At 67.7% G+C, this 112,515-nt stretch carries 107 protein-coding genes, 1 pseudogene and 1 riboswitch (2 of these 109 running past the window's edge); of the genes and pseudogenes, 57 read left to right on the top strand and 51 right to left on the bottom strand.

The genetic code is table 11. The features are described 5' to 3' along the window. From FS845_RS02100 to FS845_RS02075, 6 genes are all read left to right on the top strand, one after another. A protein-coding gene (locus tag FS845_RS02100; RefSeq protein ID WP_144630474.1) for a hypothetical protein crosses the window boundary here: on the top strand, window positions 1-517 show its 3' portion. The gene continues 692 nt to the left of window position 1, outside the view; the window shows 517 of its 1,209 coding nt (coding positions 693-1,209); its start codon lies beyond the left edge, outside the window; its stop codon occupies window positions 515-517. Window positions 518-550: 33 nt separating this feature from the next. Continuing rightward, the gene (locus FS845_RS02095; RefSeq protein WP_144630472.1) at window positions 551-1,189 is read left to right on the top strand and encodes a TerD family protein; all 639 of its coding nucleotides are present in this window, start codon (window positions 551-553) and stop codon (window positions 1,187-1,189) included. 18 nt (window positions 1,190-1,207) lie between these two features. After that, a complete protein-coding gene (locus FS845_RS02090) occupies window positions 1,208-2,230 on the top strand; it encodes a hypothetical protein (RefSeq protein ID WP_144630470.1) in 1,023 nt (340 codons plus the stop codon). Next, window positions 2,231-2,977 (top strand): VWA domain-containing protein, encoded by a 747-nt coding sequence (locus FS845_RS02085; protein WP_144630468.1) that lies wholly within the window; start codon window positions 2,231-2,233, stop codon window positions 2,975-2,977. 245 nt (window positions 2,978-3,222) lie between these two features. Then, window positions 3,223-6,429: an EAL domain-containing protein gene (locus tag FS845_RS02080; RefSeq protein WP_144630466.1), complete on the top strand. Its 3,207-nt coding sequence runs from the start codon at window positions 3,223-3,225 to the stop codon at window positions 6,427-6,429. Window positions 6,430-6,621: 192 nt separating this feature from the next. Beyond that, window positions 6,622-6,963 (top strand): hypothetical protein, encoded by a 342-nt coding sequence (locus tag FS845_RS02075; protein ID WP_260986104.1) that lies wholly within the window; start codon window positions 6,622-6,624, stop codon window positions 6,961-6,963. Window positions 6,964-7,081: 118 nt separating this feature from the next. On the opposite strand, the gene FS845_RS02070 is transcribed toward FS845_RS02075, so the two are convergent. The 4 genes from FS845_RS02070 to FS845_RS02055 form a co-directional block, all read right to left on the bottom strand. Next, a complete protein-coding gene (locus FS845_RS02070) occupies window positions 7,082-7,858 on the bottom strand; it encodes a sulfite exporter TauE/SafE family protein (RefSeq protein ID WP_144630462.1) in 777 nt (258 codons plus the stop codon). Window positions 7,859-8,204: 346 nt separating this feature from the next. Continuing rightward, entirely contained in the window at window positions 8,205-8,744 is a 540-nt protein-coding gene (locus FS845_RS02065) for an ureidoglycolate lyase (RefSeq protein ID WP_144630460.1), read from the bottom strand. Window positions 8,745-8,773: 29 nt separating this feature from the next. After that, window positions 8,774-11,107 carry a beta-glucosidase BglX gene (gene bglX, locus FS845_RS02060; RefSeq protein WP_144630458.1) on the bottom strand — a complete coding sequence of 778 codons (2,334 nt, stop codon included), beginning with the start codon at window positions 11,105-11,107 and terminating at the stop codon, window positions 8,774-8,776. A 145-nt stretch (window positions 11,108-11,252) separates the two neighbouring features. Further along, window positions 11,253-12,008 (bottom strand): SDR family NAD(P)-dependent oxidoreductase, encoded by a 756-nt coding sequence (locus tag FS845_RS02055; protein WP_144630456.1) that lies wholly within the window; start codon window positions 12,006-12,008, stop codon window positions 11,253-11,255. A gap of 209 nt (window positions 12,009-12,217) precedes the next feature. Between FS845_RS02055 and FS845_RS02050 the strand changes: the two genes are divergently transcribed. Next, window positions 12,218-13,144 (top strand): AraC family transcriptional regulator, encoded by a 927-nt coding sequence (locus tag FS845_RS02050; protein WP_144630454.1) that lies wholly within the window; start codon window positions 12,218-12,220, stop codon window positions 13,142-13,144. Window positions 13,145-13,240: 96 nt separating this feature from the next. Here the strand turns inward: FS845_RS02050 and FS845_RS02045 are convergent, their stop codons facing one another. After that, the gene (locus tag FS845_RS02045) at window positions 13,241-15,769 is read right to left on the bottom strand and encodes a mechanosensitive ion channel domain-containing protein (protein ID WP_409929255.1); all 2,529 of its coding nucleotides are present in this window, start codon (window positions 15,767-15,769) and stop codon (window positions 13,241-13,243) included. A 426-nt stretch (window positions 15,770-16,195) separates the two neighbouring features. On the opposite strand from FS845_RS02045, the gene FS845_RS02040 reads away from it, so the two are divergent. Then, window positions 16,196-17,128, top strand: coding sequence for an NADP-dependent oxidoreductase (locus tag FS845_RS02040; protein ID WP_144630452.1), 933 nt, complete (start codon window positions 16,196-16,198; stop codon window positions 17,126-17,128). Window positions 17,129-17,267: 139 nt separating this feature from the next. Here the strand turns inward: FS845_RS02040 and FS845_RS02035 are convergent. Continuing rightward, window positions 17,268-17,684, bottom strand: a pseudogene (locus FS845_RS02035) (YidB family protein); the annotation flags it as partial. A 168-nt stretch (window positions 17,685-17,852) separates the two neighbouring features. On the opposite strand from FS845_RS02035, the gene FS845_RS02030 reads away from it, so the two are divergent. After that, window positions 17,853-18,791 (top strand): LysR family transcriptional regulator, encoded by a 939-nt coding sequence (locus tag FS845_RS02030; protein ID WP_144630448.1) that lies wholly within the window; start codon window positions 17,853-17,855, stop codon window positions 18,789-18,791. Between the two features lie 120 nt (window positions 18,792-18,911). After that, window positions 18,912-20,126: an aminotransferase class V-fold PLP-dependent enzyme gene (locus FS845_RS02025; protein WP_186332124.1), complete on the top strand. Its 1,215-nt coding sequence runs from the start codon at window positions 18,912-18,914 to the stop codon at window positions 20,124-20,126. A 1-nt stretch (window position 20,127) separates the two neighbouring features. Here FS845_RS02025 and FS845_RS02020 read toward each other — a convergent pair whose 3' ends face one another. After that, on the bottom strand, window positions 20,128-21,063 hold the full coding sequence (locus tag FS845_RS02020) for a LysR substrate-binding domain-containing protein (protein ID WP_144630444.1): 936 nt from the start codon (window positions 21,061-21,063) through the stop codon (window positions 20,128-20,130). A gap of 94 nt (window positions 21,064-21,157) precedes the next feature. Here FS845_RS02020 and FS845_RS02015 point away from each other — a divergent pair, with 94 nt between their 5' ends. After that, window positions 21,158-22,141, top strand: a complete 984-nt coding sequence (locus tag FS845_RS02015; RefSeq protein ID WP_144630442.1) for a Bug family tripartite tricarboxylate transporter substrate binding protein — start codon at window positions 21,158-21,160, stop codon at window positions 22,139-22,141. A gap of 118 nt (window positions 22,142-22,259) precedes the next feature. Here the strand turns inward: FS845_RS02015 and FS845_RS02010 are convergent, their stop codons facing one another. The 4 genes from FS845_RS02010 to FS845_RS01995 all read right to left on the bottom strand — a co-directional run bounded on the left by FS845_RS02010 (window position 22,260) and on the right by FS845_RS01995 (window position 25,403). Beyond that, entirely contained in the window at window positions 22,260-23,702 is a 1,443-nt protein-coding gene (locus tag FS845_RS02010; protein WP_144630440.1) for an aldehyde dehydrogenase family protein, read from the bottom strand. Between the two features lie 185 nt (window positions 23,703-23,887). Then, on the bottom strand, window positions 23,888-24,370 hold the full coding sequence (locus FS845_RS02005; RefSeq protein ID WP_144630438.1) for a low affinity iron permease family protein: 483 nt from the start codon (window positions 24,368-24,370) through the stop codon (window positions 23,888-23,890). Window positions 24,371-24,426: 56 nt separating this feature from the next. Further along, entirely contained in the window at window positions 24,427-25,194 is a 768-nt protein-coding gene (map, locus tag FS845_RS02000; RefSeq protein ID WP_144630436.1) for a type I methionyl aminopeptidase, read from the bottom strand. Continuing rightward, complete coding sequence (locus FS845_RS01995) at window positions 25,191-25,403, bottom strand: ParD-like family protein (RefSeq protein WP_144630434.1); 213 nt, start codon at window positions 25,401-25,403, stop codon at window positions 25,191-25,193. Before FS845_RS01995 ends, map begins: the two co-directional genes overlap by 4 nt. Window positions 25,404-25,537: 134 nt before the next feature. Here FS845_RS01995 and FS845_RS01990 point away from each other — a divergent pair, with 134 nt between their 5' ends. Continuing rightward, a complete protein-coding gene (locus tag FS845_RS01990) occupies window positions 25,538-26,761 on the top strand; it encodes a Fic family protein (RefSeq protein WP_144630432.1) in 1,224 nt (407 codons plus the stop codon). A gap of 80 nt (window positions 26,762-26,841) precedes the next feature. Here the strand turns inward: FS845_RS01990 and FS845_RS01985 are convergent, their stop codons facing one another. Together FS845_RS01985 and FS845_RS01980 are read right to left on the bottom strand one after the other, a co-directional pair. Then, window positions 26,842-30,786, bottom strand: a complete 3,945-nt coding sequence (locus FS845_RS01985; RefSeq protein WP_144630430.1) for a DUF3683 domain-containing protein — start codon at window positions 30,784-30,786, stop codon at window positions 26,842-26,844. A gap of 160 nt (window positions 30,787-30,946) precedes the next feature. Next, window positions 30,947-31,510: a YqaA family protein gene (locus FS845_RS01980; RefSeq protein ID WP_144630428.1), complete on the bottom strand. Its 564-nt coding sequence runs from the start codon at window positions 31,508-31,510 to the stop codon at window positions 30,947-30,949. A gap of 103 nt (window positions 31,511-31,613) precedes the next feature. Here FS845_RS01980 and FS845_RS01975 point away from each other — a divergent pair, with 103 nt between their 5' ends. The 4 genes from FS845_RS01975 (at window position 31,614) to FS845_RS01960 (ending at window position 37,155) form a co-directional block, all read left to right on the top strand. Continuing rightward, entirely contained in the window at window positions 31,614-32,090 is a 477-nt protein-coding gene (locus FS845_RS01975) for a type III secretion system chaperone (protein ID WP_144630426.1), read from the top strand. A gap of 15 nt (window positions 32,091-32,105) precedes the next feature. Next, complete coding sequence (locus tag FS845_RS01970; protein WP_144630424.1) at window positions 32,106-34,403, top strand: hypothetical protein; 2,298 nt, start codon at window positions 32,106-32,108, stop codon at window positions 34,401-34,403. 82 nt (window positions 34,404-34,485) lie between these two features. Beyond that, window positions 34,486-35,994, top strand: coding sequence for a threonine ammonia-lyase, biosynthetic (gene ilvA, locus FS845_RS01965; protein ID WP_144630422.1), 1,509 nt, complete (start codon window positions 34,486-34,488; stop codon window positions 35,992-35,994). Between the two features lie 270 nt (window positions 35,995-36,264). Beyond that, window positions 36,265-37,155, top strand: coding sequence for a LysR family transcriptional regulator (locus FS845_RS01960; protein WP_144630420.1), 891 nt, complete (start codon window positions 36,265-36,267; stop codon window positions 37,153-37,155). A 99-nt stretch (window positions 37,156-37,254) separates the two neighbouring features. Here the strand turns inward: FS845_RS01960 and FS845_RS01955 are convergent, their stop codons facing one another. The 8 genes from FS845_RS01955 to purT form a co-directional block, all read right to left on the bottom strand. Continuing rightward, on the bottom strand, window positions 37,255-37,809 hold the full coding sequence (locus FS845_RS01955) for an adenine phosphoribosyltransferase (RefSeq protein ID WP_144630418.1): 555 nt from the start codon (window positions 37,807-37,809) through the stop codon (window positions 37,255-37,257). 55 nt (window positions 37,810-37,864) lie between these two features. Then, window positions 37,865-39,538, bottom strand: coding sequence for a thiol reductant ABC exporter subunit CydC (gene cydC, locus FS845_RS01950; protein WP_144630416.1), 1,674 nt, complete (start codon window positions 39,536-39,538; stop codon window positions 37,865-37,867). 49 nt (window positions 39,539-39,587) lie between these two features. Beyond that, window positions 39,588-41,477, bottom strand: a complete 1,890-nt coding sequence (gene cydD, locus FS845_RS01945; protein WP_144630414.1) for a thiol reductant ABC exporter subunit CydD — start codon at window positions 41,475-41,477, stop codon at window positions 39,588-39,590. 4 nt (window positions 41,478-41,481) lie between these two features. Then, entirely contained in the window at window positions 41,482-41,607 is a 126-nt protein-coding gene (gene cydX, locus FS845_RS01940; protein ID WP_144630412.1) for a cytochrome bd-I oxidase subunit CydX, read from the bottom strand. 16 nt (window positions 41,608-41,623) lie between these two features. After that, window positions 41,624-42,778: a cytochrome d ubiquinol oxidase subunit II gene (cydB, locus tag FS845_RS01935; protein WP_144630410.1), complete on the bottom strand. Its 1,155-nt coding sequence runs from the start codon at window positions 42,776-42,778 to the stop codon at window positions 41,624-41,626. 13 nt (window positions 42,779-42,791) lie between these two features. Then, window positions 42,792-44,363, bottom strand: a complete 1,572-nt coding sequence (locus FS845_RS01930; RefSeq protein ID WP_144630408.1) for a cytochrome ubiquinol oxidase subunit I — start codon at window positions 44,361-44,363, stop codon at window positions 42,792-42,794. Window positions 44,364-44,483: 120 nt separating this feature from the next. Further along, entirely contained in the window at window positions 44,484-45,029 is a 546-nt protein-coding gene (locus tag FS845_RS01925; protein WP_144630406.1) for a GbsR/MarR family transcriptional regulator, read from the bottom strand. Window positions 45,030-45,360: 331 nt separating this feature from the next. Further along, the gene (gene purT, locus FS845_RS01920; protein WP_144630404.1) at window positions 45,361-46,578 is read right to left on the bottom strand and encodes a formate-dependent phosphoribosylglycinamide formyltransferase; all 1,218 of its coding nucleotides are present in this window, start codon (window positions 46,576-46,578) and stop codon (window positions 45,361-45,363) included. Window positions 46,579-46,707: 129 nt separating this feature from the next. Here purT and FS845_RS01915 point away from each other — a divergent pair, with 129 nt between their 5' ends. The 10 genes from FS845_RS01915 to FS845_RS01870 all read left to right on the top strand — a co-directional run bounded on the left by FS845_RS01915 (window position 46,708) and on the right by FS845_RS01870 (window position 54,835). Further along, on the top strand, window positions 46,708-47,697 hold the full coding sequence (locus FS845_RS01915; RefSeq protein WP_144630402.1) for an SIS domain-containing protein: 990 nt from the start codon (window positions 46,708-46,710) through the stop codon (window positions 47,695-47,697). A gap of 4 nt (window positions 47,698-47,701) precedes the next feature. Next, window positions 47,702-48,304, top strand: coding sequence for a KdsC family phosphatase (locus FS845_RS01910; protein WP_144630400.1), 603 nt, complete (start codon window positions 47,702-47,704; stop codon window positions 48,302-48,304). Window positions 48,305-48,309: 5 nt separating this feature from the next. Next, a complete protein-coding gene (gene lptC / locus FS845_RS01905; RefSeq protein WP_144630398.1) occupies window positions 48,310-48,945 on the top strand; it encodes an LPS export ABC transporter periplasmic protein LptC in 636 nt (211 codons plus the stop codon). Continuing rightward, complete coding sequence (gene lptA, locus FS845_RS01900) at window positions 48,942-49,577, top strand: lipopolysaccharide transport periplasmic protein LptA (protein ID WP_144630396.1); 636 nt, start codon at window positions 48,942-48,944, stop codon at window positions 49,575-49,577. Before lptC ends, lptA begins: the two co-directional genes overlap by 4 nt. Before the next feature lie 43 nt (window positions 49,578-49,620). Next, window positions 49,621-50,409, top strand: a complete 789-nt coding sequence (gene lptB / locus FS845_RS01895) for an LPS export ABC transporter ATP-binding protein (protein WP_144630394.1) — start codon at window positions 49,621-49,623, stop codon at window positions 50,407-50,409. Window positions 50,410-50,635: 226 nt separating this feature from the next. Then, entirely contained in the window at window positions 50,636-50,971 is a 336-nt protein-coding gene (hpf, locus tag FS845_RS01890) for a ribosome hibernation-promoting factor, HPF/YfiA family (protein WP_144630391.1), read from the top strand. A gap of 319 nt (window positions 50,972-51,290) precedes the next feature. Beyond that, window positions 51,291-51,746, top strand: coding sequence for a PTS sugar transporter subunit IIA (locus FS845_RS01885; protein ID WP_186332123.1), 456 nt, complete (start codon window positions 51,291-51,293; stop codon window positions 51,744-51,746). Window positions 51,747-51,753: 7 nt separating this feature from the next. Continuing rightward, window positions 51,754-52,680, top strand: coding sequence for an HPr(Ser) kinase/phosphatase (hprK, locus tag FS845_RS01880; protein WP_144630387.1), 927 nt, complete (start codon window positions 51,754-51,756; stop codon window positions 52,678-52,680). A gap of 266 nt (window positions 52,681-52,946) precedes the next feature. Continuing rightward, complete coding sequence (gene rapZ / locus FS845_RS01875; RefSeq protein ID WP_144630385.1) at window positions 52,947-53,816, top strand: RNase adapter RapZ; 870 nt, start codon at window positions 52,947-52,949, stop codon at window positions 53,814-53,816. An 11-nt stretch (window positions 53,817-53,827) separates the two neighbouring features. After that, window positions 53,828-54,835, top strand: coding sequence for a septal ring lytic transglycosylase RlpA family protein (locus tag FS845_RS01870; protein WP_144630383.1), 1,008 nt, complete (start codon window positions 53,828-53,830; stop codon window positions 54,833-54,835). A 126-nt stretch (window positions 54,836-54,961) separates the two neighbouring features. On the opposite strand, the gene FS845_RS01865 is transcribed toward FS845_RS01870, so the two are convergent. Together FS845_RS01865 and rsmI are read right to left on the bottom strand one after the other, a co-directional pair. Further along, window positions 54,962-55,531, bottom strand: a complete 570-nt coding sequence (locus FS845_RS01865) for a methylated-DNA--[protein]-cysteine S-methyltransferase (RefSeq protein ID WP_144630381.1) — start codon at window positions 55,529-55,531, stop codon at window positions 54,962-54,964. A gap of 32 nt (window positions 55,532-55,563) precedes the next feature. Further along, window positions 55,564-56,508, bottom strand: a complete 945-nt coding sequence (gene rsmI, locus FS845_RS01860) for a 16S rRNA (cytidine(1402)-2'-O)-methyltransferase (RefSeq protein ID WP_144630379.1) — start codon at window positions 56,506-56,508, stop codon at window positions 55,564-55,566. Between the two features lie 95 nt (window positions 56,509-56,603). On the opposite strand from rsmI, the gene FS845_RS01855 reads away from it, so the two are divergent. From FS845_RS01855 to FS845_RS01840, 4 genes are read left to right on the top strand one after another with little or no spacing between them, the layout of a single operon-like run. Further along, on the top strand, window positions 56,604-57,134 hold the full coding sequence (locus tag FS845_RS01855) for a YraN family protein (protein ID WP_144631196.1): 531 nt from the start codon (window positions 56,604-56,606) through the stop codon (window positions 57,132-57,134). Window positions 57,135-57,142: 8 nt separating this feature from the next. Then, window positions 57,143-57,736, top strand: a complete 594-nt coding sequence (locus FS845_RS01850) for a phosphoheptose isomerase (RefSeq protein WP_186332122.1) — start codon at window positions 57,143-57,145, stop codon at window positions 57,734-57,736. Beyond that, on the top strand, window positions 57,736-58,488 hold the full coding sequence (locus tag FS845_RS01845) for a BON domain-containing protein (protein WP_144630375.1): 753 nt from the start codon (window positions 57,736-57,738) through the stop codon (window positions 58,486-58,488). The genes FS845_RS01850 and FS845_RS01845 overlap by 1 nt, the downstream gene beginning before the upstream one ends. Beyond that, entirely contained in the window at window positions 58,485-58,979 is a 495-nt protein-coding gene (locus tag FS845_RS01840) for a peroxiredoxin family protein (RefSeq protein ID WP_144630373.1), read from the top strand. Before FS845_RS01845 ends, FS845_RS01840 begins: the two co-directional genes overlap by 4 nt. A 188-nt stretch (window positions 58,980-59,167) precedes the next feature. Here FS845_RS01840 and FS845_RS01835 read toward each other — a convergent pair whose 3' ends face one another. Beyond that, window positions 59,168-59,965 carry a MetQ/NlpA family ABC transporter substrate-binding protein gene (locus FS845_RS01835; protein WP_144630371.1) on the bottom strand — a complete coding sequence of 266 codons (798 nt, stop codon included), beginning with the start codon at window positions 59,963-59,965 and terminating at the stop codon, window positions 59,168-59,170. Window positions 59,966-60,215: 250 nt separating this feature from the next. Here FS845_RS01835 and argB point away from each other — a divergent pair, with 250 nt between their 5' ends. Genes argB through slmA form a run of 3 tightly spaced genes read left to right on the top strand, consistent with a single transcriptional unit; the run spans window position 60,216 to window position 62,495 of the window. Continuing rightward, complete coding sequence (gene argB / locus FS845_RS01830) at window positions 60,216-61,118, top strand: acetylglutamate kinase (RefSeq protein ID WP_144630369.1); 903 nt, start codon at window positions 60,216-60,218, stop codon at window positions 61,116-61,118. Continuing rightward, window positions 61,118-61,864, top strand: a complete 747-nt coding sequence (locus tag FS845_RS01825) for a pyrimidine 5'-nucleotidase (protein WP_144630367.1) — start codon at window positions 61,118-61,120, stop codon at window positions 61,862-61,864. The genes argB and FS845_RS01825 overlap by 1 nt, the downstream gene beginning before the upstream one ends. 49 nt (window positions 61,865-61,913) lie before the next feature. Next, complete coding sequence (slmA, locus tag FS845_RS01820) at window positions 61,914-62,495, top strand: nucleoid occlusion factor SlmA (protein WP_144630365.1); 582 nt, start codon at window positions 61,914-61,916, stop codon at window positions 62,493-62,495. A gap of 45 nt (window positions 62,496-62,540) precedes the next feature. Here the strand turns inward: slmA and FS845_RS01815 are convergent, their stop codons facing one another. The 6 genes from FS845_RS01815 to FS845_RS01790 all read right to left on the bottom strand — a co-directional run bounded on the left by FS845_RS01815 (window position 62,541) and on the right by FS845_RS01790 (window position 70,011). Further along, window positions 62,541-64,046 carry a DASS family sodium-coupled anion symporter gene (locus FS845_RS01815; RefSeq protein ID WP_144630363.1) on the bottom strand — a complete coding sequence of 502 codons (1,506 nt, stop codon included), beginning with the start codon at window positions 64,044-64,046 and terminating at the stop codon, window positions 62,541-62,543. Window positions 64,047-64,156: 110 nt separating this feature from the next. Further along, window positions 64,157-65,296 (bottom strand): rod shape-determining protein RodA, encoded by a 1,140-nt coding sequence (gene rodA, locus FS845_RS01810; RefSeq protein ID WP_144630361.1) that lies wholly within the window; start codon window positions 65,294-65,296, stop codon window positions 64,157-64,159. Next, on the bottom strand, window positions 65,293-67,443 hold the full coding sequence (gene mrdA, locus FS845_RS01805; RefSeq protein WP_144630358.1) for a penicillin-binding protein 2: 2,151 nt from the start codon (window positions 67,441-67,443) through the stop codon (window positions 65,293-65,295). Before mrdA ends, rodA begins: the two co-directional genes overlap by 4 nt. A gap of 12 nt (window positions 67,444-67,455) precedes the next feature. Further along, on the bottom strand, window positions 67,456-68,013 hold the full coding sequence (gene mreD / locus FS845_RS01800; protein ID WP_144630356.1) for a rod shape-determining protein MreD: 558 nt from the start codon (window positions 68,011-68,013) through the stop codon (window positions 67,456-67,458). Further along, entirely contained in the window at window positions 68,000-68,887 is an 888-nt protein-coding gene (mreC, locus tag FS845_RS01795; protein ID WP_144630354.1) for a rod shape-determining protein MreC, read from the bottom strand. Before mreC ends, mreD begins: the two co-directional genes overlap by 14 nt. Window positions 68,888-68,967: 80 nt before the next feature. Next, entirely contained in the window at window positions 68,968-70,011 is a 1,044-nt protein-coding gene (locus FS845_RS01790; protein WP_066128310.1) for a rod shape-determining protein, read from the bottom strand. A gap of 254 nt (window positions 70,012-70,265) precedes the next feature. Here FS845_RS01790 and gatC point away from each other — a divergent pair, with 254 nt between their 5' ends. From gatC to FS845_RS01765, 5 genes are all read left to right on the top strand, one after another. Next, window positions 70,266-70,574 carry an Asp-tRNA(Asn)/Glu-tRNA(Gln) amidotransferase subunit GatC gene (gene gatC / locus FS845_RS01785; RefSeq protein ID WP_144630352.1) on the top strand — a complete coding sequence of 103 codons (309 nt, stop codon included), beginning with the start codon at window positions 70,266-70,268 and terminating at the stop codon, window positions 70,572-70,574. Window positions 70,575-70,577: 3 nt separating this feature from the next. Then, the gene (gene gatA, locus FS845_RS01780; RefSeq protein WP_144630350.1) at window positions 70,578-72,107 is read left to right on the top strand and encodes an Asp-tRNA(Asn)/Glu-tRNA(Gln) amidotransferase subunit GatA; all 1,530 of its coding nucleotides are present in this window, start codon (window positions 70,578-70,580) and stop codon (window positions 72,105-72,107) included. A gap of 2 nt (window positions 72,108-72,109) precedes the next feature. Beyond that, window positions 72,110-73,567, top strand: coding sequence for an Asp-tRNA(Asn)/Glu-tRNA(Gln) amidotransferase subunit GatB (gene gatB / locus FS845_RS01775; protein WP_144630348.1), 1,458 nt, complete (start codon window positions 72,110-72,112; stop codon window positions 73,565-73,567). Window positions 73,568-73,789: 222 nt separating this feature from the next. Then, window positions 73,790-74,083 (top strand): hypothetical protein, encoded by a 294-nt coding sequence (locus FS845_RS01770; RefSeq protein ID WP_144630346.1) that lies wholly within the window; start codon window positions 73,790-73,792, stop codon window positions 74,081-74,083. A 20-nt stretch (window positions 74,084-74,103) separates the two neighbouring features. Then, window positions 74,104-74,520, top strand: a complete 417-nt coding sequence (locus FS845_RS01765) for a PIN domain-containing protein (protein WP_260986102.1) — start codon at window positions 74,104-74,106, stop codon at window positions 74,518-74,520. Between the two features lie 6 nt (window positions 74,521-74,526). Here FS845_RS01765 and pyrE read toward each other — a convergent pair whose 3' ends face one another. Beyond that, window positions 74,527-75,210, bottom strand: a complete 684-nt coding sequence (gene pyrE, locus FS845_RS01760) for an orotate phosphoribosyltransferase (RefSeq protein WP_144630342.1) — start codon at window positions 75,208-75,210, stop codon at window positions 74,527-74,529. Window positions 75,211-75,477: 267 nt separating this feature from the next. On the opposite strand from pyrE, the gene FS845_RS01755 reads away from it, so the two are divergent. Beyond that, window positions 75,478-76,266, top strand: a complete 789-nt coding sequence (locus FS845_RS01755) for an exodeoxyribonuclease III (protein WP_144630340.1) — start codon at window positions 75,478-75,480, stop codon at window positions 76,264-76,266. Window positions 76,267-76,345: 79 nt separating this feature from the next. Here FS845_RS01755 and FS845_RS01750 read toward each other — a convergent pair whose 3' ends face one another. Both FS845_RS01750 and FS845_RS01745 read right to left on the bottom strand, forming a co-directional pair. After that, window positions 76,346-76,714 (bottom strand): VOC family protein, encoded by a 369-nt coding sequence (locus FS845_RS01750; RefSeq protein ID WP_144630337.1) that lies wholly within the window; start codon window positions 76,712-76,714, stop codon window positions 76,346-76,348. A 70-nt stretch (window positions 76,715-76,784) separates the two neighbouring features. Continuing rightward, window positions 76,785-77,483 (bottom strand): helix-turn-helix transcriptional regulator, encoded by a 699-nt coding sequence (locus FS845_RS01745; RefSeq protein ID WP_144630335.1) that lies wholly within the window; start codon window positions 77,481-77,483, stop codon window positions 76,785-76,787. A 276-nt stretch (window positions 77,484-77,759) separates the two neighbouring features. On the opposite strand from FS845_RS01745, the gene FS845_RS01740 reads away from it, so the two are divergent. Then, a complete protein-coding gene (locus FS845_RS01740) occupies window positions 77,760-79,178 on the top strand; it encodes an APC family permease (RefSeq protein ID WP_144630333.1) in 1,419 nt (472 codons plus the stop codon). A gap of 163 nt (window positions 79,179-79,341) precedes the next feature. On the opposite strand, the gene FS845_RS01735 is transcribed toward FS845_RS01740, so the two are convergent. After that, on the bottom strand, window positions 79,342-80,421 hold the full coding sequence (locus FS845_RS01735) for a porin (RefSeq protein WP_144630331.1): 1,080 nt from the start codon (window positions 80,419-80,421) through the stop codon (window positions 79,342-79,344). A 146-nt stretch (window positions 80,422-80,567) separates the two neighbouring features. Next, entirely contained in the window at window positions 80,568-81,830 is a 1,263-nt protein-coding gene (locus FS845_RS01730) for a muropeptide transporter (protein ID WP_186332166.1), read from the bottom strand. Between the two features lie 395 nt (window positions 81,831-82,225). Here FS845_RS01730 and mqo point away from each other — a divergent pair, with 395 nt between their 5' ends. Beyond that, a complete protein-coding gene (gene mqo / locus FS845_RS01725) occupies window positions 82,226-83,848 on the top strand; it encodes a malate dehydrogenase (quinone) (RefSeq protein WP_260986162.1) in 1,623 nt (540 codons plus the stop codon). Between the two features lie 58 nt (window positions 83,849-83,906). Here the strand turns inward: mqo and metW are convergent, their stop codons facing one another. The 3 genes from metW to FS845_RS01710 all read right to left on the bottom strand — a co-directional run bounded on the left by metW (window position 83,907) and on the right by FS845_RS01710 (window position 86,618). After that, on the bottom strand, window positions 83,907-84,521 hold the full coding sequence (gene metW, locus FS845_RS01720) for a methionine biosynthesis protein MetW (RefSeq protein ID WP_144630328.1): 615 nt from the start codon (window positions 84,519-84,521) through the stop codon (window positions 83,907-83,909). Window positions 84,522-84,529: 8 nt separating this feature from the next. Next, the gene (locus FS845_RS01715) at window positions 84,530-85,759 is read right to left on the bottom strand and encodes a homoserine O-acetyltransferase (RefSeq protein WP_144630326.1); all 1,230 of its coding nucleotides are present in this window, start codon (window positions 85,757-85,759) and stop codon (window positions 84,530-84,532) included. After that, window positions 85,749-85,828: riboswitch (SAM riboswitch) on the bottom strand. (Overlaps the previous gene by 11 nt.) Window positions 85,829-85,868: 40 nt before the next feature. Continuing rightward, window positions 85,869-86,618: a GntR family transcriptional regulator gene (locus tag FS845_RS01710; protein WP_144630324.1), complete on the bottom strand. Its 750-nt coding sequence runs from the start codon at window positions 86,616-86,618 to the stop codon at window positions 85,869-85,871. A gap of 167 nt (window positions 86,619-86,785) precedes the next feature. Between FS845_RS01710 and FS845_RS01705 the strand changes: the two genes are divergently transcribed. From FS845_RS01705 to FS845_RS01685, 5 genes are all read left to right on the top strand, one after another. Beyond that, the gene (locus FS845_RS01705; protein WP_066410709.1) at window positions 86,786-87,067 is read left to right on the top strand and encodes a UxaA family hydrolase; all 282 of its coding nucleotides are present in this window, start codon (window positions 86,786-86,788) and stop codon (window positions 87,065-87,067) included. A 26-nt stretch (window positions 87,068-87,093) separates the two neighbouring features. After that, window positions 87,094-88,269 carry a UxaA family hydrolase gene (locus FS845_RS01700; RefSeq protein ID WP_144630322.1) on the top strand — a complete coding sequence of 392 codons (1,176 nt, stop codon included), beginning with the start codon at window positions 87,094-87,096 and terminating at the stop codon, window positions 88,267-88,269. Window positions 88,270-88,462: 193 nt separating this feature from the next. Continuing rightward, window positions 88,463-89,470 (top strand): Bug family tripartite tricarboxylate transporter substrate binding protein, encoded by a 1,008-nt coding sequence (locus tag FS845_RS01695; protein WP_144630320.1) that lies wholly within the window; start codon window positions 88,463-88,465, stop codon window positions 89,468-89,470. 35 nt (window positions 89,471-89,505) lie between these two features. Further along, entirely contained in the window at window positions 89,506-90,438 is a 933-nt protein-coding gene (locus tag FS845_RS01690; RefSeq protein ID WP_144630318.1) for a hydroxyacid dehydrogenase, read from the top strand. 52 nt (window positions 90,439-90,490) lie between these two features. Beyond that, window positions 90,491-91,498: an Ldh family oxidoreductase gene (locus FS845_RS01685; protein WP_144630316.1), complete on the top strand. Its 1,008-nt coding sequence runs from the start codon at window positions 90,491-90,493 to the stop codon at window positions 91,496-91,498. A 90-nt stretch (window positions 91,499-91,588) separates the two neighbouring features. Here FS845_RS01685 and FS845_RS01680 read toward each other — a convergent pair whose 3' ends face one another. After that, window positions 91,589-92,479, bottom strand: a complete 891-nt coding sequence (locus FS845_RS01680; protein ID WP_144630314.1) for an AEC family transporter — start codon at window positions 92,477-92,479, stop codon at window positions 91,589-91,591. A 43-nt stretch (window positions 92,480-92,522) separates the two neighbouring features. On the opposite strand from FS845_RS01680, the gene FS845_RS01675 reads away from it, so the two are divergent. Then, window positions 92,523-92,858: a helix-turn-helix domain-containing protein gene (locus FS845_RS01675; protein ID WP_260986101.1), complete on the top strand. Its 336-nt coding sequence runs from the start codon at window positions 92,523-92,525 to the stop codon at window positions 92,856-92,858. Here FS845_RS01675 and FS845_RS01670 read toward each other — a convergent pair. Continuing rightward, window positions 92,830-93,372: a hypothetical protein gene (locus tag FS845_RS01670; RefSeq protein WP_144630312.1), complete on the bottom strand. Its 543-nt coding sequence runs from the start codon at window positions 93,370-93,372 to the stop codon at window positions 92,830-92,832. The two genes, FS845_RS01675 and FS845_RS01670, sit on opposite strands and share 29 nt — an antisense overlap. A 44-nt stretch (window positions 93,373-93,416) precedes the next feature. Here FS845_RS01670 and FS845_RS01665 point away from each other — a divergent pair, with 44 nt between their 5' ends. From FS845_RS01665 to FS845_RS01650, 4 genes are all read left to right on the top strand, one after another. Next, complete coding sequence (locus FS845_RS01665; protein ID WP_260986100.1) at window positions 93,417-94,352, top strand: alpha/beta hydrolase; 936 nt, start codon at window positions 93,417-93,419, stop codon at window positions 94,350-94,352. 33 nt (window positions 94,353-94,385) lie between these two features. Further along, on the top strand, window positions 94,386-95,966 hold the full coding sequence (gshA, locus tag FS845_RS01660) for a glutamate--cysteine ligase (protein WP_144630308.1): 1,581 nt from the start codon (window positions 94,386-94,388) through the stop codon (window positions 95,964-95,966). A 184-nt stretch (window positions 95,967-96,150) separates the two neighbouring features. Beyond that, the gene (locus FS845_RS01655; protein ID WP_144630306.1) at window positions 96,151-96,489 is read left to right on the top strand and encodes a helix-turn-helix transcriptional regulator; all 339 of its coding nucleotides are present in this window, start codon (window positions 96,151-96,153) and stop codon (window positions 96,487-96,489) included. Further along, window positions 96,479-97,762, top strand: coding sequence for a type II toxin-antitoxin system HipA family toxin (locus tag FS845_RS01650; protein ID WP_144630304.1), 1,284 nt, complete (start codon window positions 96,479-96,481; stop codon window positions 97,760-97,762). The genes FS845_RS01655 and FS845_RS01650 overlap by 11 nt, the downstream gene beginning before the upstream one ends. Before the next feature lie 16 nt (window positions 97,763-97,778). Here FS845_RS01650 and FS845_RS01645 read toward each other — a convergent pair whose 3' ends face one another. From FS845_RS01645 to FS845_RS01635, 3 genes are read right to left on the bottom strand one after another with little or no spacing between them, the layout of a single operon-like run. Further along, on the bottom strand, window positions 97,779-98,309 hold the full coding sequence (locus tag FS845_RS01645; protein ID WP_144630302.1) for a hypothetical protein: 531 nt from the start codon (window positions 98,307-98,309) through the stop codon (window positions 97,779-97,781). 41 nt (window positions 98,310-98,350) lie between these two features. Next, a complete protein-coding gene (locus FS845_RS01640) occupies window positions 98,351-98,899 on the bottom strand; it encodes a hypothetical protein (RefSeq protein WP_144630300.1) in 549 nt (182 codons plus the stop codon). Next, window positions 98,896-99,420: a hypothetical protein gene (locus tag FS845_RS01635; RefSeq protein ID WP_144630298.1), complete on the bottom strand. Its 525-nt coding sequence runs from the start codon at window positions 99,418-99,420 to the stop codon at window positions 98,896-98,898. The genes FS845_RS01640 and FS845_RS01635 overlap by 4 nt, the downstream gene beginning before the upstream one ends. Window positions 99,421-100,491: 1,071 nt before the next feature. On the opposite strand from FS845_RS01635, the gene FS845_RS01630 reads away from it, so the two are divergent. From FS845_RS01630 to FS845_RS01620, 3 genes are all read left to right on the top strand, one after another. After that, complete coding sequence (locus FS845_RS01630) at window positions 100,492-101,373, top strand: NAD(P)-dependent oxidoreductase (protein ID WP_144630296.1); 882 nt, start codon at window positions 100,492-100,494, stop codon at window positions 101,371-101,373. 100 nt (window positions 101,374-101,473) lie between these two features. Then, the gene (locus tag FS845_RS01625) at window positions 101,474-102,439 is read left to right on the top strand and encodes a Bug family tripartite tricarboxylate transporter substrate binding protein (protein ID WP_144630294.1); all 966 of its coding nucleotides are present in this window, start codon (window positions 101,474-101,476) and stop codon (window positions 102,437-102,439) included. 40 nt (window positions 102,440-102,479) lie between these two features. Beyond that, window positions 102,480-103,145, top strand: a complete 666-nt coding sequence (locus FS845_RS01620; RefSeq protein WP_144630292.1) for an RraA family protein — start codon at window positions 102,480-102,482, stop codon at window positions 103,143-103,145. Window positions 103,146-103,367: 222 nt separating this feature from the next. Here FS845_RS01620 and FS845_RS01615 read toward each other — a convergent pair whose 3' ends face one another. Next, window positions 103,368-104,027 (bottom strand): GntR family transcriptional regulator, encoded by a 660-nt coding sequence (locus FS845_RS01615; RefSeq protein WP_144630290.1) that lies wholly within the window; start codon window positions 104,025-104,027, stop codon window positions 103,368-103,370. A 177-nt stretch (window positions 104,028-104,204) separates the two neighbouring features. On the opposite strand from FS845_RS01615, the gene FS845_RS01610 reads away from it, so the two are divergent. From FS845_RS01610 to FS845_RS01600, 3 genes are all read left to right on the top strand, one after another. Next, window positions 104,205-105,116 carry a LysR family transcriptional regulator gene (locus tag FS845_RS01610; protein WP_144630288.1) on the top strand — a complete coding sequence of 304 codons (912 nt, stop codon included), beginning with the start codon at window positions 104,205-104,207 and terminating at the stop codon, window positions 105,114-105,116. A gap of 298 nt (window positions 105,117-105,414) precedes the next feature. After that, complete coding sequence (locus FS845_RS01605; RefSeq protein ID WP_144630286.1) at window positions 105,415-106,398, top strand: Bug family tripartite tricarboxylate transporter substrate binding protein; 984 nt, start codon at window positions 105,415-105,417, stop codon at window positions 106,396-106,398. A gap of 62 nt (window positions 106,399-106,460) precedes the next feature. Beyond that, window positions 106,461-107,402, top strand: coding sequence for a succinylglutamate desuccinylase/aspartoacylase family protein (locus FS845_RS01600; protein WP_144630284.1), 942 nt, complete (start codon window positions 106,461-106,463; stop codon window positions 107,400-107,402). Between the two features lie 23 nt (window positions 107,403-107,425). Here the strand turns inward: FS845_RS01600 and FS845_RS01595 are convergent, their stop codons facing one another. From FS845_RS01595 to FS845_RS01565, 7 genes are all read right to left on the bottom strand, one after another. Further along, complete coding sequence (locus FS845_RS01595) at window positions 107,426-107,680, bottom strand: hypothetical protein (RefSeq protein WP_144630282.1); 255 nt, start codon at window positions 107,678-107,680, stop codon at window positions 107,426-107,428. Further along, the gene (locus FS845_RS01590; protein ID WP_144630280.1) at window positions 107,677-108,069 is read right to left on the bottom strand and encodes a hypothetical protein; all 393 of its coding nucleotides are present in this window, start codon (window positions 108,067-108,069) and stop codon (window positions 107,677-107,679) included. Before FS845_RS01590 ends, FS845_RS01595 begins: the two co-directional genes overlap by 4 nt. Next, entirely contained in the window at window positions 108,066-108,581 is a 516-nt protein-coding gene (locus FS845_RS01585; protein ID WP_144630278.1) for a hypothetical protein, read from the bottom strand. The genes FS845_RS01590 and FS845_RS01585 overlap by 4 nt, the downstream gene beginning before the upstream one ends. Then, window positions 108,565-109,029, bottom strand: coding sequence for a hypothetical protein (locus tag FS845_RS01580; protein ID WP_144630276.1), 465 nt, complete (start codon window positions 109,027-109,029; stop codon window positions 108,565-108,567). Before FS845_RS01580 ends, FS845_RS01585 begins: the two co-directional genes overlap by 17 nt. Before the next feature lie 8 nt (window positions 109,030-109,037). Further along, window positions 109,038-109,490 carry a D-Ala-D-Ala carboxypeptidase family metallohydrolase gene (locus FS845_RS01575; protein ID WP_144630274.1) on the bottom strand — a complete coding sequence of 151 codons (453 nt, stop codon included), beginning with the start codon at window positions 109,488-109,490 and terminating at the stop codon, window positions 109,038-109,040. Window positions 109,491-109,550: 60 nt separating this feature from the next. After that, complete coding sequence (locus FS845_RS01570) at window positions 109,551-109,949, bottom strand: hypothetical protein (RefSeq protein WP_144630272.1); 399 nt, start codon at window positions 109,947-109,949, stop codon at window positions 109,551-109,553. Between the two features lie 627 nt (window positions 109,950-110,576). Continuing rightward, a protein-coding gene (locus tag FS845_RS01565) for a host specificity protein J (protein ID WP_260986099.1) crosses the window boundary here: on the bottom strand, window positions 110,577-112,515 show its 3' portion. Its footprint extends 1,250 nt past the window's final position; only the last 1,939 of its 3,189 coding nucleotides appear in the window; its start codon lies off the right edge, out of view; the stop codon is at window positions 110,577-110,579.

Below are 112,515 nucleotides of genomic sequence, written 5' to 3'. Positions count from 1 at the left end.
CCAGCAGGACATCCAGGACAAGCTGCAGGCCCTGGAATCGAACGCGTTGAGCCGCGAGGCCATGATGACGCGGCTGCCGGCCGAACAGCTGGTGATCCGCCAGATCCAGAACGCCGGCATCTCCACGATGCAGGAGCTGGCCGTGACCATGGGCGACCGCTTCGCCAGCATTCGCATGACGCTGCTGGCCATCCACGGCGCGAACCTGGTGCGCAACGTGCAGCGCCTGGGCCAGGCCAATGCCAACCTGGACAACCAGCTGCAGGAGGCGCGCGCCAAGCTGATGAACGCGGTGGTGTCCAGCGCCGCCACGGCGCCGGGCGACAACCGCCTGGAACAGGCCAACAACCTGAAGCGCGTGGTGGCCGACACGCAGGCGCTGCACACGCTGGTGCAGCAGGCCCGCCAGGCCAACCGGGCCAAGTTCGACGAGGCGCGCCAGGCCATGTCGCAGGTGCGCCAGGACCTGCTGTCCCTGGGCCAGCAGATCCAGCCCGGCGCCCCGCTGGCCCGCTGATCCCAATCCCCCGACCGCAACACGAGGAAGTCCATGCAAAAGCTGCAACTGAACCTGAGCAAGCCCAACGACGTCGCGCAGAAGCTGTCCCTGAACCTGAGCAAGGGCGAGCGCTTCAAGGTGCGCCTGTCGTGGGACGGCGACGCCGACCTGGACCTGCATGCGCTGGTCGCGGTGAATACAGGCTCGGGCGGGGCCAAGGTGTCTTCGATGGAAGACATCCTGTCCACTTACAACGTGCAGCGCACGCTGCGCGGCCAGACGGTGGGCACGCTGCCGAAAAACACCGACGGCACGTTCCAGGTACATGGCGGCGCGCTGGTGCACAGCCCCGACGCCACCGACGGCCATGCCGAAGGCGACGACGAATGGGTCGCCATCCAGCCCGACCGCCTGTCGCCGCCCGCCGGCGGCGCCATCGAGATCCCGCTGGTGGCGATGATCCATCCGCAGACCTCGACCAAGACTTTCCGCGACGTGGTCAACGCGCGCGTCATCGTCGAAAACGCCGAGGGCCGCGAGCTGCTGAACATCTCGCTGGCCAGCGACTTCGCGCAGTTCGTGGGCGTGCAGATGGGCTCGATCATGATCGACGCGAACGGCTCGTCGTTCTCGATGGTCGGCGTGGGTTTCAACGGCGACTTCAATCAGGTGCTGGCGCACTTCTCGTAATTGCGGCGACAGCGGACCGTGGGCATCAAACCGACCGTCATCGGCGACGCCGCGGCCCGGCTCGAACCGACACGTCTCGATAAGCCGGGCGCGCAGCCGGATGTTCCCGCCGCGTCGTCCGCATCGCCCGCGCGGCCTGGCGCGACAATCCTGCCCGCCACCGTCATGCAGTCCCCGGCCCCGCTCACCCTGGCCGCGACACGCATCAAACCCACCGCCATGCCGGCGGGCACGCCCATCGAACGCCCCACGCCCGTCGCGGCGCCGCTGGCGACTGCCCTGCCCGGCACGCGCCTCACGCCCATCGACGTCGACCCCGCCACGCTGGCCATGCACTTCCCCGGCTACGACCTCGCGCTGATGGAACGCGTGCGCGGCGTGCTGCTGGGCGTCAGCCCGCAGACCATGTCGACGGACGCCTGGCTGGCCTTCGGCCTGGACGCACAACAGGAGCTGGCCACGCTGGTGAAGCAGCGGCTGGCGCTGATGGAAGCCACCACCGTGCGCGCCGTCACGCAGCATCTGCGACGCCTGCAAGAACTGCTGGCGGACGTGCTGGAGTCGCTGTCCGGCGGCTTCCTGAAGCGTTCGGCCACGCGCGTGTGGGCCGACGTGCATCCCGAGGTGCGCGACCTGGAAACGCTGTTGTCCCAGGCCGCCCGCGGCCTGCGCGGCGTGCTGGCCGACATGGAAGCGCTGGACGCCCGCGGCAAGGCCAGCGAAGCCGCCATCCAGGCCAGGGCGATGGCGGCCGAGTACCTGGCCGACACCCAGGGCGAGCGCATCGGCCAGTTGCTGGCGCCGCGCGCGATCTCGCTTTCCACCTCGCAGGCCCTGGCGGTGGAGCAACGGCAGGCGCTGGAACTCGACCAGCAGCGCATCCGGGAACTGATGGCGCTGGTGCAGGACGGCGTGCTGCTGCAACTGACGGCCGTGTACAGCCAGATGGCTGCGCTGGCGGCAAAGCCCAGCGAGACTCAGCGCTTCCTGGCGCGGGAGAAGCTGGATGTCCTCGTTCAATTCATTCAACGGAAGCTGTAGATGGCCCTTGCCCTGAATCTTGAGAAATCCGCCAAGTCGCTGGTGCTGAGCCTGGAGAAGGCCGGCATCGTGACGCCGCCGGTGCTGGAAGTCGGTTTCGGGCTGGACGTGTCCGGCTCGTTCGAGGACGAGCACATGGACGGCACGACCAGCGAGCTGCTGACGCGGCTGATTCCGTGGGGACTGGCCTTCGACCCCGACCGCAAGCTCGACGTCTTCACGTTCTCGAACGGCGAGCGCAACGCGCATCACGTGGGCGACGTCAACGCGCAGAACTACCAGGACTACGTGCGCAGGAACATCGCGGGCAAGGTGCCGGGCTGGAATGGCGGCACGGACTACTCGTACCTGATCGAACGCACGCTGGAGCACTTCGGCTGGGCGCAGGCGAAGCAGCCCGGCTTCTTCGGCCGCCTGATGGGCAGGAAGGCCGAGACCGCGGCGGGCCAGCGCAAGCGCTCGGTGATCTTCATCGCCACCGACGGCGAGAATTCCGACAAGGCCCGCACCATCGACGTGCTGCGTGCGTCGGAAGCCCGCCAGGACAAGGTGTATTTCATCTTCCTGGGCGTCAGCAACCAGGGCTCGCGCTTCCCGTTCCTGGAAAGCCTGGGCGACCAGTTCAGCAATACGGCGTTCGTGGCCATTCCGGACCTGCGCAAGTTCGTGGCGATGAGCGACGAGGACTTGAATGCCCAGTTGATCGGCGATGAATTGCTGGCGTGGTTCGGGGCGAAGGGAAACTAGGCGGTCACGACGGGCACGGCTGCCAGAGGGTCCCCCGCCCGCATTCGCGCCGTCGCCCTGCCACCACATGGCGGAAAACGCCTCTATCTGCTTGCCGCAGAGTGCGCTATAAGACCAGAAGATTACAAAATGTATAAATCGGTCGCCTACGCACCATCAATGCACGGGAATAGCGCGGCCGTATAGCCCAGGGGAGAGACGCGGAGGTCCGTGAAGGATGGTCCGTGGCTCGGTTTGTCTGAAGCATGAAGCGCAATTTCTTTTTCCGGCTGCTGGCGCGGCTACGGGTCGGCCGCAAGCTGCTGCTGATCTATCTGCTCGACCTGACCGCGGTGGTGTACATCAGCGGCATCCTGATCCACGAGAAATACCTGTCCATCGACTTCTCCGACAAGGAGATCCTAGGCAGTGCCTACGTCACCATTGTGCGCGACGCGCTGGTGGACGTGGCCCTGGCCGGCGCGGGGCATGCCGTCTCGCCTGTCACGCTGGCCGAGACGCAGGCGCGCTTGCGGCAAGCCGAGGAACAGTACGGCGCCCGGATGGAAAGCGCGCAGCTCAACGAACGCCTGCGCGCCCAGCTGGATCGCCTCGCCGCCCTGTCCCAACCCGACCAGGAAGCCCTGGCGCAGGCGCTGGATGCCTGCCGCGCGCTGATCACGCGCGTGGGCAACCAGTCCAACCTGATCCTGGATCCGGACCTGGACAGCTACTACGCGATGTCGCTGTCCATCCTGCGCTATCCCGCCCTGCTGGACGCGGTCGACAGCGTCGGGCAACTACTGAACGGCACCGACGCGGCCGCGCCCTCCAGCGAGGCGGTGCGCGCACGGTACCTGCTGCTGGAAGGCCAGCTGGACGCGGTGCTGCAGGGACTGCGTTCGGACTTCTCCGAGGCGGGCGCCGCCAACCGCCAGTTGGGCGAGGCGCTGGCACCCACCGTCAGGCACCTGCTGGCGGCCGTGGATGCCTACCGCGAATCCGTGCACGACGTACTGGACGCCGACAGCGGGGCGCGCAGCGCGCTGGCGCTGGCCTCGTCGAGCACGACGCAGCGCGTGGTGGTGCGGGCGGTGAACGAGGCCTGGATCGTCACCGGCGCGCAGCTGGACACGCTGCTGCACGAGCGCGTCAGCGGGCTGTACTCGCGCATGTGGCTGCACCTGGGCACCGCCCTGTTCCTGCTGTTCAGCATCCTGTGCATGGTGTACTTCGTGGCGCAGCAGATCTCCAGCCCGTTGCGCCATCTGGCGCGGGTGATGGACAAGGTGCGCCGCACGGGCGACCACACGCAGCGGGCGTCGTGGAACAGCCAGGACGAGATCGGCCAGCTGGTCCACGGCTTCAACGAGATGCTGGAACAGCTGGACCGCGAGCGCGACGCGCAGAAGGAGCTGGCGGCCACGGCGCGCGCGTCCGCGGCGCAGCACTCGCTGGTCGAGGCCACGCCCGTGCCGATGATGGTGACCTCCGTGCCCGGCCACGAAGTGCTGCACGCCAACCAGCCCGCGCTGTCGTGGCTGGGCGGACGCACCACCGACCCGTGGATGCACGGCATGGATTCCTCCGTGCGGGCGCGTTTCTTCCAGCAGCTGTCGGATCACGATGCCGTCGACGAATTCGAGGTGCTGTGGAAGGCCGGACACGAGCCCACCTGGGCCATGCTGTCCGCGCGGCGCCTGGATTTCCAGGGCCGCGACGCGATCCTGACGGCATTCACGCCGATCAACCAGATCAAGCTGATGGAGCAGCGGCTGGAGCTGTGGGCAAAGGTGTTCGAGGCTTCGTCCGAGGCCATCCTGATCCTGGACGAGGACCGCAAGCTGGTGAGCGCCAATGCCTCGTTCTACCGGTCCACCGGCTTCAGCACGGCGGACGTGCTGGGCAAGGCGCCCGCCTTCATCCAGGCCGAATCGGGCCACGGCCCGGCGATGGAGAACCTGGCCGGATACGTGGAGCGCTCCAGCACCTGGAGCGGCGAGGCACAGATCCGGCGCCGCCATGGACGCGAGTATCCGGCCTGGCTGATGCTCAGCGCGGTGCGCGACAAGCACGCCAGCGTGTCGCACTACATCTGCACCATCATCGACATCACCGACCGCAAGAAGAGCGAGGCGCGCATCCGTTTCCTGGCCGAGCACGACGTGCTGACGCAGTTGCCCAACCGCGCGCTGTTCACCAAGTGCCTGGCGGCCTCGCTGGAAGCCGGCGAGCAGGCCGCGCGGCGTTGCGCGGTGCTCTTCATCGACCTGGACCGCTTCAAGGACATCAACGATACGCTGGGCCACCACATCGGCGACGGGCTGCTGAAGTCGATCTCGCGCCGCCTGCTGCAGGCGGTGCGCAGCGGCGACACGGTCAGCCGGCTGGGCGGCGACGAGTTCACTGTGATCCTGAACGGCGTGACCGACCGTGCCGACGTCGAGGCCCTGATCGCCGAACGCCTGATCCCGCTGGTGCGCCAACCGCACGAGATCGGCGGCGTGACGCTGCAGGTGTCGTGCAGCGTGGGCGTGGCGCTGTATCCCGACGACGGCCTGGACATCGACACGCTGATGCAGAACGCGGACGCGGCCATGTACCAGGCCAAGGCGGCGGGCCGCAATACGGTCCGCTCTTTCTCTCCGGAGATGGCCGAACGCTCGCGCCAGCGGCTGGCCATCGAGGCCGGCCTGCGCACCGCGGTGGCGCAGCGCGAGTTCGCACTGGCGTTCCAGCCCTGCATCGACGCGGACACGGGCAAGCTGGTCGGCGTGGAAGGCCTGTTGCGCTGGACCTCGCCCACGCTGGGCGCCGTCGCGCCCTCGCAGTTCATTCCCATCGCGGAAGAGACGCGCCTGATCATTCCGATCGGCGCCTGGGTCATCGACGAGGCCTGCCGGCAGATGGCGGCGTGGCGAGCGCAGGGGCACGCCGAGGTGCGCACGTCGATCAACCTGTCGGCCATCCAGTTGCGCGAACCCGGCCTGCTGGACACGCTGCGCGGCGCGCTGCGCACGCATGGCATCGCGGCGCAATGGCTGGAACTGGAGATTACCGAGACGGTGCTGATGAGCCACGCGGAAAGCTACTTGGCAGCCATCCGGGATATCCGCGCGCTGGGCGTGACGCTGTCGCTGGACGATTTCGGCACGGGTTATTCCAGCCTGAGTTACCTGAATCGTTTTCCGCTGGATCGATTGAAAGTCGACCAGACATTCGTACGCGACATGCTGCATGGGCCGGCGGACCTGGCGGTGGTCAAGGCCATTATCGAACTGGGGCACGAACTGGGACTGCGGGTGGTGGCCGAAGGCGTGGAGCGCGAAGAGGAAGCGCGGGCGCTGCGCCAGATCGGGTGCGACGAATTGCAGGGTTATCTGTATGGCAGGCCCATGCCCGGCGCGCAGTTGCCGGCCTGGCGGCAGGCGTGGGAGACAGTGCGCTCGCCCTGGATGTCGATTGCAGACTGAGCTACTGGATTAGAAAATTATTGCCCACAATCGCAATATCTAGCGAATTTACGCAACAATTTCTCACTCATTGGTAAAGCTCATCCGGCGTGATTAGTCCGCTCTGTGTATACACTTCCGCCGTCATCCTGGATGACGCGCCATGCGCCCCTTAAAACACGCACAATACGGAAAGTGACCATGCCTGGAAAAATGAACAGCTTTATCCGAAATGCCGCCGTCATTATCGCGGCGGGCCTGACCCTGACGGCGTGCGGCACGACCCAGATGAATATGATCGAGGTGCAGAACGCCACGGCGAAAACGCTGGGCCTGGCCTCATCGGATGAAATCACGATCGCCAATGTGCAGTATGGCGAAAAGAATTCGCTGGGCGGCCAGAAGGTCAGCTACGACGCCACCACGGCCCGCGGCCGCAAGTTCTCGTGCACCGCATTCATGATTCCCGGCCTGACACCGTTCGACAAGCCGACGTTCAACGACGGCGAGTGCCATCCTGCCGCAAGCACCACCACCAGCAAGAAAAAGAAGTAATACCCGGCTGGGCAAGGGTCCGCCGCGGCAGCGATGCCCCGGACCCTGCCGGTCCCGAACCACAATACCGTCCGCGGCCCGGAGCCGCGTCGATCCATCGCGACACACGACGCCCGCGCTACATCGACAGCAGGATCGCCTCGACGATCTGGTATAGCCCCAACACGATCAGGCTGTTCATGAACCACACGCGAAACGTCTGCGGCGACAGCCTGCCGCGCAATCGCGTGCCCGCCCACATGCCGACCAGCGCGGGCAGCAGCATCAGCAGCGATGCCCCGGCGGCGCCCGGCGCATACCCCCCGTTCAGCCACAACCCCGCGGCCAGCGCCACGGTGGACACCGTGAACGACACGCCCATCGCCTGGATCAGCCCGTCCTTGCCCAGCTGAAGGGCTTGCAGATACGGCACGGCCGGCACGACGAAGACGCCCGTGGCCGCCGTGACCACGCCGGTGACGGCGCCCACCAACGGGCCCGCCCATGCTTCGGATGACGGATCGACGGCGGGCGGCTTGCCGAACAGGCCCCACAGGGCATACGCCACCAGCGCCACGCCCAGCGCTGCCGAGGCCAGATGCCCGGACGGCGCGCCCAGCAGCCAGGCGCCGGCCAGCGTGCCCACGCACACGCCCACCTGCATGCCGCCGATGCGGCGCAGCAGCGGACCCAGCGTATCGAACGGACGCGCCTGCCAGACGTTGGTGAAGAACGACGGCACGATCAGCAGGGCGGCCGCCTGCGCGGGCGGCATGAACAGCGCCAGCAGCGCCATCGAGATCGTCGGCAGGCCCAGGCCCACCACGCCCTTGATCAGGCCGGCCAGCACGAACACCGCCGCCACGTAGCCCCACGTTCCGGCCGGCAAGCCGGACGCCATTGCTGCAAGATCCATCCGTGTACCCATTCCTGTTCTGGCATGCCGAAGCGGCGCGGCCATTCTGCGCCGCGCGCCGCGGACAGCCTATCGGTATTTGCTTGAGGATGGTTCAGGCAGGGCTTGAGGCTGCCTGGATATTTCGGCCAACGGCAGGCCGTTGGTCCGCCGTCGTGCGGACGCCCCGCCATTGCTCGCGGCAAGGCTGGCCGGCCAGCCACGCCCGCCATGCGCCAGACATGCGGCGCGGCAAGGGCATTCTCGCAACGAGCCGCCAGACGGCGTGAATCGGAAATTCACGAGGCAGCCTCAAGCGAAACCTGATCCTGCGCACGGTATTGCCGGGTCGGGCACGCCCCGCGTATCAGGCCGATTCCAGGCGATATCCCGTCAGGGGGACGATGGCGCTTTCCGACGCAGGCGCGCCGGCCAGATGCGCGATCAGGTCCGCCGTGGTGGACCGCCGGGTCAGCATGAGGCACGTGACTTCGCCGGCCGCGGCGATGCGCGTGGCGTGCCAGCACCCGGGCCGCATGCAGATGCCCTGCCCGACCGGCACCTCGAAGGCCGCCAGGGTCGCGAGGTCGGGCCGGCCATCGGTCGCGCTGGCCGCGACCACCTGGATGATCGGCCCGGTCAAGGGCACGATCGCCTGGTGGGTCAGCAGGTGCACCTCGAGGTTGGCCACCACGCGGTCCGCGCTGCGGTAGCGTACCCACAGCACCTCGGGCTCGCCGCCGGATCCCGCGTCGAACACGTGTTCCTGCCAGAAGTCCGTGGCGGGATTGCTGAACACGGGCACGCCGGCTTGCGCCGCGGGCATCGGCTTGCCCAGCATCCATCCATAGCGGGCGAACGCCTGGCGCTCCAGTCTGCGCAGGGGCAGCGTCTCGATGTCGTCCATGAATAGGCTCCGCGTGGAATCGAACAGGGTTAACGCAGCATGAAGCTGGCCACGTTCGCGTCGCGCGAATCCAGGCCCAGGAACACGTTGAACTGCCCGGGCTCAACCTTGAAGCGCCCCTGCGCATCGTAAAAGCCCAACTGCGCATCGCCGATCTCGAAGCTGACCACGCGCGACTCGCCGGCCTTCAGGAAGACCTTCGAGAAGCCCTTCAGCTCTTTCACCGGACGGCTGATCGAGGCCACGGGGTCCTGCACGTACAGCTGCACCACCGTATGTCCATCGCGTTGGCCGCTGTTGCGCACCGTGACGCTGGCCGTGAGCTTGCCGCCGCGAGCCACTTCGGCCGCGGACAAGGCCACGCCCGACACGTCGAACGTGGTGTAGCTCAAGCCGTAGCCGAAAGGATACAGCGGCCCGTTCTCGTGGTCGAAATAGCGCGAGGTGTACTTGTTCGGCCTGGCGGGGTCGAACGGCCGGCCGGTGTTCAGATGGTTGTAGTACAGCGGCACCTGCCCCACCACGCGCGGAAACGTCATGGGCAGCTTGCCCGAGGGGTTGTAGTCGCCGAACAGCACGTCGGCGATGGCATGGCCGCCCTCGGTGCCCGCATACCAGGTCTCCAGCATGGCGTCGGCGTTGGCGTCCTCCCATTCCAGCGCCAGCGGACGGCCGTTCATCAGCACGATGACCAATGGCTTGCCGGTGGCTTTCAGCGCGCGCAGCAAGGCGCGCTGGCTCGCGGGAATGACGATGTCGGTGCGGCTGGAGGCCTCGTGCGCCATGCCCTGCGACTCGCCCACCACGGCCACCACCACGTCGGACGCGCGCGCCGCCTGCACAGCCTCGTCGATCATGGCCTGCGGCGTGCGCGGGTCCACCACCACGTCCTGCTCGAACTCGTTCAGGTACTGCACGACGCGGGCGTCGTCGATCACGTTGGCGCCCTTGGCGTAACGCAGCGCGGCGCGGCCCGCGACGGCCTCGGCCAGGCCCTGGTACACCGACACCGCCTGGCGCGCCTTGCCGGCGGCCGACCAGTTGCCCATCACGTCGCGCTGGCTCTGCGCCAGCGGACCGATGACGGCAATGGTGCCCTGCTTTTGCAAAGGCAGCGTGCCGGCGCGGTTCTTCAGCAGCACAAGGCTGCCGCGCGCCACCTCGCGCGCGTCGGCGCGGTGCAGGCGATTCTCGGCGTCGGTGTCGACGGGATCGTCGGCGGCCTGGCCCACGTGGCGATAGGCGTCGCGGAACAGGCCCAGGTCGTACTTCACGCGCAGCACGTCGCGCGCGGCGCGGTCGATGTCGGCCACGGACACCTCGCCGCTGTGCACCAGCGGCTCCAGGTCCTTGCCGTAGACCATGTCGTTCATGCTGAGGTCGGTGCCGGCCTGGATGGCCAGGCGCGCCGCGTCGCGGCCGTCGGCGGCCACGCCATGGCGCAGCAGCTCGAGGATGGCGCCGTGGTCGCTGATGGTGATGCCCTTGAAGCCCCATTGCGTGCGCAGCAGGTCCTGCAGCAGCCACTTGTCGGCCGTGGCGGGCACGCCGTTGACGGCGTTCAGCGCGATCATCACGCCGGCCGCGCCCGCGTCGATGGCGGCCTTGTAGGGCGGCAGGTAGTCCTGGTACATGCGCTGCGGGCTCATGTCCACGGTGTTGTAGTCGCGCGCGCCCTCGATGGCGCCGTACAGGGCGAAGTGCTTGACCGACGCCATGATGGTGCCGGGCGCGGACGGATCGTCGCCCTGGTAGGCCTTGACCAGCGTGGCACCGATCTGGGAAGTCAGGTAGGTGTCCTCGCCGTAGCCCTCGGAGTTGCGGCCCCAGCGCGGGTCGCGCGAGATGTCCACCATGGGCGAGAAGGTCAGGTTCAGGCCATCGGCGTTGGCCTCGATGGCCGACACGCGGCCGCTGCGCGCGATGGCGTCCATGTCCCACGACGAGGCCAGGCCCAGGCCGATGGGGAACACGGTGCGGTGGCCGTGGATGACGTCGTACGCGAAGAACAGCGGGATCTTCAGCCGGCTTTGCATGGCCGCGTCCTGCAGCACGCGGATGTCGGGGCGGGTGACGGTGTTGAAGATGGCGCCGACCTGGCCCGAGCGGATCTCGTCCAGCAGCACTTCCTTGTGGGCATCGGGCCCGGCGTCCACGCTGCGCAGGCGCAGCTGGCCGATCTTCTCCTGCAGCGTCATGCGCCGCATCAGGTCGTCGATGTAGCTTTCGCGGGCTTTGGCGGCCTGCAGCGTGGGCGCGGGGTCGGGGCCGGCCAGCGACGGGGTGGACGGCTGGGCGCAAGCGGCCAGCAGCACTGCGGCGACCGAGGCGGCCAGCAGCTTCGGCGAAAAGAACCTGTTCATGGGCGGGATCTGCGTGCGGGGTTCGGGCGGCCGCGCGACGCGGCCGGCGGCTGACGATAGCTTGAAGACAGCGCGCAGTGTGCCATACCGCCGGAGGTCCGCGATCCGCGGCGTCGCCGCCCCGCCCCCGCCCGCCCGCAAGCTCCTACAGGAACATGCCGCCCGAGACCTCGATGCGCTGCGCCGTCAGCCAGCGGTTCTCGTCGCCCAGCAGCGCGGCGATCATGGGGCCGATGTCGTCCGGCACGCCGGCGCGGCCCATGGCGGTGTTGCCGGCCACCATCCTGTTCAGGCCTGCGTCGTCGCGTACGTGGCCGCCGCCGAAATCGGTTTCGATGGCGCCCGGCGCCACGGCGTTGACCGCGATGCCGCGCGCCCCCGCTTCCTTGGCCAGGTAGCGCGAGAACACTTCGATGGCGCCCTTCATCGACGCATAGGCCGCGTAGCCAGGCAGGGTGAAGCGCGCCAGGCCGCTGGAGATGTTGACGATGCGGCCGCCATCCGCGATCAGCGGCAGCAGCTTCTGGGTCAGGAAGAAGACGCCCTTGAAATGGACCTGGTAGAGGCTGTCGAAGTCCTCCTCGCTGATTTCGGATATCAGGCCGGCCACGCCATGCCCGGCGTTGTTGACCAGGTGGTCGAGGCGGTCGCGGCCCCAGGCGGCCTGCAGCGCGCGGGCGACCTCGGCGGCAAAGGCCGGGAAGCTGGCGCTCTTGCCGGTATCGAGCTGCAGCGCCACGGCGCGCACGCCCAGGGCCTGGATCTCGGCCACGGCGGCGTCGGCCTCGGCGCGGTTGGTGCGGTACGTGATGATGGAGCCCGTGCCGCGACGGGCCAGGCTGACGGCGGTGTTGCGGCCCAGGCCGCGGCTGCCGCCGGTGATGAGCGCGATTTTTTCCATGATGGTGTCCGAAGAAGGAAGAGGATCGAATGAAGCGTGCACGGGAAAAAGTCTATGCCCGGGCCCAGGTGCCAGAAAGGTCGGAACTGCCGAATTTCATGCCCGATCCTCCAGAAGACCATGTGCCGCCATCACGGGTGCTCTAGAATCCGTCCATGCGCGGCAGCACGGCGCATGTCCCTCGCGCCTGCCGCAGGAGCCCCTTACCCATGCCGCAAACCGCCCTGAAAACCGCCATTTCCCGCTACCTGAACGCGCGCCATCCGGACCAGAGCGGCGCCTTCGCCACGCCGGTGGATGGCCTGGTGCTGATGCGCAACGTCCGCAAGGACGTGCTCAATCACATGGTCTACCGCCCGGCGCTGTGCCTGGTCGTGCAGGGCGCCAAGAGCGTGATGCTCAACGACCAGGTGCTGCACTACGCCGAGATGCAGTCGCTGGTGATCAGCGTGGAGCTGCCCGGCGTGGGCCGCATCACCCAGGCCTCGCCGGAACGGCCCTACCTGGCGATCGCGCTGGAGTTCGATCCCATGGTGCTGCGCGAGGTGCTGGAGCAGTTGCCCCGGCAGCCCGCGCCGGTCGAACCGGGCCTGGGCCTGTATGTCGAGGACACCGACGCGGCGCTGGCCGATTGCATGCTGCGCCTGGTGAACGTACTGGAGACGCCGGCCATGCTGCCGGTGCTGGCGCCGCTGCTGATGCGCGAGATCTGCGCGCGCCTGCTGACCGGTCCCAACGGCGGCCGCCTGTGCACGCTGGCGCTGCCGGCCGGCCATGCGCAGCGGGTGGGCGAGGCCATCCGGCTGCTGCGCACGCAGTACACGCGCCCGCTGCGCATCGAGGAACTGGCGGCCGCGGCCAACATGAGCGCCTCGTCGTTCCACCAGCACTTCAAGCAGCTGACCTCGATGACGCCGCTGCAATACCAGAAGCAGCTGCGCCTGCTGGAAGCCCGCCGGCTGATGCTGGTGGAAGACGCCAACGTGATGCGCGCGGCGTACCAGGTGGGCTACGAAAGCCCGTCGCAGTTCAGCCGCGAATACACGCGCATGTTCGGCGTGCCGCCCAAGCGCGACGCGCTCAGCACGCGCCGCGCGGGCATGGACGACATCCAGGCATACCGCGCGGCCGCGTGATCCGGCCGCAATGAAAAAGAGGCCCGTCTTACGGACCGGCCCCTTGCGCGTCGGATACGCGCCGCGGAAGACCCGGCCCCCAGCGGCATACGCGACTCAGGTCCTGCGAGGCGCCGGCACGTCGCCGTCGGGCCCCTCGGACGACTCCGCATCGCCGCGGGCCTCCAGCTCGTTGCCCAGGACCTCCGTTGCATCGTCGCCTGACGCTTCCTGCGTCAGCGCACGGCGGGTATGGCCGGCCGCGCGGGCGTTCTCGCCCGGCACCTCGGCACGCTCCGCCTGCATGGCCACGTTGGCCGGCGGCGCGTAGCCCTGCTTGTCCTGCCCGAAGTACACGACCATGTGCGGATAGGGCAGCTCGATGCCCGCGGCGTCGAAGTGCTTCTTGACCAGGCGGTTGTAGCCGCGCTGCACCGCCCACTGCATGCCCGGGGTGGTCTTGATCAGCACGCGGATAGTCACGCCCTTGTCGTTGACCGCGGTGACGCCCGGAATGGTGATGTCTTCCACCACTTCGGGCGACAGCACCGGATCGGTCATCAGCTCGGTGAAGGCATTGCGCAAGTGCTCCACCGCATCGTCCACGCTTTCGCGGTGCGCGATGGTGTACTCACCAAGGTGATAAGAAAAATCACGCATGTGGTTGGCGACCACATCCACCGACGAGAACGGCACCAGGTGGTAGCCGCCGTCCAGCGTGCGGATGCCGACGGAACGGATGGTCATCTTCTCGACCGTGCCGAACACCCCCGCCACCTGCACGACGTCGTTCTCGTTCATGCCGTTCTCCAGCTGGATGAAGACGCCGGTGATGATGTCCTGCACCAGTTTCTGCGCGCCGAAGCCGATGGCCAGGCCAACCACGCCCGCGCCGGCGATCAACGGTCCGATGTCGATGCCGATCTGCGACAGGATCACCATGGCCGTCATGGTGACGATCACGATCAGCGCGGCATTGCGAAACAGCGACAGCAGCGTGCGTTCGCGCGCGCTGGGCATGGGCCGGCCCTCGACCTGGGTCAGGCGATGCTCGATGAAGCTGGCGATCACCGTCCAGGCCAGCGTGGCGATCAGCAGCACGATGACCACGTTCAGCACCATGCGGATGGCCGCGGCGCCCGCGTCCGAGGCCAGCCAGTACGACAGGTCGAAGGCGCGCCAGGCGTCCAGGATCAGCAGCAGCACCACGATGCGGATGATCCAGCCGACGATCTTCAGCCCCGCCGGCACGTAGGCGTTGACGCGCGCCTCCAGCAGCGGCAGGCGGCGGCGCAGGTCGTCCGACAGCCGGATGGGCTTGGCCAGGAAGACGTTCAGCAGCAGGATCAGCAGGCTGCCCCCGCCCACGGCCAGCAGCGTCTGCACCGTGGCGTGCGCCATGAACGGCAGCGCATTGATCGGATCGATCTGGCTGACCACCAGCAGCACGGTGAAGTACGCGATGCCCAGCAGGTGCCAGATGCGCGACAGGAAGCGCAGCCGCGAGCCCATGAAGGTGGCCGAGTGGGTGGCGCGCTGCTCCAGCCGCTCGCGCACGATCTGGCGGTTCTGCCAGATGCCGCGCACCGCATACACGTACACGATCAGCATGATGATCATGCCGGCCAGGCGGCCCAGCGCCGGCGACAGCGTGGCCGCCATCACGGGATCGACCAGCATGGTGCCGTAGCCCGCGCCGGCGGCGATCAGCACCAGCCAGCCGTTCCAGTACTTGGCGGGACCATCGGCCAGCGACACCAGGCGCAGGTGCGGATGGCGCACGGCGAACACGGTGCGGATCAGCACCTTGACGATCTCCACCGCCACGAAGGCCTTCAGGAAGATCAGCGCCAGCATGTCCAGCGTGCCGCGGCCCGGCGTGCTCCACAGCGCGGCGCTGCTGCCGGCGGTCGCGGCCAGCAGCACCACCGCCACGTCGATGGCCAGCGCGCCGACGATGGCGCCCGCGCGGCGATACAGCACCTTCATGCTGGTGGTGTGGCCGGGCTCGGCCACCGCGACGGCCTCGTGGCCCAGCTCGCCCACCCACCGGTCGATGCGCGCGTAGATGCGCAGCGCGATCATGCGCAGGATGGCAAAGGCGATCAGGGTGACCACGATCGCGAGGGCCAGCGGCAGCAGGGCCTGCCCCGCCGTGCCCGCGTCCAGCCGCAGGCTCTGGCCCGACGCCAGCGCGCGCATGTCGTCCACGCCCTGTCCCAGGTCGGCCGCCACGCCGGACAGGAAACGCTGCGCGCCGTCGGTGATGCGGTCCTGCAGGCCCGGAGAGTCCGAGGCCTTGCCCGTGGATGCGGCGGGCGGGGCGTTGCCCGCGGCGTGGCGCGCCGCCGGCGTGGAACCTGCGGCATTGCCTGCAGGCGTGGCTGGCGCGGGCCTCTGTGCATGCGTCGACGTGCCGCCGCTCGCGGCCGAGTCGCTGCCCGCAGCGGCCGGCGCCGCGCCGCCGGGCACTTGGGCCCGCAATTGGTCGATCAGCGTCTTGCGTGTATCCGGGTTCTCCAGCAGGTCGGCCAGCGCGGCAGGCGTCAGGCCCTGCGCGGCGGCCTGTTCGGCCTGCGCTTGCCCCTGTGGCGCAGGCGCGGGCGCCTGCGTCTGCGGCGAATTCGGGTCGGCCTCCGCCGCCATCGCCCGGACCGTCACGCAGCTCAACATCGCCATCAGCATCGCGCCGGCCAGCCAGGGCCTCGTTCGCAAGTGCCGCCACAAGCCTGCGGCGTGGTTCCAGAAAAGGATGATGGGCGATGCTGTCGCTGCGAGTCGAACCACTAACAAATCTCCTGTGCGGGGCCGTGTAGAGAGTCGGTGCGGCCACGGACTGGGCCACGTGCCGCCTGCCCGATGATAAAGCCCCCGCCGGTCGCGGGCCACCCACGCCGGACGCGGGTCCGGCCGCTTGCCGGCCCCTCGGCGCGCCGATGCGCCCCTCCCGTCCGCCCGCCGCAAGCCTTTGCGCGAGCCGCACGCGCCCATGACGAGCAACATGCATCGCCCCCTTTTGCGGCATGAAACTTGCTGATTTTTAAGGGTTTTCAACGCGCCAGGAGGCAAGGCATGAATCAAATGCAAGCTTTCCGCATCGATAGCTTCGGTGGACCGGAAGTTTTACATCGCGAACATGTCCCCATTCCGTCCCCGCAATCCGATCACGTGCTGGTCCGGGTCGCGGCGGCGAGCCTGAACCCCGTGGACTACAAGACACGGTCGGGCCGGTTTCCATTGGTCAAGGAAACGCAGCTGCCCTTCACGCTGGGCCGCGACTGCGCCGGCGTGGTCCAGGAGTCCGAGGACCAGCACGGCCCGTTCCGTCCGGGCCAGGAAGTGTTCGCCTTCGTCGGGCACGGCCAGGGCTCCTACGCAGAGTTCGCGCTCGTGCCGCGCGAGGCGCTGGCGCCCAAGCCGCAGTCGCTGGACCTGGTCGAGGCCGCCGCCGTGCCGCTGGCGGCGCTGACGGCCTGGCAGGGCCTGTTCGAGCATGGCCGGCTGGAACCCGGCCAGACCGTGCTGATCCACGCGGCCTCGGGCGGCGTGGGGCACTTCGCGGTGCAGTTCGCCAAGGCGCGCGGCGCGCAAGTGATCGCCACCGCGTCGGGCGAGGCCGCGGAGTTCGTGCGGACGCTGGGCGCCGACGAGGTCATCGATTACCGCAAGGTGGCCTTCGAACGGCAGATGGTCCCGGTGGACCTGGTCTACGACCTGGTGGGCGGCGACACGCAGGAGCGCTCATGGGCGGTACTGAAGGACGGCGGCGCCTTCGTGTCGACAGTCTCGGCGCCCTGCGCCGAAAAGGCCGCCGCCCGCGGCGTGCGGGCCGTGCGCTATACGGCCAAGCCCGATGGTGCGGAACTGGCCTTGATCGGCCGGCTGATCGACTCGGGCCGCATCCGCGTGCACGTGTCCGAGGTCTATCCCTTCGACGCGATGCAGCAGGCCTTGCACCGGCTGGAGGAAGGCCACAACCGGGGCAAGATGGTGGTGCGGCTGTGAACCGCTGAACTGCTGTATGGGTGATCGCTGACCCGCGGTACGGCCGGTGAGCCGTGCCGCCAGGCGGCAGTGCGTGGCGTCCGCGGGACGCGGCGCGCTGTCGTTCGTCGCATGGGACGCTGGAACCGGCGCGCCGCGCCTACTTCATCAGGCGCGACAACAGGCCCAGCATCGCCATCGCGTTCATGTCCTTGACGTCGTCCATGGTGCCGTTGGGCGTGGCCTTGTCGACCAGGCCGGGCAGCATGCCGGCCAGCGATTCCAGTACGTCGGGCCGCGCGCGGCCGGTATCGGCGGCGATGGCATCGACCACCCCAGGCTCGAACACCGAATCCAGCTGCTGCGCCGTGATGGGCTGGTTCGGGCCGTTGCCGATCCACGACTGCACCACCTCGCCCAGGCCGCCGCGCTCGAAGGCCTCGAGCAGGCCGGCGATGCCGCCGGGATATTTGCCCAGCTGCTTCAGCACCGCGGGCAACAGGCCACCGCCTTCGCCGCCGGAACCGGAGGCCAGGGAGGTCATCAAGGAATCCAGCAGTCCCATGACAGAAATCGTCCTTTTTGTGTTGGCGCGCGCGAACGCGCCGGAGAGATTTCCCGCGGCGCGCCGCCAGGCGGGAACAAGGCGGCACTTTACTTGAGATGACCGCCCGCGCGCATGTCATGGTCCACCCGGCGGTATAGTCCGAGGCACCCGCAACGCCGCAGACTCCGCCCTTCCGTCATGGCCATCACCCCCGACAGCGTCCTTTCCCGCCTGCGCCTGAAGCAGTTGGGCCTGATGATCGCGCTGGACCATCACCGATCGCTGCGCCGCGCCGCCACCGACCTGGCGATGACCCAGTCCGCCGCCAGCAAGGCGCTGGCCGAGATCGAGAGCGTGATGGACGGCGCGCTGTTCACGCGCAGCCGCACCGGCATCGTCCCCACCGACCTGGGCCGCTGCGTGATCCGCTATGCCTGGCTGCTGCGCGCCGACGTGGAGGCCATGTGCCAGGAGGTGGCGCGCATCCAGCTCGGACGCGGCGGCCGCCTGGCGCTGGGCGTCATCATGGGGTCCGTGCCCAATGTCATGGCCCATGCCGTGACCGCGCTGCGCCAGGCCGAGCCCGACGTCTCGATCCAGATCCACGAGGACACCAGCGCCCACCTGCTGGCCATGCTGGACCAGGGCCAGATCGACGTGATGCTGGGCCGCACCACCGTCAGCCCCAATCCCGGCCAGTACCACTACCGGCATCTGTCGGAGGAACCGCTGAACATCGCCGTGGGCGCCGACCATCCGCTGGCGCGCGCCCGCAAGGTGCAGTTGCAGGACCTGCAGGGCCACGGCTGGGTGGTCTATCCCAGCCGCATGCCGCTGCGGGTATTGCTGGAGCGCGAGTTCGCCGACGCCGGCATGTCGCTGCCGTCCAATCTCATCGAGACTTCTTCGGTATTCTCGACCGTGACACTATTGCGCCGCGCGCCCGATCTGGTGGCGCTATTGCCCGACGAGGTGTGCGAGTTCTTCCGCGAGTACGGCATGCTGCGCGTGCTGCCCATCGCGCTGGCGTCGCGCGGCCAGCCTTTCGGCCTCATCACGCGCGTGGGCGCGCAGCCGCCGCCGGTGGCGCAGCGCTTCATCGATATCCTGTTGAAGCGATATCCGGCCGCGGCCTGATGCGCCGCAACACGCGCCGTTATGCGGCCACGGCATAACGGGCGTCGGAAAAAGTCGTTACGGCACCGGCGCACCCTGCCGATACCATGGGTTTTTCACGTCCTGCCGAACGGTGCCCTCTTGTCGCCCTCCTCCACCTCCGCCGCACGCCTGCGTCCCACCGACGCCTTCGAAGACTTCCGCGCCCACTTCCCGGCCGCCGCCTCGCGCGCCTACCTGGACGTCGCCAGCCGCAGCCTGGTGCCGGCCAGCGCGATGACCATCGCCACCGAGCACATCGCCGAGCGCATGGAAGGCCGCGTGAACAAGCAGCAGTACTTCGAGATGGTGGAGTCCGCCCGCCTGCGCTTCGCGCGCATGATCGGCGCGCATCCCGACGAGATCGCCATCACCAAGAACGTGTCCGAAGGCCTGAACATCATGGCCGGCGCCATCGACTGGAAATCGTGGGACGAGGTGCTGCTGTGCTCGGCGATCGAGCATCCGAACAACATCTATCCGTGGCGCAACCTGGAAAACCAGGGCGTGCGCGTGCGCGACCTGCCCAGCCCCGACGGCCTGTTCCCGCTGGCGCAAGCGAAGCAGCTGCTGGCCGAGCGCGGCACGCGCGTCGTGTCGGTGCCCAGCACCTCGTTCCGCCCGGGCTTTCGCACCGACCTGGACGCGCTGGCCGCGGCGTGCGAGGAAGCCGGCGCCATGCTGATCGTCGACGGCGCGCAGTCGGCCGGCATCATGCACCTGGACGTGCGGCGCACGCCCATCTCGGCGCTGGCGGTCAGCACGCAGAAGGGCCTGTGCGGCCTGTATGGCATGGGCTTCCTGTACGTGCGCCGCGACCTGGCCGAACGCCTGACACCGCGCGCGCTGGCGCGCTTCGGCGTGCAGATCTCGGCCACGCACGAGGCCGACTACGATCCTGGCCCCATCGAATACCGGCGCGGCGCGCTGCGCTTCGACCTGGGCAACTACAACTTCCTGGCGGCCGCGCTGGTGGACGATGCCATGGCGCTGCTGGAAGGCTGCGGCGGCACGCAGGCCATCCAGGATTACACCCTCGGCCTGGGCGAGAGCCTGGCCGCGGGGCTGAGCGACTGCGGCGCCCCCGTGGTACGGCCCGCCGGTGCGCTGGGCTCGAACATTGTCTCGCTGTCCTTCGCCGGCCGCGCCGAGGCGGCCAAGAGCCTGCAGGCCTGGCTGGCGTCGCAGCAGGTGTATGCCGCCGTGCGCGGCAGCACCCTGCGCTTCTCCCTGCACGCGTACAACAATGCGGACGACGTCGAGCAGGCGGTGCGCGCCACGGCCTCCTGGACGCAGCGCGGCGACGCCGCGCGCTGAGTCAGCCCGCGGCCGCGTGCGCCGGATAGACGTGGCGCAGCCATTGCAGGAACAGCATCACGGCCGGCTTGTCGGCCGAGCGCGGCGCGCAGACGGCGTGGTAGTTCATGCCGTCGCGCACCTCGCCCGGATAGGCGCGCACCAGCGTGCCGCGCTGCAACGCGGCCTCGACCAATGACGAGCGCATCAGCGTCAGGCCCATGCCGGCCTCCAGCACTTCGAGCAGCGTGGCCGAATCGTTGAAGTTCAGCGACGGGCCGTCGTCCAGCCGCAGGGGCTGGCGGCCGTCCTGGTTCCACAGTTCGAGGTAGTCGCGCTCGACGTTGCGCAGGAAGGCCGGCTGCGCCAGCGGGCCGCCGATGCCGTCGCTGGACTGCGTGGCCCGCAGGGTGTCCGCCACCGCGGGCGTGCACACGGGAATGATGACGTCGTCGGTCAGGCGCAGCGCGCGGTAATGCGGCCAGTCACCGGTGCCCAGCCGGATGGAGATGTCCACGCCGGACGATTCGAGGTCCGCGTAGAAGCGATGCACGTCGATGCGCAGGTCGATCCACGGATGGGCGGCCATGAACGCCGGCAGGCGCGCGGCCAGGTTGCGCAACGAGAAACTGCGTGCTGCCGACACCACCAGCGTCTGCCGCTCGACGTCCAGCACCAGCCGGTTCAGGCCGGTGCCCAGCAGGTCGAAGGCGCGGCACGTGAAGTCGTACAGCAGTTCGCCTTCCTGGGTGAAGCGCAGGCCGCGCGGGCCCCGCTCGAACAACGCGACGCCCACGTGGTCTTCCAGGGCCTTGAGCTGCCGGCTCAGGGCGCCCTGGGTCTGGAACAGTTCTTCCGCTGCGCGCACCAGGTTCAGATGCTTGCCGGCGACATTGAAGACGAGCAGCGATCTGAGCGACGGCAGGCGCGCCAGCAGGCCGGTATTCGATAGCCTCATAGCGCAACGCCAAATCCTCAATAGCGGAAAGCAGTTAGCAGCCCGTATTCTAGTACGGCTGTTTTCACTTCATAACAACCAGGAATCCTTGGCAATGGGTGTATGCAGAATCAGGCGGTCGATCATCCAGCGCGCCGCGCTGGCGGTGGCAATTGCAACAGCATCGCCTTTTGCTGTGGCCCAGGGCTTTCCCAGCCACGCCATCAACCTGGTCGTGCCCTACGCCCCGGGCGGCAGCTCCGACGTGGTGGCGCGCCTGATGGCGCAGAAGCTCAGCGAGCAGTTCGGCCAGTCGGTCGTGGTAGAGAACAAGCCCGGCGCGGGCGCCACCATCGGCACGGCCTACGTGGCGCAGCCGGGCCACGGCGGCTACGTCGCCCTGCTGGCCGACAACGCGCAGACCACGGCGCCGGCCATGTATACCAAGCTGTCGTATGACCCGGTGAAGGACTTCAGCGTGGCCGGCTTCGTCGGCCAGGCCTCGGCCCTGTTGTTCGCCAGCAAGAATTCCGGACTGGCCAGCGTGCAGGACGTGCTGGACAAGTCCAGGGCCAAGCCGCGGTCGCTCACCATCGGCACCGGCAACGGGTCGCCCAGTCACCTGATCAGCGAGCTGTTCCAGATCAAGTCGGGCGCGCAGTTGCAGGTGGTGCCGTACAAGGGCGCCTCGGCCGCCCTGAACGACCTGTTGGCGGGCCATATCGACATGGTCTTCACCAACCCCGCCTCGGCGGCGCAGTACCTGGAAGGCGGTCGCCTGACCGTGCTCGGGCAGACGGGCGACAAGCGCGATCCGCGTTTCGCCAACGTGCCGAATTTCAAGGATTCAGGCATCAAGAACCTGGACGTGGCGTACTGGTTCGCGGTGCTGTTGCCCGCCGACACGCCGGCCGACATCAAGGCGCGCTGGCGCAAGGAAGTCGACGTGGCGCTGAACTCGCCCGAGGTGAAGGCCAAGCTGGACAGCCTGGGCATCAATCAAACCGGCATGACGCCGGCCGCGGCCGAGTCCCTCATCAAGGACGAGGCCGTGTTGTGGAAGCAAGTGGTCAAAGAAGCCGGCATCAAGGCCGAATAAGGCCTGGGAGCCCGGCGGGGGAAGGAACTGCAAGCACGGCGAATGGTGCGCAGTTCCCCGGTGCAGCGGCGGGTCGGTGACCGGCCCGCCGCGCGGCATCGGTCTTCGGGCCCCGGCTTCAGGCCAGCGTATAGGCCGTCTTCACCGTCGTATAGAACTCGCGCGCATAGGCGCCCTGCTCGCGCGGGCCGTAGCTGCTGCCCTTGCGGCCGCCGAACGGCACGTGATAATCCACGCCCGCGGTCGGCAGGTTCACCATCACCATGCCCGCCTGCGCATGGCGCTTGAAGTGCGTGGCGTACTTCAGCGACGTGGTCGCGATGCCGGCCGACAGGCCGAACATCGTGTCGTTGGCCACCTGCAGCGCTTCTTCGTAATCCTTCACGCGGATCACGCTGGCCACCGGCCCGAAGATCTCTTCGCGGTTGATGCGCATGCCGGCCGCGCTGTCGGTGAACAGCGCCGGCGACATGAAATAGCCTTCGGTCCCGGCCTTCACCGTCTCGCCGCCCGCCGCCAGGCGCGCGCCCTCGTCGCGGCCAATGGCCAGGTAGCTCAGGTTCTGTTCCAGCTGCGCGCGCGATGCCACGGGGCCCATGTCGATGCCCCGCGCCAGCGCGTCGCCCACCTTGATGCGCGCCATGCGCGCCTGCAGCGCCTGCACGAAGCGGTCATGGATGCCGGCGGTGACGATCAGGCGGCTGGAGGCCGTGCAGCGCTGGCCCGTCGAGTAGAAAGCGCTCTGCGCGCAGAGCTCCACCGCCACGTCCAGGTCGGCATCGTCCAGCACCACCTGCGGGTTCTTGCCGCCCATCTCCAACTGCACTTTCTTCAGCGTGCGCGACGCGCGTTCGGCGATGCCGCGGCCCACGCCTTCCGATCCCGTGAAGCTGATGGCGTCGACCTCGGCGTGGTCGACCAGCGCATTGCCGATGACGCTGCCGCGGCCCATCACCAGGTTGAACACGCCGGCGGGAATTCCGCTGCGGTGGATGATGTCGGCCAGCGCCCAGGCGGAGCCGGGCACCAGGTCGGCGGGCTTGATCACCACGCAGTTGCCGTGGGCCAGCGCGGGCGCGATCTTCCACGCGGGAATGGCGATGGGGAAGTTCCACGGCGTGATCAGGCCCACCACGCCGACGGGTTCGCGCGTGATCTCGACGCCCACGTTGGGACGCACGGAAGGCAGCACTTCGCCAGCCTGGCGCACCACTTCACCGGCGAAGAAACGGAAGATCTGGCCGGCGCGCGCCACTTCGCCGATGGCTTCGGGGCGGGTCTTGCCTTCTTCGCGGGCCAGCAGTTCGCCGAGTTCCTCGCGGCGCGCCAGGATCTCGGCGGCGATCTTCTCCAGCGCGTCGGCGCGTGCCTGCACGCTGCCGGTGGACCAGGCCGGGAACGCGGCGCGGGCGGCCTGCACGGCGGCCTCGACCTGCGCGGCATCACCCTGGGCGTACTCGCCGATCACGTCGGCCAGGTTGGAAGGATTCAGGTTCTGGGAATAGCTGTTGCCAGCGACCCATTGTCCATCGATGAGGTTGTCGTAGCGCGGGGTGGTCATGGTCGTCTCCTGGAAATGCAGCCAGGGCGCGGGCGGCGTGGCGAGCCGTGCCGGGGGCGGCGGCACGCGCGCGGCGGAGGGGTCCGCTGCCGGGCCCTGGGGCTCGTGGCGAGTGTAGGAGCCGTCCCGAGACGCTGTCGATGGAATTATTTCGATAAGGCGTTCGCTTTTGCGACTATGGGTGGTCAGTCGCCGGTCGCCTGGCCCGTGGAGGACGAGCCTTCCGCGCCGGACCGCGCCCGCTTGGCCAGGTCGGAATAATGGCGGGCCAGCTTGTCGAGCCTGTCCTCGTCCAGGTCCTCGGCGTCGATCACGTCGTCATCCGCGCCTTTCATGGCGAACAGCAGCTCGTCCAACTTCATCTGCAAGGCCTTGCTGTCCTTGTTCTGGCTTTGCTGGATGAGGAAGACCATCAGGAAGGTGACGATGGTCGTGCCGGTGTTGATCACCAGCTGCCAGGTGTCGGTGTAGCCGAATATCGGCCCGCTGACGGCCCAGGCGATGACCACGATGAAGGCAAGGCAGAAACTGGCCGGAGATCCCGTCCAGCGCGCGACGGCGGACGCGAACCTGTCGAACGCGCGATGGATCGGGTGCCGGGAAGACTGGTCGACGACGGCGTGGACGCTGTCGCCGCGCGCATGCGGGCTGTCCGATTTCTTGTTCATGGCCGTTTCCCAGGGGTGGAAAACGACGAATGAGCAAGCGGCGTGCCCGCCTTTTTCTAACCTGGCATCTTCTCGTCGGGACGCAGGGTCAGCACCCGCACGCCATTGCGGGTGACGGCGACGGTGTGCTCGAACTGCGCGGACAGCTTGCCGTCGCGGGTCACGACCGTCCATCCGTCGTCTTCGGTCTCGACCGCTTCGATGCCCTGGTTGATCATCGGTTCGATAGTGAAGACCATGCCTTCGCGCAGCGCCAGGCCCGTCTGCGGCTTGCCCCAGTGCAGCACTTCGGGCGGCTCGTGCATCTCACGGCCGATGCCGTGGCCGCAGTATTCGCGCACCACCGTATAGCCGTTCTTGCGGGCGTGCTTCTCGATGGCGTGCCCCACGTCGCCCAGGCGCGCGCCCGGCCGAACGGCGCGGATGCCCTTCCACATGGCCTCGTACGTGGTCTGCACCAGCCGCCTGGCGGCCGGCGCGACCTCGCCCACCAGGTAGGTCTTGCTGGAGTCGGCGATGTACCCGTTCTTCTCCAGCGTGATGTCCAGGTTGACGATGTCGCCGTTTTGCAGGATTTCGGTGGCGGACGGCACGCCGTGGCACACCACGTGGTTGCGCGACGAATTCAGCGAATACGCGAAGCCGTACTGCCCCTTGCTGGCGGGACGCGCCTGCAGGTCTTTCACGATGTACTGGTCGACCAGGTCGTTGACCTGCAAGGTCGACATGCCGATCAGGTTCAATTTGTCGAGATGGGCGAAGACCTGCGCCAACAGCCTGCCGGACGCGGCCATCAGCTCGACTTCCTCGGGCCGCTTGGTCATGTCGCGGCCGCCGCCAGAGGCCGCGCCGCCACGCCGGCCGCCCGCAGCTCGCGGCCGACGATGTCGTTGAAGCTTTCCGTGGGATTCATCTCGCACAGCATGCCGATCTTCATCCAGAAGGCGGCCTGCGCGTTGATGGAACGGCAGGAGACGGTGCTGGCCTTGCGCAGCTGGTCGTGCAGGTCGTCGTCGATGTTTACGATGCCCATGAAGTGATCCATATACGATTTGCATATGGATTATATAGGCGGTGCAGTTGGCGCGGCAAAATTCAGTTGGCGCACCATTACTAATAGGTAGTATATTTATCTTTTAATAAAAAACCACTCTTCTGAGTTTGTTCGTGCGCAAATCCGACCTCCACCCGCGGTTGCAAGCAACCTGTCTTCCGGTCCCTGGGAAGTCTGGCTGCTTTGCCGTGGTCCCGTTGCCGGCTCCGTCCTTCGTCGACGTTCCAGCTTGCCATGCGCTCATGGTATTAGCGCGACGAGAACTGGATCTTCTGCGCAACACCATCGTCCAGAACCAGGACCATGCCGACTTGCTGCTGCACATGCTCAACCGGCGGGAAGCGGTCGACAGCAGCCAGATCGAAGGGACGCATACCACCTTCGATGGGTTGCTCGTACACGAGCTTGATGCCGGCACTGAAGACGCAAAGTCAGACCAGGACGCGAACAGTACGTTGAATTATGTGCGCGCCTTCGCCTACGGTGCGCATGAGGTCGCCCGACATGGTCAGTCCGCATTGAACGCCGACTTGATTCGTGCGCTCCACGCGCGGCTGATGGACGGAGACGATCGCGCCGATCCCGGTCGGTGGCGTCAGATGCAGAACTGGATCGGCGGCTTCGCCATCGAAACGGCAAGCTTCATCCCGCCGCCCCCGGAAGAGATTGCAAGGCTGATGACGGACCTGGAGAGGCTTCTGCAATATGAACCCGAAGGTCATGCGATCGTATCGGTACTTATGCGCGCAGCGATCGCGCATGCGCAGTTCGAAGCCATCCACCCGTTTCGGGACGGCAATGGCCGCACCGGACGGCTGCTGCTGCCGTTGATGTTCAAGGCGGAAGGGGAACCCCCCATCCACTTGGCGACCTTTCTGAAGGTCAGGCAGCGAGAGTATTACCACGCACTGAGCGAAGCGCAGAAACACCTCAGCTGGGGCCCTTGGTTGACTCTGTTTCTGGAATGCGTCGTCGCATCCAGCCGACACACCGTGCAGCTGTTCCATGGGCTGCGCGCAATCCAGGAAAAATGGCATGCGGCGATTGCCGCCAAGGTAAAAAGGCGTGATGCCGCGATATGGGAAGTGAGTAAATTGCTTCTTGGCCAGCCTGTCGTGACAGTCAACATGGTGGCGCAGCGGTTGCAAATCAGTTTCCCTGCGGCAAACACCGCGACCACCGCGCTGGTCGAAATGGATATCCTCCGGCCTGCGAATTCTCGGCGACGGCATCGCGTGTTTTACGCCCATGAAGTGATGAACGCGCTCTACACGGGACTCGATGAAGTCCTTCTGGACGTTGTGCGCCAGACACGGCTGCCGGAACATCCAGCGTAAAGGCCGATTGAGCAAAAAAACGCGGCGAGTAAAAACTCGCCGCGTTCATCGCACGCATCCAGGCCGAGACGGGCAGGAACCTACACCAGCACCCGCTCGATCCCGCCTTCGTTCGCGCGCTTCACGTAATCCTCCATCCACGTCGCGCCCAGCACGTGACGCGCCATCTCGACGACGATGTAGTCCGCGTCCACGCCGGTATCGCCTTCGTAGCGCGACAAGCCCTGCAGGCACGACGGGCAGGACGTCAGCACCTTCACCTCGCCCGTGAAACCATCGCCGCGCAGGCTCTTCGTGTTCTTCTGCATTTCCTCTTCCTTGCGGAAGCGGATCTGCGTGGAGATGTCGGGGCGCGTGACGGCCAGGGTGCCCGACTCGCCGCAGCAGCGATCGCTCTTGATGGTGGCGTCGCCCACCAGCGTGCGCACGGTCTTCATCGGGTCCTGCAGCTTCATGGGGGTGTGGCAGGGGTCGTGGTACATGTACCGCACGCCCTGCACGCCATCCAGCTTCAGGCCCTTCTCCATCAGGTATTCGTGGATGTCGATCAGGCGGCAGCCCGGGAAGATCTTCTCGAACTCATAGCCGGCCAACTGGTCGTAGCAGGTGCCGCAGCTGACCACCACCGTCTTGATGTCGAGGTAGTTCAGCGTGTTGGCCATGCGATGGAACAGCACGCGGTTGTCGGTGATGATCTGCTCGGCCTTGTCGCTCATGCCGTTGCCGCGCTGCGGATAGCCGCAGCACAGGTAGCCTGGCGGCAGCACGGTCTGCACGCCGGCATGCCACAGCATGGCCTGCGTGGCCAGGCCGACCTGGGAGAACAGGCGCTCGGAGCCGCAACCCGGGAAATAGAACACCGCTTCCGTGTCGGCCGTGGTGGCCTGCGGATCGCGGATGATCGGCACGTAGTTGGCGTCCTCGATGTCCAGCAGCTTGCGCGCGGTCTGCTTGGGCAGGCCGCCCGGCATCTTCTTGTTGACGAAGTGCACCACCTGCTCGCGCAGGGGCGCCTTGCCCACGGTGGGCGGCGGATTGGCGGTCTGCCTGCGCACCAGCCCGCCCAGCAGGTCGTGCGCGGCGCGCTGCACCTTGTAGCCCACGCCCACCATGGCCTGGCGGGTGATGTTGATGGTGGCCGGATCCTTCGCGTTCAGGAAGAACATGGCGGCTGACGTGCCGGGGTTGATGGACTTGCGGCCCATGCGGCGCAGCAGCGCGCGCATGTTCATCGACACGTCGCCGAAGTCGATGTCGACCGGGCACGGGTTGTAGCACTTGTGGCACACCGTGCAGTGGTCCGCCACGTCCTCGAACTCTTCCCAGTGCTTCAGGCTGACGCCGCGGCGGGTCTGCTCTTCGTACAGGAAGGCCTCGACCAGCAGCGACGTGGCCAGGATCTTGTTGCGCGGCGAGTACAGCAGGTTGGCGCGCGGCACGTGCGTGGCGCACACCGGCTTGCACTTGCCGCAGCGCAGGCAGTCCTTCACCGAAGCCGAGATGGCGCCGATGTCGCTCTGCTGCATGATCAGCGACTCGTGGCCCATCAGGTTGAAGCTGGGCGTCCAGGCGTGGCGCAGGTCGGCGCCCGGCATCAGCTTGCCGGCGTTGAAATGGCCGTTGGGATCGATGCGGCGCTTGTAGGCCTGGAACGGCGCCAGTTCCTCGTCGGTCAGGAATTCGTACTTGGTCAGCCCGATGCCGTGCTCGCCCGAGATGACGCCATCCAGGTCGCGCGCGATCTGCATGATGCGCTCGACGGCCTGGTGGGCCTCCTGCAGCATGTCGTAGTCGTCGGAGTTGACCGGGATGTTGGTGTGCACGTTGCCGTCGCCGGCGTGCATGTGCAGCGCCACGAACACACGGCTCTTCAGCACGCGGGCGTGGATGGCCTTCAGGCCGTCGAGAATGGGCTTGCCCGCATTGCCGGGGAACAGGCTCTGCAGGCCGGACAGCACCTCGGCGCGCCACGAGACGCGCACGGTGCGGTCCTGCACCACGTCGAACACGCGGGCCTGCGGCTGGCGCGCCAGCCGTTCGGACAGCGTGCCCTGCAGATGCGCCATGCCCAGGCGGGGCAGCTCGGGCAGCATCCGCGCAAGCGGCAGGTCGAGGTTGTCCAGCAGCCACTGCCAGCGCTGGCGCGCGGCATGCAGCAGCTCGATGGCCTGGCGCGTGCGCTCGGCCAGCACTTCGCTGCTGGTGATGCCGGCGTCCTCGTCGTCCTCGGGCTTGCCCAGCGGCAGCGGCTCGGCCAGGTAGGCGTCCAGCGCTTCGACCAGGCGCAGCTTGTTGCGGGTGGACAGCTCGATGTTGATGCGCTCGATGTGGTCCGTGTACTCGCCCATGCGGCCCAGCGGGATCACCACGTCTTCGTTGATCTTGAAGGCGTTGGTGTGGCGCGAGATGGCGGCGGTGCGGGCGCGGTCGGCCCAGAACTTCTTGCGGGCCTCGGGGCTGACGGCGATGAAGCCCTCGCCGTGGCGCGTATTGGCCAGGCGCACCACTTCGCTGGCGGCGGCGGCCACGGCGTTCTCGTCGTCGCCGACGATGTCGCCCAGCAGCAGCATCTTGGGCAGCGTGCCGCGCTTGCTCTTGGTGGCGTAGCCCACGGCGCGCAGGTAGCGCTCGTCCAGGTGCTCCAGGCCGGCCAGGATGGCGCCGCGCGCGCGGCCTTCGCCGTCGAGGTAGCCCTTCACTTCGAGGATGGACGGCACGGCGTCGCGCGCCTGGCCGAAGAACTCCAGGCAGACCGTGCGCGTGAATCTGGGCATGCGATGCAGCACCCAGCGCGCGGAGGTGATCAGGCCATCGCAGCCTTCCTTCTGCACGCCGGGCAGGCCCGCCAGGAACTTGTCGGTGACGTCCTTGCCCAGGCCGACCTTGCGGAAACGCTTGCCCTCGATTTCCAGGGTCTCGGTGCGCAACAGGCGCTCGCCGGGCTTGCCGGCGCCGTCGAACCAGCGGACCTCGAAGCGGGCCACGTCCACGTCATGGATCTTGCCCATGTTGTGGTCCAGGCGCGTGACCTCGAGCCAGTTGCCGTCGGGATCGACCATGCGCCACCAGGCCAGGTTGTCCAGCGCGGTGCCCCACAGCAGGGCTTTCTTGCCGCCGGCGTTCATGGCGATGTTGCCGCCGATACAGGATGCCTCGGCGGAGGTGGGATCGACGGCGAACACGTAGCCAGCATGCTCGGCGGCTTCGGCCACGCGCTTGGTGACCACGCCGGCGCCGGTGGCGATGACGCCCACGGGCTCGGACAGGCCGGGCAGCATACAGGACTCGACCTGGCCCAGCGCGTCGAACTTCTCGGTGTTGATGACGGCCGACTTCCACGTCAGCGGAATGGCGCCGCCCGTGTAGCCGGTGCCGCCGCCGCGCGGCACGATGGTGAGGTTGAGCTCGATACAGGCGCGCACCAGCGGCGCGATCTCTTCCTCGTGGTCGGGCGTCAGCACCACGAAGGGATACTCGACGCGCCAGTCGGTGGCGTCGGTGACGTGCGACACGCGCGACAGGCCGTCGAACTTGATGTTGCCGCGCGCGGTGATGCGGCCCAGCACGCGCTGCGCGTCGCGGCGCAGGTGCTCGGTCTGTTCGAACTGCTGCTCGAATTCGGACACCGCGGTGCGACCGCGCGCCAGCAGTTCGACCACCTTGGCGTCATGTCCGGCCTCGCCGGTGCCCGGCGCGCGGCGCTTGTCGATCTCGCGCAGGCGGTGATGCAGGGCCTCGATCAGCAGCTTGCGGCGCTTCGGGTTGTCCAGCAGGTCGTCCTGCAGATAGGGATTGCGGCGTACGACCCAGATGTCGCCCAGCACCTCGTAGAGCATGCGCGCCGATCGGCCGGTGCGACGCTCGCCGCGCAGGTCGGACAGCAGTTGCCAGGCGTCTTCGCCCAGCAGCCGCGAAACGACTTCGCGATCGGAAAACGAGGTGTAGTTGTAGGGGATTTCGCGCAGGCGCGCGCCGGCGGCCACAGGGGTTGCCGCAAGGACTTGGCTGGCAAGAGGGGCGTTCATGGAAGCAGCAGAGAGGGCCCTTAAAAACCCATTTTATGTCATTACCGGAAACAGACCTCGCGAGAACTGTTACCGGAGCGGTTTAAGGACCATGAAAGCCGCCGTAGGCTGGCGTTGAAACAAATTTGCCGGACGAAGGCCGATTTCCGGGCGGGGCAGGCTAGAACTGCACGCCCGACGTCGCCCACAGCAGGCCGGCGGTCATGGTGATGTAGCGCAGGAACTTGCCGATGGCCATGAAGACCACGCAGGGCCAGAACGACAGGCGCAGCCAGCCGGCCACGGCGCACATCGGATCGCCCACCACGGGCAGCCAGGCCAGCAGCAGCGCCGGCGGCCCCAGGCGCGTCAGCCAGTCGCGCGCCTTGGCGTGCCAGCGGCCCTTCGTCGGATCCTTGGGCGCCGCACTGGAAGCGCCCGGCGCCGCGGCATCGGCCGCCTCGTGCCCGTGCCGTTCGCGCCATCGCTCCACCCCGCGATGGGCGCCCAGGCCCATGGCGTAATTGACGACGCCGCCCAGCGTATTGGCCAGCGTGGCGACCAGGATGGCCGGCCAGAACATGTCGGGCGACACCTTCACGTAGGCATAGACCGCGGGCTCGGACCCCAGCGGCAGCAAGGTGGCCGAGACGAAGCTGACGACGAAGATGGCCGACAGCCCCACTTCGGGCAACGCCAGCCATCCCAGCACCGTGTGGATCGCGGCGAGCAGGGTCTGTTCCATATGCGCAGCAGTGTAGCTGCCGGCAGGAATCCTGGAACTTCCGACGCGGAAATGTCACCGACACAGCGCGGCGCGTCGCCGCCACCGACTCGAGGACATCCCGATGGACAAACGCACGCTCGCCAGCCAGTTGCTGGCCAACCTGGGCAACACCCTGACCGCCGGCCCTCTGGTCCTGGACGACGCCACGCAAAGCTGCGTCCTGATGTTCGACGACAACCTGGTGCTGAACATCGAGTACGACGACGCCCAGGGGAGACTGGTGCTCTCGTGCTACCTGGACGAGCTGCCGCGCGACGGCGCCGAGCCGTTGCTGCGCGAGCTGCTGGCGGCCAACCTGTACTGGCACCGCACGCGCGGCGCCACGCTGGGCCTGGAGGAAGGCACCGGCGGCGTCATCCTGACCTATGGCCACGGCGTGTCCGAACTGGACGGCCCCGCGTTCGAGACGGTGGTCGAGAACTTCATGAACCAGGCCGAACGCTGGCGCGGCCGCATCGCGGCGGCGGGCGCGTCCAGCGCCCCGTCCGTCACCGTGGACGTGCCCGCCGCGCCGTTCATCCCGCCCTCGTTCGCGTAAGCCCCGGACACCGCCATGAGCATCAATGCATTCAACCAGGCCATCAGCCAGCCGGGCCTCGCCCCCGACCACGCGCTGCACCAGGGCGACGGCGGCAAGATCGTCGCCCAGGAACCCCTGAACCCGCCGGGCGCCTGGACGCGCTTCAAGGCCGCGCTGTCGAACGTGCCGCTGCTGGGCCAGCTGGGCTCGCTGCGCCAGGCGCGCGCCGAAGTCGACGCCTATCCCGTCAAGCTGGCGCAGTACGAAGCCAGCAACCGTCAGGTCCTGACGGGCTTCCTGGCCGACGTCCGGCAAGGCTACGGCGAGAACATCGGCGGCATGGTGGCGCGCGACATCGGCGTGGCCGACGGCAAGCCGCTGACCGCGCGCACGGTGGCCACCGCCATGCAGAACGTCGAGCGCCAGCAGAACAGCTATCGCTCGATGAACAACATGCAGATCACGCGGTTCCTGGAGAACGGCCTGACGGGCACGCGGGCGCGCGGCGAGACCGACATGATGGGCCTGTTCCTGGAGCGCGGCCTGAAGCTGGGCGGCCACGACAGCTGGCAGGGCGCGATGGGCGACGGCGCGGCGCGCTTCGTGTCGCAGTACGTGATGCGCGGCTGCGCCGAACTGCCCGGCCACTCGCAGGGCATCCAGGACAATGCGCAGATCGCGCGCCTGGCCGGCCAGGCGCTGGACCTGTACCAGGAACTGCTGGCCGCGCCGGGCATGACGCCCAAGGGCGTGGACGCGGTGATGGCCCGCGCCACGGGCGAGGACCGCAACCCTGCCGCCATGACGGCGCTGGCGCGCGAATTCGTCGTGGTGGAACACGCATCGGGGCTGCTGGACCGCGCCAATCCCGACTCGATGCTGCGCAAGGTCGAGACCGGGGTGGCCCGCGAAATGGGCGTGGCCACCCTGCCCGACGCCGTGCTGAAGTCCATCTCGCGCGGCATGCTCGAAGGCCTCAGTTACCAGGTGACGGCGATGCCCGAGCAGTTCGGCTGCGCGTCCGACGCCACGTCCATCATCAAGGCGCTCGAGCCGCGCCTGAAGGACCAGGTGCAGCAGGTCGTCGGCGAGCACCAGCAGGCCCTGCGCGCGATCGACACGTCGGACACGCTGAGCGAGACCGGCAAGACGCAGCTGCGCGACATCGCGCAGACGCGCCGCATGGACCCGGTGCAGGTACGGGAATACGGCAACATCAGCCACGCGCTGACGGGCGCCATGATCGCGCTGGCCGAGGGCATCGAGTCGGGCCGGCTGGAACACGGCCTGCCGCAGCTCGACCGCGCGCTGACCGCCTTCGAGGACGGCGTGGGCGCCATGAAACAACATGGCCACGAGATGGGCGAGTCCGTCAGCCTGGCCGGCGGCGACTTCACCACCGAACTGATGGACCAGATGTCGTCGCTGGCCACCAGCAGCATGCCGCGCGAAGAAGCGAACCGCCTGCTGGCGCAGCTGACCGGCGATGCCGGACGCAAGCTGGCGCAAGGCATGCAATCCTCGCCCGACATGCGCACCGCCGCGCAATTCCCGCTGGTGTACATGGCGATGGTGGAAGCGCTGGCGCTGCGCGCGGGCCAGTCTCCCGAAGCGGCGCGCGAACTCTCGCAGGGCACGCTGGCCGACAGCGTCTCGCTCACCCAGCTGCCGCCCTCCACCGCCGCGGCCCTGCTGCCCGCCAGCGGCTCGGACGCCCTGGACGCGCGCGGCGTGGTCAGCGGCGCGACCGTCGGCAAGCTGGTGTCGCGCGACTTCCGGCCCGACCAGTTGTTCACCGAGCAGCGCCAGGACCTGGAGGCATGGACCCTGCGCGACGAAGCCAGCGCCGTGCCGTACATCAGCAAGACGATGGAGAAGGACCTGCCCCGCGCCACGTTCTTCGTCGACGGCGAGCGCCTGGCCAAGCCGAACTCGGGACAGGACCCGAAGGCGCAGTTCCGCGCCCACTTCGCCGAAGGTCCGCAGGGCGACGCGATGGCGCTGGCGGTCAGCCGCTGCATGAGCCAGGTCGGCATCAACGCTTTCACGACGGCCTGCCAGGGCGCGGCGTTCGGCGACGTCATCGCGCTGTACAGCGATGCCCAGCTCGACTACCAGGCCACCTCGAACGAGGATGGCAGCTGGACCGTGCAGGCCACGCACACCGGCAAGCTGGCAGCCGTCGAAACGACGCCCGGCGAGCCGGTCACGCAGATCGGCTACGACAACGTGATGCTGAACCAGCTGACCTTCACCATCACGCCGCCGCAGGATCCGCAGGGCCAGCCGACCATCGCCCTGACCGGCTCCAACGTGGTGTTTTCGAGCTGAAGAGCCCGTCGCCGGCTGTGCTACTCTGGCGAGCCGGCCGGCGCGGGGCGCCGGCCCACGCCTCATTCCGCAACGCGCTTTTATGTCCACCGACTACCTCAAACGCATCCTGACCTCCAAGGTCTACGACGTCGCCGTCGAATCCCCCCTCGAAACCGCTACCCTGCTGTCGCAGCGAATTTCGAACACGGTGATGCTCAAGCGCGAGGATACGCAGGCGGTGTTCAGCTTCAAGCTGCGGGGCGCCTACAACAAGATGGCCAACCTGGCGCCCGCGGCGCGCAACCGCGGCGTCATCGCCGCGTCGGCGGGCAACCACGCGCAGGGCGTGGCCCTGGCCGCCAGCCGGCTGGGCTGCCGCGCCGTTATCGTCATGCCCACCACCAGCCCCGAAGTGAAGATCGAGGCCGTGCGCCGCCTGGGCGGCGAAGTGGTGCTGGCCGGCGAAAGCTTCACCGACGCCTACCAGCACGCGCAGGAGCTGGAGAAGAAGGAGAAGCTGACCTTCGTGCATCCTTTCGACGATCCCGACGTGATCGCCGGCCAGGGCACGGTAGGCATGGAGATCCTGCGCCAGCATCCCGGCCACATCGACGCCATCTTCGTGGCCATCGGCGGCGGCGGCCTGATCGCCGGCGTGGCGGCCTACGTGAAGCAGCTGCGCCCCGAGATCAAGATCATCGGCGTGCAGACCGAGGACTCCGACGCCATGGTGCGCAGCGTGCGCGCCGGCCGCCGCGTGCAGCTGAACGACGTGGGCCTGTTCTCGGACGGCACGGCGGTCAAGCTGGTGGGCGCCGAGACGTTCCGCCTGACGCGCCAGTACGTCGACGACTTCGTGGTGGTGAACACCGACGCCATCTGCGCGGCCATCAAGGACGTATTCCAGGACACGCGCAGCGTGCTGGAGCCCGCCGGCGCCATGGCGGTGGCCGGCGCCAAGCAGTACGCCGCGCAGCACAAGCTCAAGGGCAAGACGCTGGTGACCGTGGCCTGTGGCGCCAACATGAATTTCGACCGGCTGCGCTTCGTGTCCGAGCGCGCCGAGGTCGGCGAGATGCGCGAGGCAGTGTTCGCCGTGACCATGCCCGAGCAGCGCGGCAGCTTCCGCCGCTTCTGCGAACTGGTGGGCGACCGCAGCGTCACCGAGTTCAACTACCGCATCTCCGATGCCGACCGCGCGCACGTGTTCGTGGGCCTGCAGGTGTCCTCGCCCAACGAGCCCGCCAAGATCGCCACGCATTTCCGCAAGAACGGCTTCGACACGCTGGACCTGACTCACGACGAAATGGCCAAGACGCACTTGCGCCACATGGTCGGCGGGCGGTCGCGGCTGGCGCAGAACGAGCTGCTCTACCGCTTCGAGTTCCCCGAGCGTCCCGGCGCACTGATGCGCTTTCTCAATGCGATGAATCCGGACTGGAACATCAGCCTGTTCCACTACCGTAACCAGGGCGCCGATTATGGCCGCATCCTGATCGGCATCCAGGTCCCGCCATCGGACAAGAAGCAGTTCAAGACCTTCGTGACGGAACTGGGCTATCCGCATTGGAACGAGACGGACAATCCCGCGTACAAGCTGTTCCTGTAGCAACGGTTCGGCTTACGCCGAGACGACGGGGCCCCGCGGGGCCCCGTTTCTTTTTCGTGTCGTTCCTCGAGGAAGACCGCTGCGCCGGGCCATGGCGGCAAGCGCAGGAATCGGTTGCGGCCAGGCAACGGTTTACAGGCGGCGAGCCGCCAACCCCGTAAAAACCCTCGTTTCTGCAAACTTTATTCCACGTATGGAAATATTAGCTGGGATATCATCCATTACAGGCAAAAGAGGCATAAACGCCCCCCTGCAAGAAGAAGAACGCAGATGGATATCCAGCTCAACGACATCGCCCTGTTCGTCGAAGTCGCCAAACGCAAGAACTTCAGCCATGCCGCCGAGGCCTTGGGCATTCCGACGTCCACGCTGTCGCGCCGCGTGACCGAACTCGAGCGCGGCATCGGCATGCGCCTGCTGAACCGCAGCACGCGGCGCATCGACCTGACCGAGGCCGGCGCGGTGTACTTCGAACGCTGCCGGCACATCGTGGAAGAGGCCCGCGTCGCGCACGAGCAGTTGCTGGACATGGCGGCGCAGCCCAAGGGCCGCCTGCGGATCTCGATGCCCACCAGCCTGGCGCAGCTGTTCCTGCCGGTGGTGATCCGCGAGTTCCGCGCCCAGTATCCCGATATCGAGTGCGATTTCGACCTGAGCATGCGGCCGATCGACCCGATCAGCAATCCGTACGACCTGGTGCTGCGCTTCGGCCAGCAGCCGGACTCGAGCCTGATCGCGCGGCAGATCGTGCTGATGTCGCAGCACCTGTATGCCTCGCCGGCCTATCTGCAGCGCTACGGCGAACCGCGCACGCCGTCCGACCTGAGCCACCACGAATGCCTGCGGCCGGCCATGACGGACGTGATGTCCTACTGGGTGCTGCACTCGGGCGAGAAGGTGGAACGCGTGCAGGTGTCGGGCCGGCTGGCCGCCAACAACGTCGGCATGCTGGGACGCCTGGCCAGCCAGGGCCTGGGCATCACGCCGCTGCTGGTGTTCGAGGCCATGGAGCGCGCCATCACGCAAAGCGGCCTGGTGCGCGTGCTGCCCGACTGGGCGCTGACGCCGCTGCCCCTATTTGCGCTGCTGCCCTCGCGCATGATTCCCGCGAAGACGCGCGCGTTCCTGGATTTCATCCAGCCTCGGTTGAACGAAGCCTGAGGCGGCTACCGCGCCGCAGCCGGCCGCGCCGTAGCCGGCCGCGCCACGAAAGCGCAGGCGGCCCGCGCCCGCCAGGCACGCACGGCCGCCGTCCGACCCTCAGGCCGGATCGTCGGAGCTGAACTGACAGACGGTATACAGCGGGGTGCCGGTGGCCGCGATCTGCCTGGAGCCGCCCAGGTCGGGCAGGTCGATGACCGCCGCCGCCTCGACCACGTTGGCGCCCAGGCGCTGCAGCAGCTTGATGGCCGCCAGCATGGTGCCGCCGGTGGCGATCAGGTCGTCGACCAGCAGCACGCGCTGGCCGGTGCGGACCGCGTCGGTATGCATCTCGACCGTCGCGTTGCCGTATTCCAGCGAGTAGGACTCGGCCAGCGTGCGGAACGGCAGCTTGCCCTTCTTGCGCACCGGCACGAAACCCAGGTTCAGCTCGTAGGCCAGCACGCTGCCCAGGATGAAGCCCCGCGCGTCGACGCCGGCCACCAGGTCGAGCCGCTGGCGCATGTAGCGATAGACGAAAAGATCGATCAAGGCGCGGAAGGTGCGCGGGTCCTGCAGCACGGGCGTGATGTCGCGGAACATCACGCCCGGCGAGGGCCAGTCCGGAACGCTGCGTATGGTGCGCCGTACAACTTCGGCGTAGTCGGTCTGCATGGTGGTACATCCCCGGAATGGCAAAGCAGCCCGCACTATAACCGCGCGGGCTGCCTCAAGCCAGCGAGGCGGACCGGACCTCTCCCAGGCGCCCGGCATGCAGGCGCAATCGGCGATGCACCGCCCCCGCGGGCAGCGTGGCATGCGTGGCCAGCACGACGGCGCGGCCCTGCACGGCCTGCCCCAGGTCGCGCAGGAACGCCGCCTCGGTGGCGGCGTCCAGGCCCGCGGTGGGCTCGTCCAGCAGCAGCACCGCGGCGGGCGACAGCACGGCGCGCGCCAGGCACAGGCGCCGCGCCTGCCCCGCCGACAGCCCTGCCCCGGTCTCGCCCACCCAGGTATCCAGGCCTTGCGGCAGGCCGCGCACGAAGTCGTCCAGCCGCGCGGCGGCCAGCGCGGCCCACAGCGCGCCGTCGCCGGCCCGCGGATCGCCGATCAGCAGGTTGGTGCGGACGGTGCCCAGGAACACCGGTGAGTCCTGCGACAGCAGCACGATGCGCTGGTGCAGCGCCTGCTGGGCGCACAGGCGTACGTCGCAGCCCCCGTAGGTGACGCGCCCGTCGGCGGGATCGTCCAGGCGCAGCAGTAGATGCAGCAGCGTGGATTTTCCCGAGCCGCTGGCGCCCTCGATGGCGACCCGCTCGCCCGGCGCCACGCGCAGATCGGCGCCGTCAAGCACCCAGGCGCCGGGCGCCGCTTCGGGATAGGCATAGCGCAGGCCGTGCGCCTGCAGATCGCCCGAGGCCGGCAACGCCTGTGGCGCGGCCGGATCCTGCATGTCGGGCTCGGCGGCGACGACGTCGCGGATGCGTTCGGCGGCCGCTCGCGCGGCACCCAGGCGCGATACGCCGCGCATCACGGGCCCCGCGACCTCGAAGATGCCGATGGTGGCCAGCAGCAGCCCCGCCATCAGCGGACCGGAGATGCGGCCTTCAGGCAGGCCGCCAAGGCCCGCCCACAGCACGGCCAGCATGGCGCAGCCGGCGGCTGCCTGCAGGATCCACTGGCCGGCGGCGGCGATGCGGGCCTGGCGCCGGCGTGCCCGTCCGGCCTCGGCGCACAAGACTTCGAAGCGCTGTTGCGCGGGCGCGCCGGCGTGCATGGCCAGGATGTCGGCATGGCCCTCGACCGCATCCAGCACCGCCGAACGCAGGCCCGCCGCGCTTTCCTGCAGGGCCGCGCCGGGGCGGCGCGAGAACCGCACCAGCAGCAGCGGCACCAGCACGCAGGCGGTCAGCAGGGCCAGCGCCACGGCCAGGCCGGCCGCGGGCAGCCACCAGCCCACCACCAGCGAAAGCACCGTGCCGCCAAGCAAGGCGGTGGCCACGGGCGCGGCGACGAACAGGAAGATGGTGTCCAGGGCGTCGACGTCGCCGGTCAGGCGCGCGACGAGATCGCCGCCACGATACCGCGCCAGCTGGCGCGGCGACAGCCGGACCAGCGCGCGGAACACCGATCCGCGCAGGTCGGCCAGCAGGTGCAGCGTGGTAGCGTGTCCCGCCAGGCGTTCGGCATAGCGCGCGCCGATGCGCAGGAACGATAGCCCGCGCACCAGCGCGGACGGCACGAAGAGATTGAATGCCGAGCCCGCCCCTGCCAGCGCCGCGCCGGTCAGGAACCACCCGGACACGCCCAGCAGGCCCGTGCCGGCCGCCACGGTGATCAGCGCCAGCGCCAGGGCTGCCAGCAGGCCGCGCCAGCGGCGCAGATACAAGGTACGCAATCTCATCGAGGCACCTTCGCGCCAAGGTATTCGCTCTTGGGATGGCTTGGCCGGCTCATACTGCCCCCGCCCATTTGCCCGCCCGCAGCACCAGCTGGCGAGGCAGGCGGCTGGCGACCGCCGCCGAATGCGTGGCCAGCAATACCGTGCGGCCCTGCGAGAACGCCAGCAGCTCGTCCAGCACGCGGGCCTGCGTGTCGGCGTCCAGGTGCGCCGTGGGCTCGTCCAGCAGGATCAGGCCTGGATCGCGCAGGAACAGCCGCGCCAGCGCCACGCGCTGTGCCTGTCCTCCCGACAGGCCGCGCCCACGGCTGGCCAGACGCGTGTCCAGGCCCTGCGGCATGGCCTGCGCGAACTCCATCACGCAAGCGCGGCGCGCGGCGTCGGCCACGTCCTGCGCGCTGGCATCCGGCCGTGCCAGCCGGATGTTGTCGGCGATGGTGCCTTGGAACAGATACGGCTTCTGGCCGATCAGCGCAACGCGGCTGCGCAACGCGGCCTCGTCCCATTCGGACAGTGCCAGGCCGTCCAGCGCGATCGCGCCGGCGCTGCCGCGCAGGCGGCACAGGGCTTCGAGCAACGTGGTCTTGCCGACACCGCTGGCGCCCATCAGGGCAACGTGCTCGCCGGGCGCCAGCGATAGGTCCAGCGCGTCCAGCACCGGCCGTTCGCGGCCCGGCACCGACACGGCCAGCCCGTGCACCTGCAGGCGCGACGCGCGGCGGGCCGCGCGCGCAGGCGCGGCGCCCGATCCGCCGGACCGCATGGCCACGGCCTGCACGGCGATGGCCGCCGCGGCATCGGCCGCCGCATCACCAGCCGCCGCAGTACCCGCCGCGGCACCAACCGCCGCATCCACGGTCGCTCCGTCGGCGCGTTGCGCATCGTCCCCATCGACGGTCGCGGCCTCATCGCCCGGCAAGCCGCCGAACGCCAGCTCGATCTGCGTGACGGCGGCACGCGCGGCCGCGCGGTCGTGATAATGGGCCGCGAACAGTCGCAGCGGCGCGTACACCTCGGGCGCCATCAGCAGGCAGAAGAAGCCAGCCTGCAGCGTCAGCGCCTGGCCGCGTACGTCCAGGTAACCCAGATACGTCAGGCCGATGTAGACGGCCACGCCGGCCACGCCCAGCGCGGCGAAGAACTCCAGCACGGCCGAGGAAAGGAAAGCGATGCGCAGCACCGCCATGGTCCGCTCGCGCACGGCCGAGCTGGCCTGCGCCACGGCCTGGGCCTCGGCTTCGGCGCGGCCATGCAGCTTCAGCGTGGACAGGCCGCGCAGGCGGTCGGCGAAGAAGCCCGACAGGCGGGCGAAGGCGCGCATGTGGCGGCGGCTGGCGGCTTCCGCTCCCCACCCCACCAGCGCCATGAACAAGGGAATCAACGGCGCGGTGACCAGCAGCACCAGGCCGGCCACCACGTCCACCGGCAGCAGCACCACCGAGAACGCCACGGGCAGCACGGCCGCCGCCCCCATCGACGGCAGATAGCGGGCGAAAAAGCCGTCCAGCGCCTCGACCTGGTCGACCACCGCGCTGGCCAGTTCGCCGGACGCGCGTTGGCGCGTCCATTGCGGCCCAGCATCCAGCAGCCGGCCGAACAGGGCCTGCCGCACCTGGCGCTTGATGCGCTCGGCGGCTTGCGCCCCGGCGCGCTCGGCCAGCCAGGCCAGCCCCGCGCGCAACAGGATCAGCGCGGCGATGGCGGCCAGCGAACCGACCAGCTCGGCGCGCGGCACGCCGCGCACGATGGCCGCGTCCAGCACGCGCGCCAGTAGCCAGGCCTGCACGACCAGCAGCACCCCGCCCAGCAGCGGCGCGCCGGCCGCCAGGGCCAGCGGCACGCGCGCGGCGCGGGCCAACCCGCCCAGCCAGCGCGTCTGCGCACGCGTCGGCCGGCCCAGTGCGGCCGAAGGGTCGTGCTCGATGCCGGACGGGCTGCTCACGGTCTCAGTCCTCGGGCGGCAAGTTCAGGGGATCGTGCGCATGGCCTTCGCGCAGTTCGAACCACATCGCGTTGACGATGCCGAAGATGCAGGCCAGGCTCAGGCCCAGGATCCAGGAGAAATACCACATGGTCGAAGCTCCTCAATCAATAGGAATTGGGCGTATCGCCCACGGACGCGTGCGTGACCTTGCCGCGCATCACGCGATACACCCAGGCGGTGTACAGCGTGATGATGGGCAGGAAGAACCCGGTGGCCAGCACCATGATCCACAACGTCATGGGGCTGGACGAACTGTCCCAGACCGTCAGGCCGGCGTTGGGCTGGCTGGACGAGGGCATGATGAACGGGAACAGCGAGAAGCCCACGGTGAGGATGACGCCCGTGATGGAAACCGACGAGGCGATGAAGCTGCCCGGACCCACGCGCAGGATCATCAGCAGCGCCGCGCCCAGCGCGCCCGCCACGCCCATGATGGGCGCCAGCCACATGAACGGCCACTTGTAGTAGTTGGCCATCCAGCCGCCCGGCACCAGCTCGACCGTCTTGGCCAGCGGATTGGAGGGGCCGGCGACGTCGATGGCGCTGGTGATGACGTGACCGTCGACGCCGTTGGACACCCAGAAGCCGCCCGCCGTGAACAGCGCCACCGTCAGCGCGGCCGCGACGCAGCCCCACTTGCGCGCGCGCTCGGCCACCACTTCCTCGGTGCGCCAGGCCAGCAGCACCGCACCGTGCATGGTCAGCATCACCACGCTGAGCACCCCGGCCAGCAGCGCGAACGGCGTGAACAGCTGGTAGAAGTGCCCCGTGTACATCGGCCGCATCGACGCCGGCTCGAAGCCCGAGGGCACACCCAGGATGACGTTGCCCATGGCCACGCCGAACACCAGCGCCGCGACCACGCCGCAGAAGCACAGCACGGCGTCCCAGCGGCTGCGCCACACCGGGCTTTCAAACTTGCTGCGGTACTTGAAGGCCACCGGACGCAGGATCAGCGCCAGCAGCACCAGCATCATCGCCAGGTAGAAGCCCGAGAACGAGGCCGCGTACAGCAGCGGCCAGGCCGCGAAGATGGCGCCGCCGGCCGTGATCAGCCACACCTGGTTGCCTTCCCAGACCGGGCCGACCACGTTGATGACAATGCGCCGTTCGGCGTCGTTCCTGGCCACGATGGGCAGCAGCGCCGCCGCGCCCAGGTCGAAGCCGTCCATCACGGCGAAGCCGATCAACAGCGCGCCCAGCAGCGCCCACCACACGACACGAAGCGTGCCGTAATCAAGAGGAATCAAACTTTCCATGTCGGCTCTCCGTTCAGGCTTCAATCGCCGCGTGGATGGGATCGGCAGGCCGGCTCGGCGCCGGCTTGTCGGACTTGGGGCCCGCCTTGATGGCATGCAGCATCACCTTCACGGCGATGATCAACAGCACCGTGTACAGCGCCAGGAAAATGCCCAGGCTGATGGCCAGGTCGGTGAAGGTGAGACCGGAGGCCGCGTAGTACGTGGGCAGCACGCCCTCGATCACCCACGGCTGGCGGCCGTATTCCGCAACGAACCAGCCGCACTCGATGGCCACCCACGGCAACGGCAGGCTCCACAGCGCAATCTTCAGCAGCCACGGCCGCGCATCCAGCCTGCCGCGCGAGGCCAGCCAGAAGGCCACGCCGAAGAACAGGATCAGGTACATGCCCACCGCGACCATGATGCGGAACGTGATGAACAGCGGCGTCACGTTGGGCACGGTATCCAGCGCCGCCTGCTTGATCTGCGCGTCGGTGACCTTGCCCAGGTCTTCCTCGTAGCGCTTGACCAGCAGGCCATAGCCCAGATCGGGCCAGGTCTTGTCGAAGGTCATGCGCGCATCGACGTCCTTGGGGTTGGCGCGGATGCGCTGCAACGCCTGGTACGCCACGATGCCCTCGCGGATGCGCGTCTCGGCGCGCAGCACCAGGTCGTCGATGCCCAGCATCGGCGTGGTCAGCGAGCGCGTGCCGATGATGCCCATGACGTACGGGATCTCGATGGCATAGTCGTTGCGGCGCTCTTGCTGGTTGGGGATGGCGAACAGGTTGAAGCTGGCCGGCGCGGGCTCGGTGTGCCACATGGCTTCCATGGCCGCGATCTTCATCTTCTGGTGTTCGGTGGTCAGGTAGCCGCTTTCGTCGCCCAGCACCACGACCGACAGCGAGGCCGCTAGGCCGAAGCTGGCCGCCACCGCCATCGAGCGCTTGGCCAGGTCGACGTGGCGCCTGCGCAGCAGATACCACGCGCTGATCGACATGACGAACATCGCGCCCGCCACGTAGCCCGCGCTGACCGTGTGCACGAACTTGGCCTGCGCCACGGGGTTGAACACCACCGCCGCGAAGTCGGTCATTTCCATGCGCATGGTGTCGGGATTGAAGATCGCCCCGACCGGGTTCTGCATCCAGCCGTTGGCGATCAGGATCCACAGCGCCGAGAAGTTGGTGCCGAAGGCCACCAGCCAGGTCACGACCAGGTGGCCGACCTTGGACAGGCGGTTCCAGCCGAAGAAGAACAGGCCGACGAACGTGGCTTCCAGGAAGAAGGCCATCAGGCCTTCCAGTGCCAGCGGCGCGCCGAAGATGTCGCCTACATAGTGGCTGTAGTACGACCAGTTCATGCCGAACTGGAATTCCATGACCACGCCGGTGGCCACGCCGATGGCGAAGTTGATGCCGAACAGCGTGCCCCAGAACATGGTCATGCGCTTCCAGATCTGGCGCCCCGTCATCACGTACACGCTTTCCATGATGGCCAGGATGAACGACAGGCCCAGCGTGAGCGGCACGAACAGGAAGTGGTAGAGCGCGGTCGCGGCGAACTGAAAGCGCGACAGGTTGACGACGTCGATATCAATCATGGCCTTGCTCCCGGACGAGGGGGAAAAGTCCCGCGGCATGCTGGCGTGGCCAACAGCCGGGCCACGATACGGAACGGATGCGCATCTTCATCATTATTTTTCCAACGGGCGCGCCGGGCCTCATTCCCGGCCGCGCAACTTACCGGCGAAGCCCAGCACCTTCTGCACCCTGGAGCCCAGCTTCATCAGGCTCTGCAGGGTCTCAGGGGGCAGGCGCTGTATCTCGTCGAACCAGCCGGTGGACAGTTCGATGAGTTCGAGCATCTCGTGCATGCGCTTCTGGGCATGGACCTCGGACGGGTCCTTCGGCGCGTCCAGCAGCGTGTCGCGCAGCAGGGTCAAGGTGGGATCGATCTCGCGCTTGCGCTTCTCTTCCATCAGGATGCTGAAGATTTCCCACACATCCTTGGGGGTCTCGAAGTAATCGCGGCGGTCGCCCACCTGGTGCACCAGCTTGACCAGCCGCCAGGACTGCAGCTCCTTCAACCCCATGCTGACGTTGGAACGCGAGAAGCCCAGCTTCTCGGCGATGTCGTCGGCGTGCAGCGGCTGGTCGGCCAGGAACAGCAAGGCATAGATCTGGCCGACGGTGCGATTCACGCCCCAGCGGCTGCCCATCTCGCCGAAGTGCAGGACGAAACGCTCGGTTTGAGAAGAAAGCGGCATGGCGGTTTATCTTTCGTTACGTTGATTTCAGTAATTCCTGAAATTATCGAACTTTGCGAAATCAAAAGCAACCGTTTCGCCGACATCCTTACAGTGGCGGCATCTTGCCATCGAGATTCGTGGACGCAGCACGACGATCGTGCGGTTTATTGCGCTGGCGCAAATTTCCGGCGGGTTCTCGCGAGCATGGCGTGCCAGCCCCCGGCCCTGATGCCGCTCGCGGATGGCGGATTGACCCTCAGCGCCGCAGACGGGCCGCCGGGCCGCGTAAAAAAGCCCGGCGCTGCCGGGCTCATGCACTACGACGCGCGCCGTCGACAGCGCGGGCGCATCATCCCTTCTGGACCGTCACCGCCGACGACACGCGGCGCGCCTTGGCCCGCGCCTGGGTGACGTCCAGCGCCGTGGCCAGGCCCACGCCCATGCGGCGCTTGACGAACGACTCGGGCTTGCCGAACAGCCGCACGTCGGTGCCGGGCTCGGCCAGCGCCTGCGCCACCCCATGGAAAGTGACGTCCCTGGCGTCCACGCCGCCATAGATGACGCTGCTGGCGCCCGGCTGGGTCAGCGCGGTGTCGACCGGCAGGCCCAGCAGCGCGCGCGCATGCAGCTCGAACTCGTTCTGCACCTGCGTGATCATGGTGACCATGCCGGTGTCGTGCGGCCGCGGACTGACTTCGGAGAACCACACCTGATCGCCCGCCACGAACAGTTCGACGCCGAAGATGCCCAGGCCGCCCAGCTCGGACGTGACCGCCAGCGCCACGTCGCGCGAGCGCGCCAGCGCGGTCTGCGACATGGGATGCGGCTGCCAGCTTTCGACGTAGTCGCCATCGACCTGCCTGTGGCCGATGGGCTCGCAGAAGCGGGTCTCGATCTCGCCGCCGGCCCCGCGTGCACGCACGGTCAGCAGCGTGATCTCGTATTCGAAACTGATGAAGCCCTCGACGATGGCGCGGCCGCCGCCCACCCGGCCACCTTCCTGCGCATGCCGCCAGGCCTGGGCCACGTCGTCCGCGCCGCGGATGACCGACTGGCCCTTGCCCGACGAGGACATCACCGGCTTGATGACGCAGGGATAGCCGATGCCGCCGTCGATCGCCTCGCGCAACTCCGCCTCGCTGTCGACGAAACGGTACGGCGAGGTCGGCAGCCCGAGCGTTTCGGCGGCCAGGCGGCGGATGCCTTCGCGGTTCATGGTGAGCTGCGCGGCGCGGGCCGTGGGCGTGACGCGCACCTGGCCGGCGGCTTCGAGCTCGACCAGCAGGTCGGTGGCGATGGCCTCGATCTCGGGCACGATGACGTGCGGCTTCTCGGCCTCGATGACCTGGCGCAGGGCCTGCGCGTCGGTCATGGACACCACGTGCGCGCGATGCGCCACCTGGTGGCCCGGCGCGTCGGCGTAGCGGTCGACGGCGATGACCTCGACGCCCAGGCGCTGCAGGGCGATGATGACTTCCTTGCCCAGCTCTCCGGAGCCCAGCAGCATGACGCGGGTGGCGGACGGCGACAGCGGGGTACCTAGCACGGGAGCGGGAAAAGAGGACATGGCGGTCTTATCAACAGAAGCGGAAAAAAGCAAGAAAGGCGCCACGTTGCCGGGCGCCGAAGGCGTCGCCAGCATGCCACAGGGCACCGGGGCGGGCAACCGTGGCCCGGTACGATTAAAATCCCGCGAATGACCGCTCATTCCCCCCATACGCCGGCCGACGCCATCGCGTCGGCCCGCCGCACGTTGGAAGTCGAAGCCCAGGCCATCCAACACCTTGCCTCGCGCCTGGACGACAGTTTCAGCCGCGTGGTGCAAATGCTGCTCGAATGCCGTGGCCGCGTCGTCGTCAGCGGCCTGGGCAAGACGGGCCACATCGCCCGCAAGATCGCCGCCACGCTGGCTTCCACCGGCACCCCGGCCTTCTTCGTGCATGCCGGCGAAGCCGTGCATGGCGACCTGGGCATGATCACCGCGGACGACGTGCTGATCGCCCTCTCGTATTCCGGCGCCGGCCAGGAACTGCTGACCATCCTGCCGGTGGTGCGGCGCATGGGTGCGGGTTTCGTGGCCATCACCGGCAATCCCGCCTCCGAACTGGCCCAGCAGGCCGACGTGCACCTGGACGCCAGCGTCCTGCAGGAAGCCTGCCCCCTGAACCTGGCCCCCACCGCCAGCACCACCGCGGCCCTGGCGCTGGGCGACGCGCTGGCCGTGGCCTGCCTGGAAGCGCGCGGCTTCGGCACCGAGGACTTCGCCCGCTCGCATCCCGGCGGCGCCCTGGGCCGCCGCCTGCTGACCCACGTGCGCGACGTGATGCGCCACGGCGCCAACCTGCCCACCGTGCCCGCCGATGCGCCGCTGTTCCGCGCGCTCGAGGAGATCTCCAAGAAAGGCATGGGCATGACGGCCGTGGTCGACGGCCAGGGCCATCCGGTCGGCATCTTCACCGACGGCGACCTGCGCCGCCTGATCGAACGGCACGGCGACGTGCGCAGTCTGGCCGTCGACGCCGGCATGACGCGCTCGCCCCACTCCATCGGTCCCGACGCGCTGGCGGCCGAGGCCGCACAGCAGATGGACGAATTGCGGTTGAACCAGGTGCTGGTGGTCGACGCCGACGGCAAACTGATCGGCGCGCTGCATACCCACGATCTGATGGCCGCAAAGGTAGTGTGAAGACATGACGAATCCGACTTTCGCCACGCATCCCGGCGAGGCCCTCGTATTGGCCCGCGTGGCCCCCAACGTGCGCGAACGCGCGGCGGCCGTGCGCCTGATGGTGTTCGACGTCGACGGCGTGCTGACCGACGGCAGCCTGTACTACGGCGAGAACGGCGAAGTCTTCAAGCGCTTCCATGCGCTGGACGGCCACGGCCTGCGCCTGCTGATGGAGGGCGGCGTGCAGGTGGCGCTGGTCACCGGTCGGTCCGGTCCCATCGTCGCTCGCCGCGCGGCCGAACTGGGCATCGCCGACGTGCAGCAGGGCGTGCGCGACAAAGGCGCCGCGCTGGCTGAACTTGCCCAGCGCCACTCGGTCCAACTGAGCGAGACCGGTTTCATGGGCGACGACATCATCGACCTGTCGGCCATGCAGCGCGCGGGCTTTTCCGCCAGCGTGCCCAACGCGCCGGGCTACGTGTCGCAAACGGCCCACTGGATTGCCTCGCAGCCGGGCGGCGGTGGTGCCGTGCGCGAATGCTGCGACCTGCTGCTGGCGGCCCGCGGCCGCCTGGCCGGCTTCCTGGCCGGTCCGGCCCTGCTGGACCGCGGCGTCATCCAATAACACCGATGAAAGAACGCTTCCCCGCCCTCATCGCCCTGTTCCTGCTGACCGCGCTGGTGCTCGGTACGTGGTGGGCGGCCGACTACGCGCAGCGCGCGGTGCAGGTCGATCCTCCTCGCCGCGTCACGCACGAGATGGACAGCTGGGCGCGCGACTTCGTCATGCTGCGCACCGATCCCGCCGGCAAGCCCATCAACCGCGTCGAAGGCGACTACGCCGAGCATTTCCCGGACGACGACTCCTACCGCGTGACGGCGCCGCGCGCCATCGGCCAGAACGAGGACAACCCCATCACCGTGGGCATCGCCAAGACCGCCATCATCGAGGCCGGCGGCAAGCGCATCGTGATGAACGGCGATGCCCACGTGCATCGCCAGCCCGATGCCCGCAACGATCCGCTGGACGTGCGCAGCCAGCAGCTGATCATCCTGCCCGACGACGACGTCGTGTATACCGACTTGCCCGCCCAGGTGTTAAAAGGCAACTCACGCATGAACGGCACGGGCATGCACTACGACAACAAGACCCGGCAACTGCGGGTGTCGGCGTCCTCCGACGTCGAGATCGCCGGGTCCGAGTCGCGCAAACGCCAGGAAGGCGAATCGCGCGCCCCGGATAACTCCAAACAGAACCAACCATGACGCTTCCGATCGCTTCCGCCACGACCCGCCTGCTGGGCGCCCTGCTGCTGGCAGCCTCCTGCTCGCAGGCCCAGGCGGCGCAACCCGCCAGCGGCGCGGGCCAGCAGGAAGACCCCAGCACGCTGATCCTGTCCGACACGCTGCACTACGACGACATCAAGCGCCAGAGCGTCTTCACGGGCAATGTCGTGCTCACGCGCGGCCTGATGAAACTGAACGCCGACAAGCTCGAGGTCAACGAAGACGCGCAGGGCAACCAGCGCGGCGTGGCCACCGCCAACAAGGGCAAGATGGTGACGCTGCGCCAGGAGCGCCCCGAGACCTTCGAAACCATCGAGGGCGTGGGCCTGCGCGCCGAATACGACGGCAGCAAGAGCCAGTTCGACCTGATCGGCCAGGCCGTGGTCACGCGCTTCATCTGCGGCAAGCCCTTCGACGTCATCCGTGGCCAGCGCGTGCGCTACAACGACAAGACGGGCACCTACGAGGCCGAGGGCGGCCCGAACTCCTCGGCGCCGGGCGGGCGCGTGCGCTCGCTGGCCGAGCCGCGCGCCAAGACCGACGCGGCCATCGCCGAATGCCGCGCCCAGCAGGGCAAGAAGCCGGCGGCCGACGCCAAGAAGGCCAAATGATCCGCCGTCGTTCAGGCGCGCCAACCCCGCATCCGCTTCCACGATGACCGAATCCACTTCGCCCATCCTGCCCGCCGCCGCCGGCGGCCGCCAGGGCACCCTGCAGGCCACCGGACTGCGCAAGACCTACAACGGCCGCACCGTGGTGCAGGACGTCTCGCTGTCCGTCGCCGGCGGCGAGGTCGTGGGGCTGCTCGGCCCCAACGGCGCAGGCAAGACCACCAGCTTCTACATGATCGTCGGCCTGGTGCCGGCCGACGCCGGCCGCATCGAGATCGATGGCTCGCCCATCACCGCCATGCCGATCCACAAGCGGGCGCGCATGGGCCTGTCGTACCTGCCCCAGGACGCCTCGGTGTTCCGCCGCCTGTCGGTCGAGCAGAACATCCGCGCCGTGCTCGAACTGCAGGTCGACGCGCAAGGCAAGACGCTGTCGGCGGCCAAGATCAAGGAAGAGCTCGAAGCCCTGCTGGACGAACTGCAGATCGGCCACATCCGCGGCAACGCGGCCATCTCGCTGTCCGGCGGCGAACGCCGCCGCGTCGAGATCGCGCGGGCACTGGCCACGCGGCCGCGCTTCATCCTGCTGGACGAACCCTTCGCCGGCGTGGACCCCATTGCCGTGATCGAGATCCAGCGCATCGTGCGCTTCCTGAAGGGCCGCGGCATCGGCGTGCTGATCACCGACCACAACGTTCGCGAAACGCTGGGCATCTGCGACCGCGCGTACATCATCAGCGAAGGCAAGGTGCTCACCGACGGCCATCCCGACGAGATCGTCGGCGACCCGGCCGTGCGCCGCGTCTATCTCGGCGAGCACTTCCGGATGTAACGTCTACGGAGGCGATTTTCCCTCGCCTGCCACCCCCGGGAAATCCCTGGCATTGCCCTCGGCGCGGTCACAATTTTGGTGGTCCGCGCCGCTTGTTTTGGGCGGCAGAGTCTATACACTAGGAATTGAAGACAGTTTGATTACACATCTACAGGAGGACCTGCCTAGCGATTCACACGCGCATCCTGCGCACCTGTTTTTTTCTCTTTTTTTAGGAGAGCGGCTTATGAACCTGAGCATCAGCGGTCATCATCTCGACGTCACCCCGGCCATCCGGGAATATGTCATGAACAAATTGGCGCGAGTGCTGCGGCATTTCGATCACGTCATCGATACCCAGGTCATGCTCTCAGTGGAGCCATTGCGCCACAGAGCCGAAATCACCATGCGCTTGCGCGGCAAGGACATCCATTGTGAAGCCGTGGATGACAATCTCTACGCCGCCATCGATCTGCTGGCCGACAAGATCGACCGCCAGGTCCTCAAGTACAAGGACAAGGTGCAAAGCCACGCCACCGACTCCGTCAAGCGGCAACCTGTCGAACTGACGCAGCAGTTGTGATGCGCGTTCCGGCGTCCATACGCCGCGCCTGCTTCGCATCGGGCCGATAGCGCCCACGAACCGATGTCCCGTGTTTGTTTTCGGCCGGGACATCGGCATCAAGATCTCCCCATTTCCCCATCGTTGCATTCATGCCCGTCCGCTCTTCACAGCGCCGGCCGCATGCGGCTATGCTTGCCCATCGATCCGCCGTGCACGCGAGTGCGCCGCCGTGCCGCCAGCAGGCCGGAACGTCTCTCCCACGAGGCGCAGTCCACCCGGCGTGCGGGCCCGGCTCCGCGTTTTTTGCACTGCGACATAAAAACCTATAATGCTTCGCATGAATCATCTGTCGCGCATCCTATCCGCCGGCAATGTCGTGCTCGACATGCAGGCCACCAGCAAGAAGCGGGCATTCGAGCAGGCCGGCCTGCTGTTCGAAAACCATCATGGCCTGGCACGCTCCGTTGTGTTCGACAGCCTGTTCGCCCGCGAGCGCCTGGGCTCCACCGCGCTGGGCCAGGGCGTTGCCGTGCCGCATGGCCGCGTCAAGGGCCTGGAACAGGCCCAGGCCGCGTTCCTGCGCCTGGCGCAGCCCATTCCGTTCGACGCGCCCGACGGCCAGCCGGTGTCGATGCTGCTGTGCCTGCTGGTTCCCGAGACCGCCACGCAGCAGCACCTGGACATCCTGGCCGAGCTGGCCCAACTGATGTCCAACAAGCCGCTGCGCGACGCGCTGGCCACCGAGACCGACCCGGCCATCGTGCATCGCATGCTCACCACCGGACAACTCTGACACCGCCATGCTTACCGTCCAGGAACTGGTCGACGACAACGCCGACACGATCCCGTTCCACTGGATCGCCGGCCAGACGGCCGCCGATCGGGCCATTCCCGACGACGGCATGGCCGCCGCCGACCTCGTCGGCCACCTGAACCTGATCCACCCCTCGCGGGTACAGGTGTTCGGCCAGGAAGAGCTTGCGTACTACACGCGCTTCGACCTGCGCCGCCGCATGCACCACATGGATGAACTGCTGATCGGCGGCGTGCCGGCGATCCTGCTGGCCGACGGCCTGACGCCGCCGCAAGACCTCGTCGACCAATGCGAGCAGCACCAGGTGCCGCTGCTGTCCACGCCCGTCGCCGCGGCGCAGCTGATCGACCTGCTGCGCATCTACCTGGGCAAGAAGCTGGCGCCCACCACCACGGTGCATGGCGTGTTCATGGACGTGCTGGGCCTGGGCGTGCTGATCACCGGCGAATCGGGCCTGGGCAAGAGCGAGCTGGCGCTGGAGCTCATCTCCCGTGGGCACGGCCTGGTGGCCGACGACGCGGTCGAGTTCTCGCGCACCGCCCCCAACGTGATCGAAGGCCATTGCCCCCAGTTGCTGCAGAACTTGCTGGAAGTGCGCGGCCTGGGCTTGCTGGACATCCGGACCATCTTCGGCGAGACCTCGGTGCGCCGCAAGATGCGCCTGAAGCTGATCGTGCACCTGGTGCGCGCCACCGCGCAGGACAAGTTCGAGCGCCTGCCGCTGCAGGACATCACGCAGGACATGCTGGGCCTGCCCGTGCGCAAGGTCATGCTGCAGGTGGCCGCAGGCCGCAACCTGGCCGTGCTGGTCGAGGCCGCCGTGCGCAACACCATCCTGAAGCTGCGCGGCATCGATACGCTGGGCGAGTTCATGGAACGCCAGGCCATGGCGATCCTGCAGAACAGCAAATGACCGGGCGGTTACAGGCCGTCTGATCCCGGCCGCCCGTGCCGATGCCCGCCCTCCCCGTTGACATATTCCAGCGACGACGATTCGGTAACATCCCGACACGGCCATGCGTGTCGCACCGTGGGCGCGGCCCGTGGCGGCCCGCTGCCCGGGATGCGCGCGGCTCGGCGCCTCGTCGTTGCCGTCGATATCGCCCCAGCGCGGGGGCAAAGCGCGGATATGGGGCTTTTTTCACCGACACCGCCACAAACCATGCCACAATCACAGCCATGTTGAGCGTCGTCCTAATCACCGGCATCTCAGGTTCCGGCAAATCCGTCGCGCTGCGCATGCTGGAAGACACCGGCTATACGTGCATCGACAACCTGCCGGTGCGGTTCCTCAGCGAGTTCATCACCACCGCCAGCACCGACGAGAGCACCCAGCGCGTGGCCATCGCCATCGACGTGCGCTCCCCCGGCGAACTGGCCGAACTGCCCGATGCCATCAACGCCTTGCGCGCGCTGGGCACCAGCCTGCGGGTGGTGTTCCTGGACGCGGATACCAGCACGCTGGTGCAGCGGTATTCCGAATCGCGCCGCCGCCATCCCCTGACCGACCGCGCCGCGCGCCTGGGCCGCAATCCCTCGCTGCAGGGCTGCATCGATCTCGAACGCGACATGCTGGCGCCGCTGCGTGAACAGGCCCACGTCATCGACACCTCCGCGCTGACGCCCGGCCAGTTGCGCGCCTGGATGCGCGACCTGATCCAGGCCGATCGCGCCCCGCTGGTGCTGACCTTCGAATCCTTCGCCTACAAGCGCGGCGTGCCCAACAGCGCCGACCTGCTGTTCGACGTGCGCTGCCTGCCCAACCCGTACTACGACAGCACGCTGCGGCCGCTGACGGGCCGGGACGAGCCCGTGGCCACCTGGCTGGGCGGCTTCGACGTGGTCGGCCGCATGATCGACGACATCGCCGCGTTCATCCGGCGCTGGCTGCCCGAATACACCAAGGACACCCGCAACTACCTGACCGTTGCGGTGGGCTGCACCGGCGGTCAGCACCGTTCGGTCTACGTGGTCGAGCAGCTGGCCCGCATCTTCTCCGACCACAAGCCGCTGCTGGTGCGCCACCGCACCCAATTGCCGGACGACTGATCCATCGACACATGATCCTGCCCCGTTCCTACGCGCTGCTGGCAACCCTGCTGCTTGCCCTCTTCATGGCGGGATGCTCCTCCACCAGCGAACGGCGCGGCGCCAGCACCTCCGGCGGCGGCGGGTACTACAAGGATGACGGCCCGGGCAGCAATCCGCCGCCCAACCTCGACGCCATCCCCGATGCCGTGCCGCGCATCGAACCGCTGGCCAGCGGCGCGAACCGGCCCTATGTGGTGTTCGGCAAGCGCTACGTGCCCGACCTGGACGACGACGTGCACCGCCAGGAAGGCGTGGCCTCGTGGTATGGCCGCAAGTTCCATGGCAACTCGACCTCCAACGGCGAGACCTACGACATGTATGCCATGACGGCCGCGCATCCCACGCTGCCCATTCCCAGCTATGCGCGCGTCACCAGCAAGGTCAACGGCCGCACCGTCATCGTGCGCGTGAACGATCGCGGGCCTTTCCACAGCGACCGCATCATGGACCTGTCGTACGTGGCGGCCTGGAAGCTCGGCCTGATCGCTCCGGGCAGCGGGCAGGTCACGGTCGAGCGCATCCTGCCCGACGAGATCAATTCGATGATCGCCCGCAACGGCGCAGGCGGCGCGGGCAACGAACCGATCGCCACGCCCATCGCCGATGCCGGCGGGGCGCAGGCCTCGGTGCTGCCGGTGGTGGCGACACTGCCGGCGACCACGCCGGCTCGGCCCGCGAGCGCGGCGCCTGGCGTCTCCACGGGGGCCGTCTCCATGGCTGCCACCCCGGCCGTGTCCGCCACGGCGGGCGGGTTTTATCTGCAGTTGGGCGCGTTCGGCCAGCAGGCCAACGCGCAGGCGCTGGCCAACCGGATCAACACGCAGCTCGAGGCGGGCACCCCGCCCGCCGTCATCACGCAAACCAACAACCTGTATCGCGTGAAGATCGGCCCCTACGCCAATCGCGACGCCGCGCTGGGCGCGGTGCAGCAGGTGTCGGCACGCACGGGTATCCTGCCCACGCTGGCCGCGCAGTAGACTCTGCCGGACCGCCCCCCAGGACCCTCCGCGTTTTTGCGCAGGCCATATCGAGCGGCGCCGATCGGTCGACGTCGCCCCGCCCGTCGGGCAAGCCGACCCCGGACAGCCTCGCGGCCCGTGGCCTCACCAGGGCAATTCGGCCTGCGCGTTCGACGTGCGGCGGGTGCGGGCGTCGGGCCCGACGTAACGGTGCCCTTCGTGGGCCAGCAGTTCGCGCTTGCGCGCCAGACCGCTGCTGAAGCCGGTCAACGACGTGTCGTGGCCGATCACGCGATGGCAGGGGATGAAGATCACCAACGGATTGCGGCCCACCGCGCCGCCCATGGGACGCACCGCCTTGGGCCGGCCGACGCGGCGCGCCAGGTCGCCGTAGCTGACCAGTTCGCCGAAGTCCAGATCGGCCAGGGCGCGCCACACCTGGCGTTGAAACTCCGTGCCTATCGGCCGCATGGCCACGTCGAAGCGTTGCCGCTGGCCGGCAAACCATTGGGCCAGCTCCTGCTCGGCCTGGCGCAGCACCGGCGTGGATTCGTGGCGCCAGTGCGCGGGCGCCACCTCGCTCTGGTCGGCCAGGAAGTTGGCCTCGCACAGCGCATCGTCCTGGCAGACCAGGCGCAGCGAGCCCAGCGGCGTGTCGATGTCCTGGTAGCAATAGTCGCCATGCACATCGTCGGTGGCCTGTCGAAGGGTCATGGACGCACCTCCAAGCGGCGTGCTGCGTTGTCTCATGCCTGCTGCTCCTTGCGTGACAGTGCGCGGTTGTACAGCCTGTCGCGCGGCTGGCCGGTGACGCGGGCGGCCACGCGCGCGGCATCGCGCACCGACAGCGTCTCCAGCAATGCGTCCAGCAGCGTGTCGGTCTGCGGGTCCATCTCGGCGAGCGCCTCGTCCTGGGCAGCGGGCGCCGCGGCCTCGTGGACGATCAGCACGAATTCGCCCTGGCCGCGGTGCGGATCGGCGGCCAGCCAGTCGGCGGCCTCGCCCAGCGGCACGGTGGCGATCTCCTCGAAGCGCTTGGTCAGCTCGCGCGCCACGGTCAGGCGCCGCGCCGGACCGCAGACTTCCAGCAGGTCGGCCAGCGTGGCGGCCAGGCGGTGGGGCGACTCGAACATCAGCACGGGCGCGGGCAGCGCGCACCAGTTGCGCAGCCAGCGCTGGCGCGCCGTGGCCTTGGGCGGCGCGAAGCCGGCGAAGGCGTAGGCGGGATTCTCGTCGGAGGTGGCGCCACTGCCCATCAATGCGGTGATGACGGCGCTGGGGCCCGGGATGGGCACCACGGCATGGCCTGCCTCGCGCGCGGCGCGCACCACGCGCGCGCCGGGATCGCTGACGGCAGGCGCGCCCGCGTCGGATACCAGCGCCACGCGCTGGCCCTGGGCCAGGCGCTCGCAGATGGCCTGCGCGGCGGCAGCCTCGTTGTGGCGGTGCGCCGCCATCAATGGCGTGGAAATGCCCCAGGCATCCAGCAGGGTGCGGCTGGCGCGGGTGTCTTCGGCCGCGATCACGTCGGCGCGCGCCAATGCCTGCCAGGCGCGCAGGCCCAGGTCGCCCAGGTTGCCGATGGGCGTGGCCACCACGTACAGCGTGGCCTCGGGCCAATGCTGGGCGGCAACGCGCTCGGCCACCCGGCGCCAGGCATCGCCCGCCACGGGTGAGACATCTTCATTCATCGCAAAGCTTCGCGGCAGTCAGAAGTGTGCCAGTGTAGCCCCTTGCACCGGCCCGCCTCCCGCCGATGCGCCGTTTCCCCTGCATGCACCTGGACATGGCCGACGACCCGACGACCCTCGCCTTCGATCCCACCGCGCTGGCATGCGCCCTGGCCGCCGCCCGGCGCGGCAAGCGGCGCCGCAGGCCGCGGGCCGCGCGCGGGCCGGAGGCTACGCGGGCCGATGCCGCGGACCCGCCACGCCTGTCGCCCACGCAACGGCGCGGACTGGCCTTCGAGGACGACGCGCTGGCGCTGCTGGCCGGGCAGGGCCTGCAGCCGCTGGCGCGCAACCTGCGGGTCTCGGCGGGCGAAATCGACCTGGCGCTGCGCGACGGCGACACGCTGGTGCTGGTCGAGGTGCGCGCCCGCGGCGGCGGCCGCTATGGCGGCGCGGCGGCCAGCATCGACCACGCCAAGCAGCGCCGCCTGGCGCGCGCCGCCGCCCTGCTGCTGCCCCGCCTGGCGCAACGCCACTGGCACGGCCGCATCCCGCCCGTGCGTTTCGACGTCGTGCTGTTCGAGGGCGACGAACGGCCGCGGTGGCTGCGCGCCGCGTTCAGCGTCGAGGACGGGATGGTGAGATAATGCGCGCCATGGATATGACCTCCCGGATGACGTCGCATTTCCGCGACGCGATCGGCCTGTTCGAACAAAGCATGCACGCCCTGGCAGAGCCCCTGGCCGCCGGCGTCGACCTCATGTTCTCGGCCCTGGCCAACAATGGCCGGATTCTCGCCTGCGGCAACGGCGGCTCGGCCGCCGACGCGCAGCATTTCATCGCCGAACTGGTCGGCCGCTTCGAGCGCGAACGCCTGCCCCTGGCCGGCATCACGCTCAGCGCCGACACCTCGATCCTCACCGCCGTGGGCAACGACTACGGCTTCGACGAAGTGTTCGAACGCCAGGTCAGCGCACTGGGCCAGGCCGGCGACATCCTGGTGGCCCTGTCCACCAGCGGCAATTCGCCCAACGTGGTGCGCGCCATCGAGGCCGCGCGCGATCGCGAGATGCACGTCATCGCCCTCACGGGCAAGGGCGGCGGCGTGATCGGGGAACTGATGACGCCGCAGGACGTCCATCTCTGTGTGCCGCATGACCGTACCATGCGCATCCAGGAAGTCCACGGCCTGCTGCTGCACGCGCTGTGCGACGGCATCGATGCCCTCTTGCTTGGAGACACCGAATAATGATGAACGTCCCAGCCCCCTCCCGCGCACCCCTGCTGGCTGCCCTGCTGGCCTGCGCCGTGGCCCTGCCGGGCTGCGTGCCCCTGATCGTCGGCGGCGCCGCCGCCACCACCGCCGTGGTCGCCACCGACCGGCGCACCTCGGGCATCCAGCTCGAAGACCAGAACATCGCCTTCAAGGCGCAAAGCCAGATTTCGCAGAAGCTGGGCGACGCGGCGCGCATCAATGCCACCTCGTACGAAGGCCGCGTCCTGCTGACCGGCGACGTGCCGTCCGACGCCGCCAAGGCCGAGGCCACCTCCATCGCGCAGCGCGTCGAGCATGCCAAGACCGTGTACAACCAGCTGACCGTGGGCCCCGCCGCCTCGTTCGGCACGCGCAGCAACGATTCCTGGCTGAGCTCCAAGGTGCACGCCGCGCTGCTGAACGCGCGCTACGTGCCGGCCAGCGCCATCACCGTCACCACCGACCGCGGCGTGGTCTACCTGATGGGCAAGGTCACCAAGATCGAGGGCGACTATGCCGCGTCCACCGTCTCCGGCGTGGGTGGCGTGGCCAAGGTGGTCAAGCTGTTCGACATCATCAGCCGCGACGAGGCCGTGCGCCTGTCCGGCGGCGCCAAGGACCAGGTCGAGCCGAACAAGTCCGGTTCCGCCGAACCCGCGGCGCCCCAGGCGCCCATCGAAGACAGCGGCGCGTCAGCCACGAGCGTCGATACTGGCGGCTCCATGCAAACCATGCCCATCAAATGAAAAAGCTCATTCTCGCCCTGGCCGTGGTCGTGGCCGCCGGCATCGGCGGCTGGTTCGTCATGCGGCCCGCCCCCACCGCGCCCGACGTCACGTTCAGCATGATCGATGGCAAGCAGGTCAGCATGCAGGACCTGCGCGGCAAGGTCGTGCTGGTCAAGTTCTGGGCCACCAGCTGCGTCACCTGCGTCAAGCAGATGCCGGAAACCATCAAGGCCTACAACGAGTACGCTCCCAAGGGCTACGAGGCCGTTGCGGTGGCCATGTCGTACGATCCGGCCAATTACGTGCTGAACTTCACCGAAAGCCGCAAGCTGCCCTTCCCCGTGGCGCTGGACGCCAAGGGCGACGTGGCGAAGGCCTTCGGCGACGTGCGCCTCACCCCCACCGCCTTCCTGATCGACAAGCAAGGCCGCATCATCAAGCGCTACCTGGGCGAGTACGACGTGGCGGAATTCCACGCCACGGTCGAAAAGGCACTGGCGGCAGGCTGATCCCGGCATCGCCTTTTAGCCGGAATGCAAAAGGACCCCGCTGGGGTCCTTTTTGTTTTTGCGCCCGAGCCGCGCATCGACCCGCCAGGCGCCTGGCGGCAAGCGTGCCGGGCCCGGCATTCCGCAAGCCGGGGCGGGAACCCCGACCTTGCCGGCCGAGGTCGCTCCTGCCGGGGTTGCCCGCCGAATCAGAACGCAGGAACGACGGCGCCCTTGTACTTCTCGACGATGAACTTCTTGACGGCCTCGGAATGCAGCGCCTGCACCAGCTTCTTCACGGCCGGCGCGTCCTTGTTGTCCTCTCGCGTGACCAGGATGTTGGCGTAGGGCGAGTCCGAGCCCTCGATGAACAGCGCGTCGCGCGTGGGCACCAGGCCGGCTTCCAGCGCGTAATTGGTGTTGATCAGCGCCAGGTCCACGTCGCCCAGGGCGCGCGGCAGGATGGCGGCCTCGAGCTCGCGGAACTTCAGCTTGCGCGGGTTCTCGGCGATGTCCAGCGGGGTGGCCGTGATGCTGGAGGCGTCCTTCAGCTTGAGCAGGCCCTGCTTCTGCAGCAGCAGCAGCGCGCGGCCGCTGTTGGACGGGTCGTTGGGAATGGCCACCGTGGCGCCTTCCTTCAGCTCGGAAATCGCCTTGATGCGCTTGGAATATGCGCCGAAAGGCTCGACGTGCACCAGGGCCACCGGCACCAGCTTGGCGCCGCGGTCCTTGTTGAACGTATCGAGGTAGGGCTTGTGCTGGAAGAAATTGGCGTCCAGTTCCTTGTCGGCCAGCTGCAGGTTGGGTTGCACGTAGTCGCTGAACACCTTGATGTCCAGGTTGACGCCTTCCTTGGCCAGCACCGGCTTGACCACTTCGAGGATCTCGGCATGGGGCACCTGGGTGGCGCCCACGACCAGCTTCTGGGCCGAGGCCGTGGCGGCAGCGCCGAAGGCCAGGCCAACGGACGACGCGAGCGCCAGGGCGCGCAGGAAATTGAAACGCATGATGGGTAGCCTCTCTCGTTATGGGTATGAACGAAATGTGACGCGCGCCGGTCGGAAGCGGAGGATGTCCGCCACAGGCGCGCAGGGTTGCCAAATTTACCGGAACCGCGGCCGATTGTCGGGCATAACGACATGGATTTGCGGCATAAGCCCTTCGGCAAGTCTACAATCTGCCTTATGCTTGTACCCATGCCCACCCGCACGGGGCAGGCATTTTTTCCATCTTTCACTCTCTTCCGTACTACGTGCCATGACCGACACCCCCGACCCTGCCGCTGCTTCGTCACCTGCCCTCAAGGCTGCCGTGCTCTCCGAGGCATTGCCCTACATTCGACGATTCCACGGCAAGACCATCGTGGTGAAGTACGGCGGCAACGCCATGACCGAGGAGCGCCTGCAGCGCAGCTTCGCCCACGACGTGGTGCTGTTGAAGCTGGTCGGCCTGAACCCCGTGGTGGTCCACGGAGGCGGCCCGCAGATCGACGACGCGCTGCGCCGCATCGGCAAGCAGGGCACGTTCGTGCAGGGCATGCGCGTGACCGACGCCGAGACCATGGAAGTGGTCGAGTGGGTGCTGGGCGGCCAGGTCCAGCAGGACATCGTCATGATGATCAACGAAGTCGGCGGCAAGGCCGTGGGCCTCACCGGCAAGGACGGCGGCCTGATCCAGGCGCACAAAAAGCTGATGGCCAACAAGGAGAATCCCGCCGAGCCCATCGACATCGGCTTCGTGGGCGACATCGCCCGCGTCGAACCGGCGGTGGTGAAGGCCCTGCAGGACGACCAGTTCATCCCGGTCATCTCGCCCATCGGCTACGGCGAGGACGGCACCGCCTACAACATCAATGCCGACGTGGTCGCCGGCAAGATGGCCGAGGTGCTGGGCGCCGAAAAGCTGCTGATGATGACCAACACCCCGGGCGTGCTGGACAAGAGCGGCAACCTGCTGCGCAAGCTGTCGGCCCAGACCATCGATGAGCTGTTCGCCGATGGCACTATTTCGGGCGGCATGCTGCCCAAGATCTCGTCGTCGCTGGACGCCGCCAAGAACGGCGTGAATGCCGTGCACATCGTGGACGGCCGCGTCCCCCACTGCCTGCTGCTCGAGATCCTGACCGACCAGGGCGTCGGCACCATGATCAGCGCGCATTGATGCATGCTCACAGGCATTTGCTGCGGCCCGCGGCGCGCCAGCGCCGCAGCCGCCGCCTGGCCACGGGCGTGCCGCAGCGCCTGTGGCTGTTCGACCTGGACAACACGCTGCACGACACCTCGCACGCGATTTTCCCGCGCATCGACAAGGGCATGACCAGCGCGGTGTCCGAGGCGCTGGGCGTGGACATCGACGCGGCCAACCTGTTGCGCCAGAAATACTGGAAGCGCTACGGCGCCACCGTCATCGGCCTGGTCCGCCACCACGGCGTCGATGCCAACCAGTTCCTGCTGCGCAGCCATGACTTCGACGTCGAGCCGCTGATCCGCGCCGAGCGCGGGCTGGCGCAGCGTTTGCGCAGCCTGCCCGGCCGCAAGGTGCTGCTGACCAATGCCCCGTTCCACTACGCCAGGGCGGTGCTGCGCCACCTGGGCATCCTGCAGCAGTTCGACAGCCTGTGGGCCATCGAACACATGCGCCTGCACGGCGAATTCCGGCCCAAGCCGTCGGTCGCCCTGATGCGCTACGTGCTGGCGCGCGAGGGCGTGCCCGCGTCGCGCGCCGTGCTGGTCGAGGACACCCTGGCCAACCTGCGCGGCGCCCGGCAGGCGGGGGTGCGCACGGTGCACGTCTACCACCCGGGCACGCCGTTTGCGAAGGCAGCCCGTAGTCGTCCAAGTTATGTCGACTTACGAGTAAACTCGATTCGCGACCTGCTGCTACGCCGCCGTCCCCTGCGCGGTTGAGCGCGTGGCCGGCTTTCCATCCACCGCCCGACTATTACAGGCCCTGCCCATGGCCACCAAACCCGGCGAAAGAAAGCATCAGATCCTGCAAGCGCTGGCCGAGATGCTCGAACAGCCGCATGCGGCCCGCATCACCACGGCTGCCCTGGCGGCCCGGCTGCAGGTGTCCGAGGCCGCGCTGTACCGCCATTTCGCCAGCAAGGCCCAGATGTTCGAGGGCCTGATCGAGTTCATCGAGACCAGCATCTTCACGTTGGTCAACCAGATCGGCGCCACCGAGCCCGACGGCCTCTCCCAGGCCCGCAAGACCGTCGGCATGCTGCTGTCCTTCGCCGAACGCAACCGCGGCATGACGCGCGTGCTGACCGGCGACGCCCTGGTCACCGAGGACAACCGGCTGCAGGAACGCATCAACCACATCAACGACCGCATCGAGGCCACGCTGAAGCAGTGCCTGCGCACCGCGGTGAGCGAGGCCGCGCTGCCCGCCGATGCCAACGTCGCGGCCCATGCCAGCCTGCTGACGCATTTCGTGATGGGGCGCTGGCTGCGCTACGCGCAAAGCGGATGGCGGGTCGCGCCCACCGCCCACCTGGACGAGCAACTGCGCATCGTGCTGGGACAGGCCTGATGCCGGGCGCCGCCCGGCGCCTTCCATGCAGGCTCGGCTCCGGGCCTACCACATGCCCAGCATCTTCCACCACAGCACGCCCAGCACGGCGTATATCGCCAGCTCGACCACGCACATCACGAATCCCACGCGCCACCACGTGCCCAGCGTGACGTAGCCGCTGCCGAAGATGATCGGCGAGGTTCCCGTGGCGTAGTGCGTAAGCGTCATCATGATGGTGGAGCCCGCCGCCATCATCAGCAGGAACGGCGCCAGGTAGTCCGGCGGAACCAGCGCCGCGCCCACGGTCAGGAAGGCCAGCATCATGGCGCTGATGTGCGCGGTGGTGCTGGCGAAGAAGTAGTGCGAGAACACGAACAGCAGCACCAACAGCGCGGCGGCCATTTCCCAGCCCAGGCCGGCCGACACGATGCCGTTCTTCAGCAGTGCCGAAAACCAGGCGATGACGCCGGTCTTGTTCAGCTGCTCCGCCATCATGACCAGCGCGCCGAACCAGATCAGCGTGTCCCAGGCACTCTTCTCCGACAGCACGTCGTCCCAGGCTATCGTGCCGGTGATGATCAGGATGAACAGGCCGACGAACGCGACCACGGTGGGGTCCAGCGTGAACGCCGGTCCGAAGACCATGGCCGGCAGATTGGCCCACAGCACCAGCAGGACGCCAAAGGTGCCGATCATGACGCGCTCGCCGCCGGACAGCGGGCCCATGCGCCGCAGTTCGGTGCGGGCGTACTCCACGGCATGCGGGGTGGCCTTGACCTCGGGCGGCGCCAGCACCGACAGCAGCAGCGGCATCAGCAGCAGGCAGGCCAGGCCGGGCAGCAGCATGCACAGCGCCCAGGTCGTCCAGGACAGGTGCAGGCTCTGGTTCGTCACCCGTGCCACATAATCGACCACCAGGGGGTTGGGCGCCGTGGCGGTGACGAACATGCCCGAGGTGATCGTGTTGGCATGCATGTTCACCAGCGACAGGTAGGTGCCCATCCTGCGCTCGGTGCCCTTGGCGGGATCGGAATCGAACGCGCCGGCGATCGATTTCATGATGGGGTGGACGATGCCGCCGCCGCGCGCGGTGTTGCTGGGCGTGAAGGGCGCCAGCACCAGTTCGCAGACCGCCAGCCCATAGCCGATGCCGACCGTCCGGCGTCCCAGGCGGGAGATGAACAACAGGCCGATGCGCTGGCCCAGGCCGGTCTTCTTCAGGCCGCGCGACACCAGGATGGCCACCACGATCAGCCAGATCAACGGATTGGCCAGGCTGGACAGCGCATCCGCGATGGCTCCCTTGGACGAGGTGGACGTCACCTGGCTCAGCGCCACGATGGTCATGGCCATCATGGCCATGACACCGATGGGCATCACCTTCAGGATGATTGCCAGGATCGTCGTCAGGAAGATGGCCAGCAGCGCCCAGGCCTTGGGCGCGAGCCCTTCCGGTACGGGCAGCAGCAGCATGGCGACCAGGAATGCCGTCGTGACGGCCGCGGGCGCCAGACGAAACGGCACGTTTTCCTGGAAATAGGCGAGCATGGCTTTCAGCCGATCAGGCATGACGGATTTCCTTGCGTGGACGTGGGCCGGGTACCCTATGGTACGCAGGCGCCGCGCCCCTCGCATTGATCCTGATCAAACCCGGCCGGGCCAGGCCGGCCCGGGGATCCCTATTTCTTCACCGGCCGATGATGCCGGCTGACGCTCATCATGATCCCGCAGGCGATGCCCATGGTCAGCAGCGCGGTGCCGCCGTAGCTCATGAAGGGCAAGGGCACGCCCACCACGGGCAGGATGCCCGTGACCATGCCGATGTTCACGAACACGTACATGAACATCATCATCGTCAGCGCGCCCGCCAGCAGGCGGCCGAACTGGGTGCTGCCGTTCTGCGCGATGGCCAGGCCTCGCGCGATCAGCAGGGCGTAGAGCACCAGCAGCGCCACCCCGCCATACATGCCGAATTCCTCGGCGTACACCGCGAACACGAAGTCGGTGGTGCGTTCGGGGATGAAGTCCAGGTGGGTCTGCGTACCCTGCATGTAGCCCTTGCCGTACAGGCCGCCCGAGCCCACCGCGATCATCGACTGGATCGTGTGGAAGCCCTTGCCCAGCGGGTCGGAACTGGGATTGAGCAGCGTGCAGACGCGGTGCTTCTGGTAGTCGTGCAGCACCACCCAATCGACCTCGGGCGTGCACAGGTGTTCTTCGTTGTAGACCAGCGTGCCCAGGCCGACGACCCCGGCCAGCACCACCGGGATCAGCAGCTTGAACGACAGGCCGGCGAAGTAGATGACGAAGAAGCCGGCGCCGAACACCAGCAGCGCCGTGCCCAGGTCGGGCTGCAGCACGATCAGTCCGAACGGCGCCGCCAGCATGGCCGCCGCCACGATGAAGTCGATGACGCGCACCGCCCCCTCGTGGCGCTGGAAATACCAGGCCAGCATCATCGGCACGGCGATCTTCATCATCTCGGACGGCTGGATGCGCGTCACGCCCAGGTTCAGCCAGCGCGTGGCGCCCTTGCTGGTCTCGCCGAAGAACTCCACGCCCAGCAGCAGCACCACGCCGACGATGTAGAACGGCAGCGCCAGCTTCATCAGCAGGTTGGGAGGCACCAGCGCCACGATCCACATGGCGATGAAGGCCGCCAGGAAATTGCGCGACTGGTCGGCGAAGCGCCAGTCGGTGCTGCCCACGGCCGAATGCATGACCGTCAGGCCCAGGCCCGCGAACAGCAGCAGGATCAGCAGCAACGGCCAGTCGAACGCCATGAACACGCGCAGCAACAGCAGGCCCAGGCGCTTCATTCGGAGGCTCCGGATCGTGCGGCCGCGGCCACGTTGGAAGCATTGGGCCGTGCAGGCAAGGCAGCCTCGGGGGACGATGATGCGGGTCTGGGCGGCTGCGGGCCGGGCGTGACGGGCATGCGGGGCCTGGCAGGCTTGGGCGCGGCGGCCTGGCGGCCGGGCCGCAGGGCATCGACGTCGCTGAACACCTGGGACGACACCTCGCCCGGCTCGGGGGACGCCTCGGCCGCCGCGGCGGCGCCGGGCTTGGCCTGCGCGCCGTCGGCCCCGCCGGCCCCTTCTGCGCTGCGCGCCGGCTGGCGGCCTTTCTCGAGGAGCCAGTAGTCGAACACCTTGCGCGCCACGGGCGCGGCCACGCTGGCGCCCCAGCCCGCGTTCTCGACGATCAGGGCCACCGCGATGCGCGGGTGGTCGACCGGGGCGAACCCCATGAACAGCGCATGATCGCGCAGGCGTTCGGACACCTCGGAGGCGCGATAGTGCGAGCCGCGCAGGCTGAACACCTGCGCCGTGCCCGTCTTGCCGGCCGACTGGTACTGCGCGTTGGCGAAGGCGCGCCGCGCCGTGCCCGCCTTGACCACGTCGGCCATGGCGGACTTGATGATGTCGACGTTCTGCTGTTTCAGGGGAATCTGGTAGTCGGGCGCCGACTTGGTCTTCTCGGCCGCGCCCGTGCGAGGATCGCGCACGGCATGCACCAGGTGCGGCTTGCGGTACAGGCCGCTGTTGGCCAGCGTGGACGTGCCCTGCGCCAGCTGCAGCAGCGTGAACGAGTTGTAGCCCTGCCCCACCGCCACGGAGATGGTCTCGCCGGCGTACCAGCGCTGCCGCTCGCGGTCCTTGTACGCCTTGCGCTTCCACTCGGTGGAGGGCAAGACGCCCGCCTTCTCGCCGTCCAGGTCGATGCCGGTGATCTGGCCGAAGCCGAACTGCTTGGTGAAATCGTGCAGCGGATTGACGCCGATCTCGGGCCCCAGCGAATAGAAATAGGTGTCGGACGACACCACGATGGCCTTGTGCATGTCCGTCATGCCATAGGCCGCGCCCCCGGCGTTGCGGAACCGCTGTCCGCCGAATTCGTAATAGCCCGGATCGGGGATGCGCTCGGTGGCGCTGCGCTTGCCCAGTTCCAGCGCCGCCAGGCCGACGAAGGGCTTGTACGTGGAACCGATGGGATAGGTGCCGTACAGCGGCCGATTGATCAGCGGATGGTCGGGCGATTCGTTCAGCAGCTTCCAGTTCTCGACGTCGATGCCGTCGATGAACAGATTGGGGTCGAACGAGGGCTGCGACACGAAGGCCAGCACTTCGCCGGTATCGGGATCGATGGCCACCAGGGCGCCGCGGCGGCCTTCGAAGGCCTCTTCGGCCACGCGCTGCAGGCCCATGTCGATGGACAGCATGATGTCGGAGCCCGGCACCGGATCGGTGCGGCGCAGCGTGCGCACCGGGCGCCCGCCCGCGGTGACTTCCACCTCTTCCACCCCGGTGCGCCCGTGCAGCGCGGTTTCCCAGGACTTCTCGATGCCCTTCTTGCCGATGACGTCGGTACCGCGGTAGTTGCCGGTTTCGCCGGTCTTGTCCAACTCGTCGAGGTCGTTCTCGGAGATGCGGCCGATGTAGCCCACCACGTGCCCCGCGGCGGCGCCCTGGGGGTACTCCCGGACCCAGCGCGCGCGCAGCTCGACCCCGGGGAACTCGAACGCGTGCGCGGCGAACCAGGCCGCCTCGGTGTCGTTCAGGTTGTTGCGCAGCGTCAGCGTGGCGTAGCGGCCGGATTCGCCGACCAGGCGGCGGAACTTGCGCTGGTCGTTGGGGCTGAGATAGACCACCTGCGACAGGCGCTCGAACAGGTCGGTCAGGTCGCCGGCGCGGGCGGGCACGACGTCCAGCGTATAGGTGCGGTAATTGCGGGCCAGGATCTCGCCGTTGCGGTCGAGGATCTCGCCGCGGCGCGGCGGGATGGGCACCACCGCGATGCGGTTGCGGTCGGCGCGCTGGGACAGGCCTTCGTAGCGGTCGACCTGCAGATACCAGAAGCGCCCGATCAAGACGCCGAAGCACAGCAACGCCGCCGCCGCGCCTACCCAGGCGCGCAGCCGGAAGCGCTGCTTCTGCTGCTGACCGGTCTTCTTGAATTCGAACATCGCGCCTGCCGCCTACCCGGCGGAAGATTCCACATCGTCGAGGCGGCGCTGCGGCAACAGCAGCACCCATCCCACCATGGGCCAGATGGCCGCCGTGAGCAACGCGCCCAGGGCCCAGTCCCAGCCGGGCCAGCGGCCCGCCAGCCAGGCCAGCACGATCTGCGTGGCGAACTGGGACAGCACGAACACGGGCAGCATGTGCATCGCCTGGCTCCAGAGCTCGAAGCGCTGCAGGCGGCGATACAGCGCCACCGATCCGTATGCCACCAAAGTATAGGACAGGGCATGGCCGCCCAGCAGGCCGGCGTCGTGCACGTCGAGCAGCAAGCCGAAGACGAAGGCGGTGACCAGGCCCACGCGGCGCGGCTCGTGCGCGCACCAGAAGGCGATGACCAGCGCCAGGATGTCGGGCGCGGCCGTCCATTGGCGCCAGGGCAGCAGCGACACCAGCCAGACCAGCAGCAGCGTGCCCCAGACGAACGCGCCGTGCGCCGGATGCGACAGGCGCTCGGGATGCACGTTGCTGGGGGTTCCCAGGCGGCGCGCGGGCTGCGGGTTACTGCGGGCCATCGCCGTCTGCCTCCTGCTGGTTGGATTGGGCTTGCGCCACGTCGGCCTGTAGGACCAGGAAATGCCGGTAGCGTTCGGGATGCGCCAGCGGTTCCGCCAATGCGCGCGCGAAGCCCGAGGAGGTATCGCGCTGCACCGCGGTGACCCGCCCCACCGGCAGCCCGGCCGGGAACAGCCCGCCCACGCCGCTGGTGACCATGGTGTCGCCCTCGCGGATGTCGGCGTTGGCGGCCAGGTAGCGCACCTCGATCGTGCCCGGCGTGTTGGCGCCGAAGGCGATCAGGCGCAGGCCATTGCGCAATACCTGCACGGGAATGGACACGCGCTCGTCGGTGACCAGGGCGGCCTCGGCCGTCATGGGCGTGGTGCGCACGATCTGGCCCACCACCCCGCCTTCGTCGATGACGGGCATGCCCGCGGCCAGGCCGGCCCGGCTGCCTTTGTTGAACACCAGCCGCTGCTGGAAGGCATCGGGCGGCTCGTACAGGACCTCGACCACCACCGCCGGCTGCGGGGCGGCGTCGGTCACGCCCAGCAGGCGGCGCAGCTGCGAGTTCTCGGCGGCCAGCTGCGCGGCATGCGAGCTCACCTGCGCCAGCTCGATGCGCTGGCGCTGCAGGGCTTCGTTCTCGGTACGGATCAGGTTGGCGGCGTTGACCCATTCATCGACCTGGCTGACCAGGTCGCGCGGCGCCATGACGGCGCGCTGGAACGGATACAGGCCGATGGCGACCACGCTGCGCACCGGTTCCAGCACGCGCAGGCGCGAATCGACGATCAGCAGCGCCAACGCCAATATCACCAGCACGGCCAGGCGAACCTCGGCCGGCGGGCCGCGCCGGAACAGCGGGGGGGTGGTCCCTTGTCGTTGCATGGATTCAGCCCGGGCCGTCGCGCCCGCAGCCGCCACGCCCGCCAGCGCGGGCGAGCCGCGCGCCGGCCGGCGGAACAGACTCAGTCGTTGATGAAGATGGCGCCCAGTTTTTCAAGGTGTTCCAGCGCCTCGCCGCAGCCACGGACCACGCAGGTGAGCGGATCGTCGGCCACCACGACCGGCAGGCCGGTCTCTTCCTGCAGCAGGCGGTCGAGGTCGCGCAGCAGCGCGCCGCCGCCGGTCAGGGCGATGCCCTTGTCGGTGATGTCGGCGCCGAGCTCGGGCGGGGTCTGTTCCAGCGCGATCTTGACGGCCGACACGATCTGGTTCAGCGGGTCGGTCAGCGATTCGAGGATCTCGTTGGACGAGACCGTGAAGCTGCGCGGCACGCCTTCGGCCAGGTTGCGGCCCTTGACCTCGATCTCGCGGACTTCGGAACCGGGGAACGCGGAGCCGATTTCCTTCTTGATGAGTTCGGCGGTGGGCTCGCCGATCAGCATGCCGTAGTTGCGGCGGATGTAGTTGACGATGGCCTCGTCGAACTTGTCGCCGCCCACGCGCACCGAACCCTTGTAGACCATGCCGCCCAGCGAGATGACCGCAACCTCGGTCGTGCCGCCGCCGATGTCCACCACCATCGAGCCGCTAGCGTCGGAAACCGCCAGGCCGGCGCCGATGGCCGCGGCCATCGGCTCTTCGATGAGGTACACGTGCGAGGCGCCCGCGCCCAGCGCGGATTCGCGGATGGCGCGGCGCTCGACCTGCGTGGAGCCGCACGGCACGCACACGATGATGCGCGGGCTGGGCGCCAGCATGTTGCGCGGATGGACCATCCGGATGAACTGCTTGAGCATCTGCTCGGTCACGGTGAAGTCGGCGATGACGCCGTCCTTCATCGGCCGGATGGCTTCGATGTTGCCTGGCACCCGGCCGAGCATCTGCTTGGCCTCCCTGCCGACGGCCTGGATGATCTTCTTTCCGTTGGGGCCGCCCTCGTGGCGGATGGCGACGACGGACGGTTCGTCCAGAACGATGCCCTTGCCACGGACGTAGATCAGCGTGTTGGCGGTACCGAGGTCGATCGCCATGTCGCTGGAGAAATAACTGCGGAGGAATCCGAACATAGAGCTCAGCGAGATTCAGAAATTAGGGTCATGTCGCGTGCTCAGGCTTCGCGTGTGGCTGCGCGCCCGGCCCGGTCGCCGTGATTGCCGGACGTACAATGACCTCGGCGATTAAACCGTGAATCATAACTTATAATTTCGCCGGAAATAGCGTCAAAATGCGGGCTATTCAAGCTTTGTAACGGGTCAGGCCTGTACATACTGATGGCCGCCCGGCGCCCTCGCCCGCCCTCATTCTCCCCCCATCGCGCCCCATGGATCTCAACGAACAAGACGTGGCCCGCATCGCCCGGCTGGCCCGAATCGAACTGACCGACGCGCAGCGCGGCCGCGCGCGGCAGGAACTCAACGGCATCCTGCACCTGATCGAGCGCCTGCAGTCGGTCGATACGCAAGGGGTCGAGCCCCTGGCCCACCCGTTGTCCGCCCACGAAGACGTGGTGCTGCGCCTGCGCGACGACGTCGCCACGGAACCCTCGTCCGAAGCGCGTCGCGACGAACTGCTGGCCAACGCGCCCGACGCGCAGGCCGGCCTGTTCCTGGTTCCCAAGGTCATCGAGTAAGCCATGTCGACTTCCGCTATGCATAACGAATTCGGCGGCATCGCCGGCCTGCGCGACGCGCTGGCCCAGCGCCGCGTCAGCGCGGTCGAGCTGGCCGGCAGCGCGCTGGCCGCGGCCGACGCCGCCAGCGGCCTGAACGCCTTCCTGCACATCGATCCCGACCTCACGCTGGCCGAGGCCGCCGCGGCCGACGCCGCGCTGGCGTCGGGCAACGCCGGGCCGCTGGCCGGCATCCCCATCGCCCATAAGGACGTGTTCGTCACGCGCGGCTGGCGCACCACCGCCGCCAGCAAGATGCTGGCCGACTACGTCAGCCCCTTCGACGCCACCGTCGTGCAGCGCCTGGCCCAGGCCGGCGCGGTCTCGCTGGGCAAGCTGAACTGCGACGAATTCGCCATGGGCTCGGGCAACGAGAACTCGGCCTTCGGCGCCGCGCGCAATCCCTGGGACACCAACGCCGTGCCCGGCGGCTCGTCGGGCGGCTCGGCCGTGGCCGTGGCCGCGCGCCTGGTGGCCGCAGCCACCGGCACCGACACCGGCGGCTCGGTGCGCCAGCCCGCCGCGCTGTGCGGCGTCAGCGGCATCAAGCCCACCTACGGCACCGTGTCGCGCTTCGGCATGGTGGCCTTCGGCTCCAGCCTCGACCAGGCCGGCCCGCTGGCGCAATCCAGCCGCGACCTGCTCGAACTGCTCGACGTCATGGGCGGCTTCGACCCCATGGACGCCACCAGCGTCGAAACCTGCAACGGCGTGGCCAACCAGCCGGGCCGCGTGCGCGCCGCGTTCGACGCCGCGCAGCAAGGCTACGACGCCGCCGGCAGCCAGCCCCTGAAGGGCCTGCGCATCGGCGTGCCGCAGGAGTTCTTCGGCGCCGGCCTGACGCCCGACGTGGCCGCCGCCATCGAAACAGCGCTCGTGCAGTTCGAATCGCTGGGCGCGCAGCGCGTGTCCATCTCGCTTCCGCGCACCGAACTGTCCATCCCGGCGTACTACGTCATCGCGCCGGCCGAGGCCTCCAGCAACCTGTCGCGCTACGACGGCGTGCGCTACGGCCATCGCGCCGCGCAATACAACGACCTGGCAGAGATGATCAGCCGCTCGCGCGCCGAAGGATTCGGCGACGAGGTCAAGCGCCGCATCCTCATCGGCGCCTACGTGCTGTCGCACGGCTACTACGACGCCTACTACCTGCAGGCGCAGCGCCTGCGCCGCATGATCGCGCAGGACTTCCAGCGCGCCTTCGCGGACCACTGCGACGTCATCATGGGGCCGGTCACGCCCTCGGTGGCCAAGAACATCGGCGACAACCGCGATGATCCCACCGCCGACTGGCTGGCCGACGTCTACACGCTGGGCGTCAGCCTGGCCGGCCTGCCGGCAATGTCCGTGCCGTGCGGCTTCGGCGCGGGCAAACGCCCCGTCGGCCTGCAGATCGTCGGCAACTATTTCGACGAGGGCCGGCTGCTGGCAGTGGCCGACCGCTATCAACAAGTCACCGATTGGCATCACCAATCGCCCTTGCAGGACGCCTAAAGATGGATTGGGAAATCGTCATCGGCCTGGAAACGCACACCCAGCTTTCCACCGACTCCAAGATCTTCTCGGGCAGCAGCACCCGCTTCGGCGCCGCGCCCAACACGCAGGCCAACGTGGTCGACCTGGCGCTGCCGGGCAGCCTGCCCGTGATGAACCGCGGCGCGGCCGAACGCGCCATCCGCTTCGGCCTGGCCGTGGGCGGCACCGTGGCCCCGCGCTCGGTGTTCGCGCGCAAGAACTACTTCTACCCCGACCTGCCCAAGGGCTACCAGATCAGCCAGTACGAGTTGCCCGTGGTGCTGGGCGGCTCGATCTCGTTCTTCGTGGGCGAGGAAGAAAAGACCGTCAACCTGACGCGCGCCCACCTGGAAGAGGACGCCGGCAAGTCGCTGCATGACGCCTACTCGCTGGCCGATGGCCGGCCGGGCAGCGGCATCGACCTGAACCGCGCAGGCACGCCGCTGCTGGAGATCGTCACCGAACCCGAGATGCGCTCGGCCGCCGAGGCCGTGGCCTATGCGCGCGCGCTGCACGGCCTGGTGGTGTGGCTGGGCATCTGCGACGGCAACATGCAGGAAGGCTCGTTCCGCTGCGACGCCAACGTGTCGGTGCGTCCGCGCGGCCAGAAGGAATTCGGCACGCGCACCGAGATCAAGAACGTCAACTCGTTCCGCTTCCTGGAACGCGCCATCCTGTTCGAGGCGCGCCGCCAGATCGAACTGATCGAGGACGGCGGCACGGTGGTGCAGGAAACCCGCCTGTACGACGCCGACCGCGACGAGACGCGCAGCATGCGCAGCAAGGAAGACGCGCACGACTACCGCTACTTCCCCGATCCCGACCTGCCCCCGCTGGTCATCTCGCGCGAGTGGGTCGAGGAAGTGCGCGCCGCCATGCCCGAGCTGCCCGCCGCGCTGCGCCAGCGCTTCGAGGCCGACTACGGCCTGTCCGCGTACGACGCCGCGCAGCTGACCGCCAGCCGCGACATGGCCGCCTACTTCGAGGCCGTGGCGGGCGCCCTGCCCGCGGGCCAGGCCAAGGTGGCCGCCAACTGGGTCATGGGCGAAGTCGCCGCCACGCTGAACCGCGAAGAGAAGGAACTGGCCGACGCACCGGTGCAGGCGCCGGCGCTGGCCGCGCTGCTCGCCCGCATCCTGGACGGCACCATCTCGAACAAGATCGCGCGCGAAGTCTTCGCCGCCATGTGGGCGGGCGAAAACGGCGGCCAGCCCGACGCCATCATCGATGCGCGCGGCCTGAAGCAGATCAGCGACACGGGCGCCATCGGCGCCATGATCGACGAGGTCCTGGCGGCCAACCCCGCCATCGTGGCCGAATACCGCGCCGGCAAGCAGAAGGCCTTCAACTCGCTGGTCGGCCAGATCATGAAGGCGGCCAAGGGCAAGGCGAACCCGCAGCAGGTGAACGATCTGCTGAAGCAGAAGCTGGACGCCTGAGCGGACGGCTCCGTTCCAGCTCCCATCAAACAGGCGACCCACGGGTCGCCTGTTTGTTTTCCGCGTCAACCGTCAGGCAGGACAAGTCGAGCCAGGGGTTCTTTGGTCGGATACCTGCGCGCGCGATGATCGAGAAGGAGTTTGCCGTGCAACGATGCTCGTCAGCCTTCCGATTGTGCGTGTCGCCTGCCGGCGATACATTTGTATAGCGACTGCCCCACCATGCGTCTCATCGACATCCCCATCATGGCTACGCCCGAAATCGACGTGCATGAGTTTTGCGCCGCGTTAGGCTCGTACATGAAATCTGACGCGCCCGTCATCGTCACTCGATGCGGAAAACCTGCCGGCTATTTCATTCCGGTTCTACAGCAGCCCGACCAGGCGCAGCAGAAACAGGGTGACGAAGACCAGGCATTCGCCTACTTGCTGGACGACCGGGAGATCGAAGAAGTCGTGGCCGAGTTCGAAGCGCTACGCAGGCAAGGTCACGCCAACGATGAACCCCGCGGGTAAGCATGCGCGGACGTCGAATTGTGCTGGACGCCAACATTCTGATCCGCGCGACACTCGGTCGTCGCGTACGCAGGATCATCAGTGCGCATGAACCATCGGCCGAGTTCCTGACGCCCAACACGGCGTACGAAGAAGCCAGAAAACATCTGCCGGCCTTGGTGAAGAAACGGGCGGTCATTCATCGGGGCATGGATGGAAACCTTGACACGCTGACGCCGCCTGTCAGCGTGCTCGATCGCGACGTCTATACGCCGGCGGGCGCTCGCGCACTGGCACGGATTGGTGACAGAGACCCTGATGACTGGCCCGTACTGGCCTGCGCATTGGCGTTGGACTACCCGGTCTGGACCGAAGACCGCAACTTCTTCGGAACCGGCGTGGCCACCTGGACCACGGACCGGGTCGAGCTGTATTTCAACGAGCCGGCGGCTTCCTGACCCGTCTCACACCACCCCGTACTTCGCCCGATATGCCAGCACCGCGTCGCGGTTCTCGGCGAACTGCGCATCTTGCTGCAGCAATCCCAGGATGTCGTTCAGGTTCGCGATGCTGATCACCGGCATGCCATACGTGCGGGCCACGTCCTGCACGGCCGAGTGCGGCGACAGGGCATCGTCGGCGCCGGCGCGCTCCATGCGGTCCAGCGCGATCAGCACGGCGGCGGGCTCGGCGCCGGCGGCGCGGATGATCTCGACGGACTCGCGCACCGAGGTGCCGGCGGTGATGACGTCGTCGATGATCACGACGCGGCCCTTCAGGGGCGCGCCGACCAGGGTGCCGCCCTCGCCGTGGTCCTTGGCTTCCTTGCGGTTGAACGCGAAGGGCACGTCACGGCCGTGCATGCCGGGATGCGCGGCCAGCGACACCGCGGTGGCGGTGGCCAGCGGGATGCCCTTGTAGGCCGGGCCGAACAGCATGTCGAAGGCGATGCCGGAATCCAGCAGGGCCTGCGCGTAGAACTGCGCCAGCTTGCCCACCGACCGGCCGCCGTTGAACAGCCCGGCGTTGAAGAAGTAGGGGCTGATGCGGCCCGACTTGACCTTGAAGCTGCCGAAGCGCAGCACGCCCTCGTCCAGGGCGAAGCGGACGAAATCGGCGGAAGTGGCGGAGGAAGGGGTAGCGGCCATGCGGGGATCCGAAAAAGTGCTTGCGGGCGGTTCGTGGAATACCGGCATTATCGACGATACGGCGGAGGTAATGGCGGCACGCGGCAGCGACTTGGGATGGCAACGTGCGCCAGCGACGCGCGGCATGCGCCCGCGGCATGCGCAGAACGGACGCGCGCCCCGGGACGTCGCCTGGTGGAGACCGGCTCGGTTAAAGTCGAGGGTTAGCCCCGCCCGCTTGCCGCCTGCCAGGCGGCTGCAAGCGACACAGAATGACAGGAGTCTCCCGTGCTGCGCATCACCTCGATCAATCTCAACGGCATCCGCTCGGCCTTCCGCAAGGGCCTGCAACCCTGGATGGCCACCCATGACGCCGACGTGCTGTGCCTGCAGGAAATCAAGGTGTCCCACGAGGACCTGACCGACGACCTGCGCCACCCGCCCGGCTACAACGGCCATTTCTGCCATGCCACCAAGAAGGGCTACAGCGGCGTGGGCATCTACCTGAAGCAGCCCGCCGAGAAAGTCGCCACCGGCCTGAACTGCGAAGAATTCGATCCGGAAGGCCGCATCATCCGCGCCGACTGGAAGACGCTGTCCGTCATCAGCGCCTACCTGCCCTCGGGCTCCAGCGGCGACGAGCGCCAGCAGGCCAAATACCGTTTCCTGGACCGCTTCGGCCCCTGGCTGGACGGCATGATGGAAGAACATCGCAGCACCGGCCGCGAGTTCGTCATCTGCGGCGACTGGAACATCGCCCACAAAGAGATCGACCTGAAGAACTGGAAGGGCAACATGAAAAACTCGGGCTTCCTGCCCGAGGAGCGCGCCTGGCTGACCGACGTGTTCGACAAGCGCGGCTTCGTGGACGTGTTCCGCCAGCTCGACGACCGGGCGGACCAATACACGTGGTGGAGCAACCGCGGCCAGGCCTGGGCGAAGAACGTGGGGTGGCGCATCGACTACCAGATCTGCACGCCGGGCATTGCCCGCGCGGCCCGCGCCACGGCCATCTACAAGGACGAGCGTTTCAGCGACCATGCGCCGTTGACCGTGGACTACGACTGGACGTTGTAGCCATGATGCCGCCCGCGGGCGCGGCGGCAGCCCGGGCCACGCCCCGCCGCCTGCGCCGCGCTCCGTGACGGAACGCCTTTCACGGCGCCGGCGCGTACACCCTGATCCGATGCCCATCCGGATCCAGCGCCAGAAACGTGCGTCCGAAATCCATATCGACCGGCGATTGCGCGATGCTCACGCCGCGCGCCACCCAGTCGGCGTGCACGGCGTCCACCTGGTCGGCATACTTCACGGGAAAGCCCAGCTCGGCGCCGCCGGCCGAGGCCACCGGGCGCGGCGCCACCGTGTGCCGGGCCCACAATCCCAGCTTCAGGCCGGACGCCAGCACGAACAGCACGAAGCCCGGGCTGGCCTCGACCGGCTGGGCATCCAGCAGGCCGGCGTAGAAGCGGCCGCTGGCCTCGGGGCTGTCGACGTAGAGAATGATGTGGTTCGGGTGTTGCATGGTGGATACTCCCTGCGGGTTGAATGACCGTCGGGATGATAGGCACCCATGCTGCCAGTTCATGGCAGCATCAATCGGCCGCGCGCGCCTGGCGTTCGCGCAGCTTCCATTCCTTCATCAGGGCATGCCGGCGGCGCGGATAGCGCATGTCCAGCGGCGCCGCGCTGGCGATCCGGTCGACGCGGAAATGTCGGTAGTCCTGCCGCAGCTCGCACCAGCCCAGCACGATGCGCACGCTGTCGAAGAAGGCCAGCCCGAACGGCCAGATCAGGCGGCGCGACTCGGCGCCGCCGCCGTCGCGGTAGCCGATCTCCAGCTTGACCTCGGCCCGGATGGCCTGGCGGATGACGGCGAGCTCCACGCCGTCCGGCGGAATGGCCTCGGCGGGCGGCGCCACCAGCAAGGTCGAGGCATCCAGCCCGGCGCGCAGGTCGTCGGGCAGCACCGCGGCGATGCGGGCCAATGCGTTGCGCGCGGCATCGCGCAGCCGGTGGTCGGTGCGTTCGGCTACCCACAGCGACCCCAGCACCAGCGCCTCGATCTCGTCCTCGGTAAACATCAGGGGCGGCAGCATGAAACCGGGCCGCAGCACGTACCCCACGCCCGGTTCGCCCTCGATGTGCGCGCCCTGCGCCTGCAGGGTGGCGATGTCGCGGTACAGCGTGCGCAGGCTGACGCCGACCTCCGCCGCCAGCACGCGGCCGCTGACCGGCAGCCGGTGCCGGCGCAGCACTTGCAGCAGATCGAACAGGCGGGCGGAGCGTGACATGGCGGGCATGCTACGCCAATATGCCGATACCTGGCTCATTCCGGGAAGGACGGCACCACGCCGTCCGACATGCGCAGTTCGGCGTTCCCATCGAGGCCGTGGAAGCGCACCGAATCCCTTTCGCCGACCTGACGCGAACCTCACGTTCCCCGACAACTTAGACATTTCGTTTCACCGCAATTACGGTTACATCCGTCTTCCCTGCGTAGAATTTATCGGGACACATACCGGCGCGGCCCCCGGCTGCGTTCCCAAAAAAAATTCTGGAGAAGCGCGATGGCCACCGCCGAAGCCACTACCGCAGGTCAAGACACCCCGCCCGGCCAGGACACCCAGCTCAAGCGGGTGATGGGTCCCAAGCTGCTGCTGCTGTTCATCATCGGCGACATCCTCGGTACGGGGGTCTATGCGCTGACCGGCCAGGTGGCCGCCGAAGTGGGCGGCGCGGCCTGGGCGCCCTTCCTGGTGGCGTTCGCGGTGGCGCTGCTGACCGCTTTCTCGTATCTCGAACTCGTCACCAAGTATCCCAGGGCGGCCGGCGCCGCGCTGTACGTGCACAAGGCCTTCGGCGTGCACTTCCTCACCTTCATCATCTGCTTTGCCGTGATGTGCTCGGGGCTCACCTCGGCCGCCACGGCGTCGAATGCCTTCGCGGCCAACCTGTTCGCGGCACTGGGCATGAAGGCCGATGCCGGGCTGGTCACGCTGGGCGCGGTGGGTTTCATGCTGCTGGTGATGATCGTCAACTTCCGCGGCGTGTCGGAAAGCGTGAAGGCCAACGTGGTGCTGACGCTGATCGAACTGAGCGGCCTGCTGCTGGTGATCGGCCTGGGCTTCTACGCCATCGCGGGCGGCCAGGCGGACTTCTCGCGCGTGGTGGCCTTCGATACGCCCGAGGACAAGAGCGTGTTCCTGGCCGTGACCTCGGCCACGGCCCTGGCCTTCTTCGCGATGGTGGGTTTCGAGGACTCGGTGAACATGGCCGAGGAAACGCACAATCCCAACAAGATCTTCCCCAAGGTGATGCTGACCGGTCTGGGCATCACCGCCGTGATCTACGTGCTGGTGTCGATCTGCGCCGTGGCGCTGATCCCGGTGGGCGAGCTGGCGGCCAGCAAGACGCCGCTGGTGCTGGTGGTGCAGCGCGCCGCCCCCGGCCTGCCGATGGACACGATCATGCCGATCATCTCGATGTTCGCGGTGGCCAACTCGGCGCTGATCAACATGATGATGGCCAGCCGCCTGCTGTACGGCATGTCGCGCCAGGGCGTGCTGCCGAAGTTCCTGGCCAGCGTGCACGAGCGCACCCGCACGCCGTGGGCCGCCATCCTGTTCACCACGGCGCTGAGCCTGGGCCTGATCATCCTGGTGTCGAACTCGAACTCCGAGGCCATCCGTTCGCTGGGCGGCACGACGGCGCTGCTGCTGCTGGGCGTGTTCGCCTTCGTCAACGTGGCGGTGCTGGTGCTGCGCCGCGACAAGGTGCAGCACGAACACTTCCGCATCCATACCTTCTTCCCGCTGCTGGGCGCGATCGCGTGCATTTTCCTGGTGACGCCGGTGACCGGCCGCGACGTCATCCAGTATCAGGTGGCGGGCTGGCTGCTGGCGCTGGGCGTGGTGATGTGGGGCATCACCATGTTGGTGAACCGCAACCAGCACGCGCACCTGGATCCGTCGAAGATGGAGGATTGACCCATCGCTGCCGTGTCGTCACGACGTGCGAAGGCGGCCTGCGGGCCGCCTTTTCCATGGCATTCGCGCGCCGGGCCGGCGCCCCATGCAGAACGGGCGGCATGCCGTTGCCGGCCTGCCGCCCGTTCCGTTACCGATGCCCGGCGGATGGCCGGGCGCGGGATCAGAAGATGTGACGCATGCCCACGGCGCCGCCCAGCTGGGTGGAGCCGCCGGGGATTTCGCTGCGCTGCGCGTCGCTGACCTTGTTGAAGTCGAGCGTGCCGTACAGCTGGGTGCGCTTGGACAGGGCGTATTCCGCCACGCCCACGACGGCCCAGCGGCGGCCCTTGTCGCCCTCTTCGACCACGTTCTTGCTGCGGTCGTAGTAGCCGGCGGCGGTGAACGCCCACGCGCCCGGCGCGTAGGTGGCGCCCAGGAAATAGCCGCTGTCCTTGCGCTGCAGGCCGGCGCCGCCGTCGGTGTTGCCCATGACGGCATTGACCCAGCCGGTTTCGTCACGGCCGTTCAGGTAGCCGGCGAAGACCTTGACCTCTTCGATGATCTTGTAGGTGGCGTTGATGTTCCAGACGCGCTGGTCGAGGTCGGAATTGACCGACGAACGCGACAGCTGGTAGCCGCCGCCGATCTGGAACGGGCCGGCCGTGTAGGCCAGCGTGCCGCCGTACTGCTGGCCCTGCTTGCGATCGCTGAAGCTGTCGCCGCTGGAGGTGTCCGAATTGAACGAATACTGCAGGATGACGTCCAGGCCGCCCAGCTTGCTGTTGCGGTAACGGACCGAGTTGTCGCTGCGGGCGCGCGACATGGCCACGGGCAGCCAGGAGTTCTGGTCGTAGTTGCCGACGGTCAGGGGATCGAACGTGTCGGCCAGCAGGGTGAACAGCGCGGTGTCCTGGCGACCCAGCGAGATGGCGCCGATGTCGCCGCCGTCGAGCCCGACGTAGGCCTGACGGCTGAACAGGCGGTTGGAGTCGGAGCGCTGGCCGTTCTGCACGTTGAAGCCGTTTTCCAGGCGGAAGAACGCCGAGTTGCCGCCACCGAGGTCCTCGGTGCCGCGCAGGCCCCAGCGGCTGCCGGAGATGGCGCCGTTGTTCATGCCGATACGGCTGTGGCCATCGCTGTCACCGTGGTTCAGGTAACGGACGCTGATGTCTGCAATGCCGTAAAGGGTCACGCTGGTTTCGGCGTGGGCCGTGCCGGCCCACACGCCAGCCAGCATCAGAGCCGATACGAAACGCTTCATGGGTCTTTCTCCTCTTTTTCCGGACCTGTTGGGTCCGCCATGTTCTCGGTGGGCCGTCCGGATTGGACGTGCTCTGCAAAGGTCTTGCAGGCGCTAACAGTACCATCGCGTTACGGGATGTGGCTCAGCGAAACGTGAATAGAGGATTAATTCACGCCATCGCGCTCCAAAGACGCGATTTCGTTGCGGCGTAAATGCAACAGTGCAAGACCAGGTAACGCAATCGCCACCGTCACGAGGAAAAATCCGGGCCACCCGAGGTGGTGAACCAGCCACGGCGTCAGCGGCCCGGCCAGGTAGGTGCGCCCGACCGCCGACAGGGCCGACAGCAGCGCGAACTGCGTGGCGGAGAAGCGCTGGCGGCACATCGCCATCAGCAGGCCCACGAACGCGGCCGTGCCCAGGCCGCCGCACAGGTTCTCGACACCCACGGCGCCGGCCATCAGCCACAGGTTGCGCGGGCTGACCGCGATCAGCCAGTACCCCAGGTTGGACACCGCCTGCAGCAGTCCGAAGGCCAGCAGCGAGCGGTACAGGCCCCAGCGAGACATCAGGCTGCCGCCCGCCAGCGCGCCGACGATGGTGGCGGCCAGGCCCAGGACCTTGTTGACCTCGCCCACCTCGGTCGGCGAGAAGCCGGCGCCGCGGATCAGGAAGGTCGTGGACAGCGCGCCGGCAAAGGCATCGCCCAGCTTGTACAGCACGATCAGCAGCAGCATGCCCAGCGCGCCGCGCCGGCCGAAGAAGTCGCGCAGGGGCTCGACCACCGCCTGTCCCAGGCTGCGCGGCGCGGACACTGGCGTCTCGGGCTCGGGCGCCCAGAACGTGGCCAGCACGCAGGCCAGCATCAGCGCGCCCATCAGCAGATACGTGTTGCCCCAGCCCAGCCAGCTGTCGGCCAGGATCAGCGCCAGGCCGGCGGACACCAGCATGGCCACGCGGTAGCCCAGCACCTTGACCGCCGCCCCCGCCCCGCGCTCTTCCTTGCGCAGCACGTCGGTACAGTAGGCATCGAAGGCAATGTCCTGCGAGGCCGACAGCAGGGCCACGAACACCGCCAGCAGCGCCAGCGGCAGCAGCGCCTGGGACGGCGACATGAGGCCCATGCCCATGATGGACAGCGCCAGCAGCACCTGCGTGACCAGCATCCAGCCGCGGCGCCGGCCCAGGAACGGCGGCGCATAGCGGTCGATCAGCGGCGCCCACAGGAACTTCAGCGTGTAGGCGCTGCCCACCAGGGTGAGAAAGCCGATCTGCTGCAGCGAAATGTTCTCGACGGTGGCCCACGCCTGCAGCGTTCCGCTGGTCAGCGCCAGCGGCAATCCGCTTGCAAAGCCCAGCGCCAGCAATGGCGCCACGCGGCGGCTGAGATACACCTTGCCCGCGGCGGGCGCTTCTGCGTCTGCGATGGCCAATCTCCGTCTATATCCGGGGCAGGCGCCAGGCCGGCCCGATCCCCGGCATATTACCCAAAGGCGAAGCGCCGGATTCGTATTTGGTAGAATCCCTAATTGTCGAACAAGAAGAAACGGTATTGCGGTGCACGCACCGCGACGAGCCGACGTCCGCAGCCTGCACGCCCTGAACGCGACCCACGCCACGTCGGCCATGCTGCTGCGCTGGGGGAGATATGTCGGTCGGCCGGTCATCCGGCTGGATTCAAGACCCCGCCTCATCAAGGCGACCTCCCGGAGCACCAATAAAATTGGCCTCGAAATCCTCCGCTGACGCGAAGAACCGCGACAGCCGCAAGCACACCTTCACCCGCCGCCGTTTCCTGGGCACCGCCGCAGGCGCGGGCGCCGTGGCGCTGGGCTACAGCTATCTCACCGACGACCAATACCGCGCGGAAAAGGCGGACCGCACCGTCGACGCGCTGCTGATCGGCGGCGGCATCATGAGCGCGACGCTGGGCGTCTACCTGACCGAACTCGAGCCGGACTGGTCCCTCGAGATCTTCGAACGCCTGGACGGCGTGGCGCAGGAAAGCTCGAACGGCTGGAACAATGCCGGCACCGGCCACTCGGCCCTGTGCGAACTGAACTACACGCCCATGGATGTCAATGGCAACGTGCAGATCGCCAAGGCCATCGAGATCAACGAGCAGTTCCAGATCTCACGGCAGTTCTGGTCGCACCAGGTGCGCCGCGGCACGCTGGGCTCGCCGCGCGAATTCATCAATTCGACGCCGCACATGAACCTGGTCTGGGGCCAGGAAAACGTCGATTTCATGAAGAAGCGCGTGGCGGCGCTGCAAGCCAGCCCGCTGTTCGCCGGCATGGAGCTGACGACCGATCCGGCCAGGATTGCCGAGTGGGTGCCCATCATGATGGAAGGCCGCGAGGGCGGCCAGATGCTGGCCGCGACCCGCTCGCCGCTGGGCACCGACGTGAACCTGGGCGAGATCACGCGCCAGTTCTACGGCCATCTCACCGGCACGTCGCGCCTGAAGCTGTCGACCGGCTACGAGGTGCGCTCGATCACGCGCAACCCGGACGGCACGTGGCGCGTGTCGGCCTTCGACATGAAGGACGACTCGAAGATCCAGACCGTCGACGCGCGCTTCGTGTTCATCGGCGCGGGCGGCGCGGCGCTGCCGCTGCTGCAGCAGTCCGGCATCCCGGAAGCGAAGCAGTACGGCGGCTTCCCGGTGGGCGGCGCGTTCCTGGTCACCGAGAAGCCCGAGATTGCCCTGCGCCACCTGGCCAAGGTCTACGGCATGGCCGAGACGGGATCGCCGCCGATGTCGGTGCCTCACCTGGACACGCGAGTCCTGGACGGCAAGCGGGTGCTGCTGTTCGGCCCCTTCGCCACCTGGTCGAGCAAGTTCCTGAAGGAAGGCTCGTATTTCGACCTGCCCGCGTCGCTGACCACCAGCAACATCATCCCGTCGATGCAGGTCGGCGTGCACGAGTTCGGACTGGTGAAGTACCTGGCGCAGCAGCTGTCGCTGTCCAAGGAAGAGCAGATGAACGAACTGCGCCGCTACATGCCCGAGGCGCGCGACGAGGACTGGCGCCTGTGGCAGGCGGGCCAGCGCGTGCAGATCATCAAGAATGACCCCGACAAGGGCGGCCAGTTGAAGCTGGGCACCGAAATCGTGATGGCCGAGGACCGCTCCATCGCGGCCCTGCTGGGCGCCTCGCCCGGCGGCTCGACCTCGCCCGCCATCATGCTGTCCCTGCTGGAGCGCGCCTTCCCCGATCAGGTGAAGACGGACGCCTGGCAGCAGAAACTGCACAGGATCATCCCGAGCTATGGCCAGAAACTGAACGAGAAGCCCGAGCTGCTGGCCGCCGTATGGCGGGACACCGCCCAGGCGCTGCAGCTGGCGATTCCGTCGCCCAGCCTGTCCGGCGTGCAGGCCGGCGGCGCCGCGACGCGGGATTCAGCCCCGGTGCCCAGGGTGTCGGACATCCAGCTGTAGGCGCTGGCCCCGGATGGCAACAGCCCGCGCCCGCGCGGGCTTTTTTTCGTGCGCGCGCTCAGGGCGCCGCGAAACGGTAGACGGCCAGGGTGCTGCGCCAGCCCGGGAACATGCGCACTTCACGCTCGTTGTTGAAGGTGGCGCGCTCGAGGATGCGCAGCTTCAGCCGGCCGGCCAGGTCCTCGAAATCGCGCAGCGTGCACAGGTGGATGTTGGGCGTGTCGTACCACTGGTACGGCATCTGCCCCGTGACCGGCATGCGGCCGCGCAGCAACGCCCAGCCGTGCGGCCAATAGCCGAAGTTGGGGAACGACACCACGCCATGACGGGCCACGCGCGCCATCTCGCGCAGGATGTGCTCGGTGCGGTGCATCGACTGCAGCGTCTGCGACAGCACCACGGTCTCGAACTGCTTGTCGTCGAACATCGCCAGGCCGTCCTCCAGGTTCTGCTGGATGACGTTCACGCCCTGCTGCACGCAGGTGATGACGTGGTTGTCGTCGATCTCGACGCCGGCGCCGCGCACCTGGCGATGGTCGCGCAGCCAGGCCAGCAGTTCGCCGTCGCCGCAGCCCAGGTCGAGCACGCGGCTGCCGGGGTCGATCCAGCTGGCGATGCGGGCCAGGTCGGGCCGCAGCGCGGCGGAGTCGGAACGGGCGGATACAGGAGTCATGGGACGCGTCATTTTGGGGCGGCAGCCGGCTCCGTCAGGCCCAGCTCGCGCGCGATGCGTTCGTAGTAGCCGCGCACCACCGCATGGTAGCGGGCGTCTTCCAGCAGGAAGGCATCGTGGCCGTGCGGCGCATCGATCTCGGCGTACGTGACGGGGCTGCCGTTCTTGAGCAGCGCCCGCACGATCTCGCGCGAGCGCTCGGGCGGGAAGCGCCAGTCGGTGGAGAAGGACACCAGCAGGAAATCGGACGAGGCCGGCGCCAGCGCACGCGCCAGGTCGCCGCCGGTGTCGCGGGCCGGATCGAAATAGTCCAGCGCGCGCGTGATCAGCAGATAGGTGTTGGCGTCGAAATAGCGCGAGAACTTCTCGCCCTGGTAGCGCAGGTACGACTCGACCTCGAACTCGACGTCGTAGCCGTAGCGGTACGCGCCGTTCTCGGCGGGCTCGCGCTGCGTGCGGCCGAACTTCTCGGCCATGTCGTCGTCGGACAGGTACGTGATGTGGCCAATCATGCGCGCCACCGACAGGCCGCGGCGCGGCACCGTGTTGTGCGCGTAGTAGTCGCCACCGTGGAAATCGGGATCGGTGATGATGGCGCGGCGCGCCACTTCGTTGAAGCCGATGTTCTGCGCCGACAGGCGCGGCGTGCTGGCGATGACCACGCAATGGGCCACGCGCTCGGGACACGTGATGGCCCAGCTCAGCGCCTGCATGCCGCCCAGCGAACCGCCCATCACCGCGGCGAAGCGCTCGATGCCGAAGTGGTCGGCCACGCGGGCTTGCGCATGCACCCAGTCCTCGACCGTCAGCACCGGGAAGGCGGCGCCCCACGGCTGGCCGGTGGCCGGATCGGTGCTGGCCGGCCCGGTGGAGCCGAAGCACGAGCCCAGGTTGTTGACGCCGATGACGAAGAAACGGTCGGTATCCACGGGCTTGCCGGGACCGACCATGTTGTCCCACCAGCCGACGTCCTTGGGATCGCCGGCGGCGATGCCGGCCACGTGATGCGAGGCGTTCAGCGCGTGGCACACCAGCACGGCATTGCTGCGCTCGGCATTCAGCGTGCCGTACGTCTCGATGGCCAGTTCGTAGGACGACAGCGATTGGCCGCTGGCCAGCGGCAGCGGTTCGTCGAAACGCAGGAAGGTAGGGGAAACGACGCCCACCGAGCCGTGATCATCGGCGTGGGACGCGGAGGCGGCAACCGCCTCGCTCGGGTCGAGAGCAAGAAGGGTCATACGGACCTCTTTAGCAGGATTTATAGAGGCGCCCGCAAGCGGATCAGGCAAATCGGCGCCGTTCGAAGCGTGAATTCTAGCACCAGCGCGGCCGGGTCCCTTTCCGCGCTCAGACCAGGGCCGCGTCCTGCCCCAGGTATTCGTAGTGCTCGGTGTTGACGCGCGACACGCGCCATTCCACCGGCTGGCGGCTGTACGAATACGCCACGCGCCGCACTTCCAGCAGCGGCGTGCCCTCTTGCACGCCCAGCCAGGCGGCGTGCTGCAGGTCGGCCAGGCAGGTGCGCAGCCGCTCGTCGGTGGCGATGACGTTCACCCCGAACAGGTCCTGGTAGAAGCTGTACAGCGTGCCCGTGCGCTCGCGCAGCACCCGTTCGGTCAGCCCCGTGAAGCGCACCTCGGGCAGGCAGATGTCGTCGACCTGCACTACGTCGCCGTTCAGGGACAGCACGTTGGAGAACTCGAACACGCTGGCGCCGGCGGCCAGCCCCAGCTTCTCGCGCGCCAGCGCCGTGGCGCGCACGCGCCGGAAGCGCTGCAGCGCGGTGACGGGATAGGACTTGTGGCCGTCCTGCCGCACGACGCGGAAGAACTTGAAGAAGTGCGAGTTGCGGCTGTGCACGGCCACGTACGTGCCGCGCCCCTGCTGGCGCACCAGGATGTTCTCGGCGGCGAGATCGTCGATGGCCTTGCGCAGCGTGCCGATGGAGACGCCGAAGCGCTCGGCCAGCTGCTTCTCGGGCGGAATGGCATCGCCCTGCTTCCATTCGCCCTGCGCCAGGGCGGCCAGCACGGCCTGCTTGACCTGCTCGTAGAGGGGGCTGCCGGGCGGCGCCTCGGGAAGAAAAATCTGGCTCATCTTGGACGGAATGACTGCGATACCTCGGCAGTGTACCGGCTGCGCATGCGCCATCTCAAGTCATTTAAATCATATATATGACCTAGTTGACTTTAGAAATGCCCGCCCATAACATGCGTGCTCCAGCCCGGCCGCGGGACGGCCGTGCGACACCTCAGGAGGAAACGATGATTCACGCCGTATTGCACGACGCCAAGGACACCGTGGCCGTCGTCGTGGTCGAAGGCCTGACCGCGGGCACGGAACTGAACGCCTGGATCATGGACGAGGACCGCGTCATCCAGGTCCGCGCCCGCCAGGACATCCCCATCGGCCACAAGGTGGCGCTGGCCGACATGGCCGTGGGCGACACGATCTACAAGTACGGGGAAGACATCGGCAAGGTGGTGGCGCCCATCCAGGCGGGCCAGCACGCCCACGTGCACAACATCAAGACCAAGCGCTGGTAAACCGCCCCATTACAGGATTCCCCACCATGGCTATCGTCTCCCGCTCCACCACTTTCCACGGCTACCGCCGCGACAACGGCCGCGTCGGCGTGCGCAACCACGTCATCGTGCTGCCCGTGGACGACATCTCCAATGCCGCGGCCGAAGCCGTGGCGAACAACATCAAGGGCACCCTGGCCCTGCCCCATCCCTACGGCCGCCTGCAGTTCGGCGAAGACCTGGAGCTGCACTTCCGCACGCTGATCGGCACGGGCTGCAATCCCAACGTGGCGGCGGTCATCGTCATCGGCATCGAGGAAGGCTGGACCAAGCGCGTGGTCGACGGCATCGCCGCCACCGGCAAGCCCGTGGCCGGCTTCAGCATCGAGCTGCACGGCGACCACGACACCATCATGCGCGCGTCGCGCCAGGCCAAGGAATTCGTGCACTACGCCACCGCCCTGCGCCGGGTCGAGTGCCCCATCTCCGACCTGTGGGTATCCACCAAGTGCGGCGAGTCCGACACCACCTCGGGCTGCGGCGCCAATCCCACCGTGGGCAACGCCTTCGACAAGCTCTACGACCTGGACACCACGCTGGTGTTCGGCGAGACCTCGGAACTGACCGGCGGCGAGCACATCGTGGCCGCGCGCTGTGCCAGCGACGCCGTGCGCGAGCGCTTCATGTTCATGTTCAACCGCTACCAGGACATGATCGACCGCTGGAAGACCAGCGACCTGTCCGAATCGCAGCCCACCAAGGGGAACATCGCCGGCGGCCTGACCACCATCGAGGAGAAGGCCATGGGCAACATCCAGAAGATCGGCAAGAAATGCCGCATCGACGGGGTGATCGACAAGGCCGAGATCCCCACGCACAAGGGCCTGTGGTTCATGGATTCGTCGTCGGCCGCGGCCGAGATGGTCACGCTGTGCGCGGCCTCGGGCTACGCCGTGCACTTCTTCCCCACCGGCCAGGGCAACGTCATCGGCAATCCCATCCTGCCGGTCATCAAGATCTGCGCCAACCCGCGCACGGTGCGCACCATGTCGGAACACATCGACGTGGACACCTCGGGGCTGCTGCAGCGCGAGATCGACCTGGACCAGGCCGGCGACAAGCTGCTGGAATGCATGCTGGCCACGGCCAATGGCCGCTGGACCTCGGCCGAGGCGCTGGGCCACCGCGAGTTCGTGCTGACGCGCCTGTTCGAAAGCGCCTGACCGGCGCCCCGGCATCACCGCGCGGCGCCGTACCGAAGCGACAGACTTCGGACGGCGGCCGCGCACGCCGCAAGACCCGTGCGTCCGCCACACGCGGCGCACGGCAGCAGACCCGGGCGCGGTATCGCCCCGCGGCAGCACAGCGGAGCAGGCCGGCCACAGTCCGGGCATTCCCACACACGAGGAGGAAGGCATGCAACGCAAGAACGATACGCCCGTCGACAACGGGCGACGCCACGTGCTGGCCGCCGGCGCGGCCGCTGGCCTGCTGGGCATCCTGCCCATGGGCAGCAGCCTGGCGCAGGGCAAGTGGCCCGCGCAGCCCATCAACTACGTCGTGCCCTTTCCGCCCGGCGGGCTGACCGACGTGGCCGCGCGCACCGTGGCCAAGGCGCTGAACGAAGCAAAGGGCTGGAACATCGTCATCGAGAACAAGCCGGGCGGCAACGCCAACATCGGCGCGGCCTTCGTGGCGCGCGCGCAAGCCGACGGCTATACGTGGCTGGCCATCACGCTGTCGCACGCGGCCAATGCCACGCTGTTCGAGGGCAAGGCCGGCTACGACCTGTTGAAAGATCTGACGCCGCTGGCCGGACTGGCCTCGTCCACCATGATGGTGGTGGTCAGCGCCAAGAGCCCGATCAAGAGCATGGCCGACCTGCGCCGCGCCGCCGAGGCCGGCAAGCTGACGGCCGCCTCCAGCGGCAACGGCACGCCGCCGCACCTGACGCTGGCGCTCTACCAGAAGCTGACCGGCACCAAAATCATGCACGTGCCCTACAAGGGCGGCGCGCCGTCGCTGACCGACCTGATGGGCGGCCACGTCGACGTGATCTTCTCCAACTATCCCGAATCGCTGGCGCACGTGCAGGCCGGCTCGCTGCGGGCGCTGGCGGTGACCACCAGGCAGCGCAGCCCCGACCTGCCCGACGTGCCCACCGTGAGCGAGGCCGGCATGCCCGAGCTGATCGTGGAGAATTTCACCGGCGTGATGGCGCCCAAGGGCCTGCCGCCCGAGGTCGTCCAGCAGGCGGGCGAAGCCATCGCGGCCGAGATGCGCAAGCCGGCCATGCAGCAGGCCATGGTCAAGCTGGGCTTCATCCCGCAGCCGCGCGGCCCCGCCGAGTTCGGCACGTACCTCACCGCGGAAGTGCAGCGCTGGGGCAAAATCATCAAGGAGGCCGGCATTCAGACCGCCTGAATGCAATGCCCCCGCCCATTCCAGGAACACCGCACATGCTCATCGTCATCTCCGAATTCATGGATGAAGCCGCCGTCCGCGCGCTGTCCGCCCGCTGCACCGTTCGCTACGAGCCCGACCTGGTCGACCGCCGCAACGATCTGCTGGCCGCCTGTGCCGACGCGGACGCGCTGATCGTGCGCAACCGCACGCAGGTCGACGCGGCCGTGCTGGCGGCGGCGCCGCGGCTGCGCGCGGTGGGCCGGCTGGGCGTGGGGCTGGACAACATCGACCTGCCCGGCTGCTCCGCGCGCGACATCCAGGTGCTGCCCGCCACGGGGGCGAACGCCCGCGCCGTGGCCGAATATGTCATCGGCACGCTGCTGTCGCTGCTGCGCGGCGCCTATGCGCACAGCGCCGACGTGGCGAGCGGCAAGTGGCCGCGCAACGCGCTGTCCAACGGCCTGGAGGCCGAGCACCGCACGCTGGGCATCGTCGGTTTCGGCGGCATCGGCCGCCTGACCGCGCGGCTGGCGCAGGGCCTGGACATGAAGGTCGTGGCGCACGACCCCATGCTGGCCGACGATGCGGCGGCATGGCAGGAGACCGGCGTGCGTCCGCTTCCGCTGGACGCACTGCTGGCCGAAAGCGATGCCGTCACGCTGCACCTTCCGCTGACGCCGCAGACCTCGGGCCTGTTCGACGCGGCGCGCCTGGCCCGCATGAAACCGGGCGCCATCCTCATCAACACCGCGCGCGGCGGCATCGTGGACGAGGCCGCGCTGGGCGCCGCCCTGCGCAGCGGCGCGCTGCGCGGCGCCGCCATCGACGTGTTCGACCAGGAGCCGCTGCCGGGCGGCGGGCCCCTGGCCGATGCGCCCAACGTGGTACTGACCCCGCACATCGCGGGCCTGACGCAAGAGGCGAACGTGCGCGTGTCCACCCTGGTGGCGCAGCGCGTGGCCGATGCACTGGGCCTGGTCCTCTGATTTCCGCCGGGCGCGACCCGGCATTCCTGACCGACAGCAGACGGAGTTTTCCATGGCACGTATCGCCATCGATGAATTGCAGCGCCTGGCCACGCGGGCGCTGGCCGCCAGCGGCGCGCAGGCCGACATGGCCGGCAGCACCGCGCGCGCGCTGGTGCGCGCCGACGCGCAGGGCCTGGCCTCGCACGGGGTCTCGCGCGTGCCCTCGTATGCCGCGCACCTGCGCAACGGCCGCGCGGACGGCGCGGCACGGCCGGTGGTGGCGCACGAACGGGGCGCGGCGCTGCTGGTGGACGCGGCCGACGGCCTCGCGTTCCCGGCGTGCGCGCTGGCCGTGCACGAGACCATCGAACGCGCGCGCAAGCTGGGCGTGGCCTTCGCCGGCGTCACCAACAGCCATCACTTCGGCGCGGCGGGGCTGCACCTGGAAGCCGTGGCCGAGGCCGGCATGGTGGGCCTGGCGTTCAGCAATTCGCCCTCGGCCATGCCGGCCTGGGGCGGCAAGCGCGCGCTGTTCGGCACCAACCCCATCGCCGCGGCCTTTCCGCGCCGGGACGGCCCGCCGCTGCTGATCGACCTGTCGCTGTCGGCCGTGGCGCGCGGCAAGCTGATGGTGGCGGCCCGCGACGGCAAGCCCATCCCGGAAGGCTGGGCGCTGGACGACCAGGGCCGTCCCACCACCGATCCCAAGGCCGGCCTGGCGGGCAGCATGCTGCCCGCGGGCGGCGTGAAGGGCGCGATGCTGGCCCTGGTGGTCGAGCTGCTGGTGTGCGCGCTGACGGGCGCGCAGTTCGGTTTCGAGGCGGATTCGTTCTTCACCGACGAGGGCAACCGGCCGCGCATCGGCCAGGCCTTCCTGGTGATCGACCCGGCCGCGCTGGCGGGCCAGGAGGTCTTCCTGGACCGGGTGGAGACGCTGATCGCGGCCATGCTGGAAGACGAGAACGTGCGCCTGCCGGGCGCGCGGCGCGGCGACCTGGCCCGCCATGCGCACGCCGAGGGCATCGAGGTGCCCGATGCCCTGTTGAAGCAGATCCGCGAGCTGGCCGGACAGGCCTGATCCGGCGGGGCGGCTTTCCGTGGATGGCCCATCGCGGGTTGCCTTGCGCGCACGACCTTCCGCGCACGGCCTTTTGCAGACGACCGCGGCCTACGTCATGAACATCAGCAGCAGCGGCGCCAGCGCCAGGAACACCACGGTGGACACCAGCACGGCGCCGGCCGCGGTGTCGCCGAGGTCGGTGTAGCGCTGCGCGTACATGTAGCTGACCACGGCGCACGGCATCGCCATCTGCAGCGCCAGCGCGCCGCCCAGGGCATCCGGCAGGTGCAGCAGCGTCACCACGCCATAGCCCACTGCCAGGCCCAACACCAGGCGCAGTCCGGCCACCACCGCGCCCCCGCGCAGTCCCTTGGACGGGATGATCGCCAGTGCATGCCCCAGGCTGATCAGCATCAGGGGCACCGTGACGGCGCCCAGCATCCGGCCGGTCTCGATGGCCCAGGCGGGCACCGGGATGCCCGCCACGCGCAGGGTCACCGCCGCGACCGCCGCCAGCAGCACCGGGCTGCGCCAGGCCTTGTTCGTGCCGGCATCGGCGATCAGCCGCACGCCCACCGTATGCATCACGAATGAATTGATGGCGAAGAAGGCCACCGCCACCGACAGTCCCGCGTCGCCGAACGCCAGGTGCGAGATCGGCAGGCCCAGGTTGCCGGCATTGGGCATCGAGGCCGTCGGCAGCAGCTTGCGCACCGGCAGGCCGGCCAGTTTCAGGCCGCCCGCGCACAGCAGCGCGCACACGAACATGGCCAGCAGCGAGGCGCCCGCGATGTCGGCCAGCGCGCCGTTGTCCAGCTCGGTGGTCGTGAAGGTATGGAACACCAGGGCCGGGGTGGTCACCGAAGTGACCAGCGTGGTGGCGAACGCGCCGCCGAACGGATGGTTGCGCTTGCCCCAGTACAGGCCGATGCCCACGCAGAACAACAAGGGCATCATCAGCACTACGACAGACCAGTAAAACTGCGCGACCGAAACCATGATTGAGCGATTATTCGAACGGAAATAGCGGCACCAATGCCGCGTGGAATGGTTGCTGGGCATGCCGCGCGAAGGCGGCGATGATGAAGGCATGTACCGACTCTCTTCCTCGCCCCCTTTTGCCGGCGCGCCGCCCGCCCCCGCCGTGCCGCAGAAATCGCTTTCAGGGCGCGAGCGGGCCTGCCTGCATTGGGCGGCCGTGGGCAAGACGAGCTGGGAAACCGCGCTCATACTGGAAGTCAGCGAACACACCGTGAATTTCCACCTGAAGAACGCCTGCCGCAAGCTGGGCGTGCGCACCCGCCGCGCCGCGGTGGTGGCGGCGCTGCGGCTGGGTATGCTGGAACCGCTCACTGATGTACCCGCACCCCATTCATGAATTCGCGGGCGCGCTCGGGCGGCAGCTTGCCTTCGGCGCCAGCGGCCACCGCCTCGATCAGCATGCCGTTGGCCACCCACACCCGGGCCAGCATCCAGCTGCGCGCGCCGGCGTTGACGGCCTCGCCGTGCACCTCGATATCCTGCCCGAACGACGGCAAGGGGTCGGGCGCGTCGGCGCCCAGGTTGGCATACAGCGATTGCATCAGCGCGGCGGCCAGGGCCTGGCTGGCGGCAGCGTCGCCGGCAACCTCGACCGGCAGTGGCGCGTAGCCCACCGCGAACACCGACTGATCGACCTCGGCCGCCGTCAGCGAAAACTTCAGCGTCCTGCCGCCCAGCGCCAGTTCGCGCGATTCGGTCTGCACCCGGGCCGGGAATGCCGCCCGCGCCCGGCCCTCGGCCACGTCCAGCTCGCGCCAGTTGTAGTCCGGCGAGCACGCGGCCAGCAGCCACGCCGTGGCCAGGACAGGCAGGGCTTTCTTCAACATGAAACGAAACAGCGTTGAAATCATGGCTACGTTCGCCCGATGGGCCGTATCCCCCAGGAGACATGGAATTGTCGCCGATTTCCCATACCCCCGCCCCAGACGGCACCCTGCTGGCCAATTACGCCTGGGAACCGGCCGCCGACACGGCGCCGCCGCTGGCCGGCCCGGGCACGCCCAGCATCTACCTGCTGCATGGCCTGAGCGAACATGCCGGACGCTACGACCGGCTGGCCCGGCGGCTGTCCGCGCTGGGATGGCGCGTGGGCATGCACGACCATCGCGGCCACGGCCAATCGCAGGGCGCGCCGGCCACGCTGGCCACCCAGGAAGACCTGGTCCTGGACGCCGCCTCGCAGTTGCGCGCCTGGACAGCCGCCCAGGGCCGCCCGCCCGTGCTGCTGGGCCACAGCCTGGGCGGCCTGGTGGCCGCGCGCATCGCGCTGCAGCGCCGCGCCGACCTGGCGGGGCTGGTGCTGGCCTCGCCGCCCTTCCAGGTGCGGGTGCCCAACTGGACCAAGCCGGCGCTGACCTGGCTGGCCCTGCGCTACCCCGACGTGCGCGTGCCCCACGGCCTGGCGCCGGGCAACACCACGCACGACCGCGCGGTCGTGGCCGCCTTCAAGGCCGATCCCCTGGTCCACCGCTGCATCACGGGCCGCCTGGCGCACTTCATCGAACAGGGCGGGCGCGAATCGCTGCGCGACGCGGACCAGTTGAATTGCCGCACCCTGCTGCTGGTGGCGGGCGCCGACCGCATCGTGGCGGCCCAGGGCAGCCGGCTGTTCGCCAGCCGGGCGCCGGCCGGCCTGGCCACCCTGAAATGGTATGACGGCGCCTGGCACGAGCTCTTCAACGAGCTGCCGGCCGTGGCCGACCAGGTGCATGCCGACCTGGAGCACTGGCTGGCCGGACTGGCCTTCGAAACGGCCCCGGCCATGGCTCCGGAGGCATTGTCCCTTCAGGATGTGGACCTTCCGCAGGCAATCGACGCCGTCACCCCGTAAAATCGGTCGATTGACATCCCCATCCTGTTTATCGTGACTGAGACCACCGCCACACGCCATGCCCGCCTCGAGGCAAACGCCGCCCTGCTCTCGCAGGTCCTGCGCGGCATCGAAAAAGAAGGGCTGCGCGTGGACAGCCGCGGCGCGCTGGCGCTGACGCCCCACCCCGCACGCCTCGGCTCGGCGCTGACCAACGAGCACGTCACCACCGACTATTCCGAGTCGCTGCTCGAACTCATCACCGGCACGCACGACAACGTCGACAGCCTGCTGGCCGAACTGACCGACACCCATCGGCACGTCTACGGCGTGCTGGACGGCGAGTACATCTGGAACCAGTCCATGCCGGCCACCCTGCCGGGCGAGGCCGACATTCCCATCGCCTGGTATGGCACCTCCAATACCGGCATGCTCAAGCACGTCTACCGCCGCGGCCTGGCCGAGCGCTACGGCAAGACCATGCAATGCATCGCCGGGGTGCACTACAACTTCTCGTTGCCCGACGCGCTCTGGGAAGTGCTGTCGCCGCACGAGACAGATCCGGTGCAGCGCCGCTCGCGCGGCTACATCAGCCTGATCCGCAATTTCACGCGCTACTCGTGGCTGCTGATGTACCTGTTCGGCTCGGCGCCCGCGCTGTCGCGCGACTTCATGCGCGGCCAGCCGCACGGCCTGCAGCCGCTGGGCGCCGACACGCTGCACCTGCCGTACGCCACCAGCCTGCGCATGAGCGACCTGGGCTACCAGAACAAGGCGCAGTCGCAGCTCAAGCTCTGCTACAACGACCTCGAAACCTTCCTGGGCCGCCTGTATTCCGCCGTCACGCAGCCCTGGCCGGCCTACCAGGCGCTGGGCACGCACCGCGACGGCGAATGGATCCAGCTCAACACCAACGTGCTGCAGATCGAGAACGAGTACTACTCGAGCATCCGCCCCAAGCGCGCCACCGGCCGCTGCGAGCGGCCCATCACGGCGCTGGCCGAACGCGGCGTGCAGTATGTGGAGGTGCGCTGCCTGGACATCGACCCGACCTCGCCGGTGGGCATCGCGCCCGACACGGCGCGCTTCGTCGATGCCTTCCTGCTGTACTGTGCGGCCTCGGACAGCCCGTTCTTCGGGCCGGACGGCTACTGCCAGCTCAGCGCCGACAACTTCTCGGTAGTGGTCAAGGAAGGCCGCAAGCCGGGCCTGCAACTCAATCGCGACGGCTCGCCCATCGCGCTGGCGCAGTGGGGCGCCGACCTGCTGGACGCCATCGCACCCTATGCCGCGCTGTACGACAAGGCGCTGGGCGGCTCGGCGTATGCCGACGCGCTGCAGCGCCAGCGCGGCAAGCTGGCCGATCCCGAATCGACGCCCTCGGCGCAGCTGCTGCAGGCCCTGCGCGCCTCGGGCGGCTCGTTCCACGACTACTCGCTGCAGCAGAGCCGCCACCACGGCGACGCCCTGCGCGCCCAGCCGCTGCCGGCCGACCGTGCCGCCGAGTTCGAAGCGGACGTGCAACGCTCGCACGACGAGCAACGCAAGCTGGAAGACGGCGACACCGTCGATTTCGAGACGTACGTGGCCAAGTACCACGCGGCCTTGAAGAACCCGCTGCCGCGGGCGGCGTAGCGCTGGTCATGCCCGGCAGGGCGGGAAATGTTCCATTAAGAAGGCATATATGTTACTTATGTTCTGTTAATGGATCGTTGCACGGGTGATCGAGTCCGGCCCCACTTCGGCGGATCTCGCGTGGCGTGCTCCATTAAAGAGTCGTATCATGGCACTGCGATCCATTAATGGAACATAGATAGCAATGACCAAGCCCGCAGCCCGTGCTTATTCCCGATACAGCCTAGAAGCGGCCCGCCTGCTGGGACTGCGAATTCGCACCGCCCGTATCGAGCGCGGAATCACCATCGAGGAGCTGGCGGAACGCGCCGGCGTATCACGCGGACTGGTAACCCGCGCCGAGGCGGGCGATATGGGATGTTCGCTTGGCGTCGTCTTCGAGCTCGCTGCGCTCGTCGGCGTGTCCCTCTTCACGCCCGACCCCGCTTCCATGGCCCTGGCGATCTCGGACGCACAGAAGACCCTCACCCTCCTTCCTCGCGCGGTCCACCCCACCAAGCCGGTCGTGAACGATGACTTCTAGACCCATCGCAAACGAAGCATACGTCTGGATCTGGCTGCCGGGCGCGGTTGAACCCGTTGTCGCGGGAGTGCTCACCCGCAACGCGGATCGATTCATCTTCAACTACGGCCGAAGCTATCTGGAACGGCACGATGCCATCCCGATCTACACGCCGGAACTGCCGCTGCAACGCGGCGCCATTGCGCCCGAGGACGGTCTGGCACTGGCCAGCGCTCTGCGCGACGCCGCCCCCGACGCATGGGGCCGGCGGGTCATTCTCAACCGCCTGACCGGCGCCAAGGGCCGAAACGCGGATCTTGGCACGTTGGATGAACTGACCTATCTGCTCGAATCCGGATCGGACAGGATCGGCGCACTCGATTTCCAGGCATCGCCGACAGACTATGTCCCGCGCGTCGCGCAGGCTGCGTCCCTGGAAGAACTGATGGAAGCAGCGGCCTTGGTCGAAAAAGGGATACCGCTGACACCGGAACTGAGCCAGGCGCTGTTTCACGGAAGCTCGCTGGGAGGAGCACGTCCGAAAGCAATGATCGTGGATGGCGATCGCAAACTAATCGCCAAATTCTCGTCCTCCACAGATACCTACAACGTGGTGAAGGCCGAGTATGTCGCCATGCAATTGGCCCACGCCGTCGGCCTGAACGTCGCCGTGACGCACCTGCTACATACCGCCGGCCGCGATGTCCTGCTGGTTGAGCGCTTCGACCGCCTGAAAGCCGCTGGCGGCTGGCAGCGCACTCCGATGGTTTCCGCGCTGACCCTTTTCGGGCTCGATGAAATGATGGCCCGGTACACCAGCTATGAAGACCTCGCGGACATCATCCGGCAACGCTTCGACGCGCCAAAAGCGACGTTGCGCGAGCTGTTCTGCCGCCTGGTCTTCAACGTCATCAGCGGCAACACCGACGACCATGCACGAAATCATGCGGCATTCTGGAACGGCGATAAGCTGACACTGACGCCTGCCTACGACATCTGCCCGCAAAACCGGACAGGCAACGAGGCGTCGCAAGCCATGTTGATCGCGGGTGAGAACCGGATGAGCAAACTGGCCGTCTGCCTGCAAGCCGCAGTGAAGTTCCTCTTGCCCGAGGCCGAAGCCATGCAGATCATCGTCGATCAACTCGAGACGGTACGCGAACGCTGGGCCGGTGTCTGCAACGATGCTCAGTTGAACGACGTGGATCGCAGGCTGCTCTGGGGCAGGATGTTCTTCAACCCCTTCATTTTTGAAGATGCCCCGCAGGCGATACTGGACCGGGCACGCGCCTGACCGGCATGCGCACGCCTCAGCGATTGCGCTGCCATCCGCTGCCCGTCAGCGACTGAGGCACCGTGCCGCCCGGGGCCACTTCCGGCTGCGTCGTATAGCGCGCCGCCACCTGCCCGTCCGGATAGAAGCGCAAGGTCAGCACCGCGTCGTCCGACGGCCTGCGCGGCAGTTTCAGCGTGGCGGCGAACGGATAGTCCGTCGGCTGCTGCCCGCTCGAACGATCCACATAGCGCCAGCGCACGGGCAGCGGCGCATCGTCCGACGGCGGCGTGTAGCCTTGCTTGAGCACCGTCTGTCCATCGGCCGCGCCCGGCGGCAGATACGCCAGCAGCGCCGCGCCGATCGCGTATTCCACGCCCTGGCCGGTGAAATTGTAGGGATAGACCGTGATCGGCTTCACCTCTGCCTGGGCGGCATTGCGGTCGCCCAGCCAGCGTTGCACGTCGTCCGACCTGGCGGCCAGGCCGGCTACCGCGAACAGCGCCACGATCAGCACCAGCCGCAGAATGCGACGGGCCGGCCCGCGGCGTAAGGGATTTTGCTGCATGAGAGGTCCTTCTCGGATTGCGCGCGCGATGCGCGGCGCGGTCAGGGTGCGCTGGCGGCCAGGCCGGGCGTCCAGCCCGCCGGCACCGTATCGGCTAGCAGGCCGGCCGTGACGTCCACGTCGCTGGCGCCGTCCAGGTAGCGGGCCGCCGCCTTGCCGCCGGGATACAGGCGCAAGGCCAGGCCGGTGGCATCATCGGGCCGCATCAGGCCCGGAAAGTTCGCCACGTACAGCCGCGTCGAGCCCGCCGCCAGATCGGGAGCATAGCGCGCCCAGGCGATGTGCAGGTCCTCGCCATTGGCGGGCGGCGACAGCATGCACGTCGACGGCAGTTGCAAGGCCCGCCGGTTGCCCCGGGACACGTAATCCCAGTGCAGGTCCTGCGGCGCCGCGCCGGGCCGCTCGGGCAATGCATAGCGCACGTCGTGCCACGTCAGGTTCTGCACGAGGCAGCGCACCATGTTCGGCGCCTCGATCTCCTGTTGCAGATGCGAGGTCGAGGTATAGACCGCGATGCCCGCCAGCCCCGCCAGCAGGACCAGGCCGAGGATCGTGCGGCGTGCCAGGCGGCAGGCGGCGCGGCCGTTCATCGCATGCTCCGGTAGCCGGGCGGCTCGGGCTCGGTGCCGTCCAGCATGCGGCGCACCTCGTCGCTGCCAAGGTAGCGCGCGGTGATGCTGCCCTGCGGCTCGAACTTCAGCAGCAGCATGGCGGGATTGTCCGGCCGGGACAGCTGCAGCACGGCGCTGTACGTGTAGTCGTAGTTGATGTCGTCCGGGTTGTCCTCGTAGCGCCACTTCACCATCAATGGCTTGCTGCGCGACAGCGAAGTGTACGAGCAGTTGCGCATCGAGACGTGGCGGCCCTGCCCGGGCGGCACGTAGATCAGCGTGGGCAGTTGCCCTGCCTCGCGGAACTCGAATTGCACGCCTCGGCCGGTGTCATTGGCCGGCACGCACGGAATGGAAACGACCTCGCGGTGGCGGCTGCCCAGCCACGCCGCATACGCGTAGGCCACGATCGACAGGAACAGCGCGCAGATCACGGCCGCGAGCCAGCGGCGCGCCCAGCGCGGCCATCCGATCGGCGCGAGATGGAAGTGCGATGCCATGATGTTCCGGTCCGCTCGGCTGCGACTGCCGGCTATTGCGACAAACGCGCGGACGGTGAACGGAAAAAGCAGCTCGGAGAGAAAGAATGCTCTTTTTCGTGTCGTGCCATGCGGACTTCCGTAATGAGCGGAAGCCCCTTGCCCCGCGTCTCCAGGCGCGCAGGATACCCCAAGATGTATCCGGACCTGGCAGGATAAGTTACATTTTCTTGGGAACTGACGTGCCTGGAAATATCCGCCCAGCCCGGCGAAGGCGGCCATGCTCCAAGACACGCCAAGGCTTTGCGGGGACCCGGGCCGGTTGGGTGCCGGTACGTTAGGTAACGTTTTAGCCGTTACAGCCACACTTGGGACCACAGCCCGAGCATGATCGCCTCGTGGCACGAGACCGGGATCGTGCCATGTACGGTTGTAATAACTACCGTGGGCACGAACACGCTGGATACATATGCTTGCTTATGCGGCTGGCCTCCGAGTCCCCGATACACACACGCCGGCGACGGCGGCATGGCTCAAGGACAGGCCGAAAACTCAGGCCGCGTCCTGTTCCGCATAGCCAAAGGGCCAGCGCCGAGGCTGAGACGGAGCAGGAGCAGGTACGGGAACCTCGTTCATGGAGCACCCCTAGAAGATTGGACGGATGGAATGAGGATAGACCCGAGGCAATCGCATCGTTGTTAATGATCCCCAACAAACTCCGACAAATTCCTCGCGAACCTGACCATTGGTGACAAGCGCGGCGGTCATTTTTACAACGACGGCTGTTTTTTGTCGGAAAGAACGACGCTCGCCGTCCAACAGTGGCTACCGGCGCGCGGCAGGCAAGCCGCAACGGGTCTCCCGTCGATGGTCCGGCAGGCCCCGCAGGGCGTGCATCTTGCAGGATCGCCAGCCGTTTTCTGCGCCTCTTTGCCGGTCCAGCATTCCAGCTGGCTGCCGTCAGCGGTGCCGGCCGAACATTGTTCTTTTTATGTACACACCGACCGATGACACTGAGGGTAACCCCCACTTATTTCTGCGTGAGGCACGATCTATAACAGCATCCTTGTATTTTTTTTGTACTGATAACGGATGAAGATCGCACTGATAGGTTGTGGGGAAGTCGGCCATTGCTATGCCCTGGCCTGGCGCGCGGCGGGCCATTCCATCGCCGGCATAGGCGAATTGCGGCAGGATGCAGCGATGCAGGCGCGTGCACGCGAGCACGGCGCGACGCTGCACGGCACCTTGGGCGGCTGGCTGGCGGAAGCGGATCTCGTCGTTTCCGCGGTGTTCGGCCATGCCGCGCTGGACGTGGCGGCCCAGGCGCTGCCGCACCTGCGCAAGGACGCCGCCTACGCGGACTTCACCACCGCCAGCGCCGGCGACATGCGCCGCGCTGCCCAGCAGGCCGAAGCCTTGGGCGTGCCGTTCACCGACGTGGCCATCATGGGCGCCATCGTGCTGCTGGGCGCCCGCACGCCGTTGCTGTGCGCCGGGGACGGCGCGCAGGCCGTGGCCGAATTCGCGCAGGCCAGCGGCGCTCCCGCGCAGGCCATCGACGGCGAAGCCGGCGATGCCGTCCGGTTGAAGCTGCTGCGCAGCATCATGACCAAGGGCATGGAGAGCCTGGCCGTCGAATGCCTGGTGGCCGCCGAAAGCATGGGCCTGCGGCCCGCGCTGTACGAAGTGCTGTCCGACATGGACAAGACGCCGCTGACTACCTTCATCGATTCGTTCGTGCGATCGCACGTGCTGCACGCGCCACGTCGGCTGGCCGAAGTGCGCGAGGCGCGCGACCAACTGGTCGACGCCGGCCTGCAGCCTCTGGTGCTGGACGGCGTGGAGCGGCTGTTCGCCCGCACCGCGCAAGGCATCCAGGCCGCGCGCGACGCCGGCACGTTCGACGTGCCTGATACCGTCGCCGAACGCCTGGCCTGGCTGACGCCGCTGGCGCGCCAGAACCAGGCGTGATGCAATCACGGTCCCATCAAACCCGTTCGATCCGAATCCCGATCCGGCACGCAGAAGGCCGGACGCATCCATACCTAGTTAGACAGCGAGGAAGACAGTCATGAAATCCCTGAAGCATCTGCTGGCGGCCGCATTGTGCGCCGCCAGTACGGCGGCCTGCGCGGCGGACATGGGCACGGCCCCCATCACCTTCATTTCCCCGTTCCCCCCGGGCGGCGGCACCGATACCCTGACGCGCATGATCAGCGCGGCCATGGGCCAGGACACGCGCTGGAACATCGTGGTGGAAAACAAGCCCGGCGCCGGCGGCAACCTGGCGCTGGACGCCACCGCGCGCGCCAAGCCCGATGGTCATACGCTGGTGATGGCCCAGACTGACAACATCGTGCTGAATCCGTGGCTGTACGAGAAGCTCAGCTACGACACCTTCAAGGACTTCAAGCCGGTGGGCCCGGTAGCCTCGTCGCCCAGCGTGTTCGTGGTGGTGCCCGATTCGCCCTTCAAGACACTGGCAGACGTGGTGAACGCGGCCAAGGCCAAGCCCGGGCAGGTGTCGCTGGGCATTCCGGGCATAGGCGGCAGCGGCGACCTGATCGGCCACCTGTGGCGCAAGGCCGCCGGCATGGAGCTGATGCACGTGCCTTATCGTGGCTGGTCGCAGGCCTTCCCCGACCTGGTCAGCGGCCGCATCGACCTGTATACGGGTTCGGTAGCCTCGCTGCTGCCGCAGATCCGCGGCGGCAAGGTGCGCGCGCTGGCCGTGGTGGCCAACGAGCGCTCGCCCGCCCTGCCCGACGTGCCCACCTTCGTGGAAAGCGGCTTCAAGACCATCAACCAGACCATCTGGTGGGGCCTGATGGCGCCGGGCAAGACGCCGGACGACGTGATCGCCACGCTGAACCAGGCGCTGAACAAGGCACAGGACAACCCCGAGCTGGTGAAGAAACTGGAAGAGGCCGGCTACAGTGTGATGAAGGGTTCGCCCGCCGACCTGGCCAAGCAGCATCGCACCGACCACGAGGTGTTCGGCAAGATCGTCCAGGAAGCCGGCATTCCCAAGCAGTGACCCGGCAACAACGCAACATGCATTCAGCAGGAGCAGCGCAATGATCGGTTTCGAAATCCACCCGCGCAAGCGCGCGATCAGCAACGACTTCGTCCAGAAGTTCCTTCGCATCCCCGTGGCCAACGTCAGCGACTGCATGTCGCGCATGACCGCCGGCGGCGCACGCCTGCGCCCGATGCACGACGGCAGCCCCATGGGCGGCCCGGCCCTGACCGTGCGCACGCGTCCGGGCGACAACCTGATGGTGCACAAGGCGCTGGACCTGGCGCAGCCGGGCGACGTCATCGTGGTCGACGCGGGCGGCGACCTCACCAACGCCATCATCGGCGAGATCATGACCTCGTACGCACAGAAACGCGGCCTGGCGGGCATCGTGATCAACGGCGCGATCCGCGACAGCGGCACCATCGGCCGCGGCAGCTTCCCGGTCTACGCGGCGGGCGTCACGCACCGCGGTCCCTACAAGGACGGCCCGGGCGAGATCAACTGCACCGTGGCGCTGGATGGCATGACCATCGAGCCGGGCGACCTGGTGCTGGGCGACGACGACGGCCTGCTGTGCGTGCCGTTCGACCAGGCGCAGGCCATCCACGATGCCGCGGCCGCCAAGCACGCGGCCGAGGAAAAGACGCTGGCGGAGATCGCTGAAGGCCGGCTGGACACGTCGTGGATCGACGCCCGGTTGAAGGCGCTGGGTTGCCTGTAAGGCAGTTCACGCCAGGATAGACCGCGCATCGCCGCAGAAACGGCCAGGCGCCCGCAAGAGGGCCGCCTGGCCGTTTTTCATGGACGAGGAGCCAGGCATCGGCAGGCGTGCGTGCACAGCGGACCTGCATGGGATCCGGCAACATGTGCCACGTGCGATTGCATGGGCTGCGTGCGCAGGAATGCCCCAGGGTGCCGCGCCGCACGTCCGCGGCCGAGCCGCTCAACTCTGCGGCGCCGCCGGCCTGCGTTGGCTGCGGAACAGCAGATGCGTGGCGGTCAGGTGGAACCGCACCGCCACCTCGGCGCAGGCCGCATCACGCGCGCGCAGCGCCACGATGATCTGGCGATGATGCTCCACGCTGCGCAGCATGTCGTCGCGCGTGTAGAAGTAGAACGAGCCGATGATGATCGGCATGTCCAGCAGGTTCTCCACCATGGCGCGCACGCGGGCCGACTGTGCGGCCTCCAGCAGCGCGTGGTGGAAGAGATTGTTGTAGTGCTGCACCTGCGCGGTCTTGTCGTCGGCGTCCGACTGCACCGCTTCCAGCATCCTCTGATTCAGCACTTCCAGATGGGCGATCTGCTCGGGCGTGGCGCGCTGCGCGGCCGTGCGCGCCGCATAGGGCTCCAGCAGCATGCGCAACTCGAAGGCCTCGTCGATGTCGCGGTCCGCCCATCCGACCACGACGGCGCCGCGCCGCTCTTCGTGCCTGACCAGTCCATCGGCCACCAGCTTCTCGATGGCCGCGCGCACGGGCGTGCGGCTGACGGCCAGCTCGCTGGCGATGTGTTCCTCGCGCAACCTTTCGCCGGGCAGGAAGGCGCCGGCCATCAGGCGGCGGCGCAGCTCTGCGTAGACACGGTCGCGGGCGCTGGTCATGGTGGCGCGGGGTATCCAATGGCGGGGATGGGCCGACTATACCTGAACGCACGAGCGCCAAATCCTGCGATGCGTCGCAGGCCGGATTCGCTTGCGCGTGACATCGCCGCCGACGCGTAAATCGGTTATAGATGGAAGCCCTCGGCGCCCCCGCCCCACGACGCACGCCTTCACGCCATGGCCGACCTGAAGCTCTTCGAAGACCTCATCGCGCTGGCGCAGACCGGCAGCTTCGTGCGCGCGGCCGAACTGCGCCACGTCACCCATCCCGCATTCGGGCGGCGCATCCGCGCCCTGGAAGCTTGGGCCGGGGCGCCGCTGGTCGAGCGGCAACGCACGCCGGTGGCGCTGACGCCGGAAGGCGAGGAACTGCTGAAGACGGCCAGCCAGGTGGTCGAACGCGTCGGCCAGGCGCGCCACCGCATCCGCGCGGGCGGCCCCACCGGCAACGCGGTGGTACGCATCGCCACGGGACGCAGCCTGGCGCGCACGTTGGTGTCGGACTGGATCGGCCGCCTGCGCCACAAGCCGCCGCGCGTGCTGGCCAAGGATGCCGAGGTCGACATCTCCACCGGCCGCATGCAGGACATGGCGCGGCTGCTGGAACACGGCCGGGCCGACCTGCTGTGCGGGTACGAGCATCCTGCCCTGTCGGTCGAGCTGACGCCGGGCCGCTATCGCTACATGACGCTGGCCACCGACAAGCTGGTGCCCGTGTGCCAGGCCGACAGCCGCGGCCGTCCCCGCCATGCGCTGGCCGAGGGCGGCACGCCCGCGCCGCTGATCAACTATGCGAGCGGCCTGGCGATGGCGCGCATCGCGGGCGACCGGCTCGACACCTTTCCCTACGCGCTGGCGCCGTTCATCTGCTGTGACTCGCCCGATGCCGTGCACGGTCTGGCACTGAAGGGCCTGGGCGTGGCGTGGCTGCCGTGGTCGATGGTCGCGGGCGATTGCCGCCGCGGCGCGCTGGCCGTGCTGGGCGGACGCGCGGAAGAGATCAGCTTCGAGGTGCGCCTGTATCGGCCTCGCATGCGACTGTCGGACCTGGCCGAGGCCGTGTGGGAAGCGACGCAGCGCGGGCAATAGCAAGGGCGCCTTGACCGCGCCCGCCTGTCCAGGTTGAAGCATTGTCAGGGTGGACCCGCTGGCTTCCCTGTCCGCGCCCTCCAGGCGCCCCTCTTGCCTCCGACGGAAAGCCGCCTTGCATCGGCGCACGGGTTCCTCATCGGGCTCGTCTCGTTCCTCGCATGCCGAGTGCCGAATCAGCACGTGGATGTGCCATCGCTGCACGTGACCTGGCCACCGCAACGCGCACAATTTTTCCACCACACGTCGAACAGATGCGGACGCCACGCGCGGTCCGCGCCATCCAAGGGAAAACCTCATGCAGATATCGCATCTCGCACGCGCCGTCCTGGCCGTTGCTTGTACAGCCGGCGCCCTCGCGCCCCAGATTGCCCGGGCCGACTACCCCGACCGTCCCATCTCGCTGATCGTCGGCTATCCGGCGGGCGGCAGCGTCGACCTGACCGCGCGGCTGTTCGGCGAGGAACTGTCGAAGAAGCTGGGCCAGAGCGTCGTCATCGAGAACGTGGGCGGGGCCGGCGGCACGATCGGTGCGCAGCGCGCCGCGCGCGCTCAGCCCGATGGCTACACGCTGCTGGTGGGATCGTCCAACGAGATGGCGATCGCCGCCATGGTCAATCCGGCGGTCAAGTACGACGGCGCCAAGGACTTCACCGCGCTGGGCGTGATCGCCTCGCAGCCCTTGCTGCTGGCGGCCTCCAAGGCCTCCGGCGTGAGCAGCGCGGCGCAGTACCTGGTCAAGCTTCGCGAACAGGCGCCGGGCACCTACAACTTCGGCTCGTCGGGCGTGGGCACTTCGCTGCACCTGGCCGGCGAGATGGTCAACCAGTCCACCGGCACGCATGCGGAACACGTGCCCTATCGCGGCGTGTCGCCGCTGGTGACGGACCTGATGAGCGGCCAGCTGACGTTCGGCGTGCTGGTGCTGTCCTCGGGCCTGCCGCAGGTGCGCGGCGACAAGATCGTGGCGCTGGGCGTGACGGAGAAGAAGCGTTCGCCGGTGGCGCCCGACATCCCCGCGCTGGCCGAGACCCCGGGCTTCGAGAACGTCGACATCAACGTCTGGTTCGCCTTCTACGGCCCGGCGGGCCTGCCCCAGCCCATTGCCGCCAAGCTGCGCGCCGCGCTGGCGGACGTGCTGAAGTCCGATGCGTTCCGCCGCAAGATGCAGGACGCCGGCGGCGAACTGGCCGAGGCCGGCCTGGATCCCGTCAAGTTCCAGGCCGCGGAAACGGCCAAGTACGGCGCGCTGGTCAAGGCCGCGAAGATCGAAGCCCAGTAACCCCGCGGCCGCTGGCCGCCCCTTGCCACAGGAGAGCCGGCGCCCGCCGGCTTTTTCAATCGATGTCCTTCCTGATTCCCTACCCCGACCTGCGCGCCGAGCGCGTGGGCAACACCGACACGCCCGGCGTGTGGCATTTCGATTCCGGCCTGCCCGGCAGGCACGTCCTGATCACGGCGCTGCTGCACGGCAACGAGCTGTGCGGTGCCTGGGCCTTGAAAGACATGCTGGCGGCCGGCGTGCGGCCCCGCCGCGGCAGCCTGACGCTGGCCTTCGGCAACCTGGCGGCGTACGACCGCTTCGACGCCGCGCGCCACGATGCCTCGCGCTTCGTGGACGAAGACATGAACCGCGTCTGGAGCGACGAGCGCCTGGCCGAGCCGGCCACGCAGGAGCGCCGCCGCGCGGCCGAGCTGGCGCCGTGGGTCGCGCGTGCCGATCTCCTGCTGGACCTGCACTCGATGCACGAACCCGGCGCGCCGCTGCTGCTGACGGGCACGCTGCCGCGCAACGTCGCCCTGGCGCGCAGGCTGGGTGCGCCCGCGCACGTGGTGGTGGATGCGGGGCACAAGGACGGGGTGCGCATGCGCGACTACGGGCGCTTCGGAAGCCCCGAAGAGGACGCCTGCGCCCTGCTGATCGAATGCGGCTTCCACGGCGATCCGGCGTCGCATGCGGTGGCGCTGGATATGTGTGCGCGTCTGCTGGTCGAAGCGGGCTGCATGGATGCCGGCGACCTTCCCGCGGCATGGCGGCTGCCTACCCCGACGATGCAGCGCGTGCTGGAGGTGACCGACGCGGTGGTCGCCCCGTCGATGGAGGTGCGCTTTGCCCACGATTGGCAGGGCCTGGAAACATTGGAGAAGGCCGGAACCGTGCTGGGATGGGCGGATGGCGTGCCCATCGAGACGCCCTATGACGACTGCACGCTGATCATGCCGTCGCTGCGGCAACTGAAGCCGGGCGTGACGGTGGTGAGGCTGGCGCGGGATTATGTGCGTTGACGTACAAGGCAGGGTCGCCAGGATCAGCTGCATGCCGCCAAAGCGGCCTCGATACGCGACTCATAAGCCTTGCGCTGCTCCAGTTCCGCCAGCACGGCCGCCATCTTCTGGTAGAAGGATGCGTCGTCCGCCAGCGCCGAGGTCGCCCACGCAGGCGCATACACGCGCTCCACGCGGCATGGCACGGATACCGGCACCTCGACGCGCTCGGTGCGCACTATGGGAGTGGCACCGCAACCGGCCAGGCCGAGGCACACGGTTGCACACAGGATTCTCATGGAGACTCCTGCAGATACTCGTCCAAGGCGTCCATGGCGGCCGCGCATTGGTCCGGTCCCTTTGCTGCGCGGCCGCGCCAATAACCGGCCGCCGCGTCGTGCCGGCCCGCCACCGCCTGCGCTTCGGCCACTGCCGCCTGAGCACGCGCCTGACGCTCGTCGGCCTCGCGCCGCAACTGGCTGACGGCGGCCCGGGCGTCACCGACATCAGCCACGCATTGGCGGTTGGCGGCATCGCCCACACTGATGCGCAATTCGGCTGCGCCCAGGCGCGCCTGCACCGCATCGACGCGCAGTTGCTGCACGCCAGCCATCGCGACGCCGCCGGCCAACGCCGCTGCGACATAGCCGCGCCATCCCGCCAGCAAAGCCAGAATGTCCGCAATCATGGCGCCTCCAGCCAGGCAGGCGAATGGGATTTGTCAACGCCTGGCGGCGCGGCCGACGGCCTCAGCGCCTCGTTCGCCGTGTGCGCGGCGACGCTTGCTTGCGAGGCGGCGCCACGTGCCGTCATGGCGGCCGATCGCGCGGTGCTCGCCGCCGTCTGTGCCGTCGCGCCCGCCGTTCCCGCTGCCTGCGCCGCCTGCTCGGCGGCCGAAGCCGCATCCAGCACGTTCTCCGCCACGTCTTCGATACGACCCGCCGCAGCCTGGACATTACCCGCTGCCGCCGCGGCCTGTCGCGCGGCACCGATCGTCTTGTCGGTCAGCGCGGCCAGCGATCGGCGATAGTCCTCTCGCTGCTGGGCGATGGCGTGGCCGGCATCGCTCCAGGCCACCAAGGCCCCGGTTGCGTATCCGCCAATAAAAATCGCCACCACCAGGGCCAACGCATACAGCGCGAGCAGCCACCGAGTCAGGCGCGGCTGCCAGCCGAAACACCACTCAAGCATTCTTGCCATGGACGGCCTCGTTCAGGTTCTGGATCTGTGTGGTCAGCTCCGAGATCAACAGGTTTTGCCGCTCTATGGTCTGCGCCTGAATCGCGGCGCGCTCGGTCAGGCCGGCCAGCTGCGCCTTCACGTCGCCCAGCTCCCGCAGGATGTCGTTGCGCTCCTTGTAGGCAGCATTGGCGTCGGCGCGTGCCTGCACGGCTGCCTGGCGCTCGACCTGCAGCTGCTGCTCCAGGCGCTCGATGGAATCGCGTTCGGATTTCGCGCCGGCCAGCGTCACGGACAGGCGTGCCAGCAGAATGGGCAGCACCTTCCACGCCGCGCCGCCGCCCACCAGGATCGTCACGATGTACGCGACGATCTGGCCGACGCTGAGCGCCTCGGCCGATACCGCGGCGGCGCCGACGCCCGCGCCGACCAGCGCGAGCATCATCCCCATGTTTTCTAGCGTGGCCACGCTTGCTCCTAGAGGCCACGCGAGTAGGTCGTGCCGCCGGCATTGAAATGCGCAGTCAGCACCTGGCGAAGGGGCATCTTGCCAGGCGCGGCCAGGCCAAGATGCACCCACGTACCTTCATGGATGATCTGGTCGAAATCCAGCGCGTCAGCGTGGCGGGCCAACTCGCGACAGACGTCTAGCGGCGAACCAAAGCCTGGGCACGTGAAATCGGCGGCCAGTCCCAGCATATGCGCCGAAGTGATGGAGCCGCCCAGGGCACGATTCAGCGCCTGGCTGCGATAACCGCTTGATATCAGCATGGGCAGGCCACCCAGGATGCCGCGCACGGTTTCCAGCCGATCCGCAAGCGTGTACAGGTTGCTCAGCACAACGTCCGTAGGGATGTTATCGATGCGCCGACGTTCGGCGGTCTGGCTGGCAACCAGCTCTGCCAAAGCAAAGTGTGGAGAAAGGTTCATTCAGAATCTCCAAACAAAAAAATCCCGCTCTAGGCGGGGAAATACATAGTGTTAGCTGCGCTACATGCCGGTAACGTCGATCAGCATATAAGTTCCTGGAGACCAGTAGTTATTAAACCCCGTGCTTGGTGGATCGCCGATAGTGCTAAAATCCGTTATCTGAATCGAATATACTGTTTGAACCGCCTCGAACCTCAAAGTATTACCTGTCCGCTGGCCCACTACTTGCATAGACCAATCTTCTTGTGCGTACACGCCTTGCGGAAGCGGTGGAAACGCTTCGTGGTTCGACGTCGCAGGCGAGGCATGGGCAATTGCGTACTGGCGCGACCCGGATAGCGGATAGTCTATGGGCGTAAATTCTGACGAATAATTTACAGATATGAACTGCTCTATCCTCATATACAACGCCGCACTGTCGAATACCAGTTGTCCGTCAGTATTGTAAAGCGAAAGCATGCCGCTTCCTGAGGCGTTTCCTCGTATCCTGTCAAAAATCCAGTATCTTACGGGCTTGCCAATGTCAGTTGCTGAACCCCTAATCTCCCAAGTTATCTGACTGCCTAACCTCGTAATGGTGAAGATGCCCACTTTGGGCTCTAAAGGCGACATAGCGAAGGCCAGGATCGGAGACGACCCAGGTCGGCCAACATACGAAATATGACCTACCGATCCCGATACTGATATCCCGCCAGGCATATTCTGCGCAGATATCAGCGTCGCCTGTGTGGATAGCACATAAACATAATTTTCGAACGAATCATTAATGAGTATGTGGCTGTCGTCGTTCCTAACTTCGAGTATGGTCATTTCAGTACACCCCGTACACCACACGAAATAGTCGACTGGAATCGAATATGGTGTATATGATTTGAACACCAGAGACGCGCACCGAATACCCGGCCGGCCATGAGGCACCTTGGCTCAAGGGCTGGATATGCGCCCAGCCCCGGTTGGCGGCGAACTCGGGTATTGTGATGGACCCGCTCGAAGTGGCCTCGAATTCTCCAAGCCATTTGGTGATAGACCTACTGAGATCTAGATGCACAGAGCCGTCTACGTTATAAAGAGTAAACACAGCCACGGCTATAACTCCATCCGTATACGCAGCGTTCCGCTAGGATCGTATAAGCGCACGCCCGCATTAGAAAGCCGCATTCGTCCACCGCCGCCGGTTCCATTTATTTGGATGGCGCCATTTTTATTGATTTGCCAGCCGGACTGATCTGGGACGAAATCGTTCGATTGGATGAAGTTTCCGATCATGGCGTTAGTGATCCAGCCGGTGCCGATGAGAGCCTGATTGATGAATGTCTGCCCCCCCTGGATAACGAACGGCGCAGTCAACAAGCCGCTTGTCTCGTCCAGAACCGCGACCCTTCCAGCAGCCAGCAAAATCTGTGACGTGATGATGCCGGCATCGTTTTCGACGCCCACACCGATACCCGCCATATAAGGCACGCCATCGACGGTCAGCTGCGTTTTGATCGTGTAGAGGGCAGCCAGAGCCGTCACGACCTGCTGCACCGCTACCATCGCTTCGCCGCCACCGTCGATCTTCTCCAGTAGGGCCTGGCCGAGCTGGCTCTCCGTGATTTTTCCCTGCAGGAAGTCGAGAATCGGATTTGCATCACTGCTCGCTGTGCCCGCCACGCCGACGCCTGACGGGTACCACGGTCCGATCTCGCCCTGCTTGTCGATGAGCCGGCCCCAAAAATACAGCCGAGCTCCAGCCGCCAGTCCCATCAGCGCATGGGTCGACTGCGGGTACGGAAACTCGCCCAGCAGCGTGGCATCTGCCCGATCATTGGTCTGCGAATACCAGATCTGCGCCCGTTCGATGATCGACGGCCCGGCCGGGAACCCCCAAGCCAACTGGATGCCGAAAATCAACGACGTGGTCGACAGGAATGCCAGAGCAGTCGGCGGTGCAATCGTGCCCTCAAGGCGTGTCTCCGCCGAAACCGTCCACACCGACGGCACATTGGCAGCATTGATGGCACGTGCGCGCGCCACGTACGCGCCGGTGCGAATGTTATCCAGCTCGAGCCTGGCCGAACCGGTGCGCCCCCCTTCGATCCAGTCGGAGCTGTCACGCCGCCATTGCACCTGGTATGCCACCGCGCCTTTCGCCGCAGGCCACTCGATCACGCCGTTGTGCTGAGCGATGCCCTGGACAACCACGGAGTAGGACGACAGGGTCACCTGCGCCGGCGGCGCCTGCACACCCGGAGGCACCACGGTGATCGGGCGTGTATCGATTTTCGTGCCGTAGTCGACGCCAGAGTATTTGCCAGGCTCGTGCTGCACCGCCATGATCTCCGCTTCCAAGGGCGTTCGACGGGAAATCGACAACACGCGGAAAAGCTGCGAGGTCAGCGCTTCAGACTCGACCGTCCATATCGATTCGGGCTCCGGCAGCTCGCTGAAGGGCTGGGTGACCGTGATGGTAAGCGTGCTGCCCGGCAGGCCTACCATGTCCGCGGTGATTTCCGTGCTGTCAGCGCGCCACGTCGTACCGTCCGCAGACACGCCCTCGCCGACCAAATCGCTGACGATGCGAGACTCGGACACACCACTCGGCAGGTTCACTACCAGTCGATCGCCCGGTCGCACAATGACATCCAGGTCCGTCGTGATCACCGTGCGCGTGGCCGAACGGATGCGCCCTCCGATCCGGCGCCCCGCGCGACGAGGGTCCACTACGCGGATTACCCGCCCCGGCGCCACAACCGCATGATCGAGGCCCACGCTGAATGTGACGGCTTGGGTCTCTCGCTGCGAGGTCAACAACGCCCATTTCGCAGCGCGCACGGCTTGGCCGCGTGAAGAGCAAGCAAACGCTGTCGTCTGGGTGACATTCAAGCCGTATCGCACCTGGGTATCGCGGTCCGATTCCACCGCCTCCATCTTGGCACGCCCCATGTCCTCCATGTCGTTCCAAGAGACCTGCGAAACCGTGTAACGTGTCCGCCGTGGCGATCCGGTGTAATTGAACCTCCCGTCAATGACGTTGGCGGCCGAG

Source organism: Bordetella genomosp. 13, assembly GCF_007679965.1.
Taxonomy (GTDB): domain Bacteria; phylum Pseudomonadota; class Gammaproteobacteria; order Burkholderiales; family Burkholderiaceae_B; genus Bordetella.
The sequence above is the reverse complement of the archived record's forward strand: the minus strand, read 5'-3'. Positions and strand labels throughout refer to the sequence as shown.

Bases quoted from the DNA above. Each gene is read 5' to 3' on its own strand.
- FS845_RS01885 (WP_186332123.1), top strand. From the start codon at position 51,291: ATGAATCATCTGTCGCGCATCCTATCCGCCGGCAATGTCGTGCTCGAC.
- FS845_RS01685 (WP_144630316.1), top strand. From the start codon at position 90,491: ATGGCACGTATCGCCATCGATGAATTGCAGCGCCTGGCCACGCGGGCG.
- FS845_RS01975 (WP_144630426.1), top strand. From the start codon at position 31,614: ATGGACAAACGCACGCTCGCCAGCCAGTTGCTGGCCAACCTGGGCAAC.
- FS845_RS01630 (WP_144630296.1), top strand. From the start codon at position 100,492: ATGAAGATCGCACTGATAGGTTGTGGGGAAGTCGGCCATTGCTATGCC.
- FS845_RS01690 (WP_144630318.1), top strand. From the start codon at position 89,506: ATGCTCATCGTCATCTCCGAATTCATGGATGAAGCCGCCGTCCGCGCG.
- FS845_RS02030 (WP_144630448.1), top strand. From the start codon at position 17,853: ATGGCCATCACCCCCGACAGCGTCCTTTCCCGCCTGCGCCTGAAGCAG.
- FS845_RS02080 (WP_144630466.1), top strand. From the start codon at position 3,223: ATGAAGCGCAATTTCTTTTTCCGGCTGCTGGCGCGGCTACGGGTCGGC.
- FS845_RS01815 (WP_144630363.1), bottom strand. From the start codon at position 64,046: ATGCCTGATCGGCTGAAAGCCATGCTCGCCTATTTCCAGGAAAACGTG.
- purT (WP_144630404.1), bottom strand. From the start codon at position 46,578: ATGTCCTCTTTTCCCGCTCCCGTGCTAGGTACCCCGCTGTCGCCGTCC.
- bglX (WP_144630458.1), bottom strand. From the start codon at position 11,107: ATGAACAGGTTCTTTTCGCCGAAGCTGCTGGCCGCCTCGGTCGCCGCA.
- FS845_RS01870 (WP_144630383.1), top strand. From the start codon at position 53,828: ATGATCCTGCCCCGTTCCTACGCGCTGCTGGCAACCCTGCTGCTTGCC.
- FS845_RS01735 (WP_144630331.1), bottom strand. From the start codon at position 80,421: ATGAAGCGTTTCGTATCGGCTCTGATGCTGGCTGGCGTGTGGGCCGGC.
- slmA (WP_144630365.1), top strand. From the start codon at position 61,914: ATGGCCACCAAACCCGGCGAAAGAAAGCATCAGATCCTGCAAGCGCTG.
- FS845_RS01610 (WP_144630288.1), top strand. From the start codon at position 104,205: ATGGCCGACCTGAAGCTCTTCGAAGACCTCATCGCGCTGGCGCAGACC.
- FS845_RS01595 (WP_144630282.1), bottom strand. From the start codon at position 107,680: ATGAGAATCCTGTGTGCAACCGTGTGCCTCGGCCTGGCCGGTTGCGGT.
- FS845_RS02065 (WP_144630460.1), bottom strand. From the start codon at position 8,744: ATGGACGACATCGAGACGCTGCCCCTGCGCAGACTGGAGCGCCAGGCG.
- FS845_RS01585 (WP_144630278.1), bottom strand. From the start codon at position 108,581: ATGGCAAGAATGCTTGAGTGGTGTTTCGGCTGGCAGCCGCGCCTGACT.
- FS845_RS01575 (WP_144630274.1), bottom strand. From the start codon at position 109,490: ATGAACCTTTCTCCACACTTTGCTTTGGCAGAGCTGGTTGCCAGCCAG.
- FS845_RS01620 (WP_144630292.1), top strand. From the start codon at position 102,480: ATGATCGGTTTCGAAATCCACCCGCGCAAGCGCGCGATCAGCAACGAC.
- FS845_RS02020 (WP_144630444.1), bottom strand. From the start codon at position 21,063: ATGAGGCTATCGAATACCGGCCTGCTGGCGCGCCTGCCGTCGCTCAGA.
- FS845_RS01745 (WP_144630335.1), bottom strand. From the start codon at position 77,483: ATGTCACGCTCCGCCCGCCTGTTCGATCTGCTGCAAGTGCTGCGCCGG.
- FS845_RS01915 (WP_144630402.1), top strand. From the start codon at position 46,708: ATGACCGCTCATTCCCCCCATACGCCGGCCGACGCCATCGCGTCGGCC.
- FS845_RS01635 (WP_144630298.1), bottom strand. From the start codon at position 99,420: ATGGCATCGCACTTCCATCTCGCGCCGATCGGATGGCCGCGCTGGGCG.
- FS845_RS02050 (WP_144630454.1), top strand. From the start codon at position 12,218: ATGCCGCAAACCGCCCTGAAAACCGCCATTTCCCGCTACCTGAACGCG.
- FS845_RS01705 (WP_066410709.1), top strand. From the start codon at position 86,786: ATGATTCACGCCGTATTGCACGACGCCAAGGACACCGTGGCCGTCGTC.
- FS845_RS01680 (WP_144630314.1), bottom strand. From the start codon at position 92,479: ATGGTTTCGGTCGCGCAGTTTTACTGGTCTGTCGTAGTGCTGATGATG.
- FS845_RS01570 (WP_144630272.1), bottom strand. From the start codon at position 109,949: ATGCTTTCGCTTTACAATACTGACGGACAACTGGTATTCGACAGTGCG.
- FS845_RS01865 (WP_144630381.1), bottom strand. From the start codon at position 55,531: ATGACCCTTCGACAGGCCACCGACGATGTGCATGGCGACTATTGCTAC.
- FS845_RS01910 (WP_144630400.1), top strand. From the start codon at position 47,702: ATGACGAATCCGACTTTCGCCACGCATCCCGGCGAGGCCCTCGTATTG.
- FS845_RS01835 (WP_144630371.1), bottom strand. From the start codon at position 59,965: ATGCGTTTCAATTTCCTGCGCGCCCTGGCGCTCGCGTCGTCCGTTGGC.
- FS845_RS01960 (WP_144630420.1), top strand. From the start codon at position 36,265: ATGGATATCCAGCTCAACGACATCGCCCTGTTCGTCGAAGTCGCCAAA.
- FS845_RS02040 (WP_144630452.1), top strand. From the start codon at position 16,196: ATGAATCAAATGCAAGCTTTCCGCATCGATAGCTTCGGTGGACCGGAA.
- argB (WP_144630369.1), top strand. From the start codon at position 60,216: ATGACCGACACCCCCGACCCTGCCGCTGCTTCGTCACCTGCCCTCAAG.
- FS845_RS01590 (WP_144630280.1), bottom strand. From the start codon at position 108,069: ATGATTGCGGACATTCTGGCTTTGCTGGCGGGATGGCGCGGCTATGTC.
- map (WP_144630436.1), bottom strand. From the start codon at position 25,194: ATGACCAAGCGGCCCGAGGAAGTCGAGCTGATGGCCGCGTCCGGCAGG.
- FS845_RS01985 (WP_144630430.1), bottom strand. From the start codon at position 30,786: ATGAACGCCCCTCTTGCCAGCCAAGTCCTTGCGGCAACCCCTGTGGCC.
- FS845_RS02015 (WP_144630442.1), top strand. From the start codon at position 21,158: ATGGGTGTATGCAGAATCAGGCGGTCGATCATCCAGCGCGCCGCGCTG.
- FS845_RS02045 (WP_409929255.1), bottom strand. From the start codon at position 15,769: ATGGCGGCGGAGGCCGACCCGAATTCGCCGCAGACGCAGGCGCCCGCG.
- mreD (WP_144630356.1), bottom strand. From the start codon at position 68,013: ATGGCCCGCAGTAACCCGCAGCCCGCGCGCCGCCTGGGAACCCCCAGC.
- FS845_RS02085 (WP_144630468.1), top strand. From the start codon at position 2,231: ATGGCCCTTGCCCTGAATCTTGAGAAATCCGCCAAGTCGCTGGTGCTG.
- FS845_RS01695 (WP_144630320.1), top strand. From the start codon at position 88,463: ATGCAACGCAAGAACGATACGCCCGTCGACAACGGGCGACGCCACGTG.
- gatB (WP_144630348.1), top strand. From the start codon at position 72,110: ATGGATTGGGAAATCGTCATCGGCCTGGAAACGCACACCCAGCTTTCC.
- lptC (WP_144630398.1), top strand. From the start codon at position 48,310: ATGAAAGAACGCTTCCCCGCCCTCATCGCCCTGTTCCTGCTGACCGCG.
- FS845_RS02005 (WP_144630438.1), bottom strand. From the start codon at position 24,370: ATGAACAAGAAATCGGACAGCCCGCATGCGCGCGGCGACAGCGTCCAC.
- FS845_RS01790 (WP_066128310.1), bottom strand. From the start codon at position 70,011: ATGTTCGGATTCCTCCGCAGTTATTTCTCCAGCGACATGGCGATCGAC.
- metW (WP_144630328.1), bottom strand. From the start codon at position 84,521: ATGACTCCTGTATCCGCCCGTTCCGACTCCGCCGCGCTGCGGCCCGAC.
- FS845_RS01670 (WP_144630312.1), bottom strand. From the start codon at position 93,372: ATGATTTCAACGCTGTTTCGTTTCATGTTGAAGAAAGCCCTGCCTGTC.
- gatA (WP_144630350.1), top strand. From the start codon at position 70,578: ATGTCGACTTCCGCTATGCATAACGAATTCGGCGGCATCGCCGGCCTG.
- lptB (WP_144630394.1), top strand. From the start codon at position 49,621: ATGACCGAATCCACTTCGCCCATCCTGCCCGCCGCCGCCGGCGGCCGC.
- FS845_RS01955 (WP_144630418.1), bottom strand. From the start codon at position 37,809: ATGCAGACCGACTACGCCGAAGTTGTACGGCGCACCATACGCAGCGTT.
- FS845_RS01855 (WP_144631196.1), top strand. From the start codon at position 56,604: ATGGCCGACGACCCGACGACCCTCGCCTTCGATCCCACCGCGCTGGCA.
- mrdA (WP_144630358.1), bottom strand. From the start codon at position 67,443: ATGTTCGAATTCAAGAAGACCGGTCAGCAGCAGAAGCAGCGCTTCCGG.
- FS845_RS01715 (WP_144630326.1), bottom strand. From the start codon at position 85,759: ATGACCCTTCTTGCTCTCGACCCGAGCGAGGCGGTTGCCGCCTCCGCG.
- rsmI (WP_144630379.1), bottom strand. From the start codon at position 56,508: ATGAATGAAGATGTCTCACCCGTGGCGGGCGATGCCTGGCGCCGGGTG.
- FS845_RS01605 (WP_144630286.1), top strand. From the start codon at position 105,415: ATGCAGATATCGCATCTCGCACGCGCCGTCCTGGCCGTTGCTTGTACA.
- mreC (WP_144630354.1), bottom strand. From the start codon at position 68,887: ATGCAACGACAAGGGACCACCCCCCCGCTGTTCCGGCGCGGCCCGCCG.
- cydX (WP_144630412.1), bottom strand. From the start codon at position 41,607: ATGTGGTATTTCTCCTGGATCCTGGGCCTGAGCCTGGCCTGCATCTTC.
- FS845_RS01750 (WP_144630337.1), bottom strand. From the start codon at position 76,714: ATGCAACACCCGAACCACATCATTCTCTACGTCGACAGCCCCGAGGCC.
- lptA (WP_144630396.1), top strand. From the start codon at position 48,942: ATGACGCTTCCGATCGCTTCCGCCACGACCCGCCTGCTGGGCGCCCTG.
- FS845_RS02075 (WP_260986104.1), top strand. From the start codon at position 6,622: ATGAACAGCTTTATCCGAAATGCCGCCGTCATTATCGCGGCGGGCCTG.
- FS845_RS02055 (WP_144630456.1), bottom strand. From the start codon at position 12,008: ATGGAAAAAATCGCGCTCATCACCGGCGGCAGCCGCGGCCTGGGCCGC.
- rapZ (WP_144630385.1), top strand. From the start codon at position 52,947: ATGTTGAGCGTCGTCCTAATCACCGGCATCTCAGGTTCCGGCAAATCC.
- FS845_RS01615 (WP_144630290.1), bottom strand. From the start codon at position 104,027: ATGACCAGCGCCCGCGACCGTGTCTACGCAGAGCTGCGCCGCCGCCTG.
- FS845_RS01640 (WP_144630300.1), bottom strand. From the start codon at position 98,899: ATGAACGGCCGCGCCGCCTGCCGCCTGGCACGCCGCACGATCCTCGGC.
- FS845_RS01970 (WP_144630424.1), top strand. From the start codon at position 32,106: ATGAGCATCAATGCATTCAACCAGGCCATCAGCCAGCCGGGCCTCGCC.
- FS845_RS01980 (WP_144630428.1), bottom strand. From the start codon at position 31,510: ATGGAACAGACCCTGCTCGCCGCGATCCACACGGTGCTGGGATGGCTG.
- FS845_RS01845 (WP_144630375.1), top strand. From the start codon at position 57,736: ATGATGAACGTCCCAGCCCCCTCCCGCGCACCCCTGCTGGCTGCCCTG.
- FS845_RS02095 (WP_144630472.1), top strand. From the start codon at position 551: ATGCAAAAGCTGCAACTGAACCTGAGCAAGCCCAACGACGTCGCGCAG.
- FS845_RS01650 (WP_144630304.1), top strand. From the start codon at position 96,479: ATGACTTCTAGACCCATCGCAAACGAAGCATACGTCTGGATCTGGCTG.
- FS845_RS01925 (WP_144630406.1), bottom strand. From the start codon at position 45,029: ATGCCGCTTTCTTCTCAAACCGAGCGTTTCGTCCTGCACTTCGGCGAG.
- FS845_RS01645 (WP_144630302.1), bottom strand. From the start codon at position 98,309: ATGCAGCAAAATCCCTTACGCCGCGGGCCGGCCCGTCGCATTCTGCGG.
- ilvA (WP_144630422.1), top strand. From the start codon at position 34,486: ATGTCCACCGACTACCTCAAACGCATCCTGACCTCCAAGGTCTACGAC.
- cydB (WP_144630410.1), bottom strand. From the start codon at position 42,778: ATGGAAAGTTTGATTCCTCTTGATTACGGCACGCTTCGTGTCGTGTGG.
- FS845_RS01600 (WP_144630284.1), top strand. From the start codon at position 106,461: ATGTCCTTCCTGATTCCCTACCCCGACCTGCGCGCCGAGCGCGTGGGC.
- FS845_RS01740 (WP_144630333.1), top strand. From the start codon at position 77,760: ATGGCCACCGCCGAAGCCACTACCGCAGGTCAAGACACCCCGCCCGGC.
- hpf (WP_144630391.1), top strand. From the start codon at position 50,636: ATGAACCTGAGCATCAGCGGTCATCATCTCGACGTCACCCCGGCCATC.
- FS845_RS01625 (WP_144630294.1), top strand. From the start codon at position 101,474: ATGAAATCCCTGAAGCATCTGCTGGCGGCCGCATTGTGCGCCGCCAGT.
- pyrE (WP_144630342.1), bottom strand. From the start codon at position 75,210: ATGGCCGCTACCCCTTCCTCCGCCACTTCCGCCGATTTCGTCCGCTTC.
- FS845_RS01840 (WP_144630373.1), top strand. From the start codon at position 58,485: ATGAAAAAGCTCATTCTCGCCCTGGCCGTGGTCGTGGCCGCCGGCATC.
- FS845_RS01995 (WP_144630434.1), bottom strand. From the start codon at position 25,403: ATGGGCATCGTAAACATCGACGACGACCTGCACGACCAGCTGCGCAAG.
- cydC (WP_144630416.1), bottom strand. From the start codon at position 39,538: ATGAGATTGCGTACCTTGTATCTGCGCCGCTGGCGCGGCCTGCTGGCA.
- FS845_RS01770 (WP_144630346.1), top strand. From the start codon at position 73,790: ATGCGTCTCATCGACATCCCCATCATGGCTACGCCCGAAATCGACGTG.
- FS845_RS01710 (WP_144630324.1), bottom strand. From the start codon at position 86,618: ATGAGCCAGATTTTTCTTCCCGAGGCGCCGCCCGGCAGCCCCCTCTAC.
- FS845_RS02010 (WP_144630440.1), bottom strand. From the start codon at position 23,702: ATGACCACCCCGCGCTACGACAACCTCATCGATGGACAATGGGTCGCT.
- gatC (WP_144630352.1), top strand. From the start codon at position 70,266: ATGGATCTCAACGAACAAGACGTGGCCCGCATCGCCCGGCTGGCCCGA.
- FS845_RS01825 (WP_144630367.1), top strand. From the start codon at position 61,118: ATGCATGCTCACAGGCATTTGCTGCGGCCCGCGGCGCGCCAGCGCCGC.
- rodA (WP_144630361.1), bottom strand. From the start codon at position 65,296: ATGAAGCGCCTGGGCCTGCTGTTGCTGCGCGTGTTCATGGCGTTCGAC.
- FS845_RS01700 (WP_144630322.1), top strand. From the start codon at position 87,094: ATGGCTATCGTCTCCCGCTCCACCACTTTCCACGGCTACCGCCGCGAC.
- FS845_RS01930 (WP_144630408.1), bottom strand. From the start codon at position 44,363: ATGATTGATATCGACGTCGTCAACCTGTCGCGCTTTCAGTTCGCCGCG.
- FS845_RS01655 (WP_144630306.1), top strand. From the start codon at position 96,151: ATGACCAAGCCCGCAGCCCGTGCTTATTCCCGATACAGCCTAGAAGCG.
- hprK (WP_144630387.1), top strand. From the start codon at position 51,754: ATGCTTACCGTCCAGGAACTGGTCGACGACAACGCCGACACGATCCCG.
- FS845_RS02070 (WP_144630462.1), bottom strand. From the start codon at position 7,858: ATGGATCTTGCAGCAATGGCGTCCGGCTTGCCGGCCGGAACGTGGGGC.
- FS845_RS01850 (WP_186332122.1), top strand. From the start codon at position 57,143: ATGGATATGACCTCCCGGATGACGTCGCATTTCCGCGACGCGATCGGC.